This window comes from Streptomyces sp. NPDC029138 (genome assembly GCF_055564375.1).
The window spans coordinates 1-86,927 of record NZ_JBVHWM010000039.1 but is presented as its reverse complement, the minus strand read 5'-3'; the positions used below and the strand labels follow the sequence as shown (position 1 = coordinate 86,927).

At 72.4% G+C, this 86,927-nt stretch carries 75 protein-coding genes, 2 pseudogenes and 1 riboswitch; of the genes and pseudogenes, 31 read left to right on the top strand and 46 right to left on the bottom strand.

The window, feature by feature from the left end:
* Together ACZ4WH_RS27090 and ACZ4WH_RS27085 are read right to left on the bottom strand one after the other, a co-directional pair.
* Window positions 1-180: pseudogene (locus ACZ4WH_RS27090) on the bottom strand (ATP-binding protein); the annotation flags it as partial.
* 917 nt (window positions 181-1,097) lie between these two features.
* The gene (locus ACZ4WH_RS27085; RefSeq protein WP_468185085.1) at window positions 1,098-2,273 is read right to left on the bottom strand and encodes an MBL fold metallo-hydrolase; all 1,176 of its coding nucleotides are present in this window, start codon (window positions 2,271-2,273) and stop codon (window positions 1,098-1,100) included.
* 182 nt (window positions 2,274-2,455) lie between these two features.
* On the opposite strand from ACZ4WH_RS27085, the gene ACZ4WH_RS27080 reads away from it, so the two are divergent.
* Window positions 2,456-3,646: a glutamate dehydrogenase gene (locus ACZ4WH_RS27080; RefSeq protein ID WP_468185083.1), complete on the top strand. Its 1,191-nt coding sequence runs from the start codon at window positions 2,456-2,458 to the stop codon at window positions 3,644-3,646.
* 136 nt (window positions 3,647-3,782) lie between these two features.
* On the top strand, window positions 3,783-4,403 hold the full coding sequence (locus ACZ4WH_RS27075) for a TetR/AcrR family transcriptional regulator (RefSeq protein ID WP_468185080.1): 621 nt from the start codon (window positions 3,783-3,785) through the stop codon (window positions 4,401-4,403).
* 275 nt (window positions 4,404-4,678) lie between these two features.
* Here the strand turns inward: ACZ4WH_RS27075 and ACZ4WH_RS27070 are convergent, their stop codons facing one another.
* The 3 genes from ACZ4WH_RS27070 to ACZ4WH_RS27060 form a co-directional block, all read right to left on the bottom strand.
* Window positions 4,679-5,464, bottom strand: a complete 786-nt coding sequence (locus tag ACZ4WH_RS27070; protein ID WP_468185078.1) for an SGNH/GDSL hydrolase family protein — start codon at window positions 5,462-5,464, stop codon at window positions 4,679-4,681.
* A 228-nt stretch (window positions 5,465-5,692) separates the two neighbouring features.
* Complete coding sequence (locus tag ACZ4WH_RS27065) at window positions 5,693-6,577, bottom strand: M23 family metallopeptidase (protein WP_468185075.1); 885 nt, start codon at window positions 6,575-6,577, stop codon at window positions 5,693-5,695.
* Window positions 6,578-6,580: 3 nt separating this feature from the next.
* Window positions 6,581-6,745, bottom strand: a riboswitch (cyclic di-AMP (ydaO/yuaA leader).
* A 302-nt stretch (window positions 6,746-7,047) separates the two neighbouring features.
* The gene (locus ACZ4WH_RS27060; protein WP_468185095.1) at window positions 7,048-9,123 is read right to left on the bottom strand and encodes an alpha-galactosidase; all 2,076 of its coding nucleotides are present in this window, start codon (window positions 9,121-9,123) and stop codon (window positions 7,048-7,050) included.
* A gap of 172 nt (window positions 9,124-9,295) precedes the next feature.
* Between ACZ4WH_RS27060 and ACZ4WH_RS27055 the strand changes: the two genes are divergently transcribed.
* A complete protein-coding gene (locus tag ACZ4WH_RS27055) occupies window positions 9,296-10,093 on the top strand; it encodes a tyrosine-protein phosphatase (protein ID WP_468185073.1) in 798 nt (265 codons plus the stop codon).
* 9 nt (window positions 10,094-10,102) lie between these two features.
* Here the strand turns inward: ACZ4WH_RS27055 and ACZ4WH_RS27050 are convergent, their stop codons facing one another.
* From ACZ4WH_RS27050 to ACZ4WH_RS26950, 21 genes are all read right to left on the bottom strand, one after another.
* Window positions 10,103-10,903: a hypothetical protein gene (locus ACZ4WH_RS27050; RefSeq protein ID WP_468185071.1), complete on the bottom strand. Its 801-nt coding sequence runs from the start codon at window positions 10,901-10,903 to the stop codon at window positions 10,103-10,105.
* Window positions 10,904-10,932: 29 nt separating this feature from the next.
* Window positions 10,933-11,055: a DUF6126 family protein gene (locus ACZ4WH_RS27045; RefSeq protein WP_468185068.1), complete on the bottom strand. Its 123-nt coding sequence runs from the start codon at window positions 11,053-11,055 to the stop codon at window positions 10,933-10,935.
* Window positions 11,052-11,681 (bottom strand): helix-turn-helix domain-containing protein, encoded by a 630-nt coding sequence (locus tag ACZ4WH_RS27040; protein WP_468185067.1) that lies wholly within the window; start codon window positions 11,679-11,681, stop codon window positions 11,052-11,054. Before ACZ4WH_RS27040 ends, ACZ4WH_RS27045 begins: the two co-directional genes overlap by 4 nt.
* 89 nt (window positions 11,682-11,770) lie before the next feature.
* Window positions 11,771-13,156: an aspartate aminotransferase family protein gene (locus tag ACZ4WH_RS27035; protein WP_468185065.1), complete on the bottom strand. Its 1,386-nt coding sequence runs from the start codon at window positions 13,154-13,156 to the stop codon at window positions 11,771-11,773.
* The gene (gene dxs, locus ACZ4WH_RS27030) at window positions 13,153-15,135 is read right to left on the bottom strand and encodes a 1-deoxy-D-xylulose-5-phosphate synthase (protein WP_468185062.1); all 1,983 of its coding nucleotides are present in this window, start codon (window positions 15,133-15,135) and stop codon (window positions 13,153-13,155) included. Before dxs ends, ACZ4WH_RS27035 begins: the two co-directional genes overlap by 4 nt.
* Window positions 15,136-15,171: 36 nt before the next feature.
* Window positions 15,172-16,299 (bottom strand): flavodoxin-dependent (E)-4-hydroxy-3-methylbut-2-enyl-diphosphate synthase, encoded by a 1,128-nt coding sequence (gene ispG, locus ACZ4WH_RS27025; protein WP_468185060.1) that lies wholly within the window; start codon window positions 16,297-16,299, stop codon window positions 15,172-15,174.
* 4 nt (window positions 16,300-16,303) lie between these two features.
* Window positions 16,304-17,326 (bottom strand): adenosyl-hopene transferase HpnH, encoded by a 1,023-nt coding sequence (hpnH, locus tag ACZ4WH_RS27020; protein WP_468185057.1) that lies wholly within the window; start codon window positions 17,324-17,326, stop codon window positions 16,304-16,306.
* Window positions 17,327-17,331: 5 nt separating this feature from the next.
* Window positions 17,332-17,973, bottom strand: a complete 642-nt coding sequence (locus tag ACZ4WH_RS27015; RefSeq protein WP_468185055.1) for a phosphorylase family protein — start codon at window positions 17,971-17,973, stop codon at window positions 17,332-17,334.
* A 1-nt stretch (window position 17,974) separates the two neighbouring features.
* Window positions 17,975-20,005 (bottom strand): squalene--hopene cyclase, encoded by a 2,031-nt coding sequence (shc, locus tag ACZ4WH_RS27010; RefSeq protein WP_468185053.1) that lies wholly within the window; start codon window positions 20,003-20,005, stop codon window positions 17,975-17,977.
* Between the two features lie 116 nt (window positions 20,006-20,121).
* Window positions 20,122-21,255 (bottom strand): polyprenyl synthetase family protein, encoded by a 1,134-nt coding sequence (locus ACZ4WH_RS27005; RefSeq protein WP_468185050.1) that lies wholly within the window; start codon window positions 21,253-21,255, stop codon window positions 20,122-20,124.
* Entirely contained in the window at window positions 21,255-22,682 is a 1,428-nt protein-coding gene (gene hpnE, locus ACZ4WH_RS27000; protein WP_468185048.1) for a hydroxysqualene dehydroxylase HpnE, read from the bottom strand. The genes ACZ4WH_RS27005 and hpnE overlap by 1 nt, the downstream gene beginning before the upstream one ends.
* Entirely contained in the window at window positions 22,679-22,942 is a 264-nt protein-coding gene (locus ACZ4WH_RS26995) for a DUF6380 family protein (protein WP_468185046.1), read from the bottom strand. Before ACZ4WH_RS26995 ends, hpnE begins: the two co-directional genes overlap by 4 nt.
* Entirely contained in the window at window positions 22,942-23,904 is a 963-nt protein-coding gene (hpnD, locus tag ACZ4WH_RS26990; RefSeq protein WP_468185043.1) for a presqualene diphosphate synthase HpnD, read from the bottom strand. Before hpnD ends, ACZ4WH_RS26995 begins: the two co-directional genes overlap by 1 nt.
* Window positions 23,901-24,797 (bottom strand): squalene synthase HpnC, encoded by an 897-nt coding sequence (gene hpnC, locus ACZ4WH_RS26985; protein ID WP_468185041.1) that lies wholly within the window; start codon window positions 24,795-24,797, stop codon window positions 23,901-23,903. Before hpnC ends, hpnD begins: the two co-directional genes overlap by 4 nt.
* A 361-nt stretch (window positions 24,798-25,158) precedes the next feature.
* The gene (locus tag ACZ4WH_RS26980; protein ID WP_468185039.1) at window positions 25,159-25,947 is read right to left on the bottom strand and encodes an ABC transporter ATP-binding protein; all 789 of its coding nucleotides are present in this window, start codon (window positions 25,945-25,947) and stop codon (window positions 25,159-25,161) included.
* Window positions 25,940-26,869, bottom strand: coding sequence for an ABC transporter permease (locus ACZ4WH_RS26975; RefSeq protein ID WP_468185037.1), 930 nt, complete (start codon window positions 26,867-26,869; stop codon window positions 25,940-25,942). The genes ACZ4WH_RS26980 and ACZ4WH_RS26975 overlap by 8 nt, the downstream gene beginning before the upstream one ends.
* Before the next feature lie 90 nt (window positions 26,870-26,959).
* Complete coding sequence (locus ACZ4WH_RS26970) at window positions 26,960-27,832, bottom strand: glycosyltransferase family 2 protein (RefSeq protein ID WP_468185092.1); 873 nt, start codon at window positions 27,830-27,832, stop codon at window positions 26,960-26,962.
* Window positions 27,833-27,840: 8 nt separating this feature from the next.
* Window positions 27,841-28,620: a CDP-alcohol phosphatidyltransferase family protein gene (locus ACZ4WH_RS26965; protein ID WP_468185035.1), complete on the bottom strand. Its 780-nt coding sequence runs from the start codon at window positions 28,618-28,620 to the stop codon at window positions 27,841-27,843.
* The gene (locus ACZ4WH_RS26960; protein WP_468185032.1) at window positions 28,598-29,659 is read right to left on the bottom strand and encodes an iron-containing alcohol dehydrogenase family protein; all 1,062 of its coding nucleotides are present in this window, start codon (window positions 29,657-29,659) and stop codon (window positions 28,598-28,600) included. The genes ACZ4WH_RS26965 and ACZ4WH_RS26960 overlap by 23 nt, the downstream gene beginning before the upstream one ends.
* Window positions 29,647-30,399, bottom strand: coding sequence for a phosphocholine cytidylyltransferase family protein (locus tag ACZ4WH_RS26955; protein ID WP_468185030.1), 753 nt, complete (start codon window positions 30,397-30,399; stop codon window positions 29,647-29,649). Before ACZ4WH_RS26955 ends, ACZ4WH_RS26960 begins: the two co-directional genes overlap by 13 nt.
* Window positions 30,396-32,228 carry a DUF5941 domain-containing protein gene (locus ACZ4WH_RS26950; RefSeq protein ID WP_468185027.1) on the bottom strand — a complete coding sequence of 611 codons (1,833 nt, stop codon included), beginning with the start codon at window positions 32,226-32,228 and terminating at the stop codon, window positions 30,396-30,398. Before ACZ4WH_RS26950 ends, ACZ4WH_RS26955 begins: the two co-directional genes overlap by 4 nt.
* A 264-nt stretch (window positions 32,229-32,492) precedes the next feature.
* Between ACZ4WH_RS26950 and galE the strand changes: the two genes are divergently transcribed.
* The 3 genes from galE (at window position 32,493) to idi (ending at window position 35,313) form a co-directional block, all read left to right on the top strand.
* Window positions 32,493-33,464, top strand: a complete 972-nt coding sequence (galE, locus tag ACZ4WH_RS26945; RefSeq protein WP_468185024.1) for a UDP-glucose 4-epimerase GalE — start codon at window positions 32,493-32,495, stop codon at window positions 33,462-33,464.
* A 138-nt stretch (window positions 33,465-33,602) separates the two neighbouring features.
* Window positions 33,603-34,544: a cation diffusion facilitator family transporter gene (locus ACZ4WH_RS26940; protein WP_468185022.1), complete on the top strand. Its 942-nt coding sequence runs from the start codon at window positions 33,603-33,605 to the stop codon at window positions 34,542-34,544.
* A 175-nt stretch (window positions 34,545-34,719) separates the two neighbouring features.
* Window positions 34,720-35,313, top strand: coding sequence for an isopentenyl-diphosphate Delta-isomerase (idi, locus tag ACZ4WH_RS26935; protein WP_468185019.1), 594 nt, complete (start codon window positions 34,720-34,722; stop codon window positions 35,311-35,313).
* 60 nt (window positions 35,314-35,373) lie between these two features.
* Here the strand turns inward: idi and ACZ4WH_RS26930 are convergent, their stop codons facing one another.
* On the bottom strand, window positions 35,374-35,868 hold the full coding sequence (locus ACZ4WH_RS26930; protein ID WP_468185090.1) for an ATP-binding protein: 495 nt from the start codon (window positions 35,866-35,868) through the stop codon (window positions 35,374-35,376).
* 237 nt (window positions 35,869-36,105) lie between these two features.
* Between ACZ4WH_RS26930 and ACZ4WH_RS26925 the strand changes: the two genes are divergently transcribed.
* A complete protein-coding gene (locus tag ACZ4WH_RS26925; protein ID WP_468185017.1) occupies window positions 36,106-36,861 on the top strand; it encodes an enoyl-CoA hydratase/isomerase family protein in 756 nt (251 codons plus the stop codon).
* On the opposite strand, the gene ACZ4WH_RS26920 is transcribed toward ACZ4WH_RS26925, so the two are convergent.
* Window positions 36,848-37,483 (bottom strand): DJ-1/PfpI family protein, encoded by a 636-nt coding sequence (locus ACZ4WH_RS26920; RefSeq protein WP_468185014.1) that lies wholly within the window; start codon window positions 37,481-37,483, stop codon window positions 36,848-36,850. The two genes, ACZ4WH_RS26925 and ACZ4WH_RS26920, sit on opposite strands and share 14 nt — an antisense overlap.
* A gap of 35 nt (window positions 37,484-37,518) precedes the next feature.
* Window positions 37,519-38,478, bottom strand: a complete 960-nt coding sequence (locus ACZ4WH_RS26915; RefSeq protein WP_468185011.1) for a GlxA family transcriptional regulator — start codon at window positions 38,476-38,478, stop codon at window positions 37,519-37,521.
* Between the two features lie 156 nt (window positions 38,479-38,634).
* On the opposite strand from ACZ4WH_RS26915, the gene ACZ4WH_RS26910 reads away from it, so the two are divergent.
* A complete protein-coding gene (locus ACZ4WH_RS26910) occupies window positions 38,635-38,766 on the top strand; it encodes an LPFR motif small protein (RefSeq protein WP_014676189.1) in 132 nt (43 codons plus the stop codon).
* 102 nt (window positions 38,767-38,868) lie between these two features.
* Window positions 38,869-41,247 (top strand): Tex family protein, encoded by a 2,379-nt coding sequence (locus ACZ4WH_RS26905; protein ID WP_468185008.1) that lies wholly within the window; start codon window positions 38,869-38,871, stop codon window positions 41,245-41,247.
* Between the two features lie 141 nt (window positions 41,248-41,388).
* On the opposite strand, the gene ACZ4WH_RS26900 is transcribed toward ACZ4WH_RS26905, so the two are convergent.
* Complete coding sequence (locus ACZ4WH_RS26900) at window positions 41,389-43,029, bottom strand: ABC-F family ATP-binding cassette domain-containing protein (protein ID WP_468185005.1); 1,641 nt, start codon at window positions 43,027-43,029, stop codon at window positions 41,389-41,391.
* 138 nt (window positions 43,030-43,167) lie between these two features.
* On the opposite strand from ACZ4WH_RS26900, the gene ACZ4WH_RS26895 reads away from it, so the two are divergent.
* Entirely contained in the window at window positions 43,168-44,121 is a 954-nt protein-coding gene (locus ACZ4WH_RS26895) for an NAD(P)/FAD-dependent oxidoreductase (protein WP_468185087.1), read from the top strand.
* Between the two features lie 240 nt (window positions 44,122-44,361).
* Here the strand turns inward: ACZ4WH_RS26895 and ACZ4WH_RS26890 are convergent, their stop codons facing one another.
* Window positions 44,362-46,308 carry a Xaa-Pro dipeptidyl-peptidase gene (locus ACZ4WH_RS26890; RefSeq protein ID WP_468185002.1) on the bottom strand — a complete coding sequence of 649 codons (1,947 nt, stop codon included), beginning with the start codon at window positions 46,306-46,308 and terminating at the stop codon, window positions 44,362-44,364.
* Between the two features lie 175 nt (window positions 46,309-46,483).
* Between ACZ4WH_RS26890 and ACZ4WH_RS26885 the strand changes: the two genes are divergently transcribed.
* Window positions 46,484-47,971 carry a M1 family metallopeptidase gene (locus ACZ4WH_RS26885; RefSeq protein WP_468185000.1) on the top strand — a complete coding sequence of 496 codons (1,488 nt, stop codon included), beginning with the start codon at window positions 46,484-46,486 and terminating at the stop codon, window positions 47,969-47,971.
* Between the two features lie 34 nt (window positions 47,972-48,005).
* On the opposite strand, the gene ACZ4WH_RS26880 is transcribed toward ACZ4WH_RS26885, so the two are convergent.
* Window positions 48,006-48,923 carry a PfkB family carbohydrate kinase gene (locus ACZ4WH_RS26880; RefSeq protein WP_468184998.1) on the bottom strand — a complete coding sequence of 306 codons (918 nt, stop codon included), beginning with the start codon at window positions 48,921-48,923 and terminating at the stop codon, window positions 48,006-48,008.
* A gap of 128 nt (window positions 48,924-49,051) precedes the next feature.
* Window positions 49,052-50,518: an amino acid permease gene (locus ACZ4WH_RS26875; RefSeq protein WP_468184996.1), complete on the bottom strand. Its 1,467-nt coding sequence runs from the start codon at window positions 50,516-50,518 to the stop codon at window positions 49,052-49,054.
* Window positions 50,519-50,739: 221 nt separating this feature from the next.
* Here ACZ4WH_RS26875 and ACZ4WH_RS26870 point away from each other — a divergent pair, with 221 nt between their 5' ends.
* The gene (locus ACZ4WH_RS26870; protein ID WP_468184993.1) at window positions 50,740-51,504 is read left to right on the top strand and encodes a MerR family transcriptional regulator; all 765 of its coding nucleotides are present in this window, start codon (window positions 50,740-50,742) and stop codon (window positions 51,502-51,504) included.
* A gap of 6 nt (window positions 51,505-51,510) precedes the next feature.
* Here the strand turns inward: ACZ4WH_RS26870 and ACZ4WH_RS26865 are convergent, their stop codons facing one another.
* Genes ACZ4WH_RS26865 through ACZ4WH_RS26855 form a run of 3 tightly spaced genes read right to left on the bottom strand, consistent with a single transcriptional unit; the run spans window position 51,511 to window position 56,162 of the window.
* The gene (locus ACZ4WH_RS26865; protein WP_468184991.1) at window positions 51,511-53,688 is read right to left on the bottom strand and encodes a 3-hydroxyacyl-CoA dehydrogenase NAD-binding domain-containing protein; all 2,178 of its coding nucleotides are present in this window, start codon (window positions 53,686-53,688) and stop codon (window positions 51,511-51,513) included.
* A 49-nt stretch (window positions 53,689-53,737) separates the two neighbouring features.
* A complete protein-coding gene (locus ACZ4WH_RS26860; protein ID WP_468184988.1) occupies window positions 53,738-54,952 on the bottom strand; it encodes an acetyl-CoA C-acetyltransferase in 1,215 nt (404 codons plus the stop codon).
* Between the two features lie 43 nt (window positions 54,953-54,995).
* A complete protein-coding gene (locus ACZ4WH_RS26855) occupies window positions 54,996-56,162 on the bottom strand; it encodes a CaiB/BaiF CoA transferase family protein (protein ID WP_468184986.1) in 1,167 nt (388 codons plus the stop codon).
* A gap of 371 nt (window positions 56,163-56,533) precedes the next feature.
* Here ACZ4WH_RS26855 and ACZ4WH_RS26850 point away from each other — a divergent pair, with 371 nt between their 5' ends.
* Entirely contained in the window at window positions 56,534-57,712 is a 1,179-nt protein-coding gene (locus ACZ4WH_RS26850) for a saccharopine dehydrogenase family protein (RefSeq protein WP_468184983.1), read from the top strand.
* Between the two features lie 256 nt (window positions 57,713-57,968).
* Here the strand turns inward: ACZ4WH_RS26850 and ACZ4WH_RS26845 are convergent, their stop codons facing one another.
* Complete coding sequence (locus ACZ4WH_RS26845) at window positions 57,969-58,706, bottom strand: endonuclease V (RefSeq protein WP_468184981.1); 738 nt, start codon at window positions 58,704-58,706, stop codon at window positions 57,969-57,971.
* Between the two features lie 59 nt (window positions 58,707-58,765).
* On the opposite strand from ACZ4WH_RS26845, the gene ACZ4WH_RS26840 reads away from it, so the two are divergent.
* Entirely contained in the window at window positions 58,766-59,062 is a 297-nt protein-coding gene (locus tag ACZ4WH_RS26840; RefSeq protein ID WP_468184979.1) for a YciI family protein, read from the top strand.
* Between the two features lie 43 nt (window positions 59,063-59,105).
* On the opposite strand, the gene ACZ4WH_RS26835 is transcribed toward ACZ4WH_RS26840, so the two are convergent.
* Window positions 59,106-59,444, bottom strand: coding sequence for a hypothetical protein (locus ACZ4WH_RS26835; protein ID WP_014676172.1), 339 nt, complete (start codon window positions 59,442-59,444; stop codon window positions 59,106-59,108).
* Window positions 59,445-59,519: 75 nt separating this feature from the next.
* Complete coding sequence (locus tag ACZ4WH_RS26830) at window positions 59,520-60,722, bottom strand: WD40/YVTN/BNR-like repeat-containing protein (protein ID WP_468184976.1); 1,203 nt, start codon at window positions 60,720-60,722, stop codon at window positions 59,520-59,522.
* 238 nt (window positions 60,723-60,960) lie between these two features.
* On the opposite strand from ACZ4WH_RS26830, the gene ssgD reads away from it, so the two are divergent.
* The 4 genes from ssgD to ACZ4WH_RS26810 all read left to right on the top strand — a co-directional run bounded on the left by ssgD (window position 60,961) and on the right by ACZ4WH_RS26810 (window position 65,483).
* A complete protein-coding gene (gene ssgD / locus ACZ4WH_RS26825; protein WP_468184973.1) occupies window positions 60,961-61,377 on the top strand; it encodes a spore wall synthesis regulator SsgD in 417 nt (138 codons plus the stop codon).
* A 335-nt stretch (window positions 61,378-61,712) separates the two neighbouring features.
* Entirely contained in the window at window positions 61,713-63,338 is a 1,626-nt protein-coding gene (locus tag ACZ4WH_RS26820; RefSeq protein ID WP_468184971.1) for an ABC-F family ATP-binding cassette domain-containing protein, read from the top strand.
* A 165-nt stretch (window positions 63,339-63,503) separates the two neighbouring features.
* A complete protein-coding gene (ddaH, locus tag ACZ4WH_RS26815) occupies window positions 63,504-64,280 on the top strand; it encodes a dimethylargininase (protein WP_468184968.1) in 777 nt (258 codons plus the stop codon).
* Between the two features lie 228 nt (window positions 64,281-64,508).
* A complete protein-coding gene (locus ACZ4WH_RS26810) occupies window positions 64,509-65,483 on the top strand; it encodes an acyl-ACP desaturase (protein ID WP_468184965.1) in 975 nt (324 codons plus the stop codon).
* 97 nt (window positions 65,484-65,580) lie between these two features.
* On the opposite strand, the gene ACZ4WH_RS26805 is transcribed toward ACZ4WH_RS26810, so the two are convergent.
* Window positions 65,581-65,826 carry a WhiB family transcriptional regulator gene (locus tag ACZ4WH_RS26805; protein WP_468184963.1) on the bottom strand — a complete coding sequence of 82 codons (246 nt, stop codon included), beginning with the start codon at window positions 65,824-65,826 and terminating at the stop codon, window positions 65,581-65,583.
* A gap of 270 nt (window positions 65,827-66,096) precedes the next feature.
* Here ACZ4WH_RS26805 and ACZ4WH_RS26800 point away from each other — a divergent pair, with 270 nt between their 5' ends.
* Window positions 66,097-66,885 (top strand): VOC family protein, encoded by a 789-nt coding sequence (locus ACZ4WH_RS26800; protein WP_468184960.1) that lies wholly within the window; start codon window positions 66,097-66,099, stop codon window positions 66,883-66,885.
* Window positions 66,886-66,985: 100 nt separating this feature from the next.
* On the opposite strand, the gene ACZ4WH_RS26795 is transcribed toward ACZ4WH_RS26800, so the two are convergent.
* Window positions 66,986-68,062, bottom strand: a complete 1,077-nt coding sequence (locus tag ACZ4WH_RS26795) for a LacI family DNA-binding transcriptional regulator (RefSeq protein WP_468184958.1) — start codon at window positions 68,060-68,062, stop codon at window positions 66,986-66,988.
* A 226-nt stretch (window positions 68,063-68,288) separates the two neighbouring features.
* The gene (gene ligD, locus ACZ4WH_RS26790; RefSeq protein ID WP_468184955.1) at window positions 68,289-69,308 is read right to left on the bottom strand and encodes a non-homologous end-joining DNA ligase; all 1,020 of its coding nucleotides are present in this window, start codon (window positions 69,306-69,308) and stop codon (window positions 68,289-68,291) included.
* 94 nt (window positions 69,309-69,402) lie between these two features.
* On the opposite strand from ligD, the gene ACZ4WH_RS26785 reads away from it, so the two are divergent.
* Entirely contained in the window at window positions 69,403-70,479 is a 1,077-nt protein-coding gene (locus ACZ4WH_RS26785; protein ID WP_468184953.1) for an ATP-dependent DNA ligase, read from the top strand.
* A gap of 102 nt (window positions 70,480-70,581) precedes the next feature.
* Here ACZ4WH_RS26785 and ACZ4WH_RS26780 read toward each other — a convergent pair whose 3' ends face one another.
* On the bottom strand, window positions 70,582-71,772 hold the full coding sequence (locus tag ACZ4WH_RS26780; protein ID WP_468184950.1) for a zinc-dependent alcohol dehydrogenase: 1,191 nt from the start codon (window positions 71,770-71,772) through the stop codon (window positions 70,582-70,584).
* Window positions 71,773-71,943: 171 nt separating this feature from the next.
* Here ACZ4WH_RS26780 and ACZ4WH_RS26775 point away from each other — a divergent pair, with 171 nt between their 5' ends.
* Window positions 71,944-72,921, top strand: coding sequence for a DUF3048 domain-containing protein (locus ACZ4WH_RS26775; RefSeq protein ID WP_468184948.1), 978 nt, complete (start codon window positions 71,944-71,946; stop codon window positions 72,919-72,921).
* A gap of 73 nt (window positions 72,922-72,994) precedes the next feature.
* Here the strand turns inward: ACZ4WH_RS26775 and ACZ4WH_RS26770 are convergent, their stop codons facing one another.
* Window positions 72,995-73,459: a MarR family winged helix-turn-helix transcriptional regulator gene (locus ACZ4WH_RS26770; protein WP_468184945.1), complete on the bottom strand. Its 465-nt coding sequence runs from the start codon at window positions 73,457-73,459 to the stop codon at window positions 72,995-72,997.
* 195 nt (window positions 73,460-73,654) lie between these two features.
* Between ACZ4WH_RS26770 and ACZ4WH_RS26765 the strand changes: the two genes are divergently transcribed.
* The 7 genes from ACZ4WH_RS26765 (at window position 73,655) to ACZ4WH_RS26735 (ending at window position 79,945) form a co-directional block, all read left to right on the top strand.
* Window positions 73,655-74,476: a CoA transferase subunit A gene (locus ACZ4WH_RS26765; protein ID WP_468184942.1), complete on the top strand. Its 822-nt coding sequence runs from the start codon at window positions 73,655-73,657 to the stop codon at window positions 74,474-74,476.
* The gene (locus tag ACZ4WH_RS26760; protein WP_468184939.1) at window positions 74,476-75,120 is read left to right on the top strand and encodes a CoA transferase subunit B; all 645 of its coding nucleotides are present in this window, start codon (window positions 74,476-74,478) and stop codon (window positions 75,118-75,120) included. The genes ACZ4WH_RS26765 and ACZ4WH_RS26760 overlap by 1 nt, the downstream gene beginning before the upstream one ends.
* A 120-nt stretch (window positions 75,121-75,240) precedes the next feature.
* Entirely contained in the window at window positions 75,241-76,014 is a 774-nt protein-coding gene (gene pcaH, locus ACZ4WH_RS26755) for a protocatechuate 3,4-dioxygenase subunit beta (protein ID WP_468184936.1), read from the top strand.
* 5 nt (window positions 76,015-76,019) lie between these two features.
* Window positions 76,020-76,622, top strand: coding sequence for a protocatechuate 3,4-dioxygenase subunit alpha (gene pcaG / locus ACZ4WH_RS26750; protein WP_468184933.1), 603 nt, complete (start codon window positions 76,020-76,022; stop codon window positions 76,620-76,622).
* On the top strand, window positions 76,619-77,959 hold the full coding sequence (gene pcaB / locus ACZ4WH_RS26745) for a 3-carboxy-cis,cis-muconate cycloisomerase (protein ID WP_468184931.1): 1,341 nt from the start codon (window positions 76,619-76,621) through the stop codon (window positions 77,957-77,959). The genes pcaG and pcaB overlap by 4 nt, the downstream gene beginning before the upstream one ends.
* Window positions 77,956-79,083: a bifunctional 3-oxoadipate enol-lactonase/4-carboxymuconolactone decarboxylase PcaDC gene (pcaDC, locus tag ACZ4WH_RS26740; RefSeq protein WP_468184929.1), complete on the top strand. Its 1,128-nt coding sequence runs from the start codon at window positions 77,956-77,958 to the stop codon at window positions 79,081-79,083. Before pcaB ends, pcaDC begins: the two co-directional genes overlap by 4 nt.
* A gap of 70 nt (window positions 79,084-79,153) precedes the next feature.
* Window positions 79,154-79,945, top strand: a complete 792-nt coding sequence (locus ACZ4WH_RS26735) for an SDR family NAD(P)-dependent oxidoreductase (RefSeq protein ID WP_468184927.1) — start codon at window positions 79,154-79,156, stop codon at window positions 79,943-79,945.
* 42 nt (window positions 79,946-79,987) lie between these two features.
* Here ACZ4WH_RS26735 and ACZ4WH_RS26730 read toward each other — a convergent pair.
* Window positions 79,988-82,673, bottom strand: a pseudogene (locus tag ACZ4WH_RS26730) (ATP-binding protein).
* A gap of 273 nt (window positions 82,674-82,946) precedes the next feature.
* Here ACZ4WH_RS26730 and ACZ4WH_RS26725 point away from each other — a divergent pair.
* Window positions 82,947-84,071: a DUF2510 domain-containing protein gene (locus tag ACZ4WH_RS26725; RefSeq protein WP_468184925.1), complete on the top strand. Its 1,125-nt coding sequence runs from the start codon at window positions 82,947-82,949 to the stop codon at window positions 84,069-84,071.
* A 137-nt stretch (window positions 84,072-84,208) separates the two neighbouring features.
* On the opposite strand, the gene ACZ4WH_RS26720 is transcribed toward ACZ4WH_RS26725, so the two are convergent.
* Window positions 84,209-84,823 (bottom strand): TetR/AcrR family transcriptional regulator, encoded by a 615-nt coding sequence (locus tag ACZ4WH_RS26720; RefSeq protein ID WP_468184922.1) that lies wholly within the window; start codon window positions 84,821-84,823, stop codon window positions 84,209-84,211.
* 220 nt (window positions 84,824-85,043) lie between these two features.
* Here ACZ4WH_RS26720 and ACZ4WH_RS26715 point away from each other — a divergent pair, with 220 nt between their 5' ends.
* Both ACZ4WH_RS26715 and ACZ4WH_RS26710 read left to right on the top strand, forming a co-directional pair.
* Window positions 85,044-85,844, top strand: coding sequence for a phosphatase PAP2 family protein (locus ACZ4WH_RS26715; protein WP_468184919.1), 801 nt, complete (start codon window positions 85,044-85,046; stop codon window positions 85,842-85,844).
* The gene (locus ACZ4WH_RS26710; protein WP_468184917.1) at window positions 85,841-86,803 is read left to right on the top strand and encodes a hypothetical protein; all 963 of its coding nucleotides are present in this window, start codon (window positions 85,841-85,843) and stop codon (window positions 86,801-86,803) included. The genes ACZ4WH_RS26715 and ACZ4WH_RS26710 overlap by 4 nt, the downstream gene beginning before the upstream one ends.
* Window positions 86,804-86,927: the final 124 nt, after the last annotated feature.

The window sequence follows — 86,927 nt, the reverse complement described above, 5'->3', positions numbered from 1 at the left end:
GAACAGCACCGGGGCGTGGGTGCCGAGCGCAACAAAGGGGGGGGGCAAAACGGAGAACCGGATGAGTTGGGCCTGTGTGTGCTTCTGGGGCGGGGGGGGAGCGGGTCGGGCGACCGGCCCCCCGTGCCGGCCGCCCTCACGGCGATCGGCGCGGGCGGCCGGTGCTCGGAGGTGAGACATCTGCGTCCTCGTACTGGTCCGTCGGGCCTGTGTCCTCGTGCGGTGCGCGCTGCGGGCATGCGTCGATGCGGGCATACGTCATCGCTGCCGGCCGGCGGGACCGGTGCACCCGGCCGCGCGCCGCCCGACGGACACTCACAGTAGTTGCCTGAGCATCATGTGCGGTGGGCAGTTGACAAAGTCCCCCGCGCAGCGTCCCGCTCTGGTATGAGGCGTCGTACGACAGTCCGATGACCGCTGCTCAACAGTGGACCGAACCGGTTCACGAACGATCTGACCTGGTCGCAAGCGGTCAGGAACGGAACCGTCGGCTGGTCGCCCCCGCACGGCCGGCCTTCCCGCCGCGCGGCGCACGCGCGCGTGGCCGACTGCTCCCGGCGTCGCCTCCACGGCGACCCCCAGGGCCCTGCGTCCCGCCCCGCCTCGGCCCGTCCGTCACACAACGTGTTCGCTTTGGCCTTGACCGGGGTCTGCGGCGGAGCGGGCTGGTGGACGTCGTACGTGTGCTGCGTAGGTGTTCCGGACTGCTCTTCCTCGTCACCCTGGTCTGGCCCACCTGGATCGAACTCGCCTTGCTCGGCAGTCCACGGCGAGGGCCTCGCCGTCCACGAGGTCGGACGCCTGCCCGCCGATGCCGTACAGCGGCATGTGTCCCGCGCGGCCAGGACCGCCGACGCCATGCCGGTTCACGGCGGTGGAGCGCGATATCCAGGACGCGGTCGTGGTCGGCGTCTTCCTGGGTCTGCTTGAGGCGGACCCCGGGGTGGCGGCGGGCGAGCGGGTTTCGGAACACGCACCCTCTTCCCCGACAGCCGGCACTTCCGCTGGTACGACGCGCCGGAGCCGCACGCCGCGCAGCAGGGCATGTGGTTCCCGCACACCACCGAGGGCGTGCCGGCCGAACTGGTCCCCTCGGCTCAGTCGCCGGTGCCGCGCGCGGGAGGCTCCGCGACGAAGGCGCCGACCGAGCGCCAGGTGCGCCGCACGTCCCCGGACGCGCTCCGCCACCACGCCTCCGCCGGCAGCTTGCCCGCGGGTTCGAAGGGTTCGCCCGGCCGGGGCAGGGCCACCGCCTGGCCGGCCTCCTCGGCGGCCTCCTTCGTCCACTCCCCCGGCTCGGCCCAGGGATGCGGGGCGAGGTTGAAGGTGCCCCAGTGGATGGGCAGCAGGACGCCGTGCGGCGCGCCGCCCTGGAGGTCGAGGTGAGCCCGCAGGCCCTCCTCGGGGGTCATGTGGATGTCGGGCCAGAACTCGCTGTAGGCGCCGATCTGGATCATCGTGGCGTCGAACGGGCCGTGCACCGCGCCGATGTCCTGGAAGCCGTCGAAGTAGCCGGTGTCGCCGCTGTGGTAGATCCGGTGCTCCTCACCGGCGACGGACCAGGACGCCCAGAGGGTGTGCTGGGTGTTGCGCAGGCCTCGGCCGCAGAAGTGGCGGGCCGGGGTCGCGGTGAGGGTGAGACCGCCGACGCGGGTCGACTCGTGCCAGTCCAGTTCGCGCAGCCGGTCCGGGGAGACGCCCCACTGTTCGAGGTGGGCGCCGACGCCGAGCGGCACGGCGAACAGGGTGTCCGTGCCTGCCAGCGCCTTGATGGTGGGCAGGTCCAGGTGGTCGTAGTGGTCGTGCGAGATGACGACGACGTCGACCGGGCCGAGCGCGGCCAGGGGCAGCGGCACCGGGTGGAGCCGCTTGGGCCCGGCGAAGGGGAACGGGGAGCAGCGCTCGCCCCAGACGGGGTCGAACAGGACCCGGTGACCGTCGATCTCGGCGAGCACGCTGGAGTGGCCCATCCAGGTCAGCCGCAGTCCGGTGGCGGGCGGCTTGGCCAGGTCGGCGAAGGTCGTGGGATGCACCGGGACGGTGCCCTTGGGAGCGCGCAGCGGCCGGGTGTCCTTGTCCAGGAACACCTTCGCGAGGTCCAGCGAGGAGCCGGAGGGCCTGGTGCGGGCGGGGCCGCCGGGGTTCTGGAAGACACCGTCCTTGAAGTGCGGCGAGCGGCGGATGCGTGCCAGGCGCTCACCTCCCGGGTCCGCTCCGAACGCAGCGGGCCGCAGCGCGCGGAGCCCGGAGCTCGCGGAACGCAGACCGGTCACGGTACCTCCCGGTGGAGTGGGTGAAGCCCCCATTATGGTCGGCCTCGCCGACAGCCCGGCCACGGAGGGGTCACTCCGCCCGCTGCTGAAGATCCGTTCAGCAGCGTTGACAGCGTCCGGACCCGCTCCCGATACTGACTCGCCGTTCAGTGATCGCCTCATCGCTCCCCCGAGGAAGCCCCATGACCGCCCCTCCGGCCGCCCCTCTGCTGTCGCTCGTCTGGACCGATCACGTCACCGGCCGCCAGGGCTTTCTGGTCGTGGACCGGCTGGTGCGGGGCGTGGCGAGCGGAGGCCTGCGGATGCGGCCCGGCTGCACGCTGGACGAGGTGGCGGGGCTCGCCCGCGGCATGACGATGAAGGAGGCCCTGCACTACCACCCCGGGGGCCGCTACATCCCGCTCGGCGGCGCGAAGGGCGGCATCGACTGCGACCCTCGGGACCCGGAGGCGTACGGGCTCCTCGTCCGCTATCTGCGCGCCATGCGGCCGTACGTCGAGAGCCTCTGGACCACCGGCGAGGATCTCGGCCTCACCCAGGACCTGGTGGACCGCGCGGCGGCCGAGGCGGGCCTGGTCTCCTCCATCCAGGCGGTGTATCCGCTGCTGGACGACGAGGCGACGGCCCGCAAGCGGCTCGCGGACGCCTTCGCGGTGGAGGTGGACGGCATCGGCCTGGACGAGCTGGCGGGCGGCTGCGGGGTCGCCGAGTCGGTGCTGACGGCGCTGGACCGGGCGGGGGTGCCGTATCCGGGCATCCGGGTCGCGGTGCAGGGTCTCGGCACGATGGGCGGGGCCACCGCGCGCTTCCTCGCGCGCGCGGGTCTGACGGTGGTGGCCGTCGCCGACATCAAGGGCACGATCGCCAACCCGGCGGGGCTCGACGTCGAGGCGCTGCTGGCGGCGCGGGACGGCTATGGCACCGTCGACCGCGGCGCGCTGCGCCCCGGCGACCGCGAACTGCCCGGCGACGCCTGGCTGTCCGCCGAGGCTGAGGTGCTGGTGCCGGCCGCCGTGTCGTACGCCGTCGACAGCGTGAACCAGGAGCGGATCAGGGCGCGTTGGATCGTCGAGGCCGCCAACATGCCCGTCGTTCCCGAGGCGGAGGCGCTGCTCTCCGCGCGCGGGGTGACGGTGCTGCCGGACGTGGTGGTCAACTCCGCGACGAACGCCTGGTGGTGGTGGACCCTGTTCGGCGACATCGGCGCGGACGCCGACGAGGCGCTGGGTCACATCCGGCGCTCGATGCGCGCCCTGGTCGGCCGGGTGCTGGACCGTGCGCAGGCCGACGGAACTTCCCCGCGCATGGCCGCGCACGCCCTGGTGACCGACCGGCTGCCAGTGATCGCGGAACGGTTCGGGTGGTACCGGTGACCGGCCTGCCGTGGCGAGGCATAGGCGCGGTGGGAGGAGCACGAGGAACAAGAGGAACAGGAGGAACAAGAGAAGCACCGACCGCGTGAACGGGCGACGGCTTCGGCGGCACCGGGTCAACCACTAGGGTGACCGCGTGGCGAGAGTGCGGTTGAGCGTGGCCGAGCGGCGGGAGGAGCTGCTGCGGGCAGCCATCGAGCAGATCGAGGTGCGGGGCGTGGCGGCGGTCAGGATCGCCGACGTGGCCGCGGCCCTCGGTGTGAGCAACGCGCTGGTGCTGTACCACTTCTCCACGAAGGAGAAGCTGGTCGCCGCCGCGTTCACCTACGCGGCCGAGGACGACCTGGCGCGCCTGCGCAAGCTGTTGGGCCGGCGGACCACCGCGCTGCGCCGGCTGCGGGCGGCGGTGCGCTGGTACGCGCCGACCGGGCAGGCCAAGGGCTGGCGACTGTGGATCGAGGGCTGGGCCGTGTCCCTGCGCGAGCCCGCCCTGCGGGAGGTCACCCGGGAGCTGGACAAGCAGTGGAAGGCGGCGATCGCGGACGTCATCGCCGAGGGCGTCGCGTCCGGTGAGTTCGCGTGCGCGGACCCGGCCGGCACGGCGTTGCGACTGACCGCGCTGCTGGACGGGCTGGCGGTACAGCTGACGTCGTACCCGGGCGCGGTACCGCGAGCCCGGGCCCAGGAGTGGGTGGACGACGCCCTCGCCCGCGAACTGAGCCTGGACCGGGAGGCGTTGACCGACAGACAGCGGTGACGCCCCCGGGCTCCGGCCCTCCCGGCGACCACCCCCTCGGGACCGCGCGCTCTACCGCAACTTCCAGGCGGTGACCGCGATGAGCCCCATCCGGTTCCAGAAGCGGATCCGGCGCGACCCGCCTGCGGACCGCCGTACGCACCCCCCGTGGGCGTCCTGCCCCGAGCCGCTGGACCGCGAAGGAGGTGCGTTCGGGCCTGGGGAGCGGCGAGGGCGCCCGCGCCGGTGGTGCCGGCGCGGGCCGTGGCGGGCGGAAGCGAGCGTTCCGGGCGAGCCTAGGCCACCGAAGCGATCCGCATCTTGATGTCGTGCGGTGACAGCGTTCCCTTCGCGGTCACGTGGTCGCCGGAGGATTCGCCGCGCAGGCGGCGGCCGATCCAGGGGACGAGGTACTCGCGGGCCCACTGGACGTCGTCGCGGCGGATCTCCAGCGTGCCCCGGGGCGGCAGCGGCGGCCACGGCTGCTCCGGGTCGGCCGGGACGTCCAGGCCGAGGACCTGTCCGGCGCGCAGTGCCACGCGCGTGTGCCCCTCGGGCGAGAGGTGCAGCCGGTCGTTGTCCCAGGCCCTGCGGTCCTGCACGGACTTGAGGGACCACAGGTCGAGGACGGGGCAGCCGTACCGGTCGGCGATGGCACGGACGTGCCCGTTGTAGGTGGCGATCTTGCCGCGCAGGTGCTTGAGGACGGGGACGCCACGGGTGTCGAACCCGGTCGTCACCATGACCGTGCCGGCGGCCTCCGTCAGCCGGGCCACGGCCCGTTCGAAGCGCTCGGCCACCTCGTCGGGGTCCGTGCCCGGGCGGATGATGTCGTTCCCGCCGGCGCAGAAGGAGATCAGGTCCGGGGCCATGCCGATGGCCTGCGGCACCTGGTCGGCCACGATCTGGTCCAGCAGCTTCCCGCGCACGGCGAGGTTGGTGTACTGGAAGTCTCCCTCGGGACGCCGGTCGGCGAGCAGCACCGCGAAGCGGTCGGCCCAGCCCACGAACGCCCCGTCGGGGCCGGGGTCGCCGACGCCCTCGGTGAAGCTGTCCCCCACCGCCACGTACGACCCGATCACTGATCTGCTGTCATTCTTCGAATCGTCTGCCACGTCGGACCATGATTCACCTTCGGATGTGACCTACGCGACCGTAGGCAGGGCTTGACGAACGGTGAGATGAGCCACTCTTAAATAATTTGCAAAGCAAGGAATAGAGGCTGCCGGTACACCGAAGGCCGGACCCGGGGATCGTGGGTCCGGCCTTCGGCAGCGTGTCAGGCAGGTGGTTCGAAGGGGGCGCGGGCGTCAGCCGACGGCGACGCCGTGCGAGCGGAGGTAGGCGACCGGGTCCACGTCCGAGCCGTAGTTCGGCGTGGTGCGGATCTCGAAGTGCAGGTGCGGGCCGGTCACGTTGCCGGTGGCGCCGGACAGGCCGATCTGCTGACCCGCGGTCACGCTCTGCCCGGCCGAGACGGAGAGCCGGGAGAGGTGGCCGTACTGGGCGTAGTAGCCGTCGTTCAGCTTGATGACGACCTGGTTGCCGTACGCGCCGCCCCAGCCGGCGGAGACGACGGTGCCCGCGCCGACGGCCTTGAGCGGGGTGCCGGTCGGGACGACGAAGTCGACGCCGGTGTGGTAGCCGCTGGACCACATGCTGCCGGCGACGTGGTAGGCGGTGCCGACGGTGGCGCCGGCCACCGGGAGGGTGTAACCGGCGGACGCGGGCTGGGAAGCGGGCTTCGCCGAGGCCTGCTGGGTGGACTTCGATGCGGCGGAATCCGTGGACTTGGGGGCCGCCGACTCCGTGGTGGCCGCCGCCTTCTCGCCGAGGCTCAGCTTCAGGCCCGGGTGGATGACCGCCGGGTCGGCGCCGATGGCCTGCCGGTTGTCGTCGTAGAGCCGCTGCCAGCCGCCGCTGACGTGCTGGTCCGCGGCGATCGTCGCGAGGCAGTCGCCGCTGCGCACGGTGTAGGTGCGCACGCCCGAGTTCTGCTGCGCGGCAGTCTTCTTCACCGCGTCGGGAAGGGTCTGCGCGGCCGGTCCGGAGACGGACTGCGCGGGGGTCGCGGCGTGCGCTCCGGTGGCCCCGAGGAGGGGCAGGGCCAGGGCGGCGCCACCGGTTCCGGCGACGGCGAGGGAGCGGGAAAAACGCGGGGTCTTGGGACGTCGGTGCTTACCCTTGGCAGGCATGGCGCAATTCCTCTCCGACGCCTGCGAGGTCAGCTGTCGGGTTCGGGCTGGAGCTGCCCGGCCGTGCGCGGCACGGCTGCACCCCTAGCCTGTCGCGGAGACCGGACAGGCAGTTCTTACCTGGTGGGTCCCCCGCTCCTGCCGACGCGGGTCAAGTGTGTGGGGAGTCCGGACGGCGGCAGGATTCGGCGTTCCGCCCGGGTCGGTGGCGAACGTAAGCGAGCAGGACGCGCGGAAACAAGCAGCCGGTTCCCGTTGTTCCGGTTTCGGATGATCGGATACGGGAATTCACGGTCACCGAGCGTGAATTCCCGCCCCTTCTCCTTTTCAATTCGCCTATTCCCCAGCGGAATTACGTGGACATGGCGCGCGACGCACCGTCACCGATATGACGCTCCTCACGCTCCACCCCTCCAGGCTCCCCCATTCCGCGGCGAGTTGGAATGAAGGCGTCAATTCGGGCAGAAAAGTCAGATACGACGCAGGTGGATAACCGTCGCATCCAGGTCACCCTTGAGCCCGGTCCGCAGCCCATGGTGCAGCAGTACGGCACCTCGGTACACTTCGCCCGTTTCGCGGCATTCGTACGACGCCGCCGGGTCGAGCCCGCGCAGCCGCACCGCCGGTACCGGCTCGCCGTAGCTCTGCGCCTGCAACCAGGCGAGGACGACGGTCTCCTCCCCCCGGACGTACTGCACGGCGCTCAGACCGCCCGTCGGGGGCCGCAGCCGGTACAGCTCGCCGTGCTGCACGACCGGGCGGATCTGCTTGTACAGCTCCACCCACCGCCGGGCCTCGGCCAGCTCCTCCGCGCTCCACTCGGTCAGGTCGCCACCGACCCCGAGCACCCCCGCCATGGCACTGACGAACCGGAAGCGCAGCGAGCTGACCCGCCCGTTGAGCTGGGTGTTCGGGCTGTCGGTGACCCAGGCCGCCATCACGCGCGCGGGATGGATCTGCGTGAAGCCGTGCTGGATGGCGAGCCGGTCCAGCGGGTCGGTGTTGTCGGAGGTCCACACCTGGTCGGTGCGGCCGAGCACCCCGAGGTCGATCCGGCCGCCGCCGCCCGAGCAGGACTCGAAGGCGACTTTGGGGTGCGCGGCCCGCAGCCTGTCCAGCAGGGCGTAGAGGGCGCGGACGTGGTCCACCCACAGGCGCTGCGGGTACGGCTCCCCGGGCCAGCCGGCGTCGGTGAAGCAGCGGTTGAAGTCCCACTTCACGTAGTCGATCGGGGCGCTGGACAGCAGGGTGTCCAACTGCTCCCACAGATACTCCTGGACGTCCTCGCGCGCGAGGTTGAGAACGAGCTGATTGCGCAGTTCCGTCCGCTTCCGTCCCGGTTGGTACTGCACCCAGTCCGGGTGGGCGCGGTACAGGTCGCTGTCCGGGTTGACCATCTCGGGCTCGACCCAGATGCCGAACTGCATGCCGAGCCCGTGCACCTGGTCGGCGAGGGGCTTCAGGCCGTGCGGGAAGCGGTCGGGGTTGGGCGTCCAGTCGCCGAGGCCGGCGCGGTCGCTGGTGCGGGCGCCGAACCAGCCGTCGTCGACGACGAACAGCTCGATGCCGATCTCGGCGGCCCGGCGGGCGAGCGTGAGCTGCTGCTCCTCGGAGATGTCGAAGAAGGTGGCCTCCCACGAGTTGAACAGCACGGGCCGGTCCCGCTCGGCGTCCGGGATGACGTACGCCCGCTGGTAGGCGTGCCAGGCGCGGCTCGCGCCGCCGAAGCCGCCGTCGGTCCACAGCCCCGCGAAGACCGGGGTGGTGTACGACTCCCCGGGCGCGAGGAGCAGCAGGCCCGAGTCGTCGTAGCCGGCGCCGCCGGTGATCTGCACGCGCGCGTCCGGGAGCTGGGCGACCGCGATGCGCCAGGAGCCGGACCAGCCGAGCGCGCAGCCGTAGACCTCGCCGCGCTCCTCGGTGGCGTCGGTGTCGAGGGCGACCCAGGGCAGGTGCTGGTGGCCGGTGTGGCCGCGGCGGCTGCCGATGACCTTCTCACCGAAGGTGAGGGGGGCGGTGGCGAGCCGGGACTCGGCGGCCCAGCGACCGTGCAGCTGGGACAGCCGCCAGCCCTCGCGGTCGGGCAGGGTCCAGGTGGCCGCGTCGGCCCTCAGCAGCTCCACGCGCGCGTGGCCGCCGTTCTCGACGGTGACCCAGCGCTCGACGACGTCCCCGCGCATGCGGTAGTGCAGGGTGATCACCACGCCGTCGTCGTCGAAGCGCAGCCGCAGCTCGTCGTCCTCCGTGGTGTCGTACGACACGAAGCGCCACTCGGTGCCGCGCCGCTCCTCGGTGCGCACGGACAGGGCGGGGCGGACGAAGCGGGGGCCGCCCTCGACGGGGTACTCCTCCCGGCCGTCGAGCGGGGACTCGAAGGGCCAGTAGCCGGGCAGCGGGCTCACCGCGAGGGCCTCGGCGTCGGCGAGGGCGATCCGTGGCCCCCAGTGCAGGTGGAGCAGCTCGTCCGCGCCGGTCAGATGCAGGGCGTAGCTGCTGCCGGGGCCCGACAGGAGCCAGGTACGACCGTCTTCGGCGATGTCCAGCATCGAGACCTCACAGGTGCCAACAGATCCGCTCAAGTGCCAACATCATCAGGGGCCGCGGACCCCTCTGACAATGCCTGTGGACAACTCATTGCCCGAGGAAATCGATGCCGTATGGTCGACGGAGCGCCTGCCGACGAGCCGCGACGGCGGGAACCGACCGGGAGGAGCCCCCGTGACGCAGCAGGTCCCGTCGACCGAGCCGGAGCTGGCCGGAGTGCGCAATTTCCGTGACGTGGGCGGGCTGCCGACCACGGACGGGCGGCGGGTGCGGTACGGCGTGCTGTTCCGCAGCGGGCACCTGGCGCACGCGACGGAGGAGGACGCGGCCTTCCTCGCCTCCCTGGGCCTGCACACGGTCTTCGACTTCCGCAACGCGGCCGACCAGAAGCTGGAGGGCCCGGATGTCGAGCTGCCCGGCGTGCGGAATGTGAACCTGCCGCTGAGCGATCCGGCGGACGGCGCCGAGTTCTGGCAGATGGTCCGCGACGGCGACCTCGACCAGCTGCGCGCGATCCTGGACGACGGCAAGGGCGCGGCCCGGATGATCGCCTCCTACCGGAAGATCGTCAGGGAGCGCACCGCCGAGCACGCGCGCGTGCTGCACGCGCTCGCCGACGACAGCGTGCCCGCGCTGATGCACTGCGCGGCCGGCAAGGACCGCGCGGGCATCTCCATAGCGGTCACGCTCCTCGCTCTCGGGGTGGAGCGGGACGCGATCGTCGCCGACTACCTGGAGTCGGGTGCCAAGCACCGCCGCTACAAGGTCCGCCGCAGCGGCAGCGCGGACACCGCGTACACCCCCGAGGTGATGGAGCTGCTCAACCCGCTCTTCGACGCCCGCGCCGAGTACCTGGAGGCGGCCTTCGCGAGCATCGAGGAGACCTGGGGCGACGTCGACACCTACCTGACCGAGGGCCTGGGCCTCTCCTCCGACACCCGCGAGCGGCTGCGCGCACGCCTGCTGGACTGACGGGCCCGCTCAGGGAGCCCAGGGCAGGCGTATCGCCTCGATCTCGGTGTCGCGCAGCAGGGCCTCGACGAGCGGGGCGGGGCCCGCCACCTTGGTGGCCCACAGGTCGTAGTCGGTGCACAGGACCCATGTGCGGTCCTCGGCCCAGAGGTTGGACGGGCTGAAGTCGACCTCGGGGTTGTCGTACAGCAGCCGCGCGTCACCGAGCCGGCCGGACCGGACGTGCGGGTGCTCGAAGTCGGGGTGCCGCAGCATGAGCGGGTTGTAGTAGGCCAGACAGCGGGTGTCCGGGCCGGCCGGGCTGTGCTCGGTGAGGATCTCGGTCAGCCGGTTCCAGGTCTCGCGGTCCAGGCTGCCCTCGGTGGGCGGCGCGATCCGCAGCGGCCAGCTGCCCCCCTTCCGTGCCGAGGGGAGGCAGCGGTACGAGGGCAGCAGCCCTTCGGGCACCAGCGGATCGCCGGTCCGCGCGGCGAGGTCCGCCCAGCGCAGCCGCCGCCAGCCGGGACCGGGATGCCCGGCCCGGCCCAGACCGCCGCCGGTCGCCGTCCCCACGCCGGCGAGGTCGATCCCGCCGACGATCTCCCGTTCGGCCCCGCCCTCCGCCGCGCGGGCACGGTGGTACTCGTCGTACGTCACGTCGGCCGGAAGCCGCTCGTGCTCGTACAGGGCGTTGAGCACCCAGGCCGCGTCCGGCAGCGGCGGGGGCATGAACCCGGTGACGCCGTCACCGGCCTGCTCCCGCAGCCAGTCGGCCGTCCGGGGCGAGGCGACGGGCCAGCGGGCGGTGACCAGGTCGGATGTCTCGGGCATCCGCTCATCCTGTCACGCGGCCCGCGGCGTCAGCCCTTGCCGCCCAGCGCGAACAGCAGGTAGAGGAACGCGGCCAGGACATGCCCGAGGGCGATGTAGATGATCAGCCGAATCCACAGGGCACGGGGGAACTTCTCCTCGAAGTTGCTCATGGCAGCTCTCCGGTCAGCGGGCCCAGGCACAGCGTGGCCGTGGGGCTCTGCAACAGCGTGTGGACGAACAGCAGTTCCACGCCGTCGTGGTCCTCGGCGGCGAGGCGGTGCGGGGTGAGCGAGTCGAAGTGCGCGCTGTCACCGGGCCCGAGCAGATGGATGGTGTCGCCGAGGCGCAGGCGCAGACGCCCCTTGAGGACGTAGAGCCACTCCTCGCCGGGGTGGACGCGCACGATGTCGCCCTGCGAGCCGTACGGCACCCGCACCCGCAGGGCCTGCATGCCGCGGCCGGGCGCCCCGGCCTGGACGTACGTCCACCCGCCCGCGCGGGTCGGCTCCATGTCGGCGGCCCGCACGATCGCGTCCCGGTCGGCGACCGTCTCACCGAGGAGTTCGGAGACGGTCGTACCGTAGATACGGGCGAGCGCGAGGAGCATCGGCAGCGACGGGTGACGCTGCCCGGTCTCCAGCCGGGACAGGTGGGCCGGGGAGAGCCCGGCGGCGCGGGCCGCGGCCTCCAGCGTGAGGCCGGCGCGCCGGCGCAGGGCACGCAGCTGCGGTGCGACGGCGGGAAGGCCGTCGTCCGGAGCGGAGCCCGCCGCCGGCGCGGCGTCTGAGGCGTTCATGCCTCCATTCAGCCCCAGCTTTGCCCGTCAGGCAATTTTATTGCCTGTGAGGCAAAGGGCCGAGAACTGCCGCGCCGTCGGCGCTCCGGTCAGCGGTTCGCCACCGCCTGCTTGATCAAGGTCTTGCCGAAGTCCCACATCAGACCGCCGCCGCTGTGCGCGTCGTCCATGACCGCGGTGAACGCGTCCACGAACCGGTCCACGTCGGCCTCGTCGATGACCAGCGGCGGGATGAGCTTGATCACCTCCAGATGGTCACCGGAGACCTGTGTGAGGATCCGGTGCTTCTGCAACAGCGGCACGACGACCATCTGGGCGAACAGCCCCTTGCGGGCCGCCTGGAGCATGGTCCAGCGGCTGCGCAGCTTCAGCGAGGACGGCTTGCCGAACTCGATGCCGATCATCAGGCCCCGGCCACGGACGTCGGCGAGCAGCTCGTACGTGTCGATCAGCGCGGTGAGCCGGGACTTCAGCAGCTCACCCGTCCGGCGCACGCCGGCGACGATCTGCTCGTTCTCCATGACCGAGAGCACGGCGAGGCCGCACGCCATCGCCTGGGCGTTGGAGCCGAAACTCGCCGAGTGCACCAGCACCCGGTCCATGGACGAGTAGACCTTCTTGAAGATCCACTCCTTGCCGAGGGTGGCGCCGACCGGCACATAGCCGCCGGAGAGGGCCTTGGCGACGCACACCAGGTCCGGTTCGACGCCGTCCTCGTGCTGGTAGGCGTAGAAGTCGCCGGTGCGGCCGAGGCCGGTCTGCACCTCGTCGGCGATGAGCAGCGCCTTGTGCCGGTGCAGCAGCTCCTGCGCGGCCCGCAGATAGCCGGGCGGCGCCTCGTGCACGCCCTTGCCCTGGATCGGCTCCACGATCAGCGCGGCGACATCGCCCTTTCGCAACTCCCGTGCCAGCGCGTCGAGATCGCCGAGCGGTACGGCGGTGTCGGGCAGCAGCGGGGCGAAGCCGTCGCGGAAGCCGCTCTCGCCGTTGACCGAGAGGGAGCCGGTGGTCAGGCCGTGGAAGGCGTGGTCGCAGTAGAGGACGCGCGGCCTGCCGGTGGCGTACCGGGCGAACTTCAGGGCCGTCTCGACCGCCTCGGTGCCGCTGTTGCCGAAGAACACCCGGTCCAGGTGCGGACTGTGGGCCAGCAGCCGCTCGGCGAGCAGGCCGGGCAGCGGCTGGCAGTCGAAGCGGGTGAGGTCGGCGAGGTCCAGGTCCAGGACGTCGTGCAGGGCCTTGCGGACGACCGGGTGGTGGCGGCCGAGGCCCATCACACCGAACCCGGCGAGCATGTCCAGGTAGTCGTTGCCCTCCGCGTCGTAGAAGTGCGCTCCCTCGGCACGTTCGTAGACCTTGTCGAAGCCGATGGTGTGCAGCATGCGCGGGAGCTGCGGGTTGAGGTGCTTCGCGTGCAGCTCGTAGCGTTCGCTTCCGCGCTCGGCCAGCAGGGCACCGAGGTCGAACTCGGTACTCATTCACCCTCCTCATCAGCGCCCCGGAGGGGCGCGGGGAACTGCGCGACCGGCCCCGACGGCGCAGCGGACGCGATACGGCCATTCTCGGCACTTCCGTCGACGCCGCCGGCGTCCCGTGCCGCGAGGCTAGCGCTGATCCGCCCGGCGATCTCGACGGGCGTCAGGCCGATGTCGGCCAGCACCTCGCTGCGCTTGGCGTGCGCGAGGAACTGCTCCGGGATGCCGAACCGCCGTACCGGCACGTCCACGTCGGCGTCGCCGAGGGCCAGCGCGACCGCCGAACCGACGCCCGCCGCCCGGCTGTTGTCCTCGACCACGGCCACCAGCCGGTGCCCGGCGGCGAGTCCGGGCAGCGCGGGGTCGACGGGCTTGACCCAGCGCGGGTCCACCACCGTGCAGCCGATCCCCCGCCCTTCGAGCAGTTCGGCTGCCTGGAGGCACACGGAGGCCATCACACCGACGGCCACCAGCAGCACCTCGGGGCGGTCGGCGCGGTGCAGGACGTCCATGCCGCCGACGCGGTCGAGCGCCGGCACACGCGGGCCGACGGACTCCTTCGGGAAGCGGACCAGGGTGGGCGCGTCGTCCACGGCGACCGCCTCGCGCAGCTGGGCGCGCAGTTGGTCGGCGTCGCGCGGGGCGGCGATCCTGAGCCCCGGGACGACCTGGAGGACGGACATGTCCCACATGCCGTTGTGAGAGGGGCCGTCGGCGCCCGTGACGCCGGCCCGGTCCAGGACGAAGGTGACCCCGCAGCGGTGCAGGGCGACGTCCATCAGCAACTGGTCGAAGGCCCGGTTGAGGAAGGTGGCGTAGACGGCGACGACCGGGTGCAGCCCGCCGGTGGCGAGGCCGGCCGCGGAGACGGCCGCGTGCTGTTCGGCGATGCCCACGTCCCACACCCGGTCCGGGAAGCGCTCGGCGAACTTCCCGAGGCCGACCGGGTGCAGCATGGCCGCCGTGATGGCCACGACGTCCTCGCGCTCCTCGCCGATCCTCACGATCTCGTCGCCGAACACCGAGGTCCAGGAAGGGCCGTTGGACGGGACGAGCGGTGCGCAGGTCAGCGGGTCCATCACGCCGACGGTGTGGAAGTGGTCCTCCTCGTGCGCCAGGGCGGGCTCGTAGCCGCGGCCCTTCTCGGTGAGGCAGTGGACCAGGACCGGGCCGTGGAAGCGTTTCGCGCGGCGCAGCGCGGACTCGACGGCGTTGATGTCGTGGCCGTCGATCGGGCCGAGGTACTTCAGGCCCAGGTCCTCGAACATGCCCTGCGGGGCGAAGGCGTCCTTGAAGCCCTTCTTCGCGCCGTGCAGGGACTCGTAGAGCGTGGTGCCGACGACCGGGGTGCGCTGGAGCACCTCCTTGCCCCAGGCGAGGACCCTCTCGTAGCCGTCGGTGGTGCGCAGGGTGGCCAGGTGGTTGGCGAGGCCGCCGATGGTGGGGGCGTACGACCGCTCGTTGTCGTTGACGACGATGATCAGCGGCCGGTCCTTGGCCGCGGCGATGTTGTTGAGCGCTTCCCAGGCCATGCCGCCGGTCAGCGCGCCGTCGCCGATGACCGCGACCACATGGCCCTTCTCCCCCAGCACCTGGTTGGCCTTGGCGAGTCCGTCGGCCCAGCCGAGCGCGGTGGAGGCGTGGCTGTTCTCGATGACGTCGTGCTCGGACTCCTCGCGCGAGGGGTAGCCGGACAGTCCGCCCTTGCCGCGCAGCTTGGAGAAGTCCTGACGGCCGGTCAGGAGCTTGTGCACATAGCTCTGGTGGCCGGTGTCCCACAGGATGCGGTCGACCGGTGACTCGAAGACCCGGTGGAGCGCGATGGACAGTTCCACCACGCCCAGATTGGGGCCGAGGTGACCGCCGGTCCTCGACACCGCGTGCACCAGGAACTCACGTATCTCGTCGGACAGTTCACCGAGTTCCGCCTCGGACAGCGCCTTCAGGTCGCGTGGTCCCCGGATGCTCTCCAGAATGGTCACGCTCGGGCCCCCTCTCGGTCCGTGCCTTGCCTCAACTCACTTGTCTGCGGGGCTCGTCCGCTCGGCGAGCTTCATGGCCTCCTCGATGAGGGTCTCCACGATCCTGGACTCGGGGACGGTCTTGACGACCTCGCCCTTGACGAAGATCTGACCCTTGCCGTTGCCCGAGGCAACTCCGAGGTCGGCCTCGCGGGCCTCGCCCGGACCGTTGACCACACACCCCATCACCGCGACCCTGAGCGGCACTTCCATGCCGTCCAGCCCCGCGGTGACCTCCTCGGCGAGCTTGTACACGTCCACCTGGGCCCGGCCGCAGGACGGACAGGAGACGATCTCCAGCCGCCGCTGCCGCAGCCCCAGCGACTCCAGGATCTGGATGCCGACCTTGACCTCCTCGGCGGGCGGCGCGCTCAGCGACACCCGGATGGTGTCCCCGATGCCCCGGGACAGCAACGCCCCGAAGGCCACCGCCGACTTGATCGTGCCCTGGAACGCCGGACCGGCCTCCGTGACCCCCAGATGCAGCGGGTAGTCGCACTGCTCGGCGAGCTGCCGGTAGGCCTCGATCATCACGACCGGGTCGTTGTGCTTGACGGAGATCTTGATGTCGCGGAAGTCGTGCTCCTCGAAGAGCGACGCCTCCCACAGCGCCGACTCGACCAGGGCCTCAGGCGTGGCTCTGCCGTACTTCTGGAGCAGCCGCCGGTCCAGCGAACCGGCGTTGACGCCGATCCGGATCGGCGTGCCGCGGTCCTTGGCGGCCCGCGCGATCTCCTTCACCTGGTCGTCGAACTTCTTGATGTTGCCCGGGTTCACGCGCACCGCCGCGCAGCCGGCCTCGATGGCCGCGAACACGTACTTCGGCTGGAAGTGGATGTCCGCGATCACCGGGATCTGCGACTTGCGGGCGATGGTCGCGAGGGCGTCCGCGTCGTCCTGCGTGGGGCAGGCGACGCGGACGATCTGGCAGCCGGACGCGGTGAGTTCCGCTATCTGCTGGAGGGTGGCGCCGATGTCCGACGTGCGGGTCGTCGTCATGGACTGCACCGACACCGGGGCTCCGCCCCCGACCGCCACCGGCCCGACGTGGATCTGCCGCGACTGCCGTCGCGGCCCGACCGGACGGGCCGGTACCTCGGGAACGCCCAAGGGAACGGCGGTCATCGCCTCACTCCCGGTTTCCGGAGACGGTCTCGCGCATCGCCCGCAGGGACTCCTTCAGGGAGCCCATGGTGGCGAGGACGGCGGTCGGCTCGTAGCCGCAGTGCGCCATGCAGTTGTCGCAGCGCGGGTCCTTGCCGCGGCCGTACTTGTCCCAGTCGGTCTCCTCGATGAGTTCGCGGTACGTCGGCACGTACCCGTCGCTCATCAGGTAGCAGGGGCGCTGCCAGCCGAACAGCGAGTAGTTCGGGATCGCCCACGCGGTGCACGGGAAGTCGACCTTGCCCTCCAGGAAGTCCAGGAAGAGCGGGGAGTGGTTGAGCCGCCACTTCTTGCGGTTGCCGCCCGCGAAGGCCTTCTTGAACAGCTCGCGGGTCTGCTCAACGCCGAGGAAGTGGTCCTGGTCGGGGGCCTTCTCGTAGGCATAGGCGGGCGAGATCATCATCTCGTCGACCTTGAGGTCGTCGTTGAGGAAGTTGAGCACCTCGATGATGGTCTGCGGGGTGTCGGTGTTGAAGAAGGTGGAGTTGGTGGTCACCCGGAAGCCGCGCCGCTTGGCCTCCTTGATGGCCTCCACCGCCTCGTCGAAGACGCCTTCCTTCGCGACGGACTCGTCGTGCCGCTCCCGCAGCCCGTCGATGTGCACGGCGAAGGCGAAGTAGGGCGAGGGCTTGAATTTGTCCATCTTCTTGCGCAGCAGCATCGCGTTGGTGCACAGGAAGACGTATTTCCGCTTCGCCACCAACTGCCGCACGATCTCGTCGATCTGAGGATGCATCAAGGGCTCGCCGCCGGCGATGGACACCATCGGCGCACCGGACTCCAGCACCGCGCCCACGGCCTGGGCGACGGGCATGCGCTGCTTGAGCACACCGGCCGGGTGCTGGATCTTGCCGCAGCCCTCGCACTTCAGATTGCAGGCGAACAGTGGTTCCAGCTCGACAATGAGCGGGAACTTGTCCCGCTTGCGGAGCTTCTGTTCAGCCAGGTATGTCGCGACCTTGATGGACTGACGCAACGGCATGGCCATCTGGCTCACCTCCGAGGGAGCAGCAAAGAACGGTGCCATTCAAAAAACGCGGGAAGGATGGAACGAAGAACGCGGAAGGCTGATATTCCACCGCGCACCGTGCCGATCCGGACGAGTTCGTGTTCTGGAGCGTCCACGACCACCCGGACGGCCGCAACCGGACGCTCGCCCGTGCGGACGGCCGTCCGGAGCGTGGCGGCCGACTCCATGTCGACCGCGATCGCGCCGGTGGCGAGCAGATCGGACCGCTCGGGGCCCCGCACGACGTGGTCGGAGCCGGTGAGCGGGCCGGTGTGGACCGTGCGCCCGGGCAGCAGGCGCACGAGTTCCTTGACCAGCAGGTCGGTGCCCACGCACGGGACGGTCCCGCGCGGATCCCGGGTCTCCTCGGCGACGACCAGGTCGCCGGGGTGCATGCCGGGGGCGAGCCCGGCACAGAAACCGGTGGCCAGCACGGCCGTGCCGGCCGCCGCCGGGCCGGCGAGATGCCGGCCGACGGAGCGTTGCGCCGCCTTCGGGCCCATGCCCGTACGGACGACGGTGTACGGCCCGTCCGCCCCGCTCCTGTCGCCGGTGCGCAGGGCGAGGTGCTCGATGCCGAGCGCGCAGGCGATCAGCAGCGGGGCCGGGGCGGGCTGGTCGCTCAAGTCAGCTCCCCGTGGCCCGTGACGCGGCCGTCTCGGCCTTGGCGAGCAGCTTCCGCTCGAAGGGATCGCCGTGCAGGTAGCGGCCGAGCGCGGTGAGCGGGAACACCTGCCGGTACAGGTGGTAGTTGATGGAGAAGTCCCAGGGGAAGCCGGTGCCGGTGAAGTACGGCTCGTCCCAGGTGCCGTCCTCGCGCTGCGTCTGGGCCAGCCACTGGATGCCGCGCTCGACGGCCTTGGAGTCCTTCTCCCCCGCCGCCAGCAGCGCCATCAGCGCCCACGCGGTCTGCGAGGCGGTGGAGGCGCCCCGGCCGCTCCACTCCTTGACGTACTTGTAGGAGCGCAGGTCCTCGCCCCAGCCGCCGTCGTCGTTCTGGACGCTCTCCAGCCAGACCACGGCCCGCCGGATCGCCGGGTGTGAGCCGGGCAGTCCGGCCGCGGTCAGCGCCGGCACCACCGAGCCGGTGCCGTAGAGGTAGTTGACGCCCCAGCGGCCGAACCACGAGCCGTTCGGCTCCTGTTCGGCGAGCAGCCAGTCGATGCCGCGCCGGGTGCGCGGGTCGTGGGCGAGGCCCTCGGCGGCGAGCATCTCCACGACGTGCGCGGTGACGTCCGCGGACGGCGGGTCGATGACCTCGCCGAAGTCGCAGAACGGCAGCCGGTTGGGGAACGGGCTGGTGTTGTCGACGTCGAAGGCGCCCCAGGCTCCGTTCTTCGACTGCATGCCGAGGTTCCAGCGGACGGCCCGTCCGATCGCCTTGTCGACGCGCTCGGGGTCGTGGTGCCGGACCCGGCGCAGCGCGAGGGCGACCTCCGCCGTGTCGTCGATGTCCGGGTAGTTGTCGTTGTGGAACTCGAACGCCCAGCCGCCCGGCGGCAGTCCGGGACGCTTCACGGCCCAGTCGCCGGGCCGGACGATCTCCTCGCCGAGCATCCAGTCGGCCGCCTTGACCAGTTGGGGATGGTCGACGGGCAGACCGGCGTCCACGAGGGCGATGGTGGCCAGGCAGGTGTCCCAGACCGGGGACTGGCAGGCCTCGATCATCCGGGCGCCGTCCTCGCGCCAGACGGCGAAACGGTCCAGCGAGGCGAGGCCCTCACGCATCACCGGGTGCTGGAGGTCGTAGCCGAGCAGGTGCAGGGCGATGATCGAGTACACGGCCGGGGGCTGGATGCCGCCCCAGCAGCCGTCGTTCTCCTGTCGCTCGATGATCCAGCGGGCCGCCGCGTTCACCGCGGCCCTGCGCAGCCTGCGCGGGGCGACCTTGCGGAACTGGTGCAGGGCCTTGTCGATGCGCTGGAAGGCGCCGTCCCAACTGGCCAGCGGGGCCAGGGGCCTGGGCGGGTTGGGCCGGGACGGGTCGGTGTGCAGCTCGTCCAGCGGGAAGGGCGCGGGACGCACCGGGCGCTTGGCCGAGACGATGGTGAGCGGGACGATGGTCTGCCGGGCCCAGCATCCGAAGTCGTAGATGTTGAGCGGCATCCAGGTGGGGAACCAGATCAGCTCCGGCGGGAGTTCGGGCAGGTCCTCCCACTTCCACCAGCCGAACAGCGCGAGCCAGATCCGGGTGAAGACCCGGGAGGCCGCGATGCCGCCGCGCTCGCGGATCCAGGCGGACGCCTTCGCCATGTGCGGGGCGTCGGGCGCGTCGCCGGCCAGGCGCAGGGCGACGTACGCCTCGACGGTGGTGGACAGTTCGCCGGGGCCGCCGTAGAAGGTGGCCCAGGTGCCGTCCTCGCGCTGCTCGCCGCGGATGAACTTCGCGGCGGCCTGCGTGGTGCTCTCGTCCAGGATGCCCAGGAACTGACGGAGCAGCAGATCCTCGGCGTCCATGGTGACGTTGGTCTCCAGGTCGCCCTTCCACCAGCCCTGGGAGTCCTGCCGGGAGAGCAGGAAGTCGGTGGCGCGCCGTGCTGCGCGCGCGGCGGCTTCTTGTACCCCGGCCGCCTCGGGGGTGGTGAGGGTGGTGTCGCTGGCCGCGGCAGCGCGGGACGGCAAGGTCGCCCCGGTGCTTCCGTCGGTCGTCGCTGTCATGGCTTCCCCTTCGTGCAGTCGTGCGAGTCGTGCTGCTGTGGGTCCGCCGTCGGCCGATGCCCCTAACCCTTCGGCACCGGCCGGCGACTACGCGAGGCTTATCCAGCCAATACTGATCATCTCTTCCGTACGACGACGAAGTCGGCGAGCGCCGTGAAGGAGTCCCGCACCCGGTCGGGCATGTCGACGGCGTCGAGGGCTTCGATGGCGATGGTGTGCTGACGGCGTGCCTCCGCCGCCGTCCACTCGCGGCCGCCGGCCTCCTCGATGAGGGCGGCACGGGCCGCGAACTCCTCCTCGGAGAAGTTCTCGAAGTCGCTGCTCTTGGCGTCGGCGGCGAGGATCTCACCGAGTTGCTCCGAGGCGGGGCCGCCGGCCGCGAGCGCGGCCACCACGGGCAGGGACTTCTTGCGCTGGCGCAGGTCGCTCCAGGTCTGCTTGCCGGTGGCCTCCGGGTCGCCCCAGATGCCGAGCAGGTCGTCCACGGCCTGGAAGGCGAGGCCGAGGTGGTAGCCGTACCGTTCCAGCGCGTCGGCGGTGGCGTCGTCCGCGCCGCCGAGGACCGCGCCGATGGAGGAGGCGCAGGCGAGCAGGGCCCCGGTCTTGTTGCCCTCCATCTCCAGGCACTCCTCGACGCTGACCCGGTCGCGGTGCTCGTAGGAGATGTCCTGGGCCTGACCGTCGATCAGGGCACGGGTGGCGGTGGTCAGCCGGCGGGTGGCGCGGCCGGCCTCGACCGTGCCGAGTTCCAGCAGGACCTCGTTGGCGAGGGCGAACAGCGCGTCGCCGACCAGGATGGCCTGGGCGGGGCCGTGCACCTTCCAGACGGTGTCGCGGTGCCGGCGCTGCTCGTCGCCGTCCATCAGGTCGTCGTGCAGCAGCGAGAAGTTGTGCACGAGTTCGACGGCGACCGCGCCCGGGATGCCCGCCTCGGGCGCGGCGCCGGTGACCTCGGCGGAGAGCACGGCGAGCGCCGGGCGGACGGCCTTGCCGCCGTCGCCGTCGGCGGGGTTGCCGGCGGCGTCGATCCAGCCGAAGTGGTAGGCGGCGACGGTGTCCATCGGAGGCGCCAGGCGGTCGACGGCCGCGCGCAGCACCGGTGTGGCCAGGGTCCGGCCGCGCTCCAGCAGCGCGGTCACGTCCACCGCGGCCCGTGGAGCGGGCGTCGAGGCCGGGGGCACAGTGGGCACAGTCTCTCCTCTTGTTGCGGTACCGGGGGTGCGGGGGCCGGCCGCCTGCTGATCGGGCATCAGGCCGCCTCCTCGAACTCGAAGAGGTGGCGGGGGCGGGGCCGGCCCAGGGCACTGAGCGCGGCGTCGGCCGCGCTCACTCCACTGCGGACCGCACTCTCCATGGTCGCGGGCCACCCGGTGGCGGTCCACGCTCCGGCCAGGTACAGGCCGGGGGCCTTGGTGCGGGCGCCGGGCCGCAGCCGCCCGACGCCGGGGGTGGGAGCGAACGTCGCCGTGCGCTCCCGGGTCACGAAGAAGTCCACCACCTCGGCCGCGCGCGTACCCGGGATCAGCCGTTCCAACTCGGGCAGGTAGCGCTCGCGGAGTTCGGCGACCGGGGTGTCGATCTCGTCCTGCGCGGCCGACTGGGACAGCGCCAAATACTGTCCCGTGCGCAGCCCGGAGGCGTGGGTGCGGTCGAACACCCACTGCACGGGGGTGCCGAGGGCGGCGAAGAAGGGCCGTGCGAGCACCTTGCGGTCGTACACGACATGGACGTTGAGGATGGGCGCGGTGCCGATCTCCAGCAGCCGGCCGGGCGCGTCGAGGGCACCGGACGGCAGCAGCTCGTGCGCCTCGCGCTGGGGTACGGCGAGGACGACCGCGTCGGTCTCGATGCGCTCGCCGGGAACCTGAACGCTCCACGTCCCGTTCTCGTTGATGGAGACGGAGGTGACGCGTGAACGGACCTCGGTACGCACGCCCGCGGAGTCGAGCGCCTTGCGGGCCAGCCGGTCGTGCAGTTCGCCCAGCGGGACGCGGGCCCAGCCGATGTCGGCCGCGCCCGGGTCGGACAGAAGACCGGTCTTGAACACCATCGCGGCGAGCCCCAGCGAGGCGTCGCCCGCGACCGCGTTGAGGGTGGCGACACCGACCAGGTCCCACAGGGCTTCGACGGCGCGCGCCGACTGGCCGTGCGCGGCCAGCCAGCTGCCGAAGTCCTGGGTGTCCAGGGCCGGATCGGTGAGGTCGAGCCCCTTCAGCGCGAGCGCGGCCCGCCCGACGGCCGCGCGCTCGGCGAGCGAGAGGTGCGGATAGGAGGCCAGGCTGCGCCCCAGGTGGAGGGGGACGGGCAGCGGGTCGCGCCGCAGCCTGCCGAGCCGCCGCCCCTCGGGCTTGGCGACGTCGACGACGGGCACGTCCAGGCGGTCCTGCAACGGTGCCAGCGCCGCGCCCTCGATCCGGTCGAGGAACCAGCGGTAGGCGGTGCAGCAGCGCAGGTACACGTGCTGGCCGTTGTCGACGGTCAGTTCGCCGCGCTGGAAGGAGAAGGCGAGGCCGCCCAGCCTGGGCCTGCCTTCGAGCAGGGTGACCCGGACGCCCGCGTCGGCGAGGGCGAGCGCCGCGGTGACTCCGGCGAGGCCACCACCGACCACGACCGCGCTGCGGCCTGCCGTCCGCGCGGTGCCGGCCCGGTCCGGTGCGGGGGGTGAGCCGTCGCTCATCGTGCGTCCTTCCGTGCGTGCGCGAGCGCTCCGCGGGCGGGGCCGTGGTGGGCCGCCTTTCGTCCGCGGCTTCGTCGTGGCTGGTCGTGCCCACGCGGCCGTAGCCGCATGTCAGATACAGCCTCGCGCCCCTGCGGGGCGCGAGCGTGCTGGTTGAACGGTGCACGCCCGGCCGTCGCAGTCAGGGACGCCACGCCGCAGGGGAGGGTTGCCTGGCGCGTGCCGTCCGGTTCGGCCGGCTCTGGTGCGGTGCGCTGCATCAGGCGCGCCTCCGCACGGAGCGCCGGGAGACATGGCGGGTCACATGCCGGGTGTCGAGGCCGGACAGGCCGCGCACGGCGACATAGGCCTTCTCGTGTCCGGGCAGCGAGACCCGGCCGCGCAGCACGGCCTCCGGGTCGCGCTCGATGCGGTCCAGCAGCCGGCGGTAGATGCCGGCCATCGCGGCCACGCAGGCGCCGCTGCGCCGGTCGAGCATGGGCAGCAGCCGGTAGCCCTCGGCGAACAGGGCCCGGGCACGCCGCACTTCGAAGTGGACGAGGCCCGCGAAGTCGGAGCCCTCCGGCGGGGTCGGCCCGTTGAACCCGGCCGAGCAGCCGAACTTGGCGAGGTCGTCGGCGGGCAGATAGGTACGGCCGCCGGCCGCGTCCTCGCGGACGTCGCGCAGGATGTTGGTGAGCTGGAGGGCGAGGCCCAGCGTGTCGGCGTACTCGGGCGCGCGCTCGGCGCCGCGCGCTCCCGGTTCGGTGCCGAACACGCCGAGCGAGAGGCGGCCGATGGCGCCGGCGACACACCGGCAGTAGACCTTCAGGTCGTCCCAGGTCTCGTAGGTCTCCCCGCGCACGTCCATCTGGACGCCGTCGATCAGCTCGTCCAGGCCGCCGAGCGGGATCGGGAAGGCGCCCGCGGCGTGGCTGAGGGCGACGGCCACCGGGTCGGTGTCGTCCTCCTCGACCTCGCCCTCGCGGATCCGGGCGAGCAGCGCCCGGGTGTCCTCCAGCCGCGCCAGTTTCACCTCGTCGGCCAGTTCGCCGTCGCCGATGTCGTCCACGCGCCGGGAGAACGCGTACAGCGCCGACATGGCGCGGCGCTTGGCCGTCGGCAGCAGCCGGATGCCGTAGGCGAAGTTACGGGCCTGCTGCCCGGTGACGGTCTCGCAGTAGCTGTAGGCGGCGAGTACCGGTGCGGACACGTGCGGCGGAGAATCCACGGTCCGGATCACCCCTCTCCTCGCAGGATCACGCCCGCCTCACGCAGCAACTGGACCTTGCCGGGTCTGGGCGGGCCGGGAAGTACGTCGTGTTCGGCGGCGGCGATCGCCCGGATCGCCGCCCTTCCTCCCGCCACGAACCCTGCGAGCAGCAGCTTGAGCCTGCCGTGGACGCTACCCACCAGGGGGGCGCCTTCATTCAGCAGATCGCGGGCGCGTTGTGCTTCGTATGCAACCAGGGCGCGCACCGATGCGCCCGCGGTTTTCGCGGCGAGGTCCGCTTCCTGGACGTGAAAGCGTTTCATGTCCGCGGCGGGGAGATAGATCCGGTCGCGGCCGAGGTCCTCGGCGACGTCCTGGAGGTGCTCCACGATCTGTAGCGCCGTGCAGATAGCGTCGGACAGCCGGATCCGCTCGGGGGTCGAGGTGCCAGTGACGGCGAGGACGAGGCGGCCGACCGGGTTGGCGGACAGTTCGCAGTAGGCGAGGAGGTCGTCGTAGGTCTCGTACCGGGTGACGAGCTGGTCCTGGCGGTTGGCGGCGATCAGCCCGAGGAACGGCTCGGGGGTGAGGGCGCGGCGGCGGACGGTGGGCTGGAGGCGGCGCAGCAGCGGGTGGCGCGGGGTGCCGTCGAAGACACGGCGCAGGTCGGCCTCGAAGGCGTCGAGGAGGACCAGCCGGTCGGCGGCCTCGGCGGGCGACACGCCGAGCAGCCGGGCGTCGGCGCCGCCGGGGGCCAGGTCGCCGTCGCCGATGTCGTCCACCAGGCGGGCGAACCCGTAGACGGCCATGAGGTCGGTGCGCCAGTCCCGGGGCAGGAAGAAGGGGGCCACGGGGAAGTTCTCGCTCGCGGCCTTGTCCAGCGTGGCGCGTTCCAGGTCGGGCGCCTCGGTGGTGGCCGTCATCGGGCGCTGCCCGGGGCGAGGACGGCACATGCTCCGCTGAGCAGGGGAGTTTCCGTAGCCATTGCCGTCACATCTCCCGTTCTACACTGCCGATCCGATACACACTATTTCGGACACGCCGCCCCGCATCGCGCAGGGGTGCCCCGTCGCAGGGTGTCGCGCATTATCGCCCCACTTGCCGGTTTCCGGCACCGGTACAGCTTACGTTGTACAACGCGGCGCGGACCGTCGGGGTGTCCTGCACATCACAACAACACACCGATTGGCTCCAAGATTCCTAACGCCAGAACGAGTTGACGTTTCCTTTGCAGACGGAAGGGCCCCGCCGGAGGAACTCCGGCGGGGCCCTGGCCGAAACGGGTCACTTGCCCGTGAACTTCTCGTATTCCTTGAGGACCTCGTCGGTGGGCCCGTCCATGCGCAGCTCACCGCGCTCCAGCCACAGCACACGGTTGCAGGTGTCACGGATGGACTTGTTGTTGTGGCTGACCAGAAACACCGTGCCGGCCTCCTTGCGCAGTTCCCGGATGCGCTCCTCCGAGCGCTTCTGGAACTTGCGGTCGCCGGTGGCCAGCGCCTCGTCGATCATGAGGACGTCGTGGTCCTTGGCGGCGGCGATGGAGAAGCGCAGGCGCGCCGCCATGCCGGAGGAGTAGGTGCGCATCGGCAGGGTGATGAAGTCGCCCTTCTCGTTGATGCCCGAGAAGTCCACGATGTCCTGGTAGCGCTCCTTGATCTGCTCCCGGGACATACCCATGGCGAGCCCGCCCAGGATGACGTTCCGCTCGCCGGTCAGGTCGTTCATCAGGGCCGCGTTGACACCCAGCAGGGACGGCTGGCCGTCGGTGTAGACCTTGCCCTTCTCCGCGGGCAGCAGGCCGGCGATGGCCCGCAGCAGCGTCGACTTGCCGGAGCCGTTGGACCCGATCAGGCCGATGGCCTCGCCCCGGTAGGCGACGAAGGACACGCCGCGCACGGCGTGCACCTTGCGCACCCCGCGCGCCGCGTCGTCGGAGCCGCGCCTGAGAATGCGGCTCAGGGCCGCCGTGGCGCTGCCCTTGCCGCTCTTGGCGCCGTTGACCCGGTAGACGATGTGCAGGTCGTCCGCGATGACCGTCGGGCGGCGATCCTGGGTGTTCTGCTCAGCCACGACCGTACCGCTCCTCAGCCTTCCAGAAGTACACGAAGCCGCCCACGGCGAAGAGCACGGCCCAGCCCCCGGCCGCCGCCCACACATGGTCGGGCAGGTTCTCGGAACCGTAGCCGTCGATCAGGGCGAAGCGCATCAGATCCATGTAGATGGCGGCCGGGTTCCACTGGAGGACCGTCGCGATCCACTGCGGCTTGTCCTCCAGCATGATCGGGATGGAGAACATCACGCCGGACGCGTACATCCACGTACGCATCACGAACGGCATGAGCTGGGCCAGGTCCGGGGTCTTCGCGCCCGCGCGGGCCATGATCAGCGCGAGCCCGGTGTTGAACAGGAACTGGAGCGCCAGGATCGGCACGATCAGCAGCCAGGACATGTCCGGGTAGCTGCCGAATCCGGCCGCCACGACGAACAGCACGATCATCGAGAACAGCAGCTGCTGGAGCTGCTGGAGCGAGAAGGAGACGGGCAGGGCGGCGCGCGGGAAGTGCAGGGCGCGCACCAGGCCCAGGTTGCCGGAGATCGCGCGGACGCCCGACATCACCGAACTCTGCGTGAAGGTGAACACGAACACGCCGGTGACCAGGAAGGGGATGTACACGTCCTGGGACATGCCGCGGCTGGCGTGCAGGATCAGCCCGAAGATGAAGAAGTACACGGCCGCGTTCAGCAGCGGCGTGGCCACCTGCCAGAGCTGGCCGAGCTTGGCCTGGCTGTACTGCGCGGTCAGCTTCGCCTGGGAGAAGGCGAGGATGAAGTGGCGACGCCCCCAGAGCTGACGGACGTACTCCACGAGCGAGGGCCGGGCGCCGCTCACGGTAAGCCCGTACTTGGCGGCGAGCTGGGCCGCCGTCAGCCCCTCGTCGGGCGGCGGCGCCGCGGTCACCGCGACCGTGCCGTCGTGCGTGGTCTCACTCACAGGTGGATACTTTCGTCTTCGGATTCGCGTTCGAGTTCGTCGTCCCGTGCGCCCGTCCACGAGCGCACGGGCGCTCCAGGGACGAGCTTGTCAGATGACCGGGGGACGGCCCAGTCGGGTGAGTCGCCACACCGTACGCCAGCGCATCGGGCGGCGGGGACCGCAGGGCGTGGTCCAGCCTTCCCGGAAGCCGCCGAACCACGCCTTCAGGGCGGGCCGCGAGGGGCGGCGGAGCAGCGTGAGCAGCAGCCAGACGCCGAGGTAGACCGGGACCAGGAGGGCGGGGAGGTTGCGGCGGGCGAGCCAGACGCGGTTGCGGGCGACCATGCGGTGGTAGACCGCGTGCCGCGAGGGCGCGGTCGTCGGGTGGTACAGCACCATGTCGGCCCGGTAGTCGATCATCCAGCCCGCGTCGAGGGCCCGCCATGCCAGGTCGGTTTCCTCGTGCGCGTAGAAGAACGCGTCCGGGAGCCCGCCGACCTCCGCGAAGACGCGCGTGCGGACGGCGTTGGCGCCGCCGAGGAAGGTGGTGACCCGGGAGGAGCGCATCGGGTCGGAGGCGCGCAGCCGGGGCACGTGCCGGCGCTGGGTCTCGCCGGTGTCGGGGTCGGCGATGCGGAAGCTGATGATGCCCAGCTCCGGGTCGGCGGCGAAGGCCTCGCGGCACAGCTCGGCGGTGTCGTGCCGGGCGAGCAGGCCGTCGTCGTCGAGGAAGAGCAATATGTCGACATCGCGGCCGCTGGGCCCGAAGGCCTCTATGCCGACGTTGCGCCCGCCGGGGATGCCCAGGTTCTCGGGCAGCTCGACGGTCCGTACCCCCTCGGGCACGTCCGGGACGGGCGAGCCGTTGCCGACGACGACCACCTGGACCGGGTCGCCGTCCTGCTTGGCGACGGAGTCGAGCAGGGCCCGCAGCTCCTCGGGCCGGTTGCCCATGGTGATGATGACGGCGCCGACCTTCATGGGCGTGCTCACTTCAGCCTGCTGGAGGCGAGGATGGACACCAGGTGCAGCAGCGTCTGGAGCAGGGCGATGCCGGCGAGGACGGCCGTACCGAGGCGGGTGAAGAACAGGTCGCCGCGGGCCTGGTCCACGATCGCGAGGACGAGGATGAGCAGCGAGGCCTCGATGCCGAGGATCAGCCGGTGGAACTTCAGCGCCGAGGCGGCCCGGCGGGCCAGCGCCATGCCGGAGGAGCGCGGCTCGGAGGCCGCCTCCTGCACCGGGGGCTTGCCGGTCTGGTGGCGGGCGACGCCGACCAGGTCGGTCTCGGCCTTGATCAGGATGGCTCCGAGCGCGGCGAGGGTGCCGAGGAAGGCCCACAGCCAGTCGATCCGGCCGCTGCCCCACAGGTCGGCGGCGCGCAGGCCGAGGCCGACGAGGACGGCCGCGTCGGTGAGATAGGCGCCGACGCGGTCCAGGTAGACCCCGCCGAGCGAGTACTGCTTCTTCCAGCGGGCGATCTCGCCGTCGACGCAGTCCAGCAGCAGGTACAGCTGGGTGGCGACCACGCCGAGGACGGCGCCCGCGATCCCCGGCACCAGCAGAGCCGGGGCCGCGAGCACACCGCAGACGGTCATCAGGTACGTGAGCTGGTTGGGCGTGACCCTGGTGTTCACCAGGTAGCGGTCGACGCGCAGGGACACCTCGCGCATGTAGAGGCGTCCCGCCCAGTGCTCACCGCTGCGCCGGTCCTTCACCCCCGCGGGGTGGACGACCGGACGGAGTTCAGCTACCGATGGCCTTGACATAGTCGGCGTAGATGTCCTTGATCTGGTTCGTCTTGAGGTCGAGGTGTTCGAGGATCGTGTAGCGGCCGGGCCGGGTCTCGGGGGCGAACTCCACCGCGCGGACGAACTCGTCCACCGTGAAACCGATCTCCTCCGGGAGCACCGGAAGCCCGTGCCGGCGCAGCACCTCGGCCATGTACGCCGACTCCTCGTGGGCGCCGCGCAGGTACATCGCGAAGGCGGCACCGAGGCCGCACTGCTCGCCGTGGGCCGCGGCGCGCTTGGGGTAGAGCAGGTCGAAGGCGTGGTTGATCTCGTGGCAGGCTCCGGAGGACGGGCGGGAGTCGCCCGACACGGACATGGCGATACCGGTGAGGACCAGCGCCTCGGCCAGCACCTGGAGGAAGCCGTCGTCGCCGACCCCGCCCGGGTGCCGCAGCACCGCCTCGCCCGCCTGCCGGGCCATGGCGGCGGCCAGGCCGTCGACCTTCTCGCCGTTGACCCGGTTGGCCAGCTCCCAGTCCGCGACCGCGGAGATGTTGGAGATGGCGTCACCGATGCCGGAGCGCACGAACCGGACGGGCGCCTCCCGGATCACGTTGAGGTCGATGACCACCGCGATCGGGTTGGGCACGCCGTACGAGCCACGGCCCGCGTCGTTGTCCAGCGTCGCGACCGGCGAGCACAGGCCGTCGTGGGCGAGGTTGGTGGCGACGGCGACCAGCGGCAGGCCGACCCGGGCCGCCGCGAACTTGGCGCAGTCGATGATCTTGCCGCCGCCGAGGCCGACGACGGCGTCGTAGTGGCCGGCCTTTATGTCGCTCGCCAGCCGGACCGCGTCGTCGATGGTGCCGCCCCCGACCTCGTACCAGGTCGCGCCGGGCAGCGAGGGGGCGATCCGCTCGCGCAGCCGGGTGCCGGAGCCGCCGCTGACAGCGATGGCGAGCCGGCCGGACTGCGAGATGCGCTCGTCGGCGAGGACCGAGGCCAGGTCGTCCAGGGCACCCGGGCGGATGTCCACGACGACCGGCGAGGGGATGAGCCGGGTCAGTACTGGCACGCGATCTCCCGTCCACGGGCGAGATCGTCGTGGTTGTCGATCTCGACCCACTCGACCTCGCCGATCGGCGCCACGTCGATGCGGAAGCCGCGGTTGACCAGCTCCTGGTAGCCGTGCTCGTAGAACTGCTGCGGGTCGGTCTCCCAGACCGCCTTCAGCGCGTCGGCCAGCTCGGGTGCGGCGTCGCCCTCGATCAGGGTGACGCCGATGTACTCGCCGGTGGCCTCGGCCGGGTCCATCAGCTTGGTGATCTTCGTCATGCCCTTCTCGGGGTCGACGACGACCTTCATCTCCTCGTCGGCCAGGTGCTTCACCGTGTCCAGGGCGAGGATGATCTTCTTGCCGTCGCCGCGCGCGGCGAGGAGGGTCTTCTCGACGGAGACCGGGTGGACGGTGTCGCCGTTGGCGAGGATCACGCCGTCCTTGAGGGCGTCACGGCCGCACCACAGGGAGTAGGCGTTGTTCCACTCCTCGGCCTTGTCGTTGTCGATGAGGGTGAGCTTCAGGCCGTACTTCCGCTCCAGGGCCGCCTTGCGCTCGTACACGGCCTCCTTGCGGTAGCCGACGATGATCGCGACCTCGGTCAGTCCGATCTCGGCGAAGTTGCCGAGCGTCAGGTCCAGAACCGTCGGTTCGCCCTCTATGCCCGCGGGCCCCACCGGCACCAGCGCCTTGGGAAGGCTGTCGGTGTAGGGGCGCAGACGCCGTCCGGCGCCGGCCGCCAGCACGAGGCCGATCATGCGGGTTCTCCTTCGTCGTGTACGGCGGGCGCCCCAGCGGACACCCAGAAGCGGATGCTCTCGACGAGCACCACCAGGGCGACGGCCACGGCGAGGACCGTGAGCGCGACCTTGAACTGCGCGGCGGTGAGCACCGCGGCCAGAACGGCGACGAGCAGCGTCCGCCCCTCGTGCCCCCCGATGACGCGCACCAGCCAGGCCGGGGGCGCTCCGGCGTTGCCGCGGATGCGGTACACCGTGTCGTAGTGATGGTAGGCGACGGCCGCCACCAGGCCGAAAGCCGCTGGAAGGGCCCCGTTCACGCCCGCTTTACCGGCCAGGGCGAGGACCGTGCCGTACTCGGCGGCCCGGAAGAAGGGCGGGACGAGCCAGTCGAGGGCGCCCTTGAGGGGGCGGGCGACGGCGAGGGCCGAGGTGAGGACGTAGACCAGGGCGCCGATCACCGGCAGCACCGAGCCGAAGGCGGTCAGGGCCGAGCAGGCGACGACCGCGGCGCCCCCGAGCAGGGCGACGGCGGGCACGGCGAGACCGGGCAGACCGCGCTTGGCCACACGCCCGACGGTCTGCGCGAGCGGGCCCGAGTCGGCGAGGTCGGCGAGGGCCCGCGCGGCCCGGTCGGTGCGGCGGGCCTTGCGGGTCAGGGATCGCAGCACCCGGCCCGCCGTGGTGTACGTCGCCGCGAAGGCGCAGCCGACGAGCAGGACGTAGAAGGTGATCCGCGGGGTGGTGGCCGCGGTGAGGACCGCGATCATCGCCCAGCGCTCGCCGATCGGCAGCACGATCATCCGCCGCAGCCAGACCGTCCAGCCGACGCTGTCGAGCTTGTCGGAGAGGGCGGCGGTGGGGCTGGTGTTGGCGGTGGCGTCGTGGTTGGCCTCGTTGAAGGAGAAGTCGACCACGTGCCGGCAGCTCTGGAGGATCATCGCGCCGAGGGCGAGGGCCCACACGTCGTCGCCGCCACGGGCCGCGCCGAGCGCGAGGCCGGCGTAGTAGGCGTACTCCTTGGCCCGGTCGAAGGTGGCGTCGAGCCAGGCGCCGAGGGTGGAGTACTTCAGGGCGTAGCGGGCGAGCTGGCCGTCGGTGCAGTCCAGGACGAAGGAGGCGATCAGCAGCGCACCGGCCGCGACGAAGCCGCCGCGGGTGCCCGTCGCCGCGCAGCCGGCCGCTATCAGGGCGGTGAGCAGCGAGGCCGTGGTGACCTGGTTCGGGGTCAGGCCGCGGCGGGCGCACCAGCGGGCGATGTAGCGCGAGTAGGGGCTGATGAAGAACGTGGTGAAGAAGCCGTCCCGGGACTTCACGGCCGACTTCAGGCGGACGGCCTCGTCGTCGACGGCGGAGACGGCCTGCCGGGCCTCGTTGCGGGCCTGGGGGTCGGCCGGCACGGCGGCGACCAGGCTGCCCAGCTCGGGCCGGTGCACCGCGCCGCCGTCGGCGTCGAGGGCGCCTGCGACGCGGTCGGCGAGGCTGTCCAGGGCGAGCGCGGGGGCGCCGCCCTCGGCCGCGCGGGCGGTGGCGGTGCCGCCGCCCGCGGAGGTCTCGCGGGCCAGGGCCCGGGTGAGCGCCTGCCGGGCGGCCGGCTGGGCGGTGACGGCACCGGGCACGGCGGCGAGCGGGAAGCGCGGGTCGGTCAGGCCGAGGCGCAGCGCGTGGAGGTGGCCGACGAAGCGGGCGTCGACCAGGGCCACGCGCCGGTCGGCCGGCACGGCCGCGAGCAGCGACTCCGTCTCGGCGGCGTCGGCGGCCACGCGCACATCGAAGCCGAGGGACCGCAGATCGTTCTCCAGCGACGATCCGGGGACCGGCTGACCGGTGACGATGGCGGTCGACAACCGAACTCACTCCCTGGGTGCCGGCGCGCGGGCGCCGGTCTCTTACGTGGTGGGGCGCCCTGCCTGCGGCACCCGGGCGGCATGTCGGCAGAGGCTATCGGATGGTCCGGGGCCGGTGTTCACCGGCCGTTCACGGTCCGGCCCACGGGGGCTGCCCCGGCCTTTGCCGCGATCATCATCGGGGATGCGGGGCCCGGCCCACAAACCCATGGCGCAGACCCGGGCAACCGGGACACCGGGCGGCTCGGCATAGGGTGGGCGACCATGACGTGGCTGATCACCGGCGGAGCCGGATACATCGGGGCGCATGTGGCACGGGCCATGGCGGGCGCCGGGGAGAGCGTCGTGGCGCTGGACGACCTGTCGGCCGCCGTGCCCGCGCGGCTGCCGGCCGAGGTGCCGCTGGTCCAGGGCTCGACGCTGGACGGGGCGCTGCTGAAGCGGGTCTTCGCGGAGTACGGCGTGACGGGCGTCGTCCATCTCGCGGCGCGCAAGCAGGTCGCGGAGTCGGTGGCCCAGCCCACCCGCTACTACCGGGAGAACGTGGGCGGTCTGGCCACGCTCCTGGACGCGGTCGCCGAGGCGGGCATCGGCCGCCTGCTGTTCTCGTCGTCGGCGGCGGTGTACGGCAACCCGGACGTGGACCTCATCACCGAGGACACCCCGTGCTCCCCGGTGAACCCGTACGGCGAGACGAAGCTGGCCGGGGAGTGGCTGGTGCGGGCGGCGGGCCGGGCGCACGGAATCTCCACCGTATGTCTGCGCTATTTCAACGTGGCGGGCGCGGCGGCGCCGGAGCTGGCGGACACGGGGGTGTTCAACATCGTGCCGATGGTCTTCGACCGGCTCACCCGGGGCGAGGCCCCGCGCATCTTCGGCGACGACTACCCGACTCCGGACGGCACCTGCGTCCGGGACTACATCCACGTCGCCGATCTCGCGGAGGCCCACCTGGCGGCGGCGCGGCGGCTGGCCGCCGGGGACCTCACCGGTGATCTGACGCTGAACATCGGCCGGGGCGAGGGGGTCTCGGTGCGTGAGCTGATCACGGTCATCGGGGAGGTCACCGGGGACCGCCGGGCGCCCCTGGTGGAGGGCCGCCGCCCCGGCGACGCCCCGCGCGCGGTGGCCTCGGCCGAGCGGGCCGCCGAGGCACTGGGCTGGCGGGCCCGGCGCGGGGTGCGGGAGATGATCGAGTCGGCGTGGGCCGGCTGGCGGCTGCACCACGGCAGCTGACCAAGCCCCCCGGCTCGCTGACCTGCGGAACGTTTCCGCAGGTCACGGCACATGACAACGGTGTTCAGTGCCGCGTTGCCCCATACCCCCACCCCGTAGTTCACTGGCATCCGGGCAGCCACACGGAAGGCGGTAGTCATGGGGGCAGGGCACGACCACGGGCACGCGCACTCCCACGCGCCGGCCACGGGTACGGCCACGGCCGCGTACCGGGGCCGGCTGCGGATCGCGCTGGGCATCACGCTCACGGTCATGGTCGTCGAGATCGCCGGTGGCCTGGTCGCGGACTCGCTCGCGCTGATCGCGGACGCGGCGCACATGGCGACCGACGCGGTGGGCCTCGGCATGGCCCTGCTCGCCGTGCACTTCGCGAACCGCCCGGCGAGCACCAACCGCACCTACGGCTACGCCCGCGCCGAGATCCTCGCGGCCCTGGCCAACTGTCTGCTGCTGCTCGGCGTCGGCGGGTACGTCCTGTACGAGGCGGTCCAGCGGTTCGTGGAGCCCGCGCAGACCCGGGGCGGCCTGATGGTCGTGTTCGGTCTGATCGGTCTCGTGGCGAACTCGATCTCGCTGGTGCTGCTGATGCGCGGGCAGAAGGAGAGCCTGAACGTGCGCGGCGCCTTCCTGGAGGTGGCCGCGGACGCGCTGGGCTCGGTGGCGGTGCTGATCTCGGCGGCCGTGATCCTGACCACCGGCTGGCAGGCGGCGGACCCGGTCGCCTCGCTGGTCATCGGGCTGATGATCGTGCCACGGACGCTGAAGCTGCTGCGCGAGACGCTGGACGTGCTGCTGGAGGCGGCCCCCAAGGGCGTCGACATGGCGGACGTCCGGGAGCACATCCTGGCGCTGGACGGCGTGGAGGACGTCCACGACCTGCACGCCTGGACGATCACCTCGGGCATGCCGGTGCTGTCGGCGCACGTGGTGGTCAGCTCCGAGGTGCTGAACGCCATCGGGCACGAGAAGATGCTGCACGAGTTGCAGGGCTGCCTGGGCGATCACTTCGACGTGGGGCACTGCACCTTCCAGCTGGAGCCGGGCGGGCACGCGGAGCACGAAGCGCGGCTGTGCCACTGACCGTACGCACTGCCGTTCGGCGCGCCCCCGGGCGGTTCCCCGCGGCCGGCTCCGGGCACGATGATCTACCGGGTCCGGCTCCCGCTGCCGCGCCGCGCGCGGACGCGAGGACGTGCCGGGAGTGCCGGATTCGTACGGCAGACTTGGGGTGCGAAGACCGAGGCGAAGGATGGGTATGCCGATCACACCTGCCACCGCGACGCACAGCTCGTCGAAGGGCACCGCAGAGCCGATTTTGCTGGAACTGGTCGACGAGAAGGGTGTGACGATCGGTACGGCGGAGAAGCTCGCCGCCCATCAGCCGCCGGGGCAGCTGCACCGCGCGTTCTCGGTGTTCCTCTTCGACGAGCAGGGCCGGCTGCTGCTCCAGCAGCGGGCGCTCGGCAAGTACCACTCCCCCGGTGTGTGGTCCAACACCTGCTGCGGTCACCCGTACCCGGGCGAGGCGCCGTTCGCGGCGGCGGCCCGGCGCACGCACGAGGAGCTGGGCGTGTCGCCGTCGCTGCTCGCGGAGGCCGGCACGGTCCGTTACAACCACCCGGACCCCGCCTCGGGCCTGGTGGAGCAGGAGTTCAACCATCTGTTCGTCGGCCTGGTGCAGGCGCCGCTCGGGCCGGACCCGGAGGAGGTCGCCGAGGCCGCCTTCGTGACGGCGGCCGAGCTGGCCGAGCGGCACGCCCGGGAGCCTTTCTCGGCCTGGTTCATGACCGTCCTGGACGCGGCCCGCCCGGCGATCAGGGAACTGACGGGCCCGTCCGCCGGCTGGTAGCCGCTACGGCGGTGAGGCGGTCCCGTGTCCGGCGGGGGGCGGACCGTCGGCCGGCGGGCGCTACGGCAGTGAGGGGGGCTTGAGCGGGAGGGCGGCCCAGATCACCTTGCCGCCGCTCGCGGTGTGCTCCACGTCGACCACCCCGCCCGCCTCCCGGGCCACCTCGCTGACCAGGAGCAGCCCCCGGCCGCCGGTCCGGCCGTGGTCGGCCTCCAGAGCCGTCGGGCGGTAGGGGTGGTTGTCCTCCACCGACACCCGCACCCACTCGGCTCCGACGGCCACCTCCACGGCCAGCACCGGCGACAGCAGCGCCGCGTGCCGGACCGCGTTGGTGACCAGCTCGGAGACGATCAGCAGCAGCCCGTGCACCAGGTCGTCGGAGACCGGCACCCCCTGGCGCAGCAAAAGGTCCCGCACCGCGTGCCGGGCCTGCGGGACCGAGGCGTCCACCGCTGCCGCGGTGAACCGCCAGACGCCTTCGTACGGCAGTGGATCCGTCGGCCTGTCGCCGCCCCCCGCTGGGCGCGGGCCGTCCTCGCGCCCGTGGTTGTCCATCGTCCGGTCGCCACCCTCGCGCTCGATTGTCACCACACGTCGAGTGTTGGTAACGATGCGCTCCAGCCCGGATACCTGAACACAAGTAGGCAGGTATCGAACGCTTTTTGACCGACTACGCATGACCGGGTCACAGGGTGGGACTGTTCCTGTCCCTCGGACGCCGGTTCGCGAACTAGTCGGGTTGTACGGGTTCGGCCCGCCGCCGCCGAGAAGCCCTCCGCTACGATCCGCCGCATGGAGCCCCAGCTGTCCCACCAGGTCACCGACTCCGTCGCCACCGTGGTGATCCGTCATCCCGCCAAGCGCAACGCCATGACGACGGCGATGTGGCGGGCCCTCCCCCCGCTGCTGGACGCGCTGGCCCGTGACCCCGGGGTACGGGCGCTGGTGCTGACCGGTGAGGGCGGGACCTTCTGCGCGGGCGCCGACATCTCCACGCTCCAGGACGCACCTCAGGAGGCACCGGCCCTCGCCGTGGCCGCCGAGGAGGCCCTGGCCGCGTTCCCCAAGCCGGCGGTCGCCGCGGTGCGCGGCCACTGCGTGGGCGGCGGGGCGCAGCTCGCGGCGGCCTGCGATCTGCGGCTGGCGGAGGAGGGGGCGCTGTTCGGGGTGACGCCGGCCCGGCTCGGTGTGGTCTATCCGGCCTCCTCGACCCGCCGGCTGGTGTCCCTGGTCGGTCCGGCCACGGCCAAGTACCTGCTGTTCACGGCCGAGTTGATCGACGCCGGGCGGGCGCTCCGGACCGGTCTGGTGGACGAGGTGCTGCCCGAGGGGGAACTGGACAAGCGGGTCGCGGAACTGACCCGGGTCCTGGTGTCCCGTTCGCAGCTCACCCAGGCCGCCGCCAAGGAGTTCGCCGCCGGCCGCACCGACCGTGACGCCCACTGGGCGGCCCAGGCGCGCGCCGGCGGCGACGTCACGGAGGGAGTCGCCGCCTTCCTGGAGCGCAGGCAGCCGCGCTTCACCTGGAGCGTGTCTACCTCAGGATGAAGCGGCTCGCGGCACGCCACTTCTCGACGAGGTGCGCGGGCGCCTTCTCCGGCGAACCGGCGTCGTACGGCGGCTGCGGGTCGTACTCGGTCAGCAGCTGGACGGACTGGGCGTGTTCGTCGCCGGCGATGGCGCCGAGGAGGGTCAGGCCCATGTCGATGCCGGACGACACCCCCGCCGCGGTGACGTACTTGCCGTCCACGACCACCCGCTCCCCCGTCGGCTCGGCCCCGAAGCCGCGCAGCTGGTCCAGGGCGAGCCAGTGCGAGGTGGCGCGGCGGCCCCGCAGCAGCCCGGCGACGGCCAGCAGCAGCGAGCCCGTGCACACCGAGGTGGTCCAGGTGCTGGTGGCGTCCGCCGAGCGCAGCCAGTCCAGCAGGGCGGCGTTCTCCATCTGCTCGCTCTGGCCGGGGCCGCCCGGCACGATCACGATGTCCGGGGACGGCACGTCGGCGAGGGTCCGGTCGGCGGTGAGCGCCAGGTTCCCGGTGTCGGTACGGACGGGTCCGGTGCGCTCTCCGACGAACACGGTCTCGGAGTCGGGGAGCCGGCCGAGGGTCTCGTAGGGGCCGACGGCGTCGAGGGCGGTGAAGCGGTCGTAGAGCACGATGGCGATCTGCATGGACTCCCTTGTCTCGTGCGGTGGGTGAGCGCCCGTCAGGTGACGGGGGCGGGGCGGAAGCGGCGGCGGTACTCGGCCGGGGACACGCCCAGGGTGCGCAGGAAGGCGCGGCGCATGGCCTCCGGTGTGCCGTAGCCGCCGGCACGGGCGATCTGTTCGATGCCGTCGGTGGTGTCCTCCAGCAGGCGGCGCGCGTGTTCGAGGCGGACCCGGTCGACGTAGCGGCCCGGTGTCATGCCGGTCTCGGCCTGGAAGGCGCGGGCGAAGTGGCGCGGGGAGAGGGCCGCGCGGGCGGCCAGCGCCTCGACGCCGAGGTCGCCGTCCGGATGCTCGGTGATCCACTGCTGGACGTCCCGGAGGGGTTCGCGGCGGGCCGTCTGGACGGCCAACTGGGCGCTGAACTGGGCCTGGTTGCCCGGTCTGCGCAGGAACACCACGAGATGACGGGCGACCGTCAGTGCCGCCTCCCGGCCCAGGTCCTCCTCCACCAGCGCGAGGGCGAGGTCGATGCCCGCGGTGACGCCGGCCGAGGTGGCCACGTGCCCGTCCCGGACGAAGATCGGATCGGGGTCGACCCGGACGGCGGGGTGGTCCCGGGCGAGCTTGTCGCAGTACGCCCAGTGCGTCGTGACACGCCGGCCGTCCAGGAGCCCGGCCCGGGCCAGCGGGATCGCGCCGGTGCACACGGAGACCAGGCGCGGGGCCCGCGGGCCGTGCGCGCGCAGCCACTCCACCAGCCGCGGATCGGGGTCGCGGGTGCCCTCCCCGCCGGGGACCAGCAGGGTGTGCGGGTCCGCCGTGTCCGCCAGGGACCCGTCCGGTACGACGGTCAGCCCGCTGGAGGTGCGCACGGGCCCGCCGTCCACGGAGGCCGTGCGGATCCGGTACGAGCCCGGGGTGTGCTTCTCAGCGCCCGCGAAGACCTCCATGGGGCCGGTGACATCGAGGCTCTGCACGCCGTCGAAGACGGTGACGAGGACCGTTCGCTGCGTCATGACCTCGATTCTGGGCGGCCCCGCGCGCGGCAGCAACGACGGATTTCCCACCTTTTCTGCCATGGGGTTCCGGGATTCCCGAGTGCTGCCCCGGGTTTCCCGCGCCGTCCGGAGGTACCCGGGGTGACGAGAACCCCGACGAAAGGAGATCGTTCCGTGTTCCGTGCCATCGCAGACGTACTGCGGCAGATCGGCGGCGCCATCGCCACGGTGGTCACGCTGCCGTTCCGGGCGCTCGCCCGGTTGTTCGGCGGAGCATCGTCCTCCGCGCGCGGGAGCCGGGCCTGACGCCGGGCCCGGCGCCCCGCCGGGTGCCGCCCTGATCCCCGGTTGTCGGTGTCACCTGCCACAATTGCCGCGCAACCTCAGTGGAGAAGGCGGTACGGGATCGTGACGACACCCGGGTCCCTCGGAGCAGGGTCCATCGAAGGCAGGATCGCCGAGGAGCTCGGCGTACGGGAGCGGCAGGTGAAGGCCGCGGTGGAACTGCTCGACAGCGGTTCGACCGTGCCCTTCATCGCTCGCTACCGCAAGGAAGCGACCGAGATGCTCGACGACGCGCAGCTGCGCACCATCGAGGAGCGGCTGCGCTATCTGCGGGAGCTGGAGGAGCGGCGGACCGCGATCCTGGAGTCGGTGCGGGAGCAGGGCAAGCTCACCGAGGAGCTTCAGGCGCGGATCCGAGGCGCCGAGACGAAGGCGCGTCTGGAGGACATCTACCTCCCCTACAAGCCCAAGCGGCGCACCAAGGCGCAGATCGCGCGCGAGGCGGGCCTGGAGCCGCTCGCGGAGGGGCTGCTGGGCGACCCGACGGTCGAACCGTCGGCGGCCGCCGCCGCGTTCGTGGACGCGGACAAGGGCGTCGCCGATCCGCAGGCCGCTCTGGAGGGCGCGCGGGCGATCCTCACCGAGCGGTTCTCCGAGGACGCCGACCTGATCGGCGAGCTGCGCGAGCGCATGTGGGTGCGGGGGCGGCTGGCCGCGAAGGTGCGGGAGGGCAAGGAGGAGGCGGGCGCCAAGTTCGCCGACTACTTCGACTTCGCCGAGCCGTTCACCGAACTGCCCTCGCACCGCGTCCTGGCGATGCTGCGCGGCGAGAAGGAGGAGGTCCTGGACCTCGTCCTGGAGCCGGAGGAGCCCACGGAGGGCCCGTCCTCGTACGAGGGCATCATCGCGAACCGGTTCGGGATCGCCGACCGGGGCCGCCCGGCCGACAAGTGGCTGACGGACACGGTCCGCTGGGCCTGGCGCACCCGCGTCCTGGTCCACCTCGGGATCGACATCCGCCTCAGACTGCGGACGGCCGCCGAGGACGAGGCGGTGAACGTGTTCGCCGCGAACCTGCGGGACCTGCTGCTGGCCGCCCCGGCGGGCACCCGAGCGACGCTCGGCCTGGACCCGGGTTTCCGCACGGGCGTGAAGGTCGCCGTGGTCGACTCGACCGGCAAGGTCGTCGCCACGGACGTGATCTACCCGCACGTCCCGGCCAACAGGTGGGACGAGGCGCTCGCCAAGCTGGCGCGGCTCGCCGAGCGGCACGCGGTCGAGCTGATCGCCATCGGCAACGGCACGGCGTCCCGCGAGACCGACAAGCTCGCCGGTGAACTCATCGCGAAGCACCCGGAGCTGAAGCTCACGAAGGTGATGGTGTCGGAGGCGGGCGCGTCGGTGTACTCGGCGTCGCAGTACGCCTCGCAGGAGCTGCCGGACATGGACGTGTCGCTGCGCGGCGCGGTCTCCATCGCCCGGCGCCTTCAGGACCCGCTGGCCGAGCTGGTGAAGATCGACCCGAAGTCGATCGGCGTCGGCCAGTACCAGCACGACCTGTCCGAGGTGAAGCTGTCCCGCTCGCTGGACGCGGTCGTCGAGGACTGTGTGAACGGCGTCGGCGTGGACGTCAACACGGCGTCCGTGCCGCTCCTCGCGCGGGTGTCGGGCATCTCGGCCGGGCTGGCGGAGAACATCGTCGCCCACCGGGACCAGAACGGTCCGTTCACGTCCCGTTCCGAGCTGAAGAAGGTGGCGCGGCTCGGCCCCAAGGCGTACGAGCAGTGTGCGGGCTTCCTGCGCATCCGCGGCGGAGACCCGCTGGACGCCTCCAGCGTGCACCCCGAGGCCTACCCGGTGGTGCGCCGCATGGTGAAGACCACGGGCCAGGAGGTGGCGTCCCTCATCGGCAACACGGGCGTGCTGCGCTCGCTGCGGCCGGCCGACTTCGTGGACGACACCTTCGGTCTGCCGACCGTCACCGACATCCTCAAGGAGCTGGAGAAGCCGGGCCGCGACCCGCGTCCCGCGTTCCGGACGGCCACCTTCAAGGAGGGCGTGGAGAAGATCTCCGACCTGTCCGCCGGGATGGTGCTGGAGGGCGTGGTCACCAACGTGGCCGCCTTCGGCGCGTTCGTGGACGTCGGTGTCCACCAGGACGGTCTGGTGCACGTGTCGGCGATGTCGAAGTCGTTCGTCAAGGACCCGCGCGATGTCGTCAAGCCCGGCGACATCGTCAAGGTGAAGGTCCTGGACGTCGACATTCCGCGCAAGCGGATCGCGCTGACGCTGCGTCTGGACGACGAGGCCGCCCCGCAGGGCCAGGGCGGCGGCGGCCGACAGCAGCGCGGCGGCACCCGTCCGCCCCAGCAGCGGCAGGGCGGCGGGCAGGGGCAGGGCGGCGGCGGTGACCGCGGCGGCCGACAGGCCCCGGCACCGGCCAACAGCGCGATGGCGGACGCGCTGCGCCGCGCGGGCCTGCTGGACCCGAAGAAGCGCTGACGAGCGGGGCGGGACCGGGCGGCTCACCTCGCCCGGCCCCGCCCCGCACAACGCCTCTGTGGATCACCGGTGCGGCACCCCACGGCCCCGACCACGTCGACCGGGTGGAACGGGCGGTGAAGGAAGCCGCGGCGCGCGGAGCTAGCGCTCCGTCACCTTGCCGTCGGCGACCTCCAGGCGCCGGGTCACCCGGACCGCGTCCAGCATGCGCCGGTCGTGGGTGACCAGGAGCAGGGTGCCCGTGTAGGCGTCGAGGGCCGACTCCAGCTGCTCGATGGCCGGCAGGTCGAGGTGGTTCGTCGGCTCGTCGAGGACGAGGAGGTTGACGCCCCGGCCCTGGAGCAGGGCGAGCGCGGCGCGGGTGCGTTCGCCCGGGGAGAGGGTCGCGGCCGGGCGCAGCACATGGCCGGACTTCAGGCCGAACTTGGCCAGCAGGGTGCGGACCTCCGCCGGTTCCGTGTCGGGAACGGCGGCGCAGAAGGCGTCGAGCAGGGTCTCGGGGCCGTGGAACAGCCCCCGGGCCTGGTCCACCTCGCCGACCAGGACCCCGGAGCCGAGGGTCGCGTGGCCCAAGTCGAGCGGGACGCGGCCCAGCAGCGCGCCGAGCAGGGTGGACTTCCCTGAACCGTTGGCGCCCGTCACCGCGATCCGGTCCGGCCAGTCGATCTGCAAGGAGACCGGGCCGAAGGTGAAGTCGCCGCGCCGCACCTCGGCGTCCCGCAGCGTCGCCACGACCGCGCCCGAGCGCGGCGCGGACGCGATCTCCATGCGCAGCTCCCACTCCTTGCGCGGCTCCTCCACCACGTCCAGGCGCTCGATCATGCGCTGGGTCTGCCGGGCCTTGGCGGCCTGCTTCTCGCTGGCCTCGCTGCGGAACTTGCGGCCGATCTTGTCGTTGTCGCCGCCGGCCTTCCGGCGGGCGTTCTTCACGCCCTTGTCCATCCAGGCCCGCTGCATCTGCGCGCGGTCCTGCAAAGCCGCCTTCTTGTCGGCGTACTCCTCGTACTCCTCGCGCGCGTGCCGACGGGATACCTCGCGCTCCTCCAGGTAGGCGTCGTAGCCGCCGCCGTAGAGGTTGATCTGCCGCTGGACGAGGTCGAGTTCGAGCACCTTGGTGACCGTGCGGGCGAGGAACTCGCGGTCGTGGCTGACGACGACCGTGCCCGCGCGCAGTCCGGTGACGAAGCGTTCCAGACGCTCCAGGCCGTCGAGGTCCAGGTCGTTGGTGGGCTCGTCCAGGAGGAAGACGTCGTAGCGGGACAGCAGCAGCGAGGCGAGACCGGCGCGGGCCGCCTGGCCGCCGGAGAGGGCGGTCATCGGCTGGTCCAGGTCCACGGCCAGGCCGAGGGAGTCGGCGACCTCCTCCGCGCGCTCCTCCAGGTCGGCGCCGCCCAGGCCGAGCCAGCGCTCCAGGGCGGCGGCGTAGGCGTCGTCGGCGCCGGGCACGCCGTCGACCAGCGCCTGGGTGGCCTCGTCCATGACCCGCTGGGCCTCGGCGACCCCGGTGCGGCGGGCCAGGAACTCCCGGACGGTCTCCCCCGGCCGGCGCTCCGGCTCCTGCGGCAGGTGGCCGACGGTCGCGGCCGGCGGGGACAGCCGCAGTTCTCCCTGCTCGGGCGGGGTGAGTCCGGCGAGCATCCGCAGCAGGGTCGACTTTCCCGCGCCGTTGGCGCCGACCAGCCCGATCACGTCGCCGGGCGCGACGACCAGGTCGAGCCCGGAGAACAGGGAGCGGTCGCCGTGTCCGGCGGCGAGGTTCTTGGCAACGAGGGTGGCAGTCATCAGAACGCCGATCCTAGTGGCGGCACGCGCGCGTCTCCGCCACGTTTTCCGCCGGTCACCGGCCGCGCGGCCCAGGGCTGACGGAGCCCGCCGCGCAGGGCCTATCGTCCTGGCGTGGACAGGGTGCCGAGTGACGAAGTGATCGTGGTCGGAGGCGGGATCGCCGGGCTGACGACGGCCGTGCTGCTGGCCGAGTCCGGGCGGCGGGTGCGGGTGTGGGCGCGGGAGCCGGCCGAGCGGACGACCTCGGCGGTCGCCGGTGGCCTGTGGTGGCCGTACCGCATCGAACCCGAGCCGCTGGCGGGCGCGTGGGCGCTGGAATCCCTCGGCGTGTACGAGGAGTCGGCCGGCCGCCCGGAGGAGACGGGGGTGCGCCTGGTCGACGGCGTGCACCACGGGACCCGGCTGGACGAGCTGGGAGCGTGGGCGGGCCGGGTGCCGGGGCTGCGGGCGGTGGCCGAAGGGCTGGCGGCGCGGCTTCCGGTGATCGACATGCCGGTGCATCTGGCCTGGCTGCGTGAGCGGCTGGAGAAGGCGAGCGAAGCGGGATGGGGGTCCGCCTGGACGAAGTCCGGGGGAGGCACGGTGGAGGTCCGTGAGGTGACCGACCTTACCGCCGTGCCCGCCCCCGTGGTGATCAACTGCACGGGTCTCGGGGCCCGCTCCCTGGTGCCGGACCCGGCGGTGCGGCCGGTGCGCGGGCAGCTGGTCGTGGTGGAGAACCCGGGCGTCACCAACTGGTTCACCTCGGTCGACCACTCCTCGGCCGCCTCCACCTACTTCATTCCGCAGCCGGGCCGGCTGCTCCTGGGCGGCACGGCCGAGGAGGACGACTGGTCGCTGGAGCCGGACCCGGCCACGGCCGAGGCGATCGTGGCCCGCTGCGCGGCCGTCCGGCCGGAGATCGCCGGGGCGCGCGTCCTGACACACCGGGTGGGACTGCGGCCGGCCCGGGAGGCGGTACGACTGGACCGACAGCCCCTCCCGGACGGCCGCGTCCTGGTGCACAACTACGGCCACGGCGGCGCGGGCGTCACGGTGGCGTGGGGCTGCGCCCGGGAAGCGGCCGAGTTGGCATTCCCGACGACCTGAGCGAGCGGTCGGCAGGAGCCGAGGTGGCGTTCCCGACCCCTGAGCGTCCGAAGGCGCGGCCGTGCAACTCCCCAGGGGCGCGGGGAACTGCGCGACCAGCCCACGACAACCCGCAACAGAACCCGCCGACCAGCCACCCCAAGGGGCGCGGGGAACTGCGCGACCGGCCCACGACTGCCCGGAGCGGGAGACCACGACCAGCCCACCCCGCAGCCGGCGCAGCCGACCGGCACTGACCCGTCAGCTCGCCGGAACGTGCCGAACGGTACGCGGTGCCCCGACGCCGTCCAGCGCTGTCGGCGCAGGAGCCCCACCGCCGCCGGACGCAGCGCCGGCGAACGCCCCCGCACCGCCCACCACGGGCACCGTCGCCTTCGTACGGGAGAGGTCCACGGTGAGCGTGGGCCGGCTGGACGGAGGGTCGATGAGATCCTTGTCCGTACCGGCGACGATCAGCGCGAGCCGGTGTCCCGCGGGGACGACGTGGTCGGTGGCCGCGAGGTCCAGGGTGATCGTGTACGCCCTGCCCGGCGTGAGCGGGACACCGTCGGCCGGCCAGGCGTAGTGGCCGAGGTCGGCCCAGCCACGGCTGACCACGGTGTAGTCGACGGCGGCCGTCTTCGCCGCGGTCTCCTTGAAGCAGGCGCTGTCCCCGGCGGTGCTCGCGCCCCAGCAGCTGCGCTCGGTGAGGGTGGTGATGCCCTCGGCGCGGTCGGCGTAGTCACGGATGGTGTCCGGGCCGACGTCGACCAGCACGGCGGTCAGATGGGCGGAGCCGGTCGTCGGGGTCGCGGTGACGGTCACCGTGGAGGAGCCGGACAGACGCAGGTCCCGGGTGAGCGGCGCCGTGAGGAACCCGGCCTTCTCCGGGGTCGCCGTGGTGAGGCGCGCGGCCCAGTCGGTCTCGCTCAGTGCCGGGTCGTCCGTGAAGCTCTCGGTGCCGGTGCCCGGGCGCAGGCCGAGCGTGCCGACGCCGGCCCGGCTGCCGGCGGCCGGGTGCAGGACGGCGGGGCGGGTGCCGCGCGGGGGCCAGACGGCGGAGGTGACCCACCGGTCGGGGTGGCGTTCGATGTCGGCCGTCGGCTCACGGTCGATACCGTTGTCGTAGCCGAGGAGTTCGTGGTCGAACCAGCGGTGCAGGGTGTCGACCCAGGCGCCGCGCCGGTAGTCGAAGGGGTCCACGTGCCCGGTCTGGGAGAGCCAGATCTTGCGCTCCACGCCGTGCCGGGCGAGGGTGTCCCACCACTGGCCGAAGTGCTTGGTGCGGACGTTGAGGTCCTGCATCCCGTGCACCAGGAACACACTGGCGCGCACCTTCGCCGCGTCCTTGACGTAGTCCCGCTCGGTCCACAGCGGGGTCCAGTCGCCGCTGCGCGGGCTGCCGTCGGCGAGCTTCTTCTGTACGGCCGCGCAGTGGGCCTGCGCGTCGGCGCTCTCGACGTAGCCGGCCAGCTCGTCGGGGCCGCCGTCGTAGAGCGGAGCGCCCTGGGCGAAGTAGTAGTCGTACCAGGAGGAGATCGCGCTGATCGGGACGATCGTCCTGAGGCCCTTGACGCCGGTGGCGGCGACGCCGTTGGCGATGGTGCCGTCCCAGCTCTTGCCGATCATGCCGGTTCTGCCGTTGGTCCAGCCGGCCGTCACCGGGGTGCCGCCCGTGCGGCTGGTGTAGGCCCGGGCGCGGCCGTTCAGCCAGTCGACCACGGCCTTGGCGGACAGGATGTCGGACCGGCCGCCGACGTCGACGCAGCCGTCGGAGCGGTTGGTGCCGGCGAGGTCAACGCCGACGAACGCGTAGCCGCGGGGCACGAAGTAGTTGTCGTAGAACAGCGGCATCTGGACGACGTGGCCCTCGGCGTCGTACGTCTTGCGCTGGCTCTCGTTGCCGCGCCCGCAGCAGGAGTAGTAGGGGCTGGCGTCCATGATGACCGGCACCTTGCGGCCCTGCCGGGCGGGTTCGGCGGGCCGGACGATGTCGGCGGCGACGCGGTCGGTCCGTCCGTCGCCGTCCTCGTCGAGGCCCGTGTCCACCCACACGGACTCGCGGACGGCGTCGGCGTAGGAGTAGACGGGCCGGCTCTCCCGGGGCACGGCCTGGGCGGCGGCCGGGGTGAGGAAGGTGGCCGTCAGAGCGGCGACGGCAGCGGTGACGAGCGTTCTCCAGATCGTGGAGCGCGTGCGTTTCGGCATGCGCGGACGGTACTCCCGTCAACGCCCGTACAGAAGAAGGCTTTCCGGTGCGCGTGACGGCTGAATGGCGATCGTGTGACAGCAGGGGTCATGGACAGGTCAGTGGCCACAGGGACTGAATAGGCTCCGGACAGATCTCCGAACGGACGCACAGTCCCTACGACTTGGAGCTGACGTGCACCGCAGAATCATCGCACCGGGCGCGCTCGCGGCGGCCTCCCTCCTGCTGGCGATCCCGGCATCGGCCGCGAGTTTCTCCCCCGGCGCACCGGGCATCGGCGACCCCTACTACCCGAACTACGGCAACGGCGGTTACGACGTCTCGCACTACGACCTGAGGCTCCAGTACCAGCCGAAGACGGACGAGTTGCAGGGCACGGCGACGATCCTGGCGAAGACCACCCAGGATCTGTCCAGTTTCGACCTGGACTTCCTGCTGGACGTCAGCGAGGTGCGGGTCAACGGCACCAAGGCGTCCTTCTCGACGTCCGGCCAGCACGAACTGGTCGTCACCCCGAAGACCCCGCTGGCCAAGGGCACCGCGCTCACGGTCGTGGTCCGCTACAGCGGGGTGCCCTCGACGAAGAGCGCCTACGGCTTCTCCACCTGGCACCGCACGCCGGACGGCGCGGTGGCCGCCGACGAGCCCGAGGCGGCCTGGTGGTGGTTCCCGAGCAACGACCACCCGGGCGACAAGGCCACCTACGACGTCTCGGTGGCCGTGCCGGACGGCACCCAGGCCATCTCCAACGGCACGCTCCAGTCGACCGCGTCGAAGCTGGGCTGGACCCGCTACAACTGGCGGCAGAACAAGCCGCAGGCGACCTATCTGGCCACACTCGCGGTCGGCAGGTTCGACATCACCACCAGCACCTCCGACGGAGGGGTGCCCGTCATCAACGCCTACAGCAAGGACCTCGGTGACAACGACGGGGCCGCGCGGGCCGGCGTGGAGCGCACCGGGGAGATCGTGGACTGGCTGAGCGGCTACTTCGGGCCGTATCCGTTCAGTTCGGCGGGCGGCTATGTGCCGAACACCACCACCGGCTACGCGCTGGAGACGCAGACCCGTGTCTACTACAGCCCGCGCCAGTTCGCGAACGGCTCCAACACCTCGGTGGTCGTGCACGAGCTGGCCCATCAGTGGTACGGCGACGACGTGTCGATCGCGGCCTGGAAGGACATCTGGATCAACGAGGGCTTCGCCCGGTACGCACAGTGGCTGTGGTCCGAGCACGAGGGCGAGGGCACCGCGCAGGAACTCGCCGACTACGTGTACGCCTCGCACCCGGCCGACGACGCCTTCTGGACGGTCGAGCCCGGCGACCCGGGCCCGGACGAGCAGTTCGGTGCCGCCGTCTACGACCGGGGCGCCCTCGCCATCCAGGCGCTGCGCAACGAGATCGGTGACGACGCGTTCTTCGCGATCCTGAAGGGCTGGCCGAAGGAGCACGCGTACGGCAACGCCTCGGTGGCCGACTTCCAGAAGTACGCGGAGCGGGTGTCCGGCAAGCCGCTGGCCGCGCTGTTCGACACCTGGCTGTTCCAGCCGACGAAGCCGGCCGCGCCGGCGGTACGGAGCCTGGCGAAGACCGGTACGGCGGTGACGCAGCCGAGGTCCTGGAAGAAGATCGAGGCGACGAACGCCGTCCACGGGCACTGAGACCGCTCCCTGTGCCCCAGTGCCCCGGGGTGCCTCAGTAGCTCGGTTCGGACGCCCGTCGTAGCAGTTCGTCCCGGCCTATCGCGTCCGTGCGGGTGGCCGGGACGGTGCACGCGTAGGCGCCCGCGACCGCGCCGTACCGGGCGCATCGCTCGGGCGGCTCGCCGCTGAGCCGGCCGTAGAGGAACGCGGCGGCGAAGGCGTCGCCCGCGCCGTTGGAGTCCACCACCGGCGCGGGCGGGGCCGCCGCCGGTATCCGGGTCAGCTCGCCGTCGGCCAGCAGAAAGGCGCCCTCCGCTCCGGCGGTGGCGACGACGGTTTCGGCGCGCCCGCGCTCGGCGACGCGCCGCATGGTCCGCTCGGGGTCGGTCAGGGCGGCGGCCGACAGGAAGACGACGTCGGCCGCGTGCGCGAACGGCTCGTGGTACGGGTTCTCGCCGTCCCAGTCGTGCAGGTCGGTGGAGAGCGGCACGCCCGTCTCGCGCAGAACGGGCAGGGCGTGGGCGCAGGGCTGGGTGATGGTCACGTGCACATGGCGGCTCGCGGCGGCCAGCGCGCGCAGGCCGGCCTCGGGGAAGCGGTCGTCAGGGCGGGCGCGGCTGGTGTCGTACAGGGACAGCCGGCGGCCGTCCGGGCCGACGAGATTGACCGCCCGCTTGGTGCCGGCCGGCTGGGGCAGTGCGGTGAGGGCGATGCCGTGCTCGCGGTGCAGGGCGCGCACGAGGTCGCCCTCGGGGTCGTCGCCGAGCAGGTCGAGGTGGTGGGTGCGCAGCCCGAGCCCGGCCAGTCCGAGCGCGACGAAGTCGCCGGTCTGCCCGGCGCGGGTGCGGATACCCGAGTCGATCATGTAGCTGTCGGCGTACGGCAGGGGCAGCTCGGGGACCGGGATGATCGTGTCCACACCGGCACCGCCCAGCACCAGCACGTCGGTCGTGTCCGTTCGCCCGGTCATCCCGCGTCCTCCCCCTCCGCGCGCCCCTTCGGGGCGCCCCCCGATGGCACGATGGCGCCACGCCGGAGCTTCATGATCTCCGGCATGACGCCACCGTACGCGATGCCACTGACAGTGGCGCCGAGCCGCTACTTCGACAGCTCGGACAGTTCCTGGTCGGTGTTCCTCGCCACCCGGCGGCGGACGCCGAACCAGCCGGCGACCAGCATGACGGCGATCACCGGGATGAGGAGCAGGGTCTTGCGGCCGACCTCGGCGTCGTTCCACATCATGCCGAGGCAGACCAGCAGGAAGACGACGGTGGCGACCTCCGTGACCGGGCTGAACTTCAGCTGGAAGTGCGGCCGGGTCACCAGGCCCGCGCGGGCGCGGCGGACGAAGATCAGGTGGCAGAGCATGATGATCACCCAGGTGCTGATGATGCCGAGCGAGGCGACGTTCAGCACGATCTCGAAGGCCTGGCTGGGCATCAGGTAGTTCAGGCCGACACCGAGCACACAGACCGCGCAGGTCAGCAGGATGCCGCCGTAGGGCACCTGGCTGCGGTTCATGCGTGCGGTGAACTTCGGCGCCGAGCCGGCCATGGCCATCGAGCGCAGGATGCGGCCGGTGGAGTACAGGCCGGAGTTGAGCGAGGACATGGCGGCGGTCAGCACGACCAGGTTCATCACGTCACCGGCCGCCGGGACGCCGATCTTGGAGAGCACGGTCACGAACGGGCTCTGGTCGGCGGAGTACACCGAGCCGGGCAGCAGCAGGGCGAGCAGCACGACCGAGCCGACGTAGAACAGGCCCACGCGCCACATGATCGAGTTCACCGCGCGCGGGACGACCTTCTCCGGCTCGGCGGTCTCGCCTGCGGCCACACCGACCAGTTCCAGGGCGGCGTACGCGAAGATCACGCCCTGCATGACCAGGACGACCGGCATCAGGCCGTGCGGGAAGACGCCGCCGTTGTCGGTGATGACACCGAGGCCCGGCTTGCTGCCGCCGACGTCGTGCTGGGTCGCCAGCAGGAAGATGCCGATCAGCATGAAGCCGACGAGGGTGGCTACCTTGATGATCGCGAACCAGAACTCCATCTCGCCGAAGATCTTCACCGAGATCAGGTTCACGGCGAGGACGACCGCGAGGGCGATCAGCGCCAGCACCCACTGCGGGATGGACGTGAACATGCTCCAGTAGTGCGTGTACAGCGCGATCGCGGTGATGTCGGCGATGCCGGTGGTCGACCAGTTCAGGAAGTACATCCAGCCGGCGACATAGGCGCCCTTCTCGCCGAGGAACTCGCGCGCGTACGACACGAACGAGCCCGAGGACGGCCGGTACAGGACCAGCTCGCCCAGGGCCCGGACGACGAAGAACGCGAAGACACCGCAGACCAGATAGGCCAGGGCGAGCGCCGGGCCCGCGTTGTGCAGGCGTCCGCCGGCGCCCAGGAAGAGGCCGGTGCCTATGGCGCCGCCGATGGCGATCATGTTGACGTGGCGGGCCTTGAGGTCCTTGCTGTAACCGGCGTCGCCCGCGTCCGCGGGCGTCTGGGCCACCTGGGGGTGGGTGGTGGCCTGTGCCGATTCCACGGCTTCCTTGCTCACGGGTGGTTCCACTTCCTGATGCGCCCGGACCTCATGGGCCCGGGGTTCGTGCAGGTCTTGGCCCGCACCACCCTTGTGTCGCGGCACAGACCAAGGCAGCAGCTTCCCAGAGAGACCGCCCGGTATGCGGTGGTCCACCTCACAGAGCGGCTCTTCTCACACGGTCGTCACGGGCTCGCCCCGGGTTTCACACCATTGGTGAGACAGCGATACTGCTGCACATGACGACCGACACCGGGGAGCCCACCCTGACGATCGACGAGCTGGCCGCGCGGGCGGGCGTCACGGTGCGCACGGTCCGCTTCTACGGCACCAAGGGCCTGCTGCCACCGCCGGTGATCGGTCCGCGCCGGGTGGGCCACTACGGCAGGGAGCACCTGGCCCGGCTCCAGCTGATCGAGGAGATGCAGCAGCAGGGAATGACCCTCGCCGCGATCGAACGGCATCTGCGGCAGCTGCCGGCCGACCTCGGCCCGCACGATCTGGCGATCCACCGGGCGGTGGTCGCCTCCTGGGCGCCGGACACCGTCGAGACCGTGTCCCGCGCGGAGCTGGAGCGGCGCGCGGGACGCCGGCTGGCCGAGGAGGACGTTGACCGGCTGGCCGCGATGAACGTGGTGACGCGGGACGGGGAGTCCTTCCGCGTGGACTGCGGCCTGCTGCGGCTCGCGGTGCAGCTCCTCGACGTACCACTGTCGCAGGAGACCATCCTGGCCGCCCGGACCGTCCTGACCGACCACGCGCGCGCGGCGGCGCACGAGCTGTCGGACCTGCTGCGGGAGGCCGTGGCCGAACGCGACACGCGGGACGTGAAGTCGCTGTCGGCCCATATGCACCCGCTCGTGGTGCAGGCGCTGCTCACCACCTTCCAGCGGTCACTCAAGGAGGAGCTGCGCCAGTGGCTGGACGGCGCGGCGGGCCGGGAGACCGCCTCCGGGGGCGCGGCGGCCCCAGGAGCGGAGTCCCGGGGCACGCCGTCCGGCTGAGGCGCGTCAGCGGGCGTCGGTGAACGTCTCGCCGTTCTCGGCCTTCGCCACGAGCAGCGCGGGCGGGGTGAACCGCTCGCCGTACCGCTCGGCCAGCTCGCGCGCGCGGGCGACGAATCCGGGCAGGCCCCCTTCGTAACCGTTGATGTACTGGAGCACACCACCGGTCCAGCCGGGGAAGCCGATGCCGAGGACCGAGCCGATGTTGGCGTCGGCGACGGACGTCAGGACGCCCTCCTCCAGGAGGCGCACGGTGTCGAGCGCCTCGGCGAAGAGCATGCGCTCCTGCATGTCCCGGAACGGGATCTCGTGTCCGGGCTCGGTGAAGTGCTCGCGCAGGCCCGGCCAGAGCCCGGCCCGCTTGCCGTCCTCGGTGTAGTCGTAGAAGCCGGCGCCGCCGCTGCGGCCGGTGCGGCCGAACTCGTCGACCATGCGGTCGATGACCGCCTCCGCCGGGTGCGCCGTCCAGGTGCCGCCGGACTCCTCCACGGCCCGCTTCGTCTCGCCCCGGATCTTGCGGGGCAGAGTGAGGGTCAGCTCGTCCATGAGGGACAGCACCTTGGCCGGGTAGCCGGCCTGGGCGGCGGCCTGCTCCACGGAGGCGGGCTCGACGCCCTCGCCGACCATGGCGACGCCCTCGTTGATGAAGTGGCCGATCACCCGGGAGGTGAAGAAGCCGCGCGAGTCGTTGACGACGATCGGCGTCTTGTTGATCTGCCGGACCAGGTCGAAGGCGCGCGCGAGGGCCTCCTCGCCGGTGCGCTCGCCCTTGATGATCTCGACCAGCGGCATCTTGTCGACCGGCGAGAAGAAGTGCAGTCCGATGAAGTCGGCCTGGCGCTGCACGCCCTCGGCGAGGGTGGTGATGGGCAGCGTGGAGGTGTTGGAGCACAGCAGCGCGTCGGGGGCGACGACCTGCTCGATCTCCTGGAACACCTTGTGCTTGAGGGCGGTGTCCTCGAACACGGCCTCGATGACCGCGTCACAGCCCGCGAGGTCGGCCGCCTCGGCGGTGGGGGTGATCCGGGCGAGCAGCGCGTCCGCCTTCTCCTGGCTGGTGCGGCCCTTGGCGACGGCCTTGGCGCACAGCTTCTCCGAGTAGCCCCTGCCCTTGACAGCCGCTTCCAGGGAGACGTCCTTGAGGACGACGTCGATGCCCGCGCGGGCGCACGCGTAGGCGATGCCCGCACCCATCATGCCCGCGCCGAGGACGGCCACCTTGCGGACCGGACGGGGCTCGACGCCCTTCGGGCGGTTGGCGCCGGAGTTGACCGCCTGGAGGTCGAAGAAGAAGGCCTGGATCATGTTCTTCGAGATCTGCCCGGCGGCGAGTTCCACGAAGTAGCGGGCCTCGATGACCTGGGCCGTCTCGAAGTCGACCTGGGAGCCCTCGACGGCGGCGGCGAGGATGTTCCGCGGCGCCGGGTAGGGGGCGCCGTTCGTCTGCTTGCGCAGGTTGGCCGGGAAGGCGGGCAGGTTGGCGGCGAACTTCGGGTTGGCCGGGGTGCCGCCGGGGATCTTGTAGCCCGGCCTGTCCCAGGGCTGCTGGGACTCGGGGTTCGCGTCGATGAAGGCCCGGGCCTTGGCGAGCAGTTCCTCGGGGGTGGCGGCGACCTCGTGGACGAGACCGTTCTCCTGGGCGCGCCGCGCGTTGTACTGCCGGCCCTGGAGGAGGACCTTCAGCAGGGCGTCCGCGATGCCCAGCAGCCGCACGGTACGCACGACTCCGCCGCCGCCGGGGAGCAGGCCGAGCGTGACCTCGGGGCAGCCGATCTTGGTGCCGGAGGTGTCGAGGGCGATCCGGTGGTGGCAGGCGAGGGCCAGTTCGAAACCGCCGCCGAGGGCCGCGCCGTTGATGGCGGCGACGACCGGCTTGCCGAGGGTCTCGATGCGGCGCAGGTTCCGCTTGATGGCGAGGCCGCCGTCGAACAGCTCCTGCGCCGTCTCGGGGGTGACCCGGATCAGGTCGCGCAGGTCGCCGCCCGCGAAGAAGGTCTTCTTCGCCGAGGTGAGGATGATGCCCCGGATGGAGTCCCGCTCGGCCTCCAGCCGGTCGGTGATCACGGCGAGGGAGTCGCGGAACGCCTGGTTCATGGTGTTCGCGGACTGGTTCGGGTCGTCCAGGACGAGGGTGACGACACCGGTGTCGTCCTGCTCCCAGCGGATGGTGGTGCTCTCGGTCATGACAGTCGTCTCCGTAGAAGTCTTCAGGGCGCTTGGTTCCGCGGGGAGTTCAGACGCGCTCGACGATGGTGGCGATGCCCATGCCGCCGCCGACGCAGAGCGTGGCGAGGCCGTAGCGCTTGTCCTGGCGCTCCAGTTCGTCGATGAGCGAGCCGAGGATCATGGCGCCGGTGGCGCCGAGCGGGTGGCCGAGGGCGATGGCTCCGCCGTTGACGTTGACCTTGTCCAGGCTGAGGCCCATGTCCTTCACGAAGCGCAGCACGACCGCGGCGAACGCCTCGTTGATCTCGACCAGGTCGATGTCGTCGATGGTGAGGCCGGCCTTCGCCAGGGCCTTGCGGGTGGCGGGGGCGGGGCCGGTGAGCATGATGGTCGGCTCGGAGCCGGAGACGGCAGCGGCGACGATCCGCGCGCGCGGGGTGAGGCCGTACCGCTCGCCGACCTCCTTGGAGCCGATCGCGACGAGCGAGGCGCCGTCCACGATGCCGGAGGAGTTGCCGGCGTGGTGGACGTGGTCGATCTTCTCCACCCAGTGGTACTTCTGAAGGGCCACGGCGTCGAAGCCGCCCAGGTCGCCGATGTCCGCGAAGGACGGCTTCAGCTTGGCGAGGGAGTCGGCGGTGGTGCCGGGGCGCATGTGCTCGTCGTGATCGAGGACGACCAGGCCGTTGCGGTCCTTGACGGGGACCACGGACTTCTCGAAGCGGCCCTCCTTCCAGGCGGTGGCGGCGCGCTCCTGGGACAGGGCCGCGTACTCGTCGACGTCCCGGCGGGAGAAGCCCTCGATGGTGGCGATGAGGTCGGCGCCGATGCCCTGCGGCACGAAGTTGACGGCGAGGTTGGTCATGGGGTCGTTGAACCAGGCGCCGCCGTCCGAGGCCATCGGGACCCGGGACATGGACTCGACACCGCCCGCGAGGACGAGGTCCTCCCAGCCCGCGCGGACCTTCGCTGCGGCCAGGTTGACGGCCTCCAGGCCGGAGGCACAGAAGCGGTTCTCCTGCACGCCCGCGACCGTGTCCGGCAGTCCGGCGGCGACGGCGGCGATCCGGGCGATGTCGGAGCCCTGGTCGCCCACGGGGCCGACGACGCCGAGCACGATGTCGTCGATCGCGGCCGGGTCCAGGCCGGGGAAGCGGTCGCGGATCTCGTGGATGAGGCCGACGACCAGGTCGATGGGCTTCGTGCCGTGCAGGGCGCCGTTCGCCTTGCCGCGGCCGCGCGGGGTGCGGATCGCGTCGTACACGTACGCTTCGGTGCTCACTGGTGTGCCTTTCGGGAGGGTGGGCCGAGCGGGGTGGGCGGGGTCAGCCGCCGTCGGTGACCAGGTCGTCGGGGTCGTCGGTCGGGCGTGCCGGTATGCCCCAGTCCCGGGCGACCGCCGCCGTGTCCGCGCCGGGCCGGGCGGGGCCGGTGCGGACGGCGGTGGGGGTCGCGGAGAAGCGGGGAGCCGGGGCGGGCTGGGTGATGCCGCCGTGGTCGGTGAAGGTGCCGCGCGCGGCCAGGTGCGGGTGGGCCGGGGCCTCACGCAGACTCAGCACGGGCGCCACACAGGCGTCGGAGTCCGCGAAGACGGCCGTCCACTCGGCCCGGGTGCGGGACTTGAAGGCGGCGGCGATCCGTTCGCGCAGTTCGCCCCAGCGGGTCCAGTCCTTGCGGGCCGACTCGAGGTCGTCCAGGCCGAGCAGCCGCAGGAACTCCGCGTAGAACTTGCCCTCCAGGGCGCCCACCGCCATGTACCCGCCGTCGGCGGTCTCGTAGGTGCCGTAGTACGGGCAGCCGCCGTCCAGGAGGTTGGCGGCGCGGCGGTCCTGCCAGCCGCCGGCGGCGAGCATGCCGTGGATCATCGCGGAGAGGTGGGCCGTGCCGTCCACGATGGCCGCGTCGACGACCTGGCCGGTGCCGGTCGCGCGCGCGTGGTGCAGGGCGGCGAGGACGCCGACGACCAGGTAGAGGGAGCCGCCCGCGTAGTCCCCGAGGAGGTTGGCGGGCACGGCCGGGGGTTCGTCCGGGCGGCCGATCATGCCGAGGGTTCCGGTGAGCGCGATGTAGGCGATGTCGTGGCCGGCGCGGTGGGCGAGCGGGCCGTCCTGGCCCCAGCCGGTCATGCGGCCGTACACCAAGCGGGGGTTGCGGGCGTGGCAGTCCTCGGGGCCGATGCCGAGCCGCTCGGCGACGCCGGGGCGGTAGCCCTCGATGAGGATGTCGGCCCGCTCGGCGAGGTCCAGGACGCGCGCGGGGCCGTCCGGTGCCTTCAGGTCGACCACGATCGAGCGCTTGTTGCGGTTGGTGACGTCGTGGGCCGGGTCGATCGCGAGGCCCGGCCCGCCCGGACGGTCCACCCGGACCACGTCGGCGCCCAGGTCGGCCAGCAGCATGGCGGCGAACGGGCCCGGTCCGATGCCGGCCAGTTCGACCACGCGTACGCCGGAGAGCGGGCCGTCGCCCGGCGTCGGCGTCTCTGCCGTTGTCATCCGTCCAGCCCCCAAGCGTGTGTGACACAACTGATGTAACACCGGTGATGCTAAGAACGCGTTCCACCGGACACAAGACCTCAACGAGCAAGCGCTTAGCCAAGTGCCCGCCGGGCCGATGATCACCCGGGAGAGTGACCGGCGCTCGGCCGGGTCCCCCGGAGCCACGGGCGCCCGGGACCCGTCACCCGGCTCGGGCGGCGGGGTCCACCACGTGGGCCGGGGGCGGTTTCTCCCACTTCCTCACGGCATTCCTGGCTACGGCCACCGCTGCCTCCGGGCTGGTCGTCGGGCTCCGCACTCCTCACGCTAGCCTCGGCCACCGACAGCGGCGCGGGCTGCGCGACGGGCCGCACGGACCAAGGGGTGTCATGAGCAGGATGAGCAGGACGGACCGGCCGTACGACCTCGTGCTCTTCGGAGCCACGGGCTTCGTCGGCGCGCTCACGGCCCACTACCTCGCCGCGCACGCGCCGCGGGACCTGCGCTGGGCGATCGCCGGCCGCGACGAACGGCGGCTGGAGCGGCTGCGCGAGGATCTGCCCGGAGGCCCGGACGTCGGGGTGCTGCGGGCCGACGTGGCCGAACCTTCCACCCTGCGCGCCCTCGCCGAGCACGCGCGCGTGGTCGCCACGACCGTGGGACCGTACGTACTGCACGGCGAGGAACTCGTCGCGGCCTGCGCCGACACCGGCACCGACTACCTGGACCTCACCGGCGAGCCCGAGTTCGTGGACCTGATGTACGTCCGGCACGACGCACGCGCGCGGGAGACCGGCGCGCGCCTGGTGCACGCCTGCGGTTTCGACTCCGTGCCGCACGACCTGGGCGCGTACTTCACGGTCCGGCAGCTCCCCGAGGGCGTGCCGCTGACCGTGGACGGCTATGTGACCGCCGACGCGGCCTTCTCCGGCGGCACGCTCGCCTCGGCGCTGAACCAGATGGCCCGTGGACGGCGGATGCTGGCCGCCGCGCGCGAGCGGGCCCGGCACGAGCCACGGCTGCCGGGCCGCCGGGTGACGGCGCCGGCGGGCCCGCCGAGGTACGCGGCGGAGGTCGGCGCGTGGGCGCTGCCGCTGCCCACCATCGACCCTCAGATCGTGCGTCGTTCGGCGCGGGCGCTGGAGCGGTACGGCCCGGACTTCCGCTACCGGCACTACGCGGCCGTGCGGCACCTGCCGGTCGCCCTCGGCGGGATCGCCGCCGTCGGCGCGGTGACGGCCGCGGCGCAGCTGCCGCCGGCCCGGCGCTGGCTGTCGGACCGGCTCAGGCCGGGCGACGGGCCGAGCGCTGAGAAGCGGGCGAAGAGCTGGTTCTCGGTGCGGTTCGTCGGCGAGGGCGGTGGCCGGCGCGTGTTCACCGAGGTCGCGGGCGGCGACCCCGGGTACGACGAGACGGCGAAGATGTTCGCCGAGGCGGCCCTGTGCCTGGTCTTCGACGAGCTGCCCCCGACGGCCGGTCAGGTCACCACGGTCCAGGCGATGGGCGACGCCCTGACCGAGCGGCTCCGCGCGGCGGGGATCACCTTCCGGGTGGCGGCGGAACGCTAGCGGCAGCCGCCGGTCGCCACCGCGGCCCTGGGCTCCGCAGCAGGGCCGCGTACCTCACCGGGACGATGAAGGCTCGTGCCGGACGGGGCCGAGGAGGCGGAACAGTCGTGAAGTTCGTGCGCGAAGTGACCGTGGACGACGGCGCGAGGGCGTGAGTCCGGGCGGGTGAGCTGGAGCGCGTCCTGCGGTACTGGGGTGGCAATCCGCGTCACGCCCTCGAACCCGGCGACGGTTCGCCCGTCCACGACTGGGAGTGTCAGGAGGTCGGCGCCTGGCGCGTCGAGTCCTGACCGCCGCCGGCCAGGCCCTGTGCCGCCTCCCGCAGCGCCCGTCGGCACAGGGCGTCCGCGCGGCGGGTGGTCTCCGGCAGCCGGTACCGGGGGGTCAGCGCGAGGGCGTGCGCCACGGCGTTGTCGAGGCTCACCCGGTGGCCGACCGAGACGAACACCGGCTTGACGCCGTCCCGGGTGCGCAGGGCCCGCCCGACCTCCTCCGTCCCGGCGAGCAGGGGTGCCGAACCGCCCCGGGCCGGCTGCGGGTCGTCGTACGTGAAGGTGAACGGGTTCTTGGCGACCCCGACCGTCGGCAGGTCCGTGAGCACGCCCAGGTGGCTCGCCAGGCCGAAGCGGCGCGGGTGGGCCAGGCCGTAGCCGTCGCACACGACCAGGCCGGGCGGGCACGGCAGCCGGTCCAGGGCGGCGCGGACGGTGGGGATCTCGCGGAAGGCCAGGAGCCCGGGCACGTACGGGAAGGAGACCCGGCCGACGGCCGTCGCCTCCGCGACCACGTCCAGGGTGGCGGCGTCGAGCACGACGGCCGCCGCCGCGACCAGGTCCAGGTCGTCGTCGTAGGCGACGTCGACCCCCGTGACACGGCCCGTCCCGGGCGGCGGTCCGGGCTCGTCCAGCACCACCCGCCCGCGCAGCTCGTCCTGTACTGCGCGGGCCTCGTCCTCGGTCGCGGGCCAGCCCGCGGGTACGCCGACGATCGTCATGCCGGGTGACTGTACGGTCCCGCCGGGGGCCGCCGGCCGGGCGGGGTAGGCTGGCGATCATGTTCGTGCTGGAGCTGACCTACACCGCGCCGCTCGATGCCGTGGACGCCGTGCTGCCGGACCATGTGGCCTGGCTGGATGAGCAGTACGAGAAGGGCCTCTTCCTGGCCTCGGGACGCAAGAACCCCCGCGACGGCGGGGTGATCCTCGCTGTCGCGGGGGACCGCGCCCGCATCGACGAGATCGTCGCGAGCGACCCGTTCACCGTCGCCGGTGTGTGCGCCTACCGCGTCACGGAGTTCATCGCCACGAAGACGGCCCCGGAGCTGGCGCGCCACCGGCAGACTCTCGACTGACGTCGGTCTGTCGACCTCCTCGGGCGTCGGGCCTTGCCGGCCGTCAGCCCTTCTTGGCGTTCAGCGCGCGCTGTAGTTCGTCCTTGTTCATGTGCGAACGGCCTTCGATGCCGCGCTGCCTCGCCTCGTTGTACAGCTGGTCGCGGGTCGGGCCGTGCGAGCCGACCCGGTTGCCCGACCGCTGACCGCCGCGCTTGCTGGACGACATGTCCTGCGTCGAGCTGCGGCTGGCGGTCTTGGACTCGCCGGAGCGGGCGCGTTCCTTGTTCACCGTCCGCGCGGCGATCTCCTTGGCGCGCCCGGTGCTCTCGCCCCGGTCCTGCGCGCTCTTCTTGATGTGCTCGTACTGACGCTCACGCTTGGGGCTGGAACCGGCTGGCATGATCGCTCCCTTCCTTTGCGGCGGGGAACGAGTACCCGCGTTCAGCCGCGCTTACCTCACCGGCCTGGCCGTGCCTCACCGTTCGAGCCGCGCCACCCGCCCCTGCTCGCCTGCCGCCCAGCAGCTCAGGTCGGGGGTGCAGGCGACGGTGTCGTACGAGCCGGTGTCGATCGTCCGCCAGCTGCGACCGCCGTCGGTGGTCAGGTCGGTGCCGGTCGGGCCGACGGCCAGGGCGGCGGTGCGGCTGTGCGGGAGCCAGGCGGCTCCGGAGCGGTACGCGGGCGGCGGGGTGGTGGCGGGCCGCCAGGTGCGGCCGCCGTCGGCGGTGACCGCGACGGCCTGCGGCGAGGACTGGTCGGGGCGGTAGTCGCCGCCGACCGCGAGGCCGTGGGTGCGGTCGCGGAAGGCCAGCGCGAAGACGCCCCTGGCCGGATCGCCCGCGGGGACCGGCGTGTCGGCGGCCGTCCAGGTGAGCCCGCGGTCGGCGGAGTGCAGCACGCGCGCGTGGGCGCCGCCGCCGGTGGCCAGCCAGACGTCCTTGGGGCCGGCGGTGACGAGGCACTGGCCGCTCGCGGCGAAGCCCGCCTCGCCGTCCAGCGCCGGAGGCATGCCGTCCGTCGGCAGCACGTGCCAGGAGTGTCCGCCGTCGTCGGTGGACAGGACGCGGAACTTCCCGTCCACCGGGTCGCTCAGGGCGAGGCCGTGGCGGCGGTCGAAGAAGTCGAGGCAGTCGTAGAAGGCCTTCGGGTCGGTGTTGCGGAAGGACTCCGTCCAGGTCGTACCGCCGTCGTCGGTGCGGTAGACGCGGGAGGCCTCGCCCACACCGATGGCGAGCACCACCGCGCGCCGGGCGTCGAACGCCGTCACGTCCCGGAACTGGAGATCGGCCGCCCCCGGCGGAGAGACGTTCCGCCAGCTCGCGCCGCCGTCCGTGGTCCGCAGCACCGTGCCCTCGGTGCCGGCCAGCCAGGCGGTGCGCCGGTCGACGGCGGCGAGGCCACGGAAGCGGATGCGCGGTGTGCCGGGGTCCTTGGCCGCCCAACGCACGCTTCCCGCGCCGGGGTTCTTCGCCGTCCCGTGTCCGCCTCCCGTGCCCGCGTCCATCGCCGCTCGGTTCACTTGTCCGGTGCCGGGACCCGGCTGCCCCGCGCTCGCCCGGCCGGTGGTGCCCTGTGCGAGCGGACGGGCCTCGGCGGCCGGGACCGTCAGGGCGGCCAGCGCCGCCCCGCACGCCACTCCCGCCGCCACCAGCCGGCTCGCCGGTCCCCCGCGTCGCATGCTCCCCAAGCGCCTCATGGCGGGCGAAGCTAGCCCCACTCCCCCGGCCCCGTCCAGAGGGCCTGCCGTGCGGAGCGCGTCGGCGACGAGCGGGAACGGCCGTGTGTTCCCCATGCATGAACGCGGTGACCGAGGTCACTCGTTCCGCGTGTGCACGCATCGGCCGTTTCCGTCGTCTCTTCCAGTGCCGGGTGCCGCACACCCGGGCGCAGTCCAGCCGTCACGAGGGAGCAAGGCGTTGTCCACCGTCATCGAGCAGCCCGTAGAGGCCCGTCTCGTCGCCGCCGCACCGCGCATGCCGAGCATTCCCGCCACGCTGCGCTACGACCGTCGCGACCCGTTCGCCGTCCGCATGACGTTCCCGGCGCCGGCCACCCTGGAGGGCGTCGAGGTGTGCTGGACCTTCTCCAGGGAACTGCTCACGGCTGGTCTACAGGGCCCCGAGGGGCACGGCGACGTCCGTGTGCGGCCGTACGGGTACGACCGCACGGTGCTGGAGTTCCACGCCCCGGAGGGCACCGCGATCGTGCATGTGCGCTCGGGCGAGATCCGGCGGTTCCTGGAGGCGACCAGCGACCTGGTCCCCGTCGGCCTGGAACACCTCCAGCTCGACCTGGACCACGACCTGGCCGAGCTGATGCGGGACGCCTGCTGAGCGCCACGCGATGAACGCCTGCTGAGCGCCACGCGATGAACGCCACGCGCGCGTGGGGCGCCGCGGCGTAATCTCGTTGACAGCTCTCCCACCCCCTCGTACGGTGTACAGCGGTTCTGTTGCCGTCGATTGGAGAAGGACGTTGCTCGTCTGAGGTCCTGAGGCACCGCGTCGCACCGGTGAGGTGTGCGCGGCGTACGACCTCGGCGTCCGAGCCGTCCCCCGGCACAGGCCTTTTCTCGTGGCCTCCTCAGTGCCCAGACCTTTCGGTTTCCGCCTCGCGGTGTCTCGACACGCGTCCACCCGAACGCACCCATCCCTCGCGAGGCGCCCACATGTCTGCTTCCCTCACCTGTACCGCCCTGTCCTTCGCCTGGCCCGACGGCACCGCCGTCTTCGACGACCTGGACATCGCCTTCGGACCCGGCAGGACCGGGCTCGTCGGCGTCAACGGATCGGGCAAGTCCACCCTGCTCAAGCTGCTGGCCGGGGAACTCCCCCCGGCCGACGGCATCGTCAAGGCGGCCGGTGAGATCGGCTACCTCCCGCAGAACGTCACGCTCGACACCGCGCTCCGCGTCGACCAGGCCCTCGGCATCGCCGGCCGACGGGCCGCCCTGCACGCCATCGAGGCGGGCGACGCCGCCGAGGAGCACTTCGAGACCGTCGGCGACGACTGGGACGTCGAGGAGCGCGCCCTGGTCACCCTCGGCGAACTCGGACTAGGCCACATCGGCCTGGACCGGACCGTCGGCGAGGTGTCCGGGGGCGAGTCGGTGCTGCTGCGGCTCGCCGCGCTGCTGCTGCGCCGCCCCGACATCCTGCTGCTGGACGAGCCCACCAACAACCTCGACCTGTACGCGCGCCGACGGCTGTACCAGGCCGTCGCCTCCTGGCCCGGCGTGCTGGTGGTGGTCAGCCACGACCGGGAACTGCTTGATCTGGTCGACCAGATCGCGGAGCTGCGCTCCGGTGAGGTCGCCTGGTTCGGCGGCAACTTCTCGGCCTATGAGGAGGCCCTGGCCGTCGAGCAGGAGGCGGCCGAGCGGATGCTGCGCGTCGCCGAGGCCGATGTGCGCAAGCAGAAGCGCGAACTGGCCGACGCCCAGGTCAAACTGGCCCGCCGCAAGCGGTACGGGCAGAAGATGTACGAACAGAAACGCGAGCCGAAGATCGTCATGGGGGCCCGCAAACGCGCCGCCCAGGAGTCGGCGGGCAAGCACCGCGTCATGCACGAGGAGCGGCTCGCCGAGGCCAGGGAACGGCTCGACGAGGCGGTGGAGGCCGTACGGGACGACGACGATATCCGTATCGACCTGCCGTACACGGCCGTACCGCCCGGCCGGCAGGTGCTCACCCTGGAGAAGCTGGAAACGGCCTACCACGCGCGCGTGCCGGGCATCCTCGATCTGCGCGGCCCGGAGCGGATCGCGCTCGTCGGCCGCAACGGCGCCGGCAAGACGACGCTGCTGCGGACCGTCGCGGGGGAGCTGGCGCCGGTGTCGGGCACGGCGACGGCCCATGTCCCGCTGCGGTTCCTGCCCCAGCGGCTGAACGTGCTGGACGACGACCTGTCGGTCGCCGAGAACGTCGCCCGGTTCGCCCCGGGCGCCACCAACAACCGGATCCGGGCCCGGCTCGCCCGCTTCCTGTTCCGGGGCGGGCGGGCCGACCAGAAGGCGGCCACCCTGTCGGGCGGTGAGCGTTTCCGGGCGGCCCTGGCCGCGCTGATGCTCGCCGAGCCCGCGCCCCAACTCCTGCTGCTGGACGAGCCGACCAACAATCTCGACATCGCCAGCGTCCGGCAGCTGACCACGGCCCTGGAGTCGTACGAGGGCGCGCTGATCGTCGCCAGCCACGATCTGCCGTTCCTGGAGTCGATCGGGATCACGCGGTGGCTGCTGATGGAGGGAGGGGAGCTGACGGAGACGACGCCCGAGGCGCTCGGGGATCCAGCCTGACCGGCCGGCGAGGGCCCGTCCGGCCGGCCCGGCTGGTTCGCGTGAGCGGCGCGCCGGGCACCGGGGGTTTGGCCCTGACCGGAGCGCCCTGCATGATGTCGGACCGGCGCCGTGTGAGCGGCGCCGGACACCGCACCACCGCACCGACGATTCGAAAGGCCCCTCGTGCCCAGCAAGAAGGCCCTCGTCCGCCGCCCCAGCCCCCGCCTCGCCGACGGCCTGGTCACGCACGTCCAGCGGGAGAAGGTCGACGTCGGGCTCGCCGGCGAGCAGTGGGAGGCCTACGTCGAGGCCCTCCGCGCGCACGGCTGGGAGACCATCGAGGTCGAACCGGCCGACGACTGCCCGGACTCGGTGTTCGTCGAGGACACCGTCGTCATGTACAAGAACGTGGCGTTGATCACCCGGCCGGGCGCCCAGTCCCGGCGGGCGGAGACCGCCGGTGTCGAGGAGGCGGTGGCCCGCCTCGGCTGCTCGGTGAACTGGATATGGGAGCCGGGCACACTGGACGGCGGTGACGTCCTGAAGGTCGGCGACACCGTGTACGTCGGCCGCGGCGGACGGACCAACGCGGCCGGCGTGCAGCAGCTGCGGGCGGCGTTCGAGCCGTTGGGCGCCCGCGTGGTGGCCGTACCCGTGAGCAAGGTGCTGCACCTGAAGTCGGCGGTGACCGCGCTGCCCGACGGCACGGTGATCGGGCACATCCCGAAGATCGACCGGCCGTCGCTGTTCCCGGGCTTCCTGTCGGTGCCGGAGGAGTCCGGGGCGCACGTGGTGCTGCTCGGCGGCGGCAAGCTGCTGATGGCGGCGAGCGCCCCGAAGACCGCGGAGCTGCTGACCGATCTGGGCCACGACGTGGTGACGGTCGACATCGGCGAGTTCGAGAAGCTGGAGGGCTGTGTGACCTGCCTCTCGGTGCGCCTGCGGGAGCTGTACTCCTGACCGCGTGATCCCGTCACCCGGCAGCCCCGGGACCTGCGGGTCCCGGGGCTGTCCGGCATACCGCGCACGGCCGGTCGGCGGGGTCTGATCAGCGGATCTTTACGGTCGCCTTAGCCTACGGCTTCGTAACCTACGGGTTCGTAGCCTACGATCACGTAGGTTTCCCGGCACCGCTCGCCGGACCGTCCCCTTTCTCCCCCCGTTGTTCGCCGTCCCCCTGGAGTTCCTATGACGATCACCTCCCCCCACCTCGGCAGCCCGTCCGTCTGGACCGACGCGCGGCTGCTGTACGCACTGGAGGAAGTGGTCGAGCAAGAGCTGAACCGGCATCTGAAGGTCGCCAAGGACTGGATGCCGCACGAGTACGTGCCGTGGAGCGACGGCCGGAACTTCCCGGGCCTGTTCGAGGACGGGGAGGCCTGGGGCAAGGACCAGTCCCAGGTGACGGAGATCGGCCGGATCGCCCTGGTGGTGAACCTGCTGACCGAGGACAACCTGCCGAGCTACCACCACGAGATCGCCTCGCTCTTCGGCCGCGACGGCGCCTGGGGCACCTGGGTGCACCGCTGGACGGCCGAGGAGGGCCGGCACGGCATCGTGATGCGGGACTATCTGCTGACCTCGCGCGCGGTGGACCCGGACAAGCTGGAACGTTTCCGTATGGCGCACATGAGCGAGGGCTTCGAGTCCGACAACCGGCACTCGATGCTGCACTCGGTGGCCTACGTCGCCTTCCAGGAGCTGGCCACGCGGATCTCCCACCGCAACACCGGCCACCAGTCCGGGGACCCGGTCTGCGACCGCATGCTGGCCCGCATCGCGACCGACGAGAACCTGCACATGGTCTTCTACCGCAACCTGCTGAAGGCCGCGTTCGAGCTGGCGCCCGACCTGACCATGCAGGCGGTCCGGGACGTCGTCGTGAACTTCCGGATGCCCGGTCACGGCATCCCCGGCTTCGAGCGGGCCGCCGCGCAGATGGCGATCGGCGAGGTGTACAACCTGCGCATCCACCACGACGACGTGCTTCAGCCGGTGCTGCGCTTCCTGAAGGTCCTGGAGATCGACGGCCTCGGCCCCGAGGGGCGCCAGGCGCAGGAGGAACTCGGCCTGTTCCTGGGCGAGCTGAACGCGGAGGCCACGAAGTTCGACGAGAAGCTGGCCGCGCGGAAGGCCCGGATGGCGGCACGCGCGGCAGGCTGACGCCCCGCGCGCGGGCCTCTTCCAGGGCCGGGGGCGGCCCCCGCGCGCGGGCCCCTTCCGGGGCCGGGGTCGCGGGCGGCGTGCGGTTTCGGGGACCTCAGCGGGCGGTGCGGCGGAGGGCGAGGCGCTCCTTCTCCGACAGGCCGCCCCAGACGCCGAACCGCTCGTCGTTGGCCAGCGCGTAGTCCAGACAGGCCGGGCGCAGCTCGCACATGGCGCAGATGCGCTTCGCCTCGCGCACCGAGCTGCCGGGCTCGGGGAAGAAGAAGTCCGGCCCGGTCTGCGCGCACAGCGCCTGCGCCTGCCAGGTGTCGTCGGCCGGGGTGATGGTTTCGATGTGCATGGCCAGAAGCCTGCCCCACGTCGAAAAACGTTCGATCAACGCCGGCGAAACGGCGTGCTCGGGGCCCCCGGCCGCCCCGATGATGCTCCCTGCGACCCGACGCGCGCACGGCGGCGCGCCCATCCGGGGGAAAACCGGGAGAACGCGCGCCGTCACGCTCGGTGAGAGTGGGGCGGTCCCGGCGCGCCGCGGTGATCCGGCGGCGATTGTCAGTGGGCGGTGCCAGACTCGGCAGTGCACAGGACGGGACCCCTTTCGAGGAGGGCCGAGATGCTCACCACCCGTTTCGTCAACGGCGCGCCCAACTGGATCGACGTCGGCAGTCCCGACATCGACGGCGCCGCCTCCTTCTACGGCGCTCTGTTCGGCTGGCGATTCCAGTCGGCGGGACCGGACGCCGGCGGTTACGGCTTCTTCCAGCTGGACGGGAAGACCGTCGCGGGTGGCATGCGGACCGGCCCGGACCAGGGGCCTCCGGCCTGGACGGTGTACTTCCGGAGCGAGGACGCCCAGGCGACCGCCAAGGCGGCCGAAGAGGCCCATGGCAGCGTGCTGTTCCGGCCGATGGACGTGATGGGTCAGGGCCACATGGCGATCCTCGCCGACCGGGCGGGCGTGCCGTTCGGCATCTGGCAGCCGGGCCGGACCAAGGGTGTGGAACTGGCGGGCGAGCCGGGCTCCCTGCGCTGGGTGGAGCTGTACACGCCGGACATCGCGGCGGCCGCCGCGTTCTACCGCCGGGTGCTGGGTCTGGAGACCTCCGCGCCGTTCCCGGGCGGGACGTACACATGCTTCAACCCGGACGGCGCCGGTGAGGACGCGATGTTCGGCGGGATGGTGCCGCTGGCCGACGATCCCACCGAGGCGGAGGCGGGGCCGTACTGGCTGCCCTACTTCGAGGTGGAGGACACCGACGCCGTGGTGGAACAGGCCCAGCGCCTGGGCGGGACGGTGCGGATGCCCGCGACGACCGTGGAGGGCGTGGGCCGCATGGCCAAGCTCGCCGATCCGTACGGGGTCCGCTTCGCGGTGATCAAGAGCGAGCCGGCGCGGGACTGAGCCTCTGTCGTGCGCCCGGCGGCCGACGGCGCCCAGAGCCGGGCGGCGGCCACAGCCGGGAGGCGGCCACAGCCGGGAGGCGGCCAGGGCTGGGCGGCGGCTAGGCGGAGGCGCGGCGTATCAGGGTGGTCGGCAGGATCACTCCCGACGGCGGTGCCTCCTGGACGCCGGCCGTCATGCCGGCAGCCTCCCGGGTGCCGGACAGACCGCGCAGCAGCAGGCGGGCCATCAGCCGCCCCATCTCCTCGATGTCCTGACGGACCGTCGTCAGCGGTGGGTCGGTCTGTTCGGTGACCGGCACCATGTCGTCGAAGCCGACCACGGCCACGTCCTCGGGCACGCGCCGGCCGCTCTCGCGCAGCACCCGCAGGGCGCCGAGCGCGGTGAGGTCGTTGGCGGCGAACACGGCGTCGACGTCCGGGCAGCGGTCGAGGAGTTCCCGCATGGCGCGTTCGCCGCCGGACGGGGTGAAGTCGCTCTCCACGACCAGCCGGGGATCGTGCCCGCCCAGGACGTCGGCCATGACGTCCCGGTAGCCGTCGAGCCGGTCCACCGCCGAGGTCTGGTCCAGCGCACCGGTGATGTGGGCGACGCGCCGGCGGCCGAGGTCCAGCAGATACCGGACGGCCGCGTGTGCCCCGCCCCGGTTGTCGCAGTCGACGTACGCCACGCCGGGGTCCGCCGACCGCGCGTCCTCGCCCCAGTCGGGGCGTCCGCCGAACACGGTGGGGACGCCGGCGTCCTGGATGAGGCCGGGCAGCGGGTCGTCCAGGTGCAGGGAGAAGACGAGCGCGCCGTCGACATGGCCGCCGGCGAGATAGCGGGCCACGCGCGCGTGGTCGGCGCGGCCCTCGGTGAGCAGCAGCACCAGCTGGTTGTCGTGCGCGGTCAGCTCCTTGCTGATGCCGCGCAGCTGGAGCGCGAAGAAGGGGTCGGCGAAGACCCGGGTCTCGGGCTCGGCGATGACGACCGCGACGGCGTCGTGCCGCCGGGTGACGAGGCTGCGCGCCGCCTGGTTGGGGACGTAGCCCAGCTCCTCCACGGCCCGCCGGACCCGCTCGGCCAGGGGCTCGCGGACCCCGTCGCCGCCGTTGACCACCCGCGACACGGTGGCCCGGGACACCCCGGCCCGCGCGGCCACGGCCTCCAGCGTGGGACGCGACACTGCCTCGGTCACTTCGGGACTCCTCATCGGCGGCTGGCGATCAGGATAGCCGCGGGAGGCGGGGCCGACCGGTGTCGGACGGTCCGGATCCGAGCGGCTCAAGTGCCGGACGGGAAGGGGCACCGAGCGGCTCAACTGCCGGAGGGGGCGGGGGTACCGGCGGGTCAGCCCGGTGGATCAACCGTCGACCGCTGTGATCAGTGGGGCGAGGACCCCCGCAAGGGCCCCGGCAGCCCTGTCAGGGTGACGGCTCGCGGCGGGCGCGGCTCGGCTGGACCCGTTTCGGTTCGCCGGGCATCTTCGGGTACTCCGGCGGATACGGCAGGTCGCCCAGGCCGTGGTCGTGCTCGTCCTGGCGGGCCAGTTCCAGCAGCGCTTCCAGGGAGTAGGCGTGGTCGTCCATGTCGGCGTGCACGTCACCGAGTTCGGCGAACCGGGCCGGCATGGTGGCGAGATCGAAGTCGCGGGGCTCGGCGACCCCGACCTCCTCCCAGCGCAGCGGCGCCGAGACGGGGGCGTGCGGGCGGGGACGGACGGAATACGCGGAGGCGATGGTGCGATCTCTCGCAGTCTGGTTGTAGTCGATGAAGATCCGGCGCCCGCGTTCCTCCTTCCACCACTTGATGGTCACCCGGTCCGGCATCCGGCGTTCCATCTCCCGGCCGACCGCGATCGCCGCGCGGCGCACCTGGGTGAAGGTCCAGCGCGGTTGGATGGGGACGAAGACGTGCAGACCCCGGCCGCCGGAGGTCTTCGGCCAGCCGCGCAGCCCGCCGAACTCGTCCAGCACGGCCCGCAGTTCCTGGGCGGCGCGGGCCGCGTCGGCGTAGTCGGTGCCGGGCTGCGGGTCGAGGTCGATGCGGAGTTCGTCGGGATGGTCGACGTCGGTCGCGCGGACCGGCCAGGGGTGGAAGGTGAGCGTGCCGTACTGGGCGGCCCACACCACGGCAGCCTCCTCGGTCGGGCACATCTCGTCGGCGCTGCGCCCGCTGGGGAAGGTGATGTGGGCGGTCGGGATCCAGCCGGGCATGCCCTTCGGGGCCCGCTTCTGGTAAAACCACTCGCCGCCGACGCCGTCCGGGTAGCGCTCCAGGGTGGTGGGGCGGTTGCGCAGGGCGCGCAGGATGCCGGGGCCGACGGCGGCGTAGTACCGGGCGAGGTCCAGCTTGGTGAAACCCCGCTCCGGGAAGAACACCTTGTCCGGGCTGGACAGCCGTACGGTCCGGCCGCCCACGTCCAGTTCCACCGCATCACCCATGCGGCCACGGTAGGCGCACCACGCACAGCTCGCATACCGGGCAAAGCCGTACGTATGTGAGCGGAAACCGATGTATGCGAGCAGAATCGGAATCATGGATCTGCCCGTCATGCCACCCGTGAAGCCGATGCTCGCCAAGTCGGTGGCGAAGATCCCGCCGGGGATGCACTACGAGGGGAAGTGGGACGGCTTTCGGTCGATCGTGTTCCGGGACGGCGCCGAGGTCGAGCTGGGCAGCCGTACGGGCAAGCCGCTGACCAGGTACTTTCCCGAGCTGGTCGAGGCGCTGAAGGAGCGGCTGCCCGAGCGGTGCGTGCTGGACGGGGAGATCGTGGTCGCGCGGAACGGCCGGCTGGACTTCGACGCGCTGACCGAGCGGATCCACCCGGCGGCCTCCCGGGTGCGGATGCTGGCCGAGAAGACCCCGGCCTCCTTCGTCGCCTTCGACCTGCTGGCCCTGGACGACCACGCCCTGCTCGACGTGCCGCTCACCGACCGCCGCGCCCTGCTGGACCGGGCCCTGGCCGGGGCGACGGCGCCGGTGCATGTGGCGCCGTCCACGACCGACATCGAGGTGGCCCGGCAGTGGTTCGAGCAGTTCGAGGGCGCCGGCCTCGACGGAGTCGTCGCCAAGCCGCTCACCCTGCACTACCTCCAGGACGAGCGGGCCATGTTCAAGATCAAGCACGAGCGCACGGCGGACGTCGTCGTCGCCGGGTACCGCTTCCACAAGAGCGGCCCGGTGGTGGGCTCGATGCTGCTGGGGCTGTACGACGAACACGGCCGGCTCCAGCACGTGGGCGTGTCGGCCGCGTTCTCCATGAAGAAGCGCGCGGAACTGGTCGAGGAACTGGAGCCGCTGCGCATGGACGACGTGTCCGGGCACCCGTGGGCCGCCTGGGCGGACGAGACCGCGCACGAGACGGCCCGGCTGCCGGGTGCGCCGAGCCGTTGGTCGGGCAAGAAGGACCTGTCCTGGGTGCCGCTGCGGCCGGAGCGGGTGGCCGAGGTGGCGTACGACCACATGGAGAACGGGCAGCGGTTCCGGCACACGGCCCGTTTCCGCCGCTGGCGCCCGGACCGTACGCCGGAGAGCTGCACGTACGCCCAGCTGGAGGAGCCTGTCCGGTACGACCTCGCGGAGATCCTCGGCGAGAAGGACGGCGGCTGAGCGGGCCGGCGCACGAGCACCGCCGCCAAGCCACGGCCACGGCCACGGCCACGGCCACGGCCACGGCCACGGCCACGGCCACGGCCACGGCTACGGCTACGGCTACGGCTGCATGATGACCTTCACCGCGCCGTCCTGCTTGCGCTGGAACATCTCGTACGCGTGCGGCGCGTCCGCCAGCGGCAGCCGGTGCGTGGCGAAGTCCTCGACGCCGAGGGGGTCCTCGTCCGTCAGGTAGGGCATGACCTGGTCGGTCCAGCGGCGGACGTTGGCCTGGCCCATGCGGAGCTGGATCTGCTTGTCGAAGAGGGTCAGCATCGGCATCGGGTCGGCCATGCCGCCGTAGACACCGCTGAGCGAGATCGTGCCGCCACGGCGGACCAGGTCGATCGCCATGTAGAGGGCGCCCAGCCGGTCGATGCTGAAACGTTCGGCGAGCGGGGCGCTGAGCTTGCGCGGCATGAGCGCGGTGGCCTGCTGGGCGAGCTTGGCTGCGGCGCTGCCGTGGGCCTCGGTGCCGACGGCGTCGATCACGGCGTCCGGCCCCCGGCCGCCGGTCTCGTCCTGGATCGCGTGGACCAGCGACTTCTCGTTGTCGAAGGCCCTGAGGTCGTACGTCTCCACCCCGCGCCGCTGCGCCCGGGCGAGCCGCTCGGGCACCAGATCCACGCCGAACACCCGCTCCGCGCCACGGGCCTTGGCGATCCGGCAGGCCATGTCGCCGATCGGGCCGAGGCCGAGGACGGCGAGGGTGCCGCCGGGCGGGACGGCCGCGTACTCGACCGCCTGCCAGGCGGTGGGCAGCACGTCGGAGAGGTAGAGGAACCGGTCGTCCGACGGGCCCTCCGGGACCTTGATCGGGCCGAACTGCGCCTGCGGGACGCGCAGGTACTCGGCCTGGCCGCCGGGTACGGCGCCGTACAGGCGGGTGTAGCCGAACAGGGCGGCGCCCATGCCCTCGCCGGTGACCTGCGTGGTCTCGCACTGGGTGGGCAGCCCGGTGTCGCACATGAAGCAGTGCCCGCAGGCGATCTGGAACGGCACCACGACCCGGTCACCGGGCCTCAGGTCCGGCACCTCGGAGCCGACCTCCTCCACGATGCCCATGGGTTCGTGGCCGAGGATGTCGCCCGGGGTCATGAACGGGGTGAGCACTTCGTACAGGTGCAGGTCGGATCCGCAGAGTCCGGTGGACGTGACGCGGATGACGGCGTCCGTGGGTTCCTCGATCCTCGGGTCGGGCACGTCCTCGACCCGGACGTCCCGCTTGCCCTGCCAGGTGACTGCCTTCATGGGGTCGCGCTCCCTTGGTCGCGTACGGCTGCGTCCCGTGTGTGCGGTGGCGCCCGGGTACCCCCCGCCTGCCGCCGTCGAACCCGAAGCGACCGGGTATGGCCAGTGATGACCGGATGAGCGCACAATCGGACCACGCGGACGGGGTGACGTGGGGTGGCGACGGTGGGCATGAGACGCAGGGCGCGCACGCGGCGCGCCGCACTGACGGCGACACTGCTGGCCGGCGCGCTGACGGCCGCCCTCGCGACGGGCTGCACCGGCGACGGCCGGAACGGCGACGACCGCACCCCGCGGCACACCCCGACACCGGCGCCGAGCCGATCGGCCGTGGCCGGCGCCCCGCTCGCCGTGAAGATCGACAATGTGCGCGCGGCCCGCCCGCAGACCGGGCTCGGCGCGGCGGACGTGGTCTACGTGGAGCAGGTGGAGGGCGGCCTGAGCCGGCTGCTGGCGGTGTACGCGACACGGCTGCCGAAGTCCGTCGGACCGGTGCGCAGCGCCCGCGAGTCCGACCTGGAACTGCTGCGCCAGTTCGCCATGCCGACGCTCGCCTACTCGGGTGCCCAGCGCGCGCTGCTGCCGCTGATCGACCGGGCGCCGCTGCGCGCGCGGTCACCCGACGAGGCCCCCGACGCCTACACCCGGGGCACCGGCAGGGCCGCCCCGCACAACCTCTATCTGCACCCCGCCGCGCTGCTGCCGGCCGCCCCGGGCGAGTCGGCGCTGACCACGGGGTTCCGTTACGGCCCGGCCCCCTCCGGCGGCACCCCCGTCTCCGCACGGACCGTGCGCTACCCGGCCGCCCGCCTCACCTTCACCTGGTCCGGGGAGCGCGGCGGCTGGCTGGTGGCGATGGACGGCAGCCCCACGGAGACGACCGACAGCGGCCGGCCGGCACCGCCGACGGTGGTCGTGCAGCACGTGAAGGTCCGCACCTCCCGCTACCACGACGTGCTCGGCAATCCCACGCCGTACACCGAGACGATCGGCTCCGGGCGGGCGGAGGTGCTGCGGGACGGCCGGTCCTTCGACGGCTTCTGGTCACGGCCGACGGCGACGGACGGTACGGCGTTCACGGCGGCGGACGGCGGCGAGCTGGACTTCGCGGCAGGCCAGGTGTGGGTGGTGTTCGTACCGGCGCCGTGAGGCGGCCGCTGCCTCGAGGGTCCGTACCGGCGCCGTGAGGCGGCCGGTGCCTCAAGGGTCCCTACCGGCGTCGTCAGCTCTGCGCGGCCAGTGGCTCGGCCGGGTTGCGCAACTCCTCGGCCGCGTCCGCGACCCGGCGGATCAGGTCGAAGAACACGGCCTGTTCCTCGGCGGACAGCGGGGCGAGGAACACCTGGTTCATCCGGGCGGTGCGCACGGTCAGCTTGCGGTGGGTGCGCAGGCCCTCGTCGGTGAGGCGGAGCAGGAAGCGCCGGCCGTCCTGCGGGTCGCGCACCTTGTGCAGCAGCCCCCGGCGGTCGAGCCGGCTGATGACCTCGGCGATGGTCGACCGGTCCAGGCCCACCCGCTCCCCCACGGTCCGCTGGTCGAGCCCGGGCTCGGCGACGAGCGCGTTCATGACCGCGAACTGCGGCGAGGTGATCTCCTCCGAGACCATCGTGTTCCACAGCAGGTAGTGCGCCTGCTGGAGCCGCCGGGCCAGGTGCCCGGGATGGGTGGCGAGGTCCACCGCGGCCATGTGCGCCCCCTGGGAGAATTCGTTGGTGTACTGAACGATACCTGGCGCCCGCCCCTCCTGTCTCGACCCGACGGTCGGACACTTCCGGGCTCTTGACGGCCACCGTCTCCGGTGGCAGCGTGAGCGGCACCTCGCTGAAATAGTCAGTGCCCTGACTATCAGCTCCTGATGAATCGGAGAGACGGAGCTTCACGGATGGACAAGGTGGTCGCCACGGCCGTGGAGGCGGTGGCCGATGTGCCGGACGGCGCCTCGCTCGCCGTCGGCGGGTTCGGGCTCAGCGGTGTGCCGAACGTGCTGATCCAGGCGCTGTACGAGCGCGGTGTCGGCCGGCTGAGCGTGGTGTCGAACAACTGCGGGGCGATGGAGTCCGGGCTGGCGGTGCTGCTGGCGGCGGGGCGGATCGCCCGGGTGACCGGTTCCTACATCGGCGCCAACAAGGAGTTCGCCCGTCAGTACCTGGGCGGTGAGCTGGAGGTGGAGCTGATTCCGCAGGGCACGCTGGCCGAGCGGCTGCGCGCGGGCGGGGCCGGCATCCCCGCGTTCTACACCCCGGCCGGGGTCGGCACCCAGGTCGCCGAGGGCGGACTGCCCTGGCGCTACGACGGCTCCGGCGGGGTCGCGCTGGCCTCGCCGCCGAAGGAGGTGCGGGAGTTCGACGGCGTGGAGTATGTGCTGGAGCGGGGCATCCGCACCGACTTCGCGCTGGTCAGGGCCGCGAAGGGGGACCGGCACGGGAATCTGGTGTTCAACCGGTCCGCCCGGAACTTCAACCCGCTGGCGGCGATGGCCGGCCGGGTGACGATCGCCGAGGTGGAGGAACTGGTCGAGCCGGGCGCGATCGATCCGGACGCGGTGCACCTGCCGGGGGTCTTCGTGCAGCGGGTCGTGGCGCTCACCCCGGAGCAGGCGGCGGACAAGCGGATCGAGCAGCGCACGATTTCGGTGGCCGCGGCACGAGGGATCGAGCAGCGCACGGTTTCCGCGCCTGCGGCACGAGGGACGGTGAGCGGCTGATGGCCTGGACGCGCGAGGAGATGGCCGCCCGTGCGGCCCGTGAGCTGCGGGACGGGCAGTACGTCAACCTGGGCATCGGCCTGCCGACGCTGATCCCGAACCACCTTCCGGAGGGGGTCGAGGTGGTGCTGGAGTCGGAGAACGGCATCCTGGGCACGGGCCCGTACCCCACCGAGGACCAGGTGGACCCGGATCTGATCAACGCGGGCAAGGAGACGGTGACCGTCCTGCCGGGGGCGTCGTTCTTCGACTCGGCGCTGTCGTTCGCGATGATCCGGGGCGGGCACATCGACGTGGCCGTGCTGGGCGCGATGCAGGTGTCCGCCGGCGGTGACCTGGCCAACTGGGCGGTGCCGGGGAAGCTGGTCACCGGGATCGGGGGCGCGATGGACCTGGTGCACGGCGCCCGTCAGGTGATCGTGGTGATGACCCACACCGCGAAGGACGGCTCGGCGAAGATCCTCAAGGAGTGCACGCTGCCGCTCACGGGCCGGGCGTGTGTGAACCGGGTCATCACCGATCTGGCCGTACTTGACGTCACGGAGTCGGGGCTCACGCTCATCGAGACCGCGCCGGGTGTGAGCGTTGACGAGGTCGTCGCCAAGACCGACGCGGAACTGACCGTTGCGGAGAGTCTGCTGTGAACTCCGTTCACACCCACAGGCAAGACAGGCACGTCCTTCGACGAACTGTCCGTGCCTGAACTCCTCGTCCTCGAACGCTGAAGACCCTCCTCGAACGCCAAGGAAGCGTCAGGTATCCCCATGGCTCTCACCCAAGCCGACATCGACCAGGAAATCGCCGCCGCGCACGCCGCCTACGAGAAGCGTGTCGCCGACGGCGCCCCCGTCGAGCACCACCCGCGCCGCGACTACGCGCCGTACCGCTCCTCCGTGCTGCGCCACCCGAAGCAGCCCCTGGTGGCGATCGACACGAGCCAGGACCCCGAACTCGTGGAACTGCGCTCCCCCGCCTTCGGTGAGCGCGACCTCACCGAGATCGACAACGACCTCACCCGGCAGCACACCGGGGAGCCCGTCGGCGAGCGGATCACCGTCTCCGGGCGGCTGCTGGACCGGCACGGGCGCCCGGTCCGCGGCCAGCTGATCGAGATCTGGCAGGCCAACTCGGCCGGCCGCTACGCCCACCGGCGCGAGCAGCACGACGCCCCGCTGGACCCGAACTTCACCGGCGTCGGCCGCACCCTCACCGACGCCGAGGGCCGCTACCACTTCACCACGATCCAGCCGGGCCCCTATCCCTGGCGCAACCACGTCAACGCCTGGCGCCCGGCCCACATCCACTTCTCGGTGTTCGGCACGGCGTTCACCCAGCGGCTGGTGACGCAGATGTACTTCCCGAACGACCCGCTCTTCCCGTACGACCCGATCCTCCAGTCCGTGACCGACGACGCGGCCCGGCAGCGGTTGGTCGCCACCTACGACCACAGCCTGTCGGTGCCGGAGTTCTCCCTCGGCTACCACTGGGACATCGTGCTGGACGGCCCGGCCGCCACCTGGACGGAAGAAGGACGCTGACCGCCATGACGATCACCGAACCGAGCGGCCCGGACCAGGTGCTGCCCACCCCGTCCCACACCGTCGGCCCGTTCTACGGCTACGCGCTGCCGTTCCGCGGCGGCGAGGAGATCGCGCCGCTCGCCCACCCGGACACGATCACCGTGCACGGGTACGTCCTCGACGGCGACGGCGACCCGCTGCCCGACGCGCTGATCGAGCTGTGGGGCCCGCGCCCCGACGGCACCGTCCCGCACGTGGACGGCTCCCTGCGGCGCGACCCGGCCACCGGGGGCCATCTGGGCCGCAACGGCGTGGAGTTCACCGGCTGGGGCCGCATCCAGACGGATGCGAACGGCCACTGGTACGCCCGTACGCTCCGGCCCGGCGCACGCGGACGGAACGCGCCGTACGTGAGCGTCTGCGTCTTCGCGCGCGGCCTGCTCGTGCATCTGTTCACCCGGATCTATCTGCCGGGCGACGAGGCGGCGCTGGCCGCCGACCCGCTGCTCACCCGGGTGGGCGACCGCCGCGACACGCTGATCGCGAGCGAGGAGGCGGACGGCGCCTACCGTTTCGACATCCGCCTTCAGGGCGAAGGCGAGACGGTCTTCCTGGAGTTCGAGTGACATCCGCATCCCCTCCCTACGCCGACACCGGCCTGCTCGCCCCCCAGTGGGGACTGTCGGGCGCCGCGTCCGAGACCGGCGACCACGCGTATCTGCGGGCCCTGCTCGACGCGGAGGCCGCGCTGACCCGGGCGCAGGCCGCGCTGGGCCTCGCCCCGGCCGAGGCCGCGGCGGCGGTGACCGAGGCGGCCGTCCCGGACCGCTTCGGCATCCGCTCCCTGGCGGCGCGGACCCCGGACGGCGGCAACCCGGTCATCCCGCTGGTCGCCGACCTGACCGCGGCGGTGGGCGAGACGTACGGCCCCTACGTCCACCGGGGCGCCACCAGCCAGGACATCATGGACACGGCGACGATGCTGGTCGCCGTGCGCACCCTCGGCCCGGTCCTGGCCGACCTCGGCCGCACCGAGCGGGCGCTGGCCCGCCTCGCCGACGCGCACCGGGACACGGTGCTGCCGGGGCGGACGCTCACCCAGCACGCCGTACCGACGACGTTCGGGCTGAAGGCGGCCGGCTGGCGCTCGCTGGTCCTGGACGCACGCGATCGCGTCACCCGGGTCCGAGACTCGCTTCCCGCCCAACTCGGCGGCGCCGCCGGGACCTTGGCGGCCTTCCGGGCGTACGGCGCCGAGGACGCGACCGCTCTGACACAGGCGTACGCCCGCGAAGCAGGCCTTGCCGCACCGGCGTTGCCCTGGCACACCCTGCGCACCCCGGTAGCGGACCTCGCGGGGTGCCTGGCGTTCACTGCGGGGGCGCTGGGCAAGTTCGCCGTGGACGTCCTGACGCTGTCGCGCACCGAGTTCGGCGAGGTGAGCGAGGGCAGCGGCGGCGGCTCGTCGGCCATGCCGCACAAGGCGAACCCGGTGCGCTCCACGCTGCTCGCGTCCGCCGCCCGGCGCGCCCCCCAGCTCGCGGCCACGCTGTACGGCTGCCTCGCCGCCGAGGACGAGCGGCCGGCCGGCGCCTGGCACGCCGAGTGGGAGCCCCTGCGCGACCTGCTCCGGCTGGTGGGCGGCGCGGCCTCCCACGCGGCGGAGCTGGCCGAGGGACTGTGCGTGCACCCGGCCGCGATGCGCCGGAACCTCGGCATCACCCGGGGTCTGATCGTCTCCGAGCGGCTGTCCGCCGCCCTCGCGCCCGTCCTCGGCCGTGCGCGTGCCAAGGAGCTGCTGACCGAACTCGCCCGCCGCGCCCATGACGAGGACCGCCCGCTGTCCGAACTGCTGGCGGAAGTCGACGAGTTGAAGGACATCGACCTCGACGACCTCCTCGACCCCGCCCACTACACCGGCTTCGCCGGTCCCCTCACCGACCGTGCCCTGGAGCGACGTTGACCTTGAAACTCCTCAACCACCTGGAAGAAGGACCGGCTTCCGCTCCCCCGCTGCTGCTCGGTCCCTCGCTCGGCACCTCCCTCGCCCTGTGGGACCATGTCGCGCCCGAACTGTCCGCCGCCCACCGGGTGGTCCGCTGGGACCTGCCCGGGCACGGGGGCTCGGCGGCGGGCCTGATCCGGCCGGGTGCGACCGTCGGCGACCTCGCCGCGCTGGTCCTGGAGCTGGCCGACGCCCTCGGCATCGACCGGTTCGCGTACGCGGGCGTGTCCCTGGGCGGCGCCGTCGGCCTGCACCTGGCCGTCCACCACCCCGAGCGGCTGTCCTCCCTGGCGGTGCTGTGCTCCTCCGCCCACTTCGGCGGGGAGGCGCCCTGGCGGGAGCGGGCGGAGCGGGTGCGCCGCGAGGGCCTGGACCGGCTGGCCCAGAGCGCCGACGCGCGCTGGTTCACGCCCGGGTTCAGCCTGCCGGGGCTGGTCCGGGACCACCGGGAGGCCGATCCGGAGGCGTACGCCGCCTGCTGCGACGCGCTGGCCGCGTTCGACCTGCGCGACCGGCTCGGTGACATCACCGTACCGACGCTCCTGGTGGCGGGCCGGCAGGACCCCGCGACCCCGCCCGCGCATCTGCGGGAGATCGCCGACGCGGTGCCGGCGGCGACGCTGGTCGAGCTGCCCGGGGCCTCCCATCTGGCGCCGGCGCAGTGCCCGCGGGCCGTGCTGACCGCGCTGCGCACCCAGCTCGACGGGCCGCCGGCGAGCGGTACGGCGGTGCGCCGGGAAGTGCTGGGTGACGCCCATGTGGACCGCGCGCAGGCCCGGCAGACCCCGTTCACGGCCCGTTTCCAGGACTTCATCTCCCGCTACGCCTGGGGGGAGATCTGGACCGACCCGACGCTGTCCCGCCGCGAGCGCAGCATGATCACGCTGACCGCGCTGGTCGCGCACGGCCACTACGACGAGCTGGCGATGCACGTCCGGGCGGCCCGGCGCAACGGGCTGACGCCGGAGGAGATCGGCGCGGTGCTGCTCCAGACCGCCGTGTACTGCGGGGTGCCGGCCGCCAACTCGGCGTTCGCGACGGCCCAGCGGGTCCTCGCCGAGGAGGAGGCGGCCGAGGGCTGAGGGTGACCCTGATGGTCGTACTCCCGGCAGCGGCTCGTTCCCGGCGCTCGGGCGTGCCTAGGCTGGCGGTATGTCCACTGTTCTGATCACCGGCGCCACCTCCGGGCTCGGCCGGTACGTCGCCTTCGAACTGGTCCGCTCCGGTCACCTCGTCCTGGCGCACGGCCGCGACCGGTCCCGCACCGAGCGGCTGGTCGAGGAGCTGCGCACGGAGGGCGCGGCCGAGGGGTTCGTCGCCGATCTGGCCCGGCTGGCCGAGGTGCGGGAGCTGGGCGCGCGGGTGGCCGAGGCACATCCGGACCTCGACGTGCTGATCAACAACGCGGCCGTCGGCGGCGGTACGCCCGGCTCCGGGCGCGAACGGAGCGCCGACGGGCACGAGCTGCGGCTGGCCGTGAACTACCTCGCGCCCGTGGTGCTGACCCGCACCCTGCTGCCGGTGCTGCGGGCGAATCCGCCGGCCCGGATCGTCAACGTCGGCTCGGCCGGCCAGGAGCCCGTCGACTTCGCCGACCCCGAACTCACCCGCGGCTACAGCGGGCTCTCGGCCTACTGCCGCAGCAAGTTCGCGCTCGCCGCGTACACGTTCACCCTGGCCGAGGAGCTGGCGGGCAGCGGAGTGTCGGTGAACGTGCTGCACCCCGCCACCCACATGGACACGGCGATGGTCCGCGAGTTCGGGATCACCCCGGGGAACTCCGTCGCCGACGGGGCACCGGGCGTGCTGGCGCTGGCCACCCGGGAGACGGGCAGCGGCGGGTACTACGACGGGACGCGGGCGGCGCGGGCGCACGAGGCGGCGTACGACGGGGACGTGCGCAAGCGGCTGGCGGCGGTGACGGAGCAGCTGCTCACCGTGTGAGGCGCCGGCAGGCACACACCGCCGGCAGGAGCACACCGCTCCCTACCGCAACCCCCGCCCCGTCTCCAGCACCTCCCGTGCCCGGGCCACCAGGTGCTCCGCGCCGCAGGCCCGGGCCAGGTCCAGGCCCCGGCCCAGTTCCGCGACCGAGCGGGCGGCGATGCCGTACTCGACGCGGGCCGCCGCGTGCTCGTACTGGCAGGGTGAGGCCTCCAGGTAGGTGACGGCACGGGCGGCGAGCTGCACCGCCCGCTGTCCCGTCGCGAGGGCGGCGGCGCAGCGCAGGGCCTCGCCGATGGCGGTGTCCGTGCCGAACCGCTCGGCCTGCCGGCGGGCGTCGGCCGCGAGCTGGGCGGCCCGCTCCGGGTCCTGCCCGGCCAGCGCCTTGGCGAGGTCGATGGACCAGGGCGCGAGGACCGGGTTGTGGCCGCCACGGGAGACGGCGGTCTTCTCGGCGGCCTCCAGTTCGTTGATGCCGTCCTCGGTGCGGCCGACGGCGAGCAGCAGCCGGCCGCGCACGGAGCGGATGTCGGGCAGCACGATGGTGGACGGGTACGGCGGCGCGAAACCGTACTGCTCGGCGACCGACCAGGCCTCCTCGACCCGGCCCCGGGCCAGCAGGGTGTCCACCAGTCCGCAGGTGGCCGACCAGTACAGCGGCAGGCGGCGGCCGACGCGCTCGGCGAGGACCAGGGCCTCGCGCAGGGTGGACTCGGCGTCGCGCAGCCGGCCCTGTCTGCGGTAGGCGAGTCCGAGGAAGGCATTGGCCAGGGAGAGATGGCCGCCGTGCCAGCCGGCCGTGGTGTAGACGAGCCGGGCTTCGGCGAACAGGCTCTCGGCGCGGTCGAGCCGGTCGGCGTAGGTGTACGCGCTGCCGAGCATCATCAGCAGCTCCATGCCCCACTCGGGGTCGGTCCAGCCGAGGCCGGGCGCGAGGCGGCCGTTGACGAGGGCGCGGTCGCACAGGTCGATGACCTCGTCGGCGCTCTCGCCGTGGGTCATCGCGTCGAAGCCGCGCAGGATCAGCAGCGCGCGTTCGGCGTTGTCGCGGCCCGTGCAGGTGCTCGCCAGCTCGGCCAGGCGCCGGGACCGGGCCGGGGAGACGGTCTCGCCGTGGATGCCCTCCCACATGAACTGGAAGGCCTGCAACCGCATCCGGACGGGACCCGCCTCGTGCCGGGCGGCCTCGGCCTCGACCGTGCGGACGGCCTCCTCCAGCTGGTCGTTGTGGAGCAGCGCCTGGGAGAGGCGGACGACGGCGTCGACCCGGTCGTCGCCGTCGAGGCCGGGCATGCCGAGCGCGCTCTGGAGATGGTCGATGGTGACCGCGGGGTTGGTGAGCAGGGTGGCGCAGCCCAGTTCGTAGAGGACGTGCGCGTGCACCTCGGGGCGGGGGCGGCTCCGCCAGGGCGCGTTCCAGGCAGCGGCGGGCCGCGTCGGGCGCGCCGACGGCGAGGTGTTCGCGGGCTGCCTCGCGCAGCTGCTCGACCAGTTCCTCGTCGTCGTCCGGGTGCACCTTCAGCAGGTGCCGGGCGGCCTCGGCGGCGCCACGGCCCAGCCCGGTGAGCATCTGCGCGGCGACGCCGTGCATGGCGGTGCACACGCCGGGCGGGATGGAGTTGTAGACGGCGGTGGCGATGAGCGGGTGGACGAACTCCAGTTCGCCGTCCGCCCGTTCGCTGCCGACGCCCTGCTCGGGTTCGGTGAGGATGCGGGCGTTGCAGAGGAGTTCGGCGCAGCGCCGGGCCAGCTCGTCGTTCATGGTGGCGAGTTGGGCGACCATGTCGACGGTGATGCCGGTGCCGAGGATGGCGGCGGCCCAGGCGAACCGGGTGGCCTCCAGACCGAGCCCCTTGAGCCGGTCGACCAGTCCGCCGCCACGGGCGGCGCGGTTGAGGGCACGCAGCTCTCCGGCCCGGGCCTCGACCGGCTGGAGTTCGCTGTCCTGCACCTTGGCGAGGAGTTCGACGGTGTCGTAGGGGTTGCCGCCGGTGACGGCCCACACCTCGCGGCAGAACGCGTCGTCGGCGTGCCGGCCGACGGTGGCGCGGGTGAGCCCGGCGGTGGCATCCGGGGTGAGGGCGCTGAGGTTGTGGACGGGGCGGCCCGCGGCTGCGGCCACCGCGTCGAGCAGGCGGGCGCTCTCCCCGCTGACCTCGCCGGGCCGGCGGGCGACCACGACGAGGACGGACAGGTCGTCCAGGCGTTCGGCGAACGCGGCGAGCCAGCGCAGGGTCTCCTGGTCGGCCCAGTGGGCGTCGTCGATGAGCAGGACCAGCGGCCACTGGCGGCGGGAGAGGCGGCGCACGGCGGCGACGAGTCCGTCGCACACGTACTGCGGGTCGGCGTTGTCCGCTTGCGGTTCGGCTATGCCGAGGGCGGGGCCGGCGATGTCGTACCAGTCGCCGAGGTACTCGCGGGCCTCCTCGGGCAGTAAGGACAGCAGCGCGGGCTGGAGCAGCTGCCGTACGACGTGGAACGGGACGGATCTCAGTGTCTCGGCGCCGCGTGCGGACCAGACGGCGCAGCCACGGCGTTCGGCGATGCGCCGGGTCTCGGCCAGCAGCGCGGTCTTGCCGAGTCCGGCCTCGCCCCGGATGACCAGCAGGCTGCCCGCGGACGACTGGTCCGCGCACAGGACGTCGAGTGCCTGCGCGACGGTGGCGATCTCGGCGTCCCGCTCCCACAGGGGAGCCGAGCCGGCCGCCGACGGCCGTCCCTCCGTCATCCCGTTACCTCCCCAGGTCGCCCGAATGACGTACAGACCCCGAGCGTAGCCGTCGGGCGGGGCCTCTGGTGGTCGCTCGCGGGAGCTGTTGCCCGGCCGGGTGAAAGAGGGGGCGGGCAGGCGACGCGATCGCCCGTGCGACCAGCGGACGGAGTGTCAACGGCGCCCTCCGGAGGGTCTCATCGAGAAATCCGGGGAGAAATATCCCGGTTCGCCCTCCTTGGCGGCAGATCCTCTCATCCCGCTTTCACTGTCGCCTCATACGGTGGGGGCATGACGCAGGTGACTCCTCCCGGGTGGTACCCCGACCCCGGGCAGACGAACGACGGTCCGCCCACCGAGCGCTGGTGGGACGGCAAGGCCTGGACGGACCGGACCCGCCCCGCCGGCACGGCCGCCGCGTGGGGTCCCGCGGCCCAGCCGGCGGCGGACGGCGGACCGCGGCCGGCCGAACCGGCCCAGCCGCCGCACCCGGTGCAGCCGGCCGGCCCGGCCCCCTCGGCTCCCGCCGGGTCCGGCGCCTACCCGGGGTATGGGTATCCGGGCCAGCAGGGGTATCCGGCGCCGCAGGGATATCCCGCGTATCCCGCCCAGCCGCCCGCCCCCTCCCGGCGCCGGTTGCGCACGGGCATAGCCGTCGCGGTGACGGCCGCGGTACTGGCGAGCATCGGGGTCGGCGTGTACGCCCTCACCAAGGACGGCGGTGGCGGCGACGACCGGGCCGGGTCGCAGCAGGGGCAGGACGGCGGCCGGGGCGGGCCGTTCGGCGGGCCCGGCGGCGGCTCGGGCGGGAGCGGCGGTTCCGGGGGCTCGGGCGGGTCCGGCGGGGCCTCGCCGTCCCCGGGTCAGTCTCAGGCGCCGAAGGTCAAGGGCGGCGGCTCGGTGACGGACCCGGTCAACGGCATCAGCCTGCCGGTGCCGCAGGGCTGGACGGGGCAGACGATCAGCGTCGGCGCGCAGGTGACGTCCGACGACGCCTACAAGTGCCCGGGCAACGCGGCCCAGACGTGCACCGCGGGCGGCGCCTACACGGCTCCGGCGGTGGCACTGGGCATCGAGGACGACACGGCGGAGGAGGTCGCGAAGGCGGACATCGCGGCCAACGCCAAGCAGTCGTACGGCGGCACCACCTACGGCAGCATCACCTCGCACGAGGTGCTGGCGTCCGAAGCGGTGACGGTGGCCGGGCAGAAGGGCTATCTGGTGCGCTGGAAGGCGGTCACCAGCAAGGGCTCCGACGGCTATGTCGAGTCGGTCGCGTTCCCCTCCCCCAACGACGCCCGGCAGATCGTGGTGGTCCGCTTCGGCGTGGACGTCGGGCAGAAGCTGTCCGTCGTCGACGAGATCCTCAAGGGGATCAAGGTCTCGTCCGGCGGCGGGAGCGGCCAGGACGTCTGAGCAACGGACCGGCCGGGTGGGATTCCCCTCCGCTCAAGAGGAACCCCACCCGGCCGGGGGGTGCGCGCCGCCCCCGTCCCCACGGTGCGGCGCGGGCAGGTCACCGTTCAGTCATCCCGTGAACGGCGGCCTGGGTCTCAGGTCAGTCCGAGCGAGGGCAGCACGGCGGCCTCCACGAAGCGGACGAGGTAGCCGGAGTCGGCGTAGTGCCCGTCGAGCACCGGACGCACGCGCAGGACGCCGAACATCATGGCGGGGATGTACTCCAGCGCGGGGTGGCCCGCCCGGACCTCGCCCCGGGCCACGCCCCGGGCCAGGATCTCCTGGAGCGCGGCGATCTCCGGGTGCACCAGCGCCTCGCGCAGCGCCTGGGCCAGTTCCTGGTCCGTCGTCACCGCGTGCCCCAGCGCCTGGAGCAGCCGGGTGTCCTTGCCGGACCAGTCGCCGGCGGCCCGCGCGGCCTGGCGCAGGTCCTCGGCGAGCGATCCGGTGTCGATGCCGGCGAACTTCACCTGGCGGCTGGCGCGCAGCGCCGCCGCGACGAACTGCGGCTTGGTCTTCCACTGCCGGTAGAGCGTGGACTTGCTGCACCGGGTGCTGGCGGCGATGCCCTCCATGGTGACGGAGTCGTAGCCGCACTGGCGGATCTGTTCCAGCACGGCGTCGAAGAACTCCCGCTCACGCTCCGGCGTGATCTTGGAGCGGCGCGAGGCGACGACCGTGTCCGGTCCGTCCGCGGCCTGCGACGTCATGCGGTGCTTCCCCTCACTCGTCCTGTTTCCCGTGCCTGCGCGTTCCTGGCGCTCGTGCGTGTTTCCAGTGTGGCGCACATCAATCGATACGCCAGTGTACCGGTACTCGACCGTATCGGTACACTGGCGTATCGGTACGGCAACGTATCGATGAGTTCCGGTGCGGACCGGGGCTCGCACGCACCACGACACGCACCACCGTCAGCGAAGGGGCCGGGGGATGAATGCCCGAACCGAGCCTGCGGAGGCGGAAACGGAACCGGAGACCCCGGCACGCCCGCCTCTGATACGTGAGTTCCTGCTGGTCGCCGGGCTCTTCCTGGTCTACAAACTCGGCCGCCAACTGGCCACCGGCCACACCGCGGACGCCTTCCGCAACGCCCGCCGCGTCTGGCACCTGGAGCGGAGCGTGGATCTCCCCCACGAGACCGCCGTGCAGTCCGCACTGCTGCACGGCGACACCCTCGTCCACCTGGCGAACACCTACTACGCGACCGTCCACTTCCCGGCCACGCTCGCCTTCCTGGTCTGGCTGTACCTGCGGCGGCCCGCCCACTACGTCTGGGCCCGCCGGGTCCTCGCGGTCGTCACCACGGCCGCCCTCGTCCTGCCGTTCACGTTCCCGCTGGCCCCGCCGCGCATGCTGACCGGGACGGGCCTGGTCGACACCGCCCGGATCTACGGCCCGTCCGTGTACGGCCCACCGTCCAGCGACCACCTCTCCAACCAGTTCGCGGCGATGCCCTCGCTGCACTTCGGCTGGGCGCTGATGGTGGCGATCGGCCTGATGGCCGCCGCCCGGTCCCGGTGGCGCGGCCTGTGGCTGCTGCACCCGCTGGTCACCCTGCTGGTGATCGTGGGCACGGCGAACCACTACTGGCTCGACGCGCTCGTCGCCACGGCCATGCTCGGCCTCGCCCTCGCGGTCATCCCTCCGCCGAACCGCACGGCCGGCACGGCGGAGCGCGGCACCGGCCTGCTGAGGCCGCGCGAGGCCGTCCTGGCGGGAGCGGGCCGATGAGCGCCGCCGCCCTGGCCGCCCTCGGCCTGTCGCTGGTGTCGGCCGTCGCCTACGCGCTGGCCGCCGTCGCCCAGGAACGCCTCGCCTCGCGCAGCGCCGGCACCGGCCTGCTGCGGCTGCTGGGCACCGGGGCCTGGTGGTCGGCGGTCGGGCTGAACGCCGCCGCCGCACTGCTGCACGTCGTCGCCCTGAAGTACGGCCCGCTGACCGTCGTACAGCCGCTGGGCGCGCTCACCCTGGTCGCCGCCGTGCCCCTGGGCGCGCGGGCGGCCGGGCGGCGGGTCAGCGCGGTGGAGTGGCGCGGTACGGCGCTCACCCTGCTCGGTCTCGCCGCGCTGCTGGTCACCGCCTCCGGTCCGGCACCCGCCCGGGTGCTGTCGCTGACCGAGGCCCTGGTGGTCGCGGGTACGACCGCCGCCGCGATCGGTCTGCTGTCCCGGCCCGGCGCCCGGCCCGGCCTCAGGCACGCCACCGCGTCCGGCTTCGCGTCCGGTGTCGCCTCCGCGCTCACCCAGACGGTGACCGTCGCGGCGACGGACCGCTCGGGCCCGGTGCTGAGCACCGAGGTGATCGTGGTCGCCGTGCTCGTCGCCGCGTTCGCCGTCGGCGGGCTGCTGCTGTCCCAGACGGCCTACCGCGGCGGCCTCGGTGCCCCGCTGGCCGTGGTCACCCTCACCAACCCCGTGGCCGCCGCCGTGATCGGTCTCAGCCTGCTGGGGCAGGGCCTCCAGGGCGGTGCGGCCGGGGTGCTGCTGGCCCTGGCCGGCACGGGGCTGGCCTCCTGGGGCGTGGTGCTGCTGACCCGGGCGGCACCCGCGCCCGGCGGCCATGAGGCGGACGGCGAGGACGACGAGCATCCGGTGGCGGCCGTGCTGGCGCTGGAGCCGGGTACGGCGACCGCGGAACCGGTGCTGCTGCCACGACAGCCGGACCAGCCGGGGCATCTCACCGCACTGTGACCACCTGGGCACACGGCGGCGGGGGGGGGGGGGGGGGGGGGGGGGGGGGGGGGGGGGGGGGGGGGGGGGGGGGGGGTGTGGGTGGGCGGTTTTGGTGGGCGTGCTCCATCACTGCATTGTTTGC

Excerpts from the sequence above, each read along its gene's own strand:
- ACZ4WH_RS27080 (WP_468185083.1), top strand. The coding sequence starts at position 2,456 with ATGACCGCCCCTCCGGCCGCCCCTCTGCTGTCGCTCGTCTGGACCGAT.
- ACZ4WH_RS27065 (WP_468185075.1), bottom strand. The coding sequence starts at position 6,577 with ATGCCTGCCAAGGGTAAGCACCGACGTCCCAAGACCCCGCGTTTTTCC.
- ACZ4WH_RS27060 (WP_468185095.1), bottom strand. The coding sequence starts at position 9,123 with ATGCTGGACATCGCCGAAGACGGTCGTACCTGGCTCCTGTCGGGCCCC.
- ACZ4WH_RS27050 (WP_468185071.1), bottom strand. The coding sequence starts at position 10,903 with ATGCCCGAGACATCCGACCTGGTCACCGCCCGCTGGCCCGTCGCCTCG.
- ACZ4WH_RS27045 (WP_468185068.1), bottom strand. The coding sequence starts at position 11,055 with ATGAGCAACTTCGAGGAGAAGTTCCCCCGTGCCCTGTGGATTCGGCTG.
- ACZ4WH_RS27040 (WP_468185067.1), bottom strand. The coding sequence starts at position 11,681 with ATGAACGCCTCAGACGCCGCGCCGGCGGCGGGCTCCGCTCCGGACGAC.
- ACZ4WH_RS27035 (WP_468185065.1), bottom strand. The coding sequence starts at position 13,156 with ATGAGTACCGAGTTCGACCTCGGTGCCCTGCTGGCCGAGCGCGGAAGC.
- ispG (WP_468185060.1), bottom strand. The coding sequence starts at position 16,299 with ATGACCGCCGTTCCCTTGGGCGTTCCCGAGGTACCGGCCCGTCCGGTC.
- hpnH (WP_468185057.1), bottom strand. The coding sequence starts at position 17,326 with ATGGCCATGCCGTTGCGTCAGTCCATCAAGGTCGCGACATACCTGGCT.
- shc (WP_468185053.1), bottom strand. The coding sequence starts at position 20,005 with ATGACAGCGACGACCGACGGAAGCACCGGGGCGACCTTGCCGTCCCGC.
- ACZ4WH_RS27005 (WP_468185050.1), bottom strand. The coding sequence starts at position 21,255 with ATGCCCGATCAGCAGGCGGCCGGCCCCCGCACCCCCGGTACCGCAACA.
- hpnE (WP_468185048.1), bottom strand. The coding sequence starts at position 22,682 with ATGAGCGACGGCTCACCCCCCGCACCGGACCGGGCCGGCACCGCGCGG.
- ACZ4WH_RS26995 (WP_468185046.1), bottom strand. The coding sequence starts at position 22,942 with ATGCAGCGCACCGCACCAGAGCCGGCCGAACCGGACGGCACGCGCCAG.
- hpnC (WP_468185041.1), bottom strand. The coding sequence starts at position 24,797 with ATGACGGCCACCACCGAGGCGCCCGACCTGGAACGCGCCACGCTGGAC.
- ACZ4WH_RS26970 (WP_468185092.1), bottom strand. The coding sequence starts at position 27,832 with ATGAAGGTCGGCGCCGTCATCATCACCATGGGCAACCGGCCCGAGGAG.
- ACZ4WH_RS26965 (WP_468185035.1), bottom strand. The coding sequence starts at position 28,620 with ATGTCAAGGCCATCGGTAGCTGAACTCCGTCCGGTCGTCCACCCCGCG.
- ACZ4WH_RS26955 (WP_468185030.1), bottom strand. The coding sequence starts at position 30,399 with ATGATCGGCCTCGTGCTGGCGGCCGGCGCCGGACGGCGTCTGCGCCCC.
- galE (WP_468185024.1), top strand. The coding sequence starts at position 32,493 with ATGACGTGGCTGATCACCGGCGGAGCCGGATACATCGGGGCGCATGTG.
- ACZ4WH_RS26940 (WP_468185022.1), top strand. The coding sequence starts at position 33,603 with ATGGGGGCAGGGCACGACCACGGGCACGCGCACTCCCACGCGCCGGCC.
- idi (WP_468185019.1), top strand. The coding sequence starts at position 34,720 with ATGCCGATCACACCTGCCACCGCGACGCACAGCTCGTCGAAGGGCACC.
- ACZ4WH_RS26930 (WP_468185090.1), bottom strand. The coding sequence starts at position 35,868 with ATGGACAACCACGGGCGCGAGGACGGCCCGCGCCCAGCGGGGGGCGGC.
- ACZ4WH_RS26925 (WP_468185017.1), top strand. The coding sequence starts at position 36,106 with ATGGAGCCCCAGCTGTCCCACCAGGTCACCGACTCCGTCGCCACCGTG.
- ACZ4WH_RS26920 (WP_468185014.1), bottom strand. The coding sequence starts at position 37,483 with ATGCAGATCGCCATCGTGCTCTACGACCGCTTCACCGCCCTCGACGCC.
- ACZ4WH_RS26915 (WP_468185011.1), bottom strand. The coding sequence starts at position 38,478 with ATGACGCAGCGAACGGTCCTCGTCACCGTCTTCGACGGCGTGCAGAGC.
- ACZ4WH_RS26900 (WP_468185005.1), bottom strand. The coding sequence starts at position 43,029 with ATGACTGCCACCCTCGTTGCCAAGAACCTCGCCGCCGGACACGGCGAC.
- ACZ4WH_RS26890 (WP_468185002.1), bottom strand. The coding sequence starts at position 46,308 with ATGCCGAAACGCACGCGCTCCACGATCTGGAGAACGCTCGTCACCGCT.
- ACZ4WH_RS26880 (WP_468184998.1), bottom strand. The coding sequence starts at position 48,923 with ATGACCGGGCGAACGGACACGACCGACGTGCTGGTGCTGGGCGGTGCC.
- ACZ4WH_RS26870 (WP_468184993.1), top strand. The coding sequence starts at position 50,740 with ATGACGACCGACACCGGGGAGCCCACCCTGACGATCGACGAGCTGGCC.
- ACZ4WH_RS26865 (WP_468184991.1), bottom strand. The coding sequence starts at position 53,688 with ATGACCGAGAGCACCACCATCCGCTGGGAGCAGGACGACACCGGTGTC.
- ACZ4WH_RS26855 (WP_468184986.1), bottom strand. The coding sequence starts at position 56,162 with ATGACAACGGCAGAGACGCCGACGCCGGGCGACGGCCCGCTCTCCGGC.
- ACZ4WH_RS26850 (WP_468184983.1), top strand. The coding sequence starts at position 56,534 with ATGAGCAGGATGAGCAGGACGGACCGGCCGTACGACCTCGTGCTCTTC.
- ACZ4WH_RS26845 (WP_468184981.1), bottom strand. The coding sequence starts at position 58,706 with ATGACGATCGTCGGCGTACCCGCGGGCTGGCCCGCGACCGAGGACGAG.
- ACZ4WH_RS26840 (WP_468184979.1), top strand. The coding sequence starts at position 58,766 with ATGTTCGTGCTGGAGCTGACCTACACCGCGCCGCTCGATGCCGTGGAC.
- ACZ4WH_RS26835 (WP_014676172.1), bottom strand. The coding sequence starts at position 59,444 with ATGCCAGCCGGTTCCAGCCCCAAGCGTGAGCGTCAGTACGAGCACATC.
- ACZ4WH_RS26830 (WP_468184976.1), bottom strand. The coding sequence starts at position 60,722 with ATGCGACGCGGGGGACCGGCGAGCCGGCTGGTGGCGGCGGGAGTGGCG.
- ACZ4WH_RS26820 (WP_468184971.1), top strand. The coding sequence starts at position 61,713 with ATGTCTGCTTCCCTCACCTGTACCGCCCTGTCCTTCGCCTGGCCCGAC.
- ACZ4WH_RS26810 (WP_468184965.1), top strand. The coding sequence starts at position 64,509 with ATGACGATCACCTCCCCCCACCTCGGCAGCCCGTCCGTCTGGACCGAC.
- ACZ4WH_RS26805 (WP_468184963.1), bottom strand. The coding sequence starts at position 65,826 with ATGCACATCGAAACCATCACCCCGGCCGACGACACCTGGCAGGCGCAG.
- ACZ4WH_RS26800 (WP_468184960.1), top strand. The coding sequence starts at position 66,097 with ATGCTCACCACCCGTTTCGTCAACGGCGCGCCCAACTGGATCGACGTC.
- ligD (WP_468184955.1), bottom strand. The coding sequence starts at position 69,308 with ATGGGTGATGCGGTGGAACTGGACGTGGGCGGCCGGACCGTACGGCTG.
- ACZ4WH_RS26785 (WP_468184953.1), top strand. The coding sequence starts at position 69,403 with ATGGATCTGCCCGTCATGCCACCCGTGAAGCCGATGCTCGCCAAGTCG.
- ACZ4WH_RS26780 (WP_468184950.1), bottom strand. The coding sequence starts at position 71,772 with ATGAAGGCAGTCACCTGGCAGGGCAAGCGGGACGTCCGGGTCGAGGAC.
- ACZ4WH_RS26775 (WP_468184948.1), top strand. The coding sequence starts at position 71,944 with ATGAGACGCAGGGCGCGCACGCGGCGCGCCGCACTGACGGCGACACTG.
- ACZ4WH_RS26770 (WP_468184945.1), bottom strand. The coding sequence starts at position 73,459 with ATGGCCGCGGTGGACCTCGCCACCCATCCCGGGCACCTGGCCCGGCGG.
- ACZ4WH_RS26765 (WP_468184942.1), top strand. The coding sequence starts at position 73,655 with ATGGACAAGGTGGTCGCCACGGCCGTGGAGGCGGTGGCCGATGTGCCG.
- ACZ4WH_RS26760 (WP_468184939.1), top strand. The coding sequence starts at position 74,476 with ATGGCCTGGACGCGCGAGGAGATGGCCGCCCGTGCGGCCCGTGAGCTG.
- pcaH (WP_468184936.1), top strand. The coding sequence starts at position 75,241 with ATGGCTCTCACCCAAGCCGACATCGACCAGGAAATCGCCGCCGCGCAC.
- pcaG (WP_468184933.1), top strand. The coding sequence starts at position 76,020 with ATGACGATCACCGAACCGAGCGGCCCGGACCAGGTGCTGCCCACCCCG.
- ACZ4WH_RS26735 (WP_468184927.1), top strand. The coding sequence starts at position 79,154 with ATGTCCACTGTTCTGATCACCGGCGCCACCTCCGGGCTCGGCCGGTAC.
- ACZ4WH_RS26725 (WP_468184925.1), top strand. The coding sequence starts at position 82,947 with ATGACGCAGGTGACTCCTCCCGGGTGGTACCCCGACCCCGGGCAGACG.
- ACZ4WH_RS26720 (WP_468184922.1), bottom strand. The coding sequence starts at position 84,823 with ATGACGTCGCAGGCCGCGGACGGACCGGACACGGTCGTCGCCTCGCGC.
- ACZ4WH_RS26715 (WP_468184919.1), top strand. The coding sequence starts at position 85,044 with ATGAATGCCCGAACCGAGCCTGCGGAGGCGGAAACGGAACCGGAGACC.
- ACZ4WH_RS26710 (WP_468184917.1), top strand. The coding sequence starts at position 85,841 with ATGAGCGCCGCCGCCCTGGCCGCCCTCGGCCTGTCGCTGGTGTCGGCC.